The organism is Alteromonas sp. LOR (assembly GCF_000753865.1).
Lineage (GTDB): Bacteria > Pseudomonadota > Gammaproteobacteria > Enterobacterales > Alteromonadaceae > Alteromonas.
On the sequence record NZ_JQFW01000057.1, the window covers coordinates 231,314 to 346,656 of the forward strand.

Here is a 115,343-nt window from a genome sequence, read left to right on the forward strand (position 1 = left end):
GTTTATGTCCGCTTTGTCGGATTAGCTGACGTTTGTTATCTGCTTACCTTACGGTTGTAATTTGCCCATAGTTGCCAATAAGTCTGCAATAAATCAACGGCTACTTCACTTACTTTTCAGCCGAGTTGAAACGTAGAATGATAATGACAAAACTGACAAAACTGACAAAACTGACAAAACTGACAAAACTGATAAAAACCGTTTTAGGCTACCAACCACGAATCAATCATCATGATTCGCTTTATTTATTATAAATAGAGAACCTGCGACCAATATCAACATGGGTAGTAAAAACCACAATTCCTGCATAATAAACTCCTTATTGAGAACTTTTCTCAGCATAGCTTAAAAAATTGCCAGCAATCAAATTTTGATGTCTGTAATTACCTCTTAAAACCAGTAGCGGCCTGGCAATATTAATTAAACGATACAGCTTTAAAATACTACGTTCAGCCACGCCAATGGTTGAAAATCTCCACCTTGGTGCTACTCTGCGTGCTTTCGCAGAGGTGGTTCGTAATGACAGGCGTGGTCGGTCTTAGCCTCTCTCAGGTACTCTTACCCTAATAGCGCCGTTCTATTTGTGTTAAGTTGCATAGCGAAGAAAAAGGGGGCCAGAAGCGCTCCAAAACTTAAAGATGTCAGAGTGAATATGTCCGCTAATAATACGCAGTTAAAAAAAGAATATTTAGTTGTTGCTCAAAACGCATCAGGCCGTAATTTAAATGTGCCTGTGTATACTTTTTCCGGCAGCAAACCTGGGCCTACTGTTTACATTCAGTCTTCTATTCACGGCGCTGAAGTGCAGGGTAACGTGGTGATTTATCATCTGATCAAGGAACTAAAAAATACCGATATCAGAGGAAAAATTATTTTAGTTCCTAACTGCAATCCTGTAGGCACTAATATCAAGTCGGGCGAATACACACTGGGTCGTTTTGACCCTGTCAACGGTACTAACTGGAACCGTGGCTATTTTTACGACCAAGCCGCGGTAGAACAGTTCGCGAAAACAGTGACACCTGAAGAGCCTGTTGATGTTATTAAACAGCGTTTTCGCGCTCACTTGTTAGCATCAATCGGGAAGAAGCTTGCAGAGCCTTGGGGACTTGGGCTAGCTCAACAACTCAATTTAAAGCTGCAGCAACTTGCGGTAAATGCAGACTTCGTACTCGATTTACACAACGGACCTGTATCAACGCGGCATATTTACATTCCTGAGTACGCAAAAGACAGTGCGTTGCTCTTCAATATTCCTCACAATATTTTTATACCAAACGTGTTTGCCGGTGCACTTGATGAAGCGACGTTTTGCCCTTGGTGGACATTACAAGACTCTGTTAGGCAAAATCTAGGGCGAAACATACAGTGTAACGTAGAAGCATTTACTCTTGAGATGGGAAGCCAAGAAGTGATTAACTTTGGCGAGGGCAGTGTGGATGCCCACAGTATATTGAGTTACCTCAATGGCAAAGGCGTATTGGTGGATAGTGATCTTACACCCGCTGAAATGACGCGATTAGGCGTGTATCTGCGAGACTACAAAACCTTATATTCTGATTTTGGCGGCATGGTGGAGTACATTGCCAAGCCTGGGCAAAAAGTGCAAAAAGGTGAGCCGCTCGCACAAATACTCGACATTGATGAATTGGACAATAGCCAAGGCAGCAGGATGTTGCACGCTCCATGCGATCTTATCCCTATGCTGAATTTTCCTTCAGCCTCAGTATTAAGCGGTACCCAATTGTTCAAATGTTTCACTAATTACTTCGAGCTGTAGTTTGTAGTTGTTTTAGCTATCTAGTAAGTACGTGCTAATGTACAGACCGAGAGTTGGTAAATGCTGTTTATTATAAGTCGTCGGCTGTATCTGAGCGGGTGACTGCGTTTATCAACTTTATTAAGCCTAGAGTAACACTTTAGGTAGATGCCACGACATTTTGTTTACCTGTCAATTTTCGGCAACATAAAGCATTTATAAATACGTATCAGAGTTTAAAAGTGAAACGTGTTTATGAAAGATCAGACAGTCAAAAACGTAAAGAGCGACAGCAAATTTTTGTTTATTGCCAGAGGCAGCTCTCACATAAAATATTTTAGAGCTTTTGCTTCCCGCAGCAGTTTGAATGTGGATGTAATAAAGATAAACAAACATCTTTTTTTGCCGTCTCATTTAAAACATTTAAAGCTAGTGAAACAAACCGACATCAATGCACTTTTACATTTCTATCTGGCCAAAAAAGCGGCATCACACACCACTGTATCAAAGTCGTTTTTATGGGCAATCTATCGATTTGTGATGCGCGTTATCATCATGCTGGATATAGCAAAGAGTATCGACTTAATCGTTAAGTCGAATGCCGATGTAGTAGGCGTTTGGAACGGTCAAAAGTTGCCCAGTTCGTCAATTGCAGAAGCTGCGAAAGTATTGGGTAAGGAGGTAGTTTATTTTGAAAACGGCTTATTGCCTAATTCAACAACCTGCGACTGGTCTGGTGTAAATTGCAGAAACTCTCTTCCTAAAGAGGGTGAATTTTACCGCCAATTCAATAGTGCAAAATCACTTCCTCGTACCTTGGTGTCAAGAGCGCCTGTGTCAAAGAAACAAAAGGGAGTGGATGCAGAGGCGTTGCCTGAGCAGTATATTTTCGTGCCTTTTCAGGTTGAAACTGACAGTCAAATTATTTCAAATTCGCCGTGGATAAAATGCATGGGGCAACTATATCAGCACCTTGCAAACGTCATTGATAAAACAGATACCCCTCATTTACATATTGTTATTAAAGAGCATCCTTCTGAGGCAAAGCGACACGATGAATTGCATAATCGCCATCCTCGAATTGTGTTTGCTAATCAGTGCGAGACTCAGCAGTTAATCGAGCGTTCTCAAGCCGTGCTAACAATCAACTCAACCGTGGGCATTGAGTCATTACTATTAGGAAAATCTGTAATGACAATGGGTGAGGCGTGCTACGGTATTCGTGGTGTGTGTGAATCAATCGAATCTGAAGCAGTACTGCTTAAAAAGTTAAATCAACTAGATGCTTGCCATGGCGAGCCTGAAATCAAAAATGGTTTTCTACACTTTTTACACGAACACTATGTTATTCCCACCGCCTGGAATAAGTTTGATGATGCTCACGTTGATGCGCTAACCAAGCGTTTAACGCAACAAGATTTGCTTTCAAAAAGCGTGGCAGCGCAACATTAATGCAGATTTTTGCTCTAAGAGATAAATCGCCGCAAAAAAATATATAATTAAAAAGAGTTGACCCTTACCTAAGGTAATACTTCAAAGTATTGCTTCAAGGGAATCATGTTAGAAAACAGTAAGCTCTGGTAATGCGTAATGAAAATGGCGAAAAAGGACAAATACAGTGTTGGGCAGTTGAGTAAGGCAAGCGGAATAAGTGTGCGCACTTTGCACTTTTATGATCAAAAAAACTTACTTAAAGCCAAAAGAGACATTAACGGATACCGTTTTTACTCTGACTATGACGCTGCATTGTTACAACAAATTATTATCTACAGACAGATGGACATGACTTTAGATGATATTGCTAACATCATTAACGCCGATAACTTCGACTTGTTGAGTGCACTACACAAACAGCATGAGCTTCTAATACAACGTCGTGAAAATACTAACGACATGATTAAACGCATCGAGGTGTCAATAAAGATGGCTAAAGGCGAAGAAAATTTAGATGCAATCCTTAAAGGGTTGCCACAGGCTAAAGTGGACGAGTGGAAGTCTCAGATTAAACAAGATGAAAATGGTGATGAGGTTTTCGAGTTCTATGGAAAACTTCCTGAAGAAGATATTCACAATATCAAAGATGAAGCAGACGAATGGACCCGCCGTTATATGGAAGTGACTCATCTACCTGTTTATGAGAGTGAAGTACAAAAACTTATAAAAGAAGCCTACATCATTATGAATCGTATGTTTTACAAATCTAAGGATGATTTCTCAGGTGTTGATTACGATCTTTTAAAGGTAATTATCGCAGATGGTAGGCTAGACAGCGTCGTTGTTGATATTTATGAAACACTCCAAAAGGGCTTAGCAAAACACTATTTCGATGCAATGGACTTTTTTGCGGAAAACTCACTCAACCAAAACGAAGAGGAGTTTGTTAGGTTGCAATAAGCTCGCGCATTTTAATGAGTGTCAACAGCTTGAGTTTTTAAGCTCAAGCTGTCCACTGCTGCATAAATGGTGAGAACTGAATTTCAATTACGCTAATCTAACAAATTCAGCAATGCCCTGAAGCGTCATTATCATAGAGTTATTAGCCTCGCAGGAATGAGTTGCCGTTAGGGCTAAAAACTTTTAAAGTGGCGACGACTCAAAGTCGAGATGTTGACATTTATTCACGGAAGACAATGCTTAGCGCTATCAATATCAAAACTAAAATCTTCGCAAGCCTAGTTGCCATTGTGTCGGCTTCGTTTATGGTTGTTTTTGTTCAATTTATTAACCTTGCTGATGAAGGCTCATTGAAAGGCATATCTGAATCAGATGTCCTACGAGCGACGACACAGCTAGACTTATTCTGGTTGATTCAACAAAGTAGTTTTTGGCAGCTAGGGACTCATTTTAGTGCCATTGCCCCTTCGATGTATTTCAATATCTATACTGTATGTTCCTTACTGGTTTTTTCCAGTGGCCTTTACGTCTTTCAGCGTGTCGCGCACAAACCTGCACAGCATTATTTTTCATTGATGTATATTGCTATGGGCTGGGCTCACCTAGCCTGCGCAAAAATCGTGCTGATGACAAATATTCCCCTAAAGTTAGCAGGTCCCGTTATGGCAGTTGGTGTGTTATCCGTCATCTATTTTTCATTAGCTGGTGTGTTACTAGATGGCTGGTTTTTGCTGCGAGACAGAGTGCATGCGTAAGTACTGGGTGCTATTCGCGCTGATGGTTGTTGCAAAGGATGCAAACGCAGATGTATGGCGTTCTATTGCCTCAGAAGTCACCATGCTCGCAATGATTCTATTTATTAATTTGCTGTTCTTTGCGGTATTGCTTATTGGCGTTTTTGTTCACAGCAGTAAACTGAAGTCGGTAACAGAGAGGCATGCCCTCGATGCACAGCATGATTTTCTTACCAAGGTGCTAAATAGAAGAGGCTTTGAACTAACGCTCAATTCATTGGATACCCGTGAAGGTTACTTACTTATTGTTGATATTGATGATTTCAAAAAAATTAATGATAGTTTTGGCCACCCAGTAGGTGATCGTGTACTGAGAGAGGTAGCTGAAGTACTTAAACGCTCTTTACGTGAACACGACCTAATTGCACGTTTAGGTGGTGAGGAGTTCATAATTTTTATGGGAACACGTGACGTTAAAGAGGTTAATATTATATCTAACAGGCTGATTACTAGTGTTAATAACCATGGGTTCACTGTAACTAACGATCGGACGCCATTATCCGTTACGGTGAGTATCGGTGTATCAAAAATTAATCTAATCGAGTCAGATTTAGACACCTCCTATAAAGCGGCAGATCACAACTTGTATATCGCTAAACAACATGGAAAAAATCGATACGTAATGTGTTGAATGTCGCCAAACAGATAAACCCCAATCGCTGCACACAGCAGTCCACGAAAAAATGATGCAGAGTCAGTTTATGTACTGATTCAAGTTATTATTCTTAGAGAAAAACCTGCTCAAATCTTCTTAAATTTTTATTGTCAATTTTTTACCTGAACTAAGAGCTAGTTTTAAAGAGGATTCAAGGTATTCAATTGACTAGTAGAAAAAATCCGTTTTAAATTTAACTTCTCCAGTTTTCATTAGTAATTTATTTTCTAATTTTTATTTGTGAGACGATGGGGTGCTGGCATTGATTTAAATTTTTTTAAAAGATTTATGTCATATTTTTTAGCGTTTTAAAACTAATATTAAAAAGTGTAATTTAAATTCGATTTAAAGGATAAATAAAATTATGGATGAGTTAAACGTAAATGAAATAAAGCAAGTGAGTGGCGGAAACAGATTATTAAATTTTCTAATTGGTTACGCAGATGGGAAGCTACTTGATTCCGCACTGCAAGCTGATTGGAGCAATGCAAGTCACAATTTTAGTGATCCGATGGCTGCAACTAATCGACTTTTAAATTTTTCTCAAAGGCTTTTTGATGTGTGCTTATATACACGCTCAGCCTTTTAAAAAAATCTAAATTTATATAGGCTTTTACTTTGAATGCATTGTTTTACGTATTCCTCTCCTTCCTGATTTATATTGCCCCCTCGTTATTATCGGAAGTGGTGATAAGATGCTTATCTTCTGAATTTTCTCTAAAGTATTCTGAGCTTCGTCCCTTTATTTCAATTTCCTTATCTGCCGTTTTTTTTATACCTCTTTTAATTATGGTTACTCCAGGTGATGAAAAATCAAAAAAGTTTGATTTTTTAAACCTTGGTAAAACCAATGCCCGTATATCAATGAAAATCCTGTTTATAACTTTATGCTTATGGGCTCTATCTAAATACGCGGGAGAGTTTCTCAATGTAAAAGATGAAGCCGCAATGCTGAATGCGACAACATTAGCTGGCAATACTATTTCAATGGTGACACTGTTTTTCGCTGTATGTATTGCTGCTCCTTTAATTGAAGAGTGTTTATTTCGAGGATGGCTTTTTAAAAAACTTATTTATTTAAATCAACATATTAATGTGATTATCTCATCGGCTATTTTTAGCTTAATACATACCCAATATGAACATGTTTCTACTTTTATTTCTATTTTTCTTGTTGGTCTATTTCTTGGTTACATAAGACTTTTATCTGGAAGTTTGTCTTACTCAATATTAGCTCATAGCATGTATAATTTTTACTCGTTTTGTGCCATCTGTATTATTCATTTCTCAAGTGTTTAGTGCTGTTTAAGCGGCCTAAATTCCAAAACCAACCAATACGATCATTCTTATCCAACTCTGCGTATAACTTCTTACTAACACCTCTCTTGGCATCAAATTTCCAAAAAGTAATTTGCCAGGCTTTATTGCAAAAAGTCTAAAGAGAGTGAGAAGAACAACGCATTCAAATTTTCAGTTTGTTCTGCCACTAGGGTAGTAGAAACAATTTGTTTAGATTAGGAGACAAAGCATTGGCTACATCGTCAGAAAGCTCATTACTAAAACAAGAGGAAAATACTTCTTCAGCATCTCAGCATCTTTTCGAGAGGCGTTTTGAGGCCGCATTAAAAAATGCGTTTATTGGTGATGCCCTAGCTATGCCAGTTCATTGGTATTACAACCCGGGTGATATCTTCAAAGCGTTTAATGGTGGCATTGTAAAGTTTGAGGATGCGCCTTCGTATCATCCTTCGTCAATTATGTCTCTGCACTCTACCAGTGAAGGGGGCAGGGCAAGAGCGTCGCGTCAGGCTAAAAAAGAGATTGTTGGTGACGTGATTTTGAAAGGTAAGCGACAATATTGGACGGGCGCAAATCAACATTACCATCAAGGTATGAAAGCCGGTGAGAATACGTTGAATGCCCATTGCGCCAGAGTAATGTTGAGATGCTTATCAAGGGGCTATCAGCGGGACGAATTTTTAGACGAATATATAAAAATGCTAACCGCTAGCCAGCCGCAACATCCTGACACCTACGCTGAGTCTTATCATCGCGGTTTTTTTGCCAATTTAGAGGCTGGAAAGCCTGCACATAAGTGCGGTGCAGTAACCCATGATACTGCCTCAATAGGTGGGTTTGTTACCATTGCGCCACTTGCGCTTAGCGCGGCGGTACGAGGGGACGAACTGACTGCGACACAAAGAGTATGCAGAGAGCACTTAGTGCTAACTCACCCTAGTGATGATTTAGCCATGGTGTGCGATTTCTATGTTGAACTGTTGTTTCGCCTATTGCACCAAGAAGGCGAATCGGCGCAGGAGATACTAGAAGATATCGCTACGCGATCGATGGGTTTGTCGTTACCTAAGTTAGTTGCGAAGAAGAAAAGTGACATGGAAGTGGTAGGGCACACCTATTCTCCAGCATGCTATATCTCAGGTGCGTGGCCGAGTATTCTTTACTTCGCTTATCGCTATAGTGATGAAAGTAAAAAAGCGCTGCTCGCTAATACTAACGTAGGCGGTGACAATGTGCACAGAGGCTTTGTGCTAGGCAGTATCGTAGGACTTATAGCTGGCGAGCCCATCGATAGCCTTTACAGCGAACTAAGCGATGCAGAGCAATTAAGTGCTGAAATTAACCATGCGGGCAAATCACTTCAATAAATGCCTGTCTGTTTAATTCGCTATTTTTAACAGAAAATCTAAGAGATACCTTTAGTAGAAAAATGCTAGTTGTAAGCGCCTTAAGTGGATACGTCACTCTAGGCGCTTTTGTCTGCACACCCCATCAGCTCACATTCTTCATTGGCCTTTTTATCAAATAAGTCACTCAAATAAGTCCAGTAGGCGTTAACGGCGAAAAAAAAGACAAAACTGTCAGCATTGACACATTTTGCAATATTTCCAACGGTCTATTGGCAACAAAACGCGATAGTTTACAAAACAACCTTTTTGATATGTAAGATACTAAGTCATATCGCGTCAGTTAGTATAAAAAATTCTAATAAAGTAGTGCGACAAGCCTACATCATAACGATAAAAAATAGTTAGACAGGAAACTCTATGAAATTCAATAAAATAAACCAAGCGCTGATGATCGCTTTATTGAGCACGTCAGCAATAAGTCATAATGTCTATGCTCAGGACGAGAATAAAGAGTCGATTTCAGAAGCTAAGGAAGAAATCAAAAAAGAAATCAAGGAAGAGATTAAAGACGAGAGCACTGAAGAACAAACTCTTGCTCAAACGCTAAAAGATAAAATTGCTTACGACGGCTATTTGCCTGTGTATCAAGACAGCGAAGACGGTACGGCTTTAATGGTTATCGATGAAGCTAAACTGAATAAGCCGTTTTTATACTTCGCAAATACTGTTGAAGGTGTAGTGGATGCAGGGCATTTTCGCGGCGGTTTTCGCCAACATCGCCTCATTGAAATGCGTCGTGTTTTTGACCGCATTGAAATTGTGGCAATGACACCTCGCTATTATTTCGATCCTGACAACGCCATTAGCAAAGCCGCTAATGCTAATACTAGTGAGGCCGTGCTGGTATCCACTAAAATTGTGAATGAGGAAGACGGACGCATAGCGATAAAGCTAGAGGACGTGGTGAAAAATCAAAAGCTTCACCGTGTAGCACCAATGCCGTCGTCAAGACCAGAAGCAGAGAAGAAACGCTTCAAGTTAGGTAAGCTTAGCGATGATAAAAGTAAGATTGCTGCCATCGACAATTTCCCTGCAAACACCCACATTGTAGTGGATTACGTTTTTGAAAATGACACCCCACAGGTACGTGGCGGCAACTATATTACCGACCCTCGCTACACCACAATTAGTTTGCAACATGCCTTTATTGAACTGCCTGATAACAACTTTGCATCCCGCAGAGACGACCCAAGAATTGGTTATTTTGGTAAGCAATTTGACGATTTAACCACTGATCAAACCTTTATCGGTCGCGATGTGATAAACCGCTGGCATTTAGAAAAGAAAGACCCGAACGCAGCGGTGTCAGACCCCGTTGAGCCTATAGTATGGTGGATTGAAAATACAACCCCCGTCGAGTGGCGAGACACTATACGTAATGCAACATTAAGTTGGAATTCCGCGTTTGAAAAAGCCGGTATTAGCAATGCCATCGAAGTGCGTATTCAACCTGATGATGCAGATTGGAAAGCCGAAGATGTTCGCTACAACGTGCTGCGCTGGACGTCATCGCCAAGACCCCCATTTGGCGGTTACGGCCCAAGCGTTGCCAACCCGTTAACGGGACAAATTATTGCCTCTGATATCATGCTGGAATACAGCTTTATGAAAGGGCGCTGGATTGCAGGTGAAATGTTTACCGACGGGGCTAGCTCTCTTTCATCGCAAATGCCCTCGTCGTTAGATGACGATGCCGCGCAATACTGTTCATTGGGCCACGAGCTTAATGCTGGACTGCTTTTTGGTGAATATGCGTCACTAGCCAAAGGGATGGGCGATATTGAAAAAGACAAGCTTCTTAGGCAAGCCATGCGTTACTTAATTTTGCATGAAGTGGGTCATACCCTAGGGCTTAACCACAACATGAAAGCGTCTCAGCTGCACGGTCATGACGAAGCCCATGACGCGTCGGTCACACAGGGTATTTTGGCCGGCTCTGTAATGGATTACCCTTCTGTTAACTTTGCGCCTGATGGCGTTACGCAAGGCGACTTTTACACAGAAAAGCCCGGGCCTTATGATGATTGGGCAATTGAATACGGTTATTCTACTGCGCTAGCAGACCCAGAAGCCGAAGAAAAACGACTGCAGGCTATTTTGTCACGCAGCGCAGAACCAGAGCTGGCGTTCGGTAACGATGCTGATGATATGCGAGCACCGGGACGTCACCTCGACCCACGAATCAATATCTTTGATATGTCGGGCGATGCAGTTGAATACGCGCGAGACCGATTTGGTCTTATTAAATCAACAGCCACAGAAATTAAAGACAAAACCCTCGCTGATAATCGTTCTCACAATGACCTCGCGGTGGGCGTCAACGCCGTATTTGGTGAGTTTGCACGCCAGGCTAGTGTTGTTTCGCGTTATGTAGGCGGTGTGTATGTAGACCGCACGTTTGTGGGGCAAGAAGGGTATGAACAGCCCTTTACGCCAGTACCTAAGGCGTTACAGCAGCGCGCTATGCAAACGCTAAACGAGTTTGTGTTTGCACCTAATGCTATCGAAACCATGGAGCCACTATTTGCTTACATTCAGCGTCAGCGTCGCGGTTTCGACAATATGGGGAAAAACGAAGATCCTAAGCCACACAAAATGCTGCTAGGGGCACAAAAAAATGTGCTTACCCATTTGCTTCATCCTGCTGTTCAAATGCGTATGAGCGATACGGCACTTTATGGTAATGAGTACAGTCTTGAGCAAATGATGGGAGAGCTCACAAAAGGAATTTTTGAGGCTGATATTAAGCGTGACGTAAATAGCTACCGCCGAAATCTGCAAACGGAATATGTGGAACAGTTGATTAAAATAAGTGGTTTAGAAAAAGCCAGCAACTACGATCATTTGGCCAAAGCAGCTGCGCTTTATGAGCTAAACCGGATTAGTGATTTAGTCGATAACTCACGGGGTGATAGAGCGAGTAAGGTTCATAAATTCTACCTTACCGACCGTATTGAAAGAGCATTTCATAAAAGTAGGTCGTAGCCTTACCTAAGATTACCGGCGCTTTTGAAATAGTTCTTCACAAGCCTAGCAAACCCGGCATTAGCATTTGATAGTGCCGGTTTTTTTCATTTGCGATGCAGCAAGCTTGAACACATGTTAGTCAATGGTGTGATTTAGCTATTTTGTACTTCGCGATCCTTTTTTCTAAAGATGGTGATGTGCCACCCCCAATGTAACGAGCCCAACCTAAGAGAAATGGTTGTTATAAGAGAACCTAAAATACACCAGATATAGCTTATGTCTTGGCTAAATAAGGCGGCATAGACTAAACCGCCCGCTAAACACGCTGACGCGTAAGGTTCGTTTCGCATTACCGATGGCACTTCCCGACATATAACATCACGGATCAAGCTGCCGAATATTCCGGTAGTAATACCCATTGTAATGGCAACCACCAGCCCCGTACCGCTAATGAGTGCTTTTTCGATACCCATAATATTAAAGATTGCCATGCCGATAGCATCTACCATCAAAAAATAATAATTGTTGACGGAGGGGAGGTAGCGGATAAGCAAAACCGTAGCAATAATGGCAGCGTAGGTTGAGTATAAATAATCCGGCGTTTCAATCCAAAATATGGGTTTGCTTAGCAAAATATCTCGCAGTGTGCCGCCACCCAGTGCGGTAACGGTGGCAACTACCACAACCCCAAAGCCACTGATATTTTTTTCATAGCCAAGCAATGCGCCTGCTACTGCAAAAAATGCCACCCCGATTAAGCCAAGCACTAAAAAATATTCTGCTGTCATTTAACATCCTTTTACAAGCGCGTTTCAATGAGCAGCTAATGCAATTTCTATGCTCTACTTGGCGTGAGCGGGCCCGCAAATGTCACATTCTGTTGTATCGGGAAGCTGCCAGCGTTGCCACTCGTGCCCTAAGGCGTCGAATGTCATTAAGGTGTTTACCGGAATAGTGTCAAATTTCATGAGTACCTGCATAGCAAGTAACGACTGATAAGTGCCCACAATATTCGCGACGGGTGAAAATATTCCCGACTCTACACAGCTTAAGTCTGGCGCTGTAAATAGCTGCCTCAAACACCCATAGCAGCGACTCTTGCCGGGAATGGCAACAAATAGCTGTCCTTCAAAGCGAATAGCAGCGCCTGATACTAAGGGCGTACCTGTGGCGTAGCAAAGCTTGTTAATAAGGTCTCGAGCATCGGCGTTGTCGGTACAATCAAGCACCACATCACAGGAGGTCACTAGGCTTTTATGTTCTTCGCCAAACGCCTCATTAACGGTGTGAATTTCACAGTCGGTATTCATTTGCACAAGCTGCTGTTGCGCGGCGTGTACCTTACTTTTTGAGACATCAACTTCACAAAAGAGCGTTTGGCGATGAAGGTTGGTTAATTCTACACTGTCGAAATCAATAAGGGTGAGGGTGCCAACACCACTTGCACAGAGATTCATGGCTGCGGCGTTACCTAGGCCGCCCATACCCACAATAAGCACTTTTGCATTTAGCAGCGCCTCTTGCCCGCCTAAATCCACACTTGGCAGCACAATATGGCGGTTGTAGCGCATAGCTTGTTTGTCAGTCAGGTCTCTATGAGGTGTTTTACGCATAGGTTAAGTCAACTTAAGTATTGAATTCATGGGGTACACCCTTATAAAGTGTCTACTCACAAAAAATTGTGCTGGTTTGACGGGAGTTTATACTTTATCAAAGCCAGACACGATGTCGCATAGCAAATTAGGAATTTATATGTCTGCTGTTAGCCAGCCGCTCAATATTGCCGTACTCACAATTTCAGATACCCGGTCTCTTGATAACGACAAGTCTGGAGACTACCTCACTCAGGCATTGACCGACGCCGGGCATAACCTTGCTGCTAGAGAACTTGTGAAAGACGATATATATCAACAGCGAGCCGTTGTGTCCTCGTGGATTGCAGATAGTAGCATTCATAGCATTCTCATAACTGGTGGTACTGGATTTACCCACCGAGACTCCACCCCAGAGGCGATTAGCGTATTGTTCGATAAAGAGGTTGATGGCTTTGGAGAGCTATTCCGCCAGTTAAGCTATGAAGAAATTGGCACATCGACTATTCAATCTAGAGCTGTCGCTGGCTTTGCTAACAACACGGTGATTTTTTGTTTGCCAGGCTCTACAGGTGCATGTAGAACTGGGTGGGAGCGAATTATTGCTAGCCAGTTAGATGTGGATTTTAGACCATGTAACTTCGTTAAACATTTGGTGAACCTGTGAATACGGGAACAGCCTTGGGCGGCTCTAAAATCAAAAATAAGAGAACAGCCCTGAGCAGGAAAACAGCATGAGCGAATCTTCGGGTAAATTCAGCCACATCGATGCCGGTGGTCAGGCAAATATGGTTGATGTAAGTGATAAAAGTGTGACAAAAAGAGAGGCAACTGCACAAGGCTTTCTCTATGTTAGCGACAGCGTTATCAAGCAAATAAGCGAAGCAAAAATTGCGAAAGGCGATGTATTTGCAGTGGCAAGAATTGCCGGTATTCAAGGTGCGAAACGGTGCAGTGATTTGATCCCCCTTTGCCACCCACTGGCGTTATCTAAAGTAGACGTGAATTTTGAGATTCAGCCCAAAGAAAAGCGGATACGAGCTACCTGTTACTGCAAGCTAAGCGGTAAAACAGGTGTGGAAATGGAAGCGCTGATCGGTGTGAATGTGGCGCTACTCACTCTGTTTGATATGTGCAAAGCCATCGACCCGACTATGCATATGGAAGGCGTACGGGTTCTTGAAAAGAAAGGCGGAAAAACGGGCCATTGGTCCAGCAATGAAGTGAGCAGTGAAGTGAGTCAACAGTGATGTGAGTGAACAGAGGCTCATATCAATAGCCTCACGATAGCCTTCATTAACGCATTCATACATTAATTTAGCATAGGAACAGCATGCAAATAACGGTGAAAACATTCGCACAAACCCGTGAAATTTCGAAAACGCCCACCCTGAGTATCGATGTTGTCGATAGCGATACGGAGGCGACAATCGCCCACGTTATAGCGCAGTTAAGAGAGTTAGACAGAAACTGGGCACTTGCCTTAGAGGGAAGTATTTTAACGGCTAAAAATCAGCAGTTGTGCGATAGCAGCACCGTGTTGAGCCCAGGCGATGAAGTCGCTTTTTTTCCTCCTGTTACTGGGGGCTAACGATGTTTGCTTACATACAGGAGCAAGACTTCGATCAGGGCGACTTGTATGCCCAGTTGCAATCACAGACTCAAGCTAAAACGTTAGGTAATACGGGCGCTATCGTAACATTTACTGGCTTAGTTAGAGACTTTAACAACGCTGGTAATATTGACGGTATTGAGTTAGAGCATTATCCAGGTATGACTGAAAAAGCACTGTCTATTTTGATAGATAAAGCGATAGAGCGCTTTTCACTTACCAATGCCGGTGCGGTGCATCGCGTAGGTCGTATTTATAATAACGAGCAAATCGTTTGGGTAGGCTGCGCTGCTACACACAGACAGGCAGCATTTGATGGCGCATGCTTTTTAATGGACATGCTCAAACAATCGGTCCCTTTGTGGAAAAAAGAGTTTAAAGGCGACAAGTCCACGTGGGTTGAAGCAAAAGGTTCGGATGACGCTGCTGCGCTAAAGTGGATGTCTGAGCGTTGAGGGCAGTAACGCGTTTACTCACATTATTGGTCACGGCACTTTTGTTATTCTCAAGCTCTGCAATGGCCACCACGAAAAGTGCGCAAAATTTTTCAAATGTTTTTCACGAGCATTATGCTAAGTCACCACGGCTTAACATTGCGGTTGCCGCAAATTTCGCGAAGCCTTTAGCGGCAATTGCCTCCGATTTCACTGCCACTACCGGCATCGACGTATCCATAACAACGTCATCAAGCGGAACCCTGTACGCGCAAATTTTTCACGGCGCGAGCTTTGACGTTTTTCTTTCTGCAGACACTGCGCGGCCCGCCATGCTAGCGAAGAACAACCTTATTCATCCCGATAACGTGACAGCCTTTGCCCGTGGCCGACTGGCGCTAATTACACCCAATGCCAGTACAGAGACGAAAATGGCGCTTGAACGTTTTATCGCAGAAACCAGCGGTAAGTTTGCTATTGCCAACCCTAAGCTAGCGCCTTATGGGCTGGCCGCACAGCAGGTTTTACACAACACGTCGTTGTGGAATACGTTTAAAGATAGGCTAGTAAAAGGGAAAAATGTGCTGCAAGCGTATCAGTATGTGAATACAGGCAATGTAAAAGGTGCGTTAGTCGCATACTCTACTGTGCTTGCCGAAAGTGAGGGTAGTAGTGGCAATCACAGTGAGAATGATAGCCTTGAGGGGGTATCAGCGCCAACATCAGGTACAATTTTCAATAAACCAGCTGGCTTTGATAAAGCAGGTAGCTCCTATAGACCAACTGGCTTGCATCAAACAATGTACTGGTCGCTTATTGATGAAAGCCTACACGCTCCTATAGTGCAATCCTTAGCCATTAACGACAACGATGCCGCTGCATTAAGCCCGAATATTTTTGATTCGATAAATGGCGTGGGTGAGGTAATAAATACTGAATCGTTGGTTCACATTAAACCTGCGAGTCTTTTTGTGCAGTATTTACTGTCTTCCTCGGTGCAATCATCACTGAGTGATTGGGGGTATGAAGGTGTATTGAGTAATTATCACACTGATGTTCGCGCTAAACATCACAAAGGCAAAATGGGTGCTGATTCATGGGGTATGTAGATGCCGATATGGTGAATGCTGAAATGTTAAATACTGTCATACTCACGTTTAAGCTAGCGTTAGTCACCAGTGTCTTATTGTTGATTATAGTTATGCCCCTTGCATGGTTTTTGGCGAACTGGCAACACAAGGCAAAATCATTGGTTCTGTCTGTGTTGGCATTGCCGCTAGTACTGCCACCTACCGTGCTTGGCTTCTATTTACTCATCGCGTTCTCACCCCAAAGTGCGCTGGGGGAGTGGTGGTTAGCATTAACAGGCAGCACGTTGGTATTTAGCTTTCAGGGGCTTGTGCTTGGCTCATTAATATATTCACTGCCCTTCGCCCTTCAACCTTTATACAGTGGGTTCGTGCAGCTAGATAAACGGTATCTTGAGGTGGCGAGCTCTCTTGGTTTTTCACGGCTAGAAGGTTTTTATCGCATTGTGCTGCCACTTTGCAAAGCGCCAATCATGGTGGCATTTGGGCTCAGTTTTGCTCACACCGTAGGTGAATTTGGAGTGGTGCTCATGATTGGAGGCAATATACCGGGTGAAACCCAGGTACTTTCCATTGCGCTTTATGAGCAAGTTGAAGCACTAGAATATGAGCGTGCCCATGTGATGTCCCTTGGACTACTTGTGTTTTCCTTCATTGTGTTAGCGCTACTCTATCGCTTTAATGGTGGTGCAGACCCCTCAAGTGGTACTAGAAATATAGACCCGGAGCGCAAGCGATGAGTGTGGCGTTTGAGGTATTGCTTCCAAACAGAGTAGAAGGCCGGGTTGAACTGCGTGCTTCTTCGTCATTTATCGGTATCACTGGGCCATCCGGTGCGGGTAAAAGCAGCTTGTTACGCTGCATAGCAGGCTTTGAAAAAGGCGCGTTGACGCAAGCTAATTGGGGCCATGTTTCGCCAAAAATTGGTATTGTATTTCAGCAGCCCTTATTGTTCCCTCATATGAATGTGGAGGGCAATTTACAGCTTGCCACCCGTCATGCCAGTAAGCATGCCATTTCTATTAATGAGGCGGTAAAAGGGTGTCACTGCGAGCACCTACTGTCAAAACCCATAGCTACCCTGTCTGGTGGTGAAGCCCAGCGGGTGGCTATTGCAAGGGCATTAGTTAACGGGCCTCACATTCTGCTGCTCGACGAATCACTTAGCGCGATAGATGCTGTAACCAGACGGCACATTTACGCTTTTTTACGCCAATTGTGCGCGGTATCGCAACTTACATGCTTTGTGGTTTCCCATGACATTGATGAGCTTTTATTACTGAGTGACGAGATGATTTACATTTGTGCTGGGAAAATAGAAGCAGTAGGTAATGTAGATAGCGTTGTTCCCAATATGTACCAAGGCGGGGCGATTCATACTCCCTCGGCCATACTTAACGGCGTTGTTGAATGTATTGCCGAGGCAACATTAGGCAGCCACGCTGAAGAGAGTACTCATACAAACGCTGGAAAGACTACCTATCCAGAAAAAGAGATGCTTAATGAAAACGCCACTGACTTTGAAGAACCAAATCAGAATACGGTGTATCAAGTCATTGTTAGCGGGCAGCGGCTGTACGTCTCCCCAAAATCGCTCATTGCAGCAAGGTGCAGTGTCGCAAGGTCCAGTATAGTAAGGTCAAAAGTCGCAAGTTCTAATGTCGCAAAGCCCAGCGAGTGTGAACCTAATCAAGCAGATAAAAACGAGATTGATAATTCGCTATCAGCCGGCGGCCAGGTGCGATTCGCGATAAAAGCCAGTGAAGTCAGTATCGATACGAACACAGCAGCAACGACTGAAAACTCGACATCGAGCATCTTGAATTCGCTTAACTGTGTGATAGAAGATATTAACCATTTCGACAATCATAAAAGCGGTCGAGTGTTGCTTAATCTTCGGATTATTAACCAGAAGGGCATGAAGGAGGCCAAGCAACCAGCACTGTATGCGGTTATCAGTACGCTATCAGTAAGTCGTCTTCAACTCGCTAAAAATATGCCCGTAATTGCGCGCTTCAAATTGCTTTAGAAAAGCGGGTCATGATTTTAGCCGAGTCTACATAAGCATCGAAGGTTGCACAAATGGCACGAATGAAAATTCTTGCACTTTCTGGCACCACTATCCCTTTATCCATATGCAGCACAAGGCCATCTTTTTGCAGCGGGCGTAGCGCGTCGAGCTCGATGGCAAAATAGTCGTCAAAGGTAATGCCGTACTTACCCTCAATAGCGTCTTTTTTCAGCGATAGATTGCACATGAGGCTTGATATTACATCTCTTCGAATAAGGTCATCTTTTGAAAGTGATAGCCCAATAACGGCAGCTGGCCTGTGGTTGTTAAGCTGCTCGTAATAGTCTTTTAGTTGCTTAGGGTTTTGTGCAAAGGCGTTTCCTACGGTGCTAATAGCAGACACGCCAAAGCCGACTAAATCCGTATCTCCTTTTGTGGTGTAGCCTTGAAAGTTACGATGCAGTTGGCCTGCGTTTTTTGCCCTAGCGAGTGGGTCAGTTTTTTTAGCGAAATGATCAAGGCCAATCATGTCATAACCAACCTTCTTAAATTCAGTTACCGCGATATTGTAGAGCGCTGCTTTTTGCTCTGCATTAGGCAAAATGGTTTCACCGAATTTACGCTGTGCGGCAAACCGTTCTGGCAGATGCGCATAGCTAAACAGCGATATTCTGTCCGGCGACATGGCTTTCGTGGCGGCTATTGTGGTTCTAAACGTGTCTTCGCTTTGATGAGGTAAGCCATAGATCAGGTCTAAGTTAATAGAGCTAAAACCTAAATTTCTTGCCTCAAATACCAAGTCTGCGATGTGAAGCGTGCTTTGAACTCGATTTATTGTTTGCTGAACTTGATAATCGGTATCCTGTAATCCAAAACTTAAGCGGTTATAGCCGAGCTCTCTTAAATGCTTTAAGTAGGAAATGTCCACGTTTCGCGGGTCTAATTCAATTGCCATTTCTGCTTGAGCATCAAAGGAAATGTACTTTTTTAACATTGTCATCAAAGTGGCTTGCTGTTGCTCACTTAAAAAACTAGGAGAGCCGCCGCCTAGGTGAAGCGACACAGCCTGTCGTTCTGCTAGCAGGTGTGACTTGCTTAATAGCTCTTTTTTGATGTAATTGAGATATTGGTCTGCTTTGCTGTTGTGCCTAGTTACAATTTTATTGCATCCGCAGTAGTAGCAAAGTGTCTGACAAAATGGAATGTGCACGTAAACACTTAAAGCTTCAGCCTGTGTGTTTTTATTTGCAATACGAAGTATGTCATTGTTTACTGGAGCAAAGTTAAGCGCAGTGGGGTAAGACGTATAGCGCGGTGCGTGCTTCGCGTATTTTGCTATTGTAGTTAGGTCTACTTCACTTGCTGGCCCTGTAATTTGATTTATATTTTGGCTCGTATTCTGGCGTACGGCTTGCGGGCTTACAGATTGGCTTACATCTTTTACGGCCATGACATTTCTTCTTTTGCAGGTGAGAGAAAACTAACACTATGTTATCAATACAAGGAAGGCGGTGAATTGATCTGGTTCAATGTTTTGGCGCTTAATATTGGCTTGCTAGTCATTTTGCCAATTATCATTATTCAAGCGATATGGGTTCGTAAGAAAACCCTTCGTTTACCAGAGCCATCGGGTGCGCGACAGCTTAAAAGCGAAACTTCAGACTCCAAATCTGAAGATAAGAAAATACCCTTTAACGTACTGGTGATAGGTGACTCAGCGGCGGCTGGCGTTGGCGTAAGTACGCAATCTGATGCGCTAACTGGAAAGCTGTACCAAGCACTATCACATTCACTCGGCGAGTCTTACGCAGTGTCTGTTATCCTCCACGCCCGCACGGGGCTAGCGAGTAGCGATATTATTGCATTGCTTAAGCATGAGCATAGCTGCCGGTATCAGGTGGTAGTGGTTTCTATTGGGGTAAATGATGTAACTAGATTCACCACCTTAACTAAATGGCGCAACAATCTTCGACAAATTCATCACTTTTTGCTGCAAAAATTTCAGTGTAACCTCGTTATCTATTCTGCGGTTCCACCCATGCATGGGTTTCCCGCTATTCCTCAACCATTACGCTTTGTGCTGGGACAAAGAGCGTCGCTGCTCAATCGTGTATTAGCAAGTACCATAGGCATATTGCCCTTTAGCAGGCTGCTTCAGCTTAATGTATTTGATGTAAAGGGCGAAGCGATAGCTGAACTAATGGCAGAGGACGGTTTCCACCCTTCAAGTGTTGGGTATGCATTGTGGGCTGAACAGATTGTTTCACTTGTTAGAAAAGAGCAGAAGAGGGTTGTTGAGGCCGAAAACAGGCGCGTTAACTAAAAGAGCGAATGAGTAAGGTGATCTCTACACCTTGGGCTCCATACCAATTATTAGCCTATAGACACGTCTATAACGTGTTTATAGCGCTGTGCGCTTGCAGGAGGGTTATCATATGCCGTACCTTGAGCTATTGAAGTGTCGTAAATTTTGAGGGAGGAAAAATGCAAACAGTTACAATTGATATGGTGTCTGACGTTGTCTGCCCCTGGTGTATTGTGGGCTACAAGCGGTTGCAACAGGCAATACAACAACTCGATAACATTAATGTAGAGGTGAAGTTTCATCCCTTCGAGCTTAATCCCGCTATGCCTGAAGAAGGGCAGAACTTGCGTGAGCACGTCATAGAAAAGTACGGTATTACTCCAGCACAAAGCAGTGAAAACAGGCAGCGTCTTATTGATGTTGGTAAAACAATTGGCTTTGAGTTTAACCTTGCCGATGACGCTACCATGCAAAATACCTTCAAGGCCCATCAGCTTATCCATTATGCCGACGAGATGGGCTTAGCGGTTCCCATGAAAATGCGTTTGTTTGAAGCCTATTTTACGGAAGGAAAGGATATCAATAATATAGATATTCTTATTCAGGAGGGCAGCAGCATTGGTCTTGATGTTCAAACCATTAAAGACGTGCTTGCCGATGAGCGGTACAGCGACGCCGTGAGGCAACTAGAATCGGCTTGGATGCAACGAGGAATCCAAAGTGTTCCTACGTTTGTCATAGGCAATCAGGGCGTAGCAGGCGCACAAGATCCCGAAACCCTTGCCGCTTTCATCAAAGAAGCGGCCGGCGCTATTTAATAGCGAATGAGGGTTTACGCCTTATCACCCTTTTCCTGAGAGTGTGGCTGAGCAAAAATAAGATAGTCATTTGGCGCCGTTATTTTATTTTGCTTAGCTTAGTACATTGCGATATCCGCAAGCTTTATTAGTGTATTGATATCTCGGCTCATGCGGGGGTAAAACGCAACACCGACGCTCATGGTAATAACGATAGGCGTAGTTTCGTTGTTAAAGTAAAATGGCTTCTTAACCCCATCACTCACTTTCGATATGGCCGTTTTCACAGACTCTTCATCTTCGGCTTGTAACAGCAAAACAAACTCATCACCCCCCCCCAGCGAATTGCCATATCGTTTAAGGTCAATTGGTAAAAACGCTCGCCGTCTTCAGTGATCAATGGGCTGGCAATTAATTGAACCCCAATGACATTTTTATTCACTGACTTCAGTTTGAATTCGCCCGTTGCAAACTCATTGCGAGAAAATGACTCCAGTAGCGTCCCTTTAATGGCGGTAGGGTTTTTCAAACAGGTCGCTCAACAACTCGCCATAGTTTTGAAAAAGGCTTTTGGGTATTTAATTCATTTCATAGCCACGGCCAATTCCGCTTATGTCCGAATAGTTTCACATGATGAACTCCCATTCAAAATATCAATTAAACTTATGCAACGAGTTTTCTTAGTATGGTTAACATATTGGTAACATAAGAGCGTGTAATGACAGATATCTATTTAGTTCGTCACGGACAGGCGTCTTTCGGTAAGGCGAATTACGACAAGCTAAGCGAACTAGGCGCACAGCAAGCCGTGTGGTTAGGTGACTATTTTCACCATCGCGACATTCAGTTCGACAGCGTCTTTATGGGAGATATGGTTAGACACCGTGAAACTAACGAGGGTATTGCACAAGGGTTATCCGCTGGAGGGAAATATTTACCAGAGGCTACACGAGACAGTGCACTTAACGAGTTTAATTTTCAGGCGGTTGCTGCTGCGTATCTTAGTCGTTTCCCTGAAGATAAAGTGCCAGAGGGGGCATCACCTGCTGAGTTCTATCGATTATTGAAAAAGGCCATGCTTGCGTGGTCACAAGATGAACTAGAGCATGGGTTGCTCGATGAAACCTGGGCGCAATTTGAAGGGCGTGTAGGTTCAATGCTCACACGTTTGCAAAATAGCGATGCAAAACGCGTACTTGTGGTCAGTTCTGGCGGCGCTATCGCGATGATGCTGAAACATATTTTAGGCTACGATTCTGCAACGGTTATCAACATGAACTTGCAAATACGTAATGCCAGCTTTTCACAATGCTTTGCTAATAAGCGAGGCGTTCACTTAAATAACTTCAATAGCGTACCTCACCTGGATGTGACTGACAGGTTACACGCCATTACCTATAGCTAAACGGGACAGCGATGAATTTTGAATATAACGAAAAAACACAGGCGCTTTTAGAAAAACTAAGAGCGTTCATGAAAGACGAAGTGTATCCAATTGAGCAAGAGTACATTCATGCCGTAGAGAATGGAAAAGACCGTTGGAAAACCCCAGCGATGATGCAGGCATTAAAACAAAAAGCGCGCGAGGCAGGACTGTGGAATTTATTTCTACCAGAAGAGTACAAGCCCTACGGAGCCGGGCTGACTAACGCCGAATATGCACCACTTTGTGAAGAAATGGGGCGCGTGTTGTTCAGTTCTGAAATATTCAACTGTAGCGCGCCAGACACAGGCAATATGGAAGTATTAGCCAAATACGGCAACGAAGCGCAAAAAGAAGAATGGTTAGTGCCTTTGTTAAACGGAGAGATTCGCTCTGCGTTTGCGATGACTGAGCCTGCGGTGGCGTCGAGCGATGCAACAAATATCGAAACGTCTATTACGCGCGACGGTGATGAGTATGTTATCAATGGTAAAAAATGGTACACCAGTGGCGCAATGAATGAGAATTGCAAAATTATGGTGGTGATGGGTAAAACTGATTTTGATGCACCTCGTCATCAGCAGCAATCGCAAATACTCGTGCCTATGGATACCAAGGGCGTCACCATTGTTAGGCCTATGGCAGCAATGGGATTTTATGATGAACCGATTGGCCATGCCGAAGTCTTGTTTGAAAACGTACGTGTGCCTGTTGAAAATTTACTTGTGGGTGAGGGTAAAGGGTTTGAAATTGCTCAAGGTCGCCTTGGTCCAGGGAGAATTCACCACTGCATGCGTTTAATCGGATGTGCACAGCGCGCATTAGATATGGCCTGCGAACGAGTAGAATCTCGAGTTGCCTTTGGCAAGCCGTTAGCAAAACAGCAGTCTATTCGTGAAACCATTGCCAAGATGCACTGCGATATTGAGCAGGCCCGTTTATTAACGCTAAAGGCAGCCGATAAGATGGACAGATACGGTAATAAAGTATCTCGCGACCTTATTGCGGCGATTAAAATTGTTGCGCCAACTATGGCGTGCAACGTGATAGACGACGCCATTCAAATGCACGGTGCGGCTGGAACGAGTCAAGACTTTGTATTGTCTGCAATGTATGCATATGCACGCACCATTAAGCTTGCCGATGGCCCAGATCAAGTGCACATGATGCAGTTAGGTCGTAATTTAATTGCTGATAAAAACGCATAAGGAGCTGTTTTGACTGCACAAAACACGACTGCACCTCATATGTTAGATTTAGCGGTACTAAACACCTACCTGACTACCGCGTGCCCAGATATTGGGCACGTTCAGGAGGCTGAAAAGTTTTCTGGCGGCCAGTCGAACCCGACTTTCAAGCTACTTACTGACAATGGCACCTTTGTTTTACGGCGCCAGCCTCCGGGCAAGCTACTTAAATCAGCGCATGCGGTAGACCGCGAATTCAGAGTAATTAATGCGCTGCAAAACTCTGAAGTACCGGTTCCGAAGGCATATCACCTGTGTGAAGACCCAGATATTATCGGCAGTATGTTTTATATCATGGCCCATGTTGACGGTGATATTTTTTGGAATAGTGCGCTGCCTGAGATTGCTGCTTCCAGCACCCGTACGGCGATGTATGATGAAATGAACAGAGTGCTTACGTCATTGCACAGCGTCGATGTTCAATCTGCAGGGCTTAGCGATTATGGAAAGCCCGGAAGTTATTTTGAACGCCAGTTAAGTCGCTGGACTAAACAATACCGAGCGTCTGAACTAGAGCATATTAAAGAAATTGAAGACCTTATAAGTTACTTAGAAGCTAATTTGCCTGATGATGATGGACAGGTTTCGTTGGTCCATGGCGACTTTAGACTCGACAACATGATGTTTGATATGTCTGATACCAACCAACCTAAGGTAATAGCTGTGCTTGATTGGGAGCTGTCTACACTTGGACACCCTTATTCAGACTTAGCGTATCAATGTATGCAGCTGCGCCTTCCTTCAGACATTGCTCACGCAGCAGGGTTAGGAGGGCTAGATCGCGAGGCTTTGGGTATCCCTTCAGAAAAAGCGTATATTGATGCGTACTGTAAACGACGGAATATCGGAAAAATTGATAATTGGACGTTTTATCTCGCGTTCAGTTTCTTCCGACTCGCCGCTATTTTACAAGGCGTAGTGAAGCGCGCTCACGATGGTAATGCATCTAGCGAGAAGGCGATGCAGTTGGGGGCGATGGTACGTCCTCTAGCGCAAATAGCGAATCAAACCATACACCAAGACAGTGAATAACAGTCACACTTGTTTCCTATGATTTAACCCTTGGGTTAATGCGTTTTGGGTTTTTTTGCCGAATACATAGAGAAAACAGAATACGGAGAAAAGATGAAAGCCATTGTATGTGAAGCCTTTGGGCCAGTAGATGATTTACGTGTAAAAGACGTTGCCGATCCTATAGCAAAACCTGGGCATGTTGTTGTTGATGTTCAGGCGGCAGGGGTTAACTTTCCAGACGGGCTCTTGGTACAAGGCCTGTATCAAATGCAACCTGACTTTCCGTTTATTCCTGGCAACGAAGTGGCTGGAGTTGTCTGTGAAGTGGGTGAGGGAGTCGGTCACGTTAAAAAAGGACAACGGGTTATCGCGCTCTCGAATCTGGGCGGTTATGCAGAAAAAGTAGCTGTGAAAGCAAGCCACGTTATGCCGTTACCAGACCCTATTCATGTAAATGAAGGTGCGGCGCTTGTTACTGCTCATGCTACTGCTCACCATGCCTTAAAACAGCGTGCGAAGTTACAGCCTGGCGAGACGCTGGTTGTTACGGGTGCAGCTGGTGGCACCGGCCTAGCGGCGGTTCAAATTGGTAAAACAATGGGGGCTAAGGTAATTGCAGTATGTTCTACAGAAGAAAAGCTTGCCCTAGCAAAAGAGTATGGCGCAGATGTACTCATCAATTATAAAGACAAGGATCTCAAAGAGACGCTGAAAGAGGTGACGGGCGGTAAAGGTGCCGACGTTATTTATGAATGCGTTGGTGGTGATACTTTTCATGCTTGTAGTAGAAGTATGGCGTGGGAAGGTAGGTTGCTTGTTGTGGGGTTTGCTGGCGGAGAGATACCTAAGTTCCCAGTAAACTTAGCCCTAGTAAAAGGGTACTCGGTAATGGGCGTATTTTGGGGCTCGTTTACTCAGCACGATCCCAAAGGGTTTGCCGAAAATATGCAAGAACTCCTGACGTGGTATGTACAGGGAAAGGTAAAAGTCGTTGTTGATGAAGCCTTGCCTCTAGAGCAAGCAACTAAAGCGATGACAAAGGTTATGAATAGGGAAGTGAAAGGGAAAATGGTCATCACACCCTAGTTAGCTTTGCCACTTCCACTAAGCCCACATCACTGTGGGCTTTTTTATGTCTGTGTTAAACATGAGGCTGATAGGCGAGTAAACCGAGTAGGGCAAGATACGGTTCTTGAAAATGTCTCAGCAGATTGACACAGACGTAAATGAGAACAGTCAGAGCAATTAATTAGAACAGCCAAAGCAGTAGGCCTGAAGAGTTTAAATTAACGAAGTTTGCGACTTACTCAGATTGCGACAAAGTGTATGGCAACGCTGTATGAATAAGATGGGCTTGCTTTAGCGAGGTTTTACTATTTCGCGAAGTGATAATGCGTTGTGATACACGGTTAGATAGACCGTTAGAGCTGCGGCGCATTTTTTTAAAAATCGGTTGCGCTTGCTCTGAACTATTGAGATTTGGCTGGTGTTTAGCATCTTCTGCTGCAGCCAAATTGTGAGGAAAAAGGGCAGCCGTTAAACAAGTACTAAGCAACATCATGCTGGTAAATGTTTTCATCATTGGCTCTCTTCTAATGTTTAGTTCAGTCTCCGGTTTATTGCAGTATTTTATTACAGTACTGGGTGCAATAAACGAGAGAGAAAAGACGTCAGAGGCGGTTGCACTCGCCTCATTCGTCAGACTTTGTTTGTTCACCTCTATTACAACTAAAGTCGATGTAAAACAAAACAGAGTAGCTCATACCATGGTATGAAAATTTATACTGTATGCTAGGCAATGCAGCGACTTTCTGTCTTGCGGTGAGGCCTCTCGTTATCGGCGGTGAGGCCTCCTACCACGCGGTGAGGCCTCTCCATTGGCGGTGAGGCCTCTCCATTGGCGGTGAAGACTCTCCATTGGCGGCGAAGACTCTCCATTGGCGGTGAAGCCTCTTACCACGCGGTGACGCCGCCATCAACGGCTATAGTTTGGCCGTTCATATAGCTGTTTCCAGGAGACAGCATTAGCATCATAGTGTTAACTATCTCCTGTGGCTCTCCTAGGCGCTTCATTGGGCTGCCCTGACCAAGTCGAGCTTGCGCTTCTGGTGTATTATATCCGTCTACATTTAGAATGTTGGTTGGGCTGTAAAATGGGCATATTGCATTTACACGCACATTCTTTCTTCCATACTCTACTGCTGCGGTGCGAGTGACGCCGGCAACGGCATGCTTTGCGGCTGCATAGGCTGCGCCTTTCGGTGCGCCGCCAAGACCAGCAAGAGAACTCACGTTTAACACATGCCCCTTTTTCTGAGCGAGCATGGCAGGAATTTGGTATTTCATGCCAAACATCACGCCTTTTACATTAACCCCAAACTGACTATCCATGATGGCCTCAGTCATTTCATGAACGGGCGCTGGCGTGTGAGCAATACCTGCGTTATTGACGGCAATATCCAAGCGACCAAATTTCTCTAACGCTGCGTCTACCAGCGCCTTATTCAGACTTTCATCTGCAATGTTCCCTGCGATGCTCACCACATCGGTAACACTTTCAAGTTCATTTATTACCGAGTTGAGCGACGTTTCGTTTATATCGCTAAGCACGAGCTGTGCGCCGCGCTGTGCAAGCCCTGTGGCCAAAAGCCGGCCAAACCCGCTGCCTGCGCCAGTAATAAGCACAACGTGGTCGGTAAAGTTAAGTAGTGAATCCATGATGTTTCCTTAATGTGTTCTGAAATATCTAGGTCAACACGCCCTAGTAATTGTGAATAAATGAAATAAGAACCTGAGCTAATTCTTCACCCTTGTCCTCTTGTAAAAAGTGACCACCAGATTTAATTGTGGTGTGTTCTATTCCCTTACACCCTAAAATGGTGTGCTGCATAAATTTGTCACCGCCTGCCGTCACAGGATCGCTATCGCTAAAGGCGGTCATAAAGGGTTTGTTGAACTGCTTAAGCGACTGCCAAGCGTTTCGATTGGCTTGAGAGTCTGTGCTGTCGGGCTGTGTAGGAACCAAAAGGGGGAACATTCTTGCGCCCACTTTATAAGTCTCATCAGGAAATGGTGCGTCGTAAGCCGCTTTAACACTATCGGATAAGTCGGTTACTGTGCCTTTATCAATGATATCTGAGGTTGGAAACTCCGGCACGTCTTGAGAAAATCGACGCCATGCCGTAAATGCTTTACTGGGCTTTTGGTCGCCTGTGGGTAGCCCGGTATTTGCAGCCACTACACCAGAAAAGCGCTCAGGCATATCTGCCACAAGTCGAAGACCTAACAGGCCTCCCCAGTCTTGACAGAACAACGTAGCGGGTTGCTTCACGACCTGGTTAAACCATTCGCGTACCCAAATTAGGTGCCTTACATAAGTGTAGTCGCTGCTGCGTGTAGGTTTGTCTGAACGACCAAACCCGATAAGATCGGGTGCAAGCACGTTGAATCCCGCATCAGCTAAAATAGGGATCATCTTTCGATACAGATAAGCCCAGGTTGGTTCACCGTGTAGTAAAACAACGGGATGACCGTCAGTCGGTCCTGCTTGGTAGTAGGCCATGGACAGTTCGCCGCTGACGGTATCAGTTACTTGAACATACTGTGGTTCGTACGGAAAATCAGAGATATTCGAAAAGGCGCTTTCAGGTGTTTTCAGTATCTGCATAGCTTACTTGTCCCTGTAAATTAAATGTAAAATAATTAACGGTATAATAACAAAAACACCCTTATCTCATTCTGTCAATTAATCTGTAACTCCTGTATTACCTAGCGTGAGAGCGGATCCGATGAAAAAACAGGGTTTCGTTGCCGTATTAAATATTGTGATAAATGTCTATAACACCAATAAACTTGGATGATTGGCAACACTGCAATAACATCCGGTTAACGTGATAAACAGGATATGGTTATGACTCAGACGGAAAACAAAGCAGTAGCGTATGATGTGCAGCAGGGTGTTGCCACGCTTACTATGCAGAGCGCACCAGTTAATGCACTCTCTCGAGCACTTCGCGTAGGCCTAATAGACGGCATTGAACAAGCGATTAACGACGAAAGCGTGAAAGCTATCGTGGTGACATCCGCACTGCCAATATTTTCAGGTGGCGCAGATATTAGCGAATTTGCAGGCGGTGATTTATCACCAAACTTACCTGAAGTTTTAGAGAAGATTGAAAACGCGTCAAAGCCGGTCGTTGCCGTTTTACCGGGGCCAGCGTTTGGCGGCGGTTTAGAAGTTGCCTTAGCATGCCATCATCGCATCACGTTTGCCGACAATAAAGTGGGTCTACCAGAAGTTAATCTAGGTATTTTACCAGGCGCTGGCGGAACGCAGCGTTTACCTCGCTTGGCAGATGCGCAAACAGCCTTAACAATGATAGTGACAGGTAAGCCCACTTCTGTACTCAAATTACCAGGCGTATTTGACAAGATATCAGATAAGCCGGAACACCTCTTAGAAGATACCAAAGCGTATTTAGCGTCGTTAGGTGGTGCAACAGCTATTAAGCGTACCTGTGATATTTCCTTAACAATGTCTGATGAAACACAAGCCGTTTTTGACGCAGTAGTCGCTCAAACGAAAAAAGCATCAAAAGGGTTTTTCGCACCGCTTAAATGTATCGAAGCGGTTCGCGGCGCATACACGTTAGCGTTTGAAGATGGCCTTAAAAATGAAGGCAAGCTGTTTATGGAGTGCATGAACACGCCTCAAGCGCGAGCGCAGCAGCACTTTTTCTTTGCAGAGCGCGCGGCGGGTCATGTCAGTGACTTCGATAAATCAACACCTGAGCGCGCTATCGAGAAGGTTGCCATTATAGGCGCTGGAACAATGGGCGGCGGTATTGCGATGAACTTCGCCAATGCGGGTATCCCAGTAACGATGCTTGAACTTAAAGAAGAAGCCTTACAGAAAGGGCTCGCTCTTATTCGCAAAAATTACGAAAACAGCGCTAAAAAAGGCAAGCTTACGCAAGAGCAAGTTGAATCTCGCATGGCACTGCTTAGCGGCACAACCACCTACGATGACTTAAGTGACGTAGATTTAGTGATTGAAGCTGTGTTTGAAAAGATGGAAGTGAAAAAGACGGTATTCTCAACGTTAGATAGAGTATGTAAACCAGGCGCTATTTTAGCTTCTAATACATCTACACTTGATATCGATGAGATTGCTACGTCGACCTCTCGTCCACAAGACGTCATTGGGCTTCACTTCTTCTCTCCTGCTAACGTCATGCGTTTGCTTGAAGTCGTAAAAGCTGAGAAGACATCGCCTGAAGTTATTAAAACCTGCATGAAGATGGCTAAGCGCATCAAAAAAGTGGCAGTGCTAGTGGGTGTTTGCTTTGGTTTTGTTGGTAATCGAATGATTGAGCCATACGGGCGAGAAGCGAACCGCTTATTGTTAGAGGGCGCTTCACCAGAGCAAGTGGACAAGGTACTTACCGATTTCGGCATGCCTATGGGTCCATTTACAATGGGCGATATGGCTGGGCTTGATATTGGTTACTACGTTCGCCAGTCTCGCCAAGAACATATTGCCCACGACCCGGCTTACGGCGCTGTTGCCGACCGTTTGGTAGAAATGGATCGCAACGGCCTGAAAACCGGTCGCGGAACCTATAACTATGAACCGGGCAGTCGCGTTCCTATTCCAGACCCTGAAGTACTCGATATTGCGAAGAAAGAAGCGCAGAGACTTGGTGTAGAGCAGCGCTCTGACATCAGCGATGATGAGATTTTGGTGCGAGTCATGTTCTCTCTTATCAATGAAGGTGCCTGTATTCTAGAAGAAGGCATCGCTGCTAAGTCTAGCGATATCGATGTGATTTACGTCTACGGCTATGGCTTCCCTGTGTTCCGCGGTGGTCCTATGCAGTATGCAGATGAAGTAGGGCTTCAGACTATTCTCGATAAGTTAACTACATACCGTGACCATCTTGGCGACTACGGAAAGATGTGGCTAGAGCCTAGCGATTTACTTGTAAAATTGGCGCATGAAGGCGGCAGTTTTAAGCACTATAAAAAATAAGGAACAATACAATGCGTGATGCAGTAATTGTTAGTACCGCAAGAACACCTATTGGCCGTGCCTACAAGGGCGCGCTCAATAATCTACCTGCGCCTTCACTTGGCGGGCATGCGATAAAGCATGCAGTTTCTCGCGCTGGTATTGATCCAGCAAGCGTAGATGATGTTGTGATGGGGGCAGCCCTAACACAGGGCAGTGGCGGAATGAACATTGGTCGCCTAGCGGCGCTTGCTGGCGACCTACCAACGTCTGTTGCTGGAATGACATTAGACAGGCAGTGTAGCTCGGGCATGTATGCTATCGCGACTGCGGCTAATGCTATTCGCACTGGCGATACCAACATCATGGTTGCTGGCGGTTTAGATTCTATTTCACTAGTGCAAAACAAAAGCATGAACATGCATCGTGCGGTAGACCCAGCATTAGTTGCAAAGCATAAAAATATTTATATGCCTATGCTGCAAACCGCTGAAGTGGTTGCTAAGCGATACAACATCAGCCGTGATGTGCAAGACGAGTACGGCTATCAAAGCCAAATGCGAACAGCCGCGGCTCAGTCAGCAGGCAAGTTTGATGACGAAATCGTACCGATTACGGCAACGCAGACACTCTTTAATAAAGAGACCGGCGAAACAAGCGAACGCGAAGTCACGCTGTCTAAAGATGAGGGCAATCGTCCAGAGACATCACTGGAAGGTTTACAAAGCTTAAACCCGGTGATTGAAGGCGGGTGTATTACCGCAGGTAATGCAAGCCAACTATCTGACGGTGCAAGCGCTACTGTTATTATGGATGAGCACTCTGCGGCAAAAGGCAAAGGGCAACCCCTTGGTATTTATCGCGGGATTGCGGTTGCAGGATGTGAACCAGATGAAATGGGAATTGGCCCTGTATTTGCCATTCCTAAGCTATTAAAGCAGCATGGATTAACCATGGACGACATTGGTCTATGGGAGCTTAATGAAGCATTTGCAGTACAGGTATTGTATTGCCGTGACAAGTTAGGCATTCCAGACGAATTATTAAACGTTAACGGCGGTGCCATTTCTATTGGTCACCCCTATGGCATGAGCGGTGCTCGTATGGTGGGTCATTCACTCATCGAAGGTAAAAGACGTGGTGCGAAATTTGTTGTTTGCACTATGTGTATCGGTGGCGGCATGGGCGCTGCTGGTTTATTTGAAGTTCTATAGGTAATTAGTATGGAAGGTTATAAAGCTCCACAACGCGACGCCATGTTTGTAACACATGAGCTACTCGACTTTCAAAGTCACTATCAAAAGCTAGGCTTCGATGAAGCCTCTGAAGACTTGGTATCAGCTATTTTTTCTGAAGCAGCGAAGTTTTCAGAAAACACGCTAGCCCCAATTAATCAGTCGGGCGATGAAGAAGGCTGTAAATGGGAAGACGGTGTGGTAACAACACCTAAAGGCTTCAAAGAAGCTTATCAGACCTATGTAGAAGGCGGTTGGCCGAGTATGGCGCATCCGGAAGAGTTTGGCGGACAAAATCTACCTTACTCACTGGCTTCTATTATTGCCGAATGGTTCTCTGGTGCTAACCACTCATGGGCAATGTACCCAGGCCTAAGTCAAGGCTGCATGGAAACATTAAAAGCGCACGGTACTAAAGAGCAGCAAGAAAAGTTCCTTCACAAGCTTATTAGCGGTGAATGGACGGGCACCATGTGTCTTACAGAAGCGCACTGTGGTTCTGATCTTGGTATGCTGAAGTGTCGCGCCGAGCCACAAGAAGATGGAAGTTATAGCCTTACCGGCACTAAGATTTTCATCTCTGCTGGTGAGCACGATATGTCTGAAAATATCGTACACATTGTGCTTGCCCGTTTACCGGATGCGCCAGAGGGTACAAAAGGTATTTCGTTATTCGTTGTTCCTAAATTCAACGTGTCTGACGACGGCGAGAAGCAAGATAGAAACGCAGTAAGCTGCGGCAGTATCGAACATAAAATGGGCATCAAAGCGAGCGCGACGTGCGTAATCAACTTTGATGGCGCGAAAGGGTTCCTAATTGGTCCTCCTAACCGCGGCTTAAACTGTATGTTTACCTTTATGAACACTGCACGTATCGGCACTGGTCTTGAAGGTTTGGCGGCATCAGAAGCGTCTTTCCAGGGTGCGCTTAAGTATGCCAAAGACAGAGTGCAATTTCGTTCAATGACAGGACGCAAGAACCCAGACGGTCCTGCGGATCCTATTATTGTGCACCCAGACGTGCGTCGTATGCTGTTAACGCAAAAAGCATTTGCCGAAGGTAACCGTGCTTTAGCTGCGTACTGCATGCAAATGGTAGACGTAACGCTTTACGGCGACGATGAAGTTGCTAAGCAAACAGCAGAAGCAAAACTTGCATTCTTGACGCCGATTGTAAAAGCGTTTTTGACTGAAACCGCGCAGGAAACCACAAGCTACGGTATGCAGGTTTACGGCGGCCATGGTTTCATTAAAGAGTGGGGCATGGAGCAGCTTGCACGTGATACGCGTATTTGTACTATGTACGAAGGCACCACGGGTATTCAGGCAGTGGATCTACTTGGCCGTAAGGTAATGGGGTCTAACGGTGAATTGCTCAATGTATTTGTTCAGGAAGTTCGCGATTACTGTAACTCTCTTCGTGACAATGCACAGTTTAGCGCGTGGACAAACGCCCTCAATTCTCACCTCGATGAGTGGCAGCAAGTAACCATGGATATCGGTAAAGCGGCTGCGTCTAACCCAGATGAAATTGGCGCGGCGTCAGTTGATTACCTTATGTATTCTGGTTATGTCACAGTAGCTTACTTCTGGCTTCGTATGGCAGTAAAAGCGCAAGAGCAGCTTGATGCCGGAAGCACAGAAACTGAATATTATAAGAGTAAAATACTGACTACAGGCTTCTACTTTGACCGTTTGCTGACTCGCACGCGCTCACTAGTATCAGCGATGCAGTCAGGTGCAGACAACCTAATGTCTATGCCTGAAAGCATGTTTGCCGTTGAGTAATTAACGCTTACAACATCTTGTGGTAAAAGCCGGGTGGGGGTGAATGCGCTAATACGTATTTCACCCTTCGCGGCTTTTTTATTTCCTGCCTATGAGGGAGTGTTATGTTGCAATCGCAATACGTGACAATTGATGGAAAACGCATTCACTATTTGAGTAAAGAGCCCTCAGCGGAGGTAGGTAAAGAGCCTTCAGCGGCTTTAGGTAGAGAGCCTTCAGCGGGCTTAGGTAGAGAGCCCTCAGCGGAGGTAGGTAAAGAGCCCTCAGCGGGCTTATGTAAAGAGCCTTCATCGCAACTAGGTAAGGAACTCACCAGTGATAATACATTGTTTGTATTATTTCATGGCTTTCCTGAAAACGCCCATGCATGGGAAGCTTTTATTCGTACCTTACCTTCGCACTACGATATTGTTGCGCCAGACTTACCTGGTTATCATCTTTCCGATCCCTTAAGTGAAGAACGGCAATATGAAGTTCCTACGTTAATAAAACGTATGGCCACCTTTATTGAGAAGGTTAAAAAAGGCAGAAAGGTGATTCTGGTTGCTCACGACTGGGGAGGTGCTATTGCTTGGCCGCTCACTGCTTTTCATCCCGACTTAATTCATAAACTGGTTATATTGAATGCTGCGCATCCATCCACATTCACTCAATCTTTAATCGTTAGCAAACAACAACGAGTGAAGAGCCAGTATATCTCTTCGCTACGTGATAAAAACACAGTGTCGAGTTTGATATCGACAGATTTCAAATTACTTAAAGACATGCTTGGAGAGACGTTTTTTGAGCAGCAATGGGATTATGCCTCCACGTTGTTGAATGATTGGAGTCAAGAGGCACGCCTTAGCGCAATGCTTAATTACTACAGATGCATGCCTCAAGATATCCCTTCTGTTGATGCGTCGGACGAAGAGCTACAGGCTATACATGTTCCAAATATTCATATTGGGGTACCTACGCTAGTGCTGTGGGGAAGAAACGATTTGGCGTTTGATGATGCAGTGCTACACGGGATTGAAAAGTATGTACCTCATTGTGAGGTTATTTATCACGAAACCGCAACACATTGGATCCACAGAGAGTTTCCAACCTGGGCGTCTGATAGAGTGCTAGCGTTTATTTAGCGCTTATTTAACGTTTTATTTATCAATGAAAGGAGCTGGGCTATCTTAACTATGAGGCTATATAGCCTATTAGGCTGCCATTAAACCAAAGAAAGCGCCTTAAGAGGCGCTTTTTATGCTCTAACGATTCGTGAGTCTTAAATTCTGCTGTTTAGCTCTTCAGAGATTGGAGAAGACTGCAGTCCCTGTTCTGCTATCCATGCTTGCAGTGTTTTACCGTCTGCTTCAGGCGTTTGTAAAACTTTACTTGGCATTTTCTTAACCAGTAATGTACCTACTTCAACCGCATTGCTAGAAAGTGCTGTTCTAATCAAGCTTTGCCCACCACACGATATACCCGAGTAATAGTCATGTAATTTTAATCTGTAATCTGACTGCACACGACGCATCTTTTTACGTAGTTCGCCTTTGTCGTCTGCTTCTACAATAGTGCAGATGTTAGCAAGGGCATCATTAATATCGTCTGCCTGAGCAACGTTTGAAAAGGCGACAGTAGACGCAGCGATAAGTAGAGAAGATTTAACTATTTTCAACATGGTTAAAATTCCTATTCGATATGGGGTGGTTGTTTTGTGTACGACTTAATTAAACGCAATGTCGGGGAAAGCAAAAACATACAAACAGATAACTAAGTATGAGCATTCATACCCTATACTAAAGTTCATGCTACTTTAGTGTTGCTTTTAGCTTTTAGTATTAATGATTTGCGTGTTCTATATGCGCTTTATCGCCAATGATTGAAAATCACAATTTTGTTAGAAAAGGGGGTTGCTAGTGTCGAAAGGCAAATATAGAAAAGCCCCAATCAGCTTATAAGTTAATTGGGGCTTAAAATGGGGGGGGGGTTAACAATTGATATCTAAAAGGCTCAGTGAGGCTTAAAGGTGCTCGCTACTTCCATAATCTGCTCTCGCATCCACATATGGGCATAGTCATGGTCAGCACTGACGTGCCAATACAGATAATATTCTACTGGCGGTAAATCAAAAGGCACTTCATAAATAGCAAGGTCGTAGTGCTTGGCCAAATGGAATGGCAAACACGCAATCAAATCGGTCTTAACAATGGTACTTGGCACTGTTAAGAAGTGCTGTCCGCGCATCACTTCTTTCCGACGCTTACCCATTTTATCCAGTGCAACATCGATAGGGCCTGCTCCCGACTTTCTTTGAGACACATTAATATGACCTAAGCGCAAAAACGTTTCTAAATCGAGGCCGTTCTTAAGTGCCGGATGATTTTTTCTCGCTAATACCACAAACCGATCTTGAGCAATTTTATCTTTGCATAAATGGGGGTCGGTAAAGGTAGATGCATCGGCAAAAAAATCTAATGTGCCGCTTGCCATTGCTGACACCACCTGGCTTCGTGGAATTTCGTAATTGGTTATACCGATATTAGGTGCTAAATTTTGAAGGCGAGACACTAGGCGGGGCATAATACTCGCTTCTAACAAGTCTCGACTCGCAAAATTAAATGATTTTTCAGCCGTAAGCGGGTCGAAAGTGTGACTTTCTTGCACACTTTTTCGCAATAGAGCGAGTGCTTGTCTAGCAGGAACAATGATATTTTGCGCTACGGGCGTTGGCGTCATACTGTGACCTGTGCGCACGAATAAGGGATCGTTTAACATCTCTCTTAATCTTGCTAATGAGTTACTCACGGCAGGTTGCGTTATACAGAGGACATCGGCTGCTTTTGTTAAGCTGCCAGCTGTGTATATCGCATCAAACACAGCAAAAAGGTTCAAGTCGACTCTATTGAGATTCATAAGTAATCCTTCAGTGGGGCGAGTGCCCTGAAAAAGCCAATAGATAAAACGGAAGCTATGATGACGTAATTAAATGTCACAATTATGTTCACAGCAACCACTAATTGTTTACGAGAGTGTAACAAGAATATTTATAAATACCTATTATTAAAAGTTAATTGAAACATTCATCTTAGTAATAGTAGTTTAGTAACATTACAAATAGGACAGGATACAAACCAATGAAAACACTCATCGATTTATCAGTAGGCGATACATTTGAACAGTCAGAATGGCTTGTCGTGTCACAAGACATGATAACTCAGTTTGCCAATGCCACTGGCGACCACCAATGGATCCATTTAGATGAAGCACGCTGCGCTAAAGAAAGCCCATTTAAAACAACCATTGCTCACGGCTTTCTATCTGCATCGTTGATGCCCAATGCATTTTCACAAGTTGTAGGGCACAGCGATAAAATTGCTTCAACGATAAATTATGGCATGGATAAGCTACGCTTTTTAGAGCCTGTGAGACGTGATGATGCTATTCGATATCAATTTAAAGTCACTGATATTTCTGATAAACCTCAGGGTAAATTGTATAAGGTCGAAGCTAGCTGCATGCTAAAATCAAGCGGAAAACCCGCACTGGTCGGGACTTTTTTAATGCTTGCTGTATTGGCCTAACGCTAACCCTTTCGTTTACTTTAAGCTCGGTTTTAGGGTAGGGCGACGAAAATGTGTAAAAAGTTTGGATGTTTGGTGTATGAAAAAATGCGGGTGCAGATGAGAAGGACTTGGCGGTTTAAAGGTTAAATGGTTAAAAGGTTTAGTAACGTTAATGCAACTCACTATGAGCTGATGATACTTGCCTGTTAGCTAATGCTAAAGTTTAATACATTATGTAGTTCGAACTCCTAAAAGCATAAAGTCGAACACGTAAAGCTGTACATATAAAGCAAAGCCGACAATTATTCAGACGATACTAATTTAGCCGAAACGAATTCAGCGGATAGTGCGCACCGTGTATAAAAACACGGCGCACAGTATCCGCTTAGCTATTTTCACATCATTGATGTTTTAACTATTAGCTGTACTCGCTTATGACGCGTCGTCAGCAGCATCTTCAATGGCGTCGCCAGCGCTTTCAATATCTTCTCCAGCGCCTTCAACCGTGGCACAGCCGCCAATGCTTGCACCCATTACTAGTGCAAAAAACGCTGTTCTTAAAATCTTTGACTCTATTAACTTATTCATAATGTATCTCCGTTTTATGATTTGAATAGTCATTCTATCCATTGGTTGTCGCACATCAGTGTTTACTGAGTTTCTTCTTTGTCCTTGAGCATAGTGTCAAGGTTATCGCTCCCTTTTGAATTAAAATCCAAAGTACGAATTGGGAACGGAATTAGAATATCGTTTTCTTCCAGCACGGTTTTAACCGTACAGACTGCATCGTGGCGAACGTCCATGAAGCCATGTTCACCCGGATAGCTTATCCAAAACCACAGCACTAGATTAATACTAGAGTCGCCAAAGGATTCGGCATATACCGCAGTTTCATCATTAATAATGACGTATTCTTTGTCTTTCATCGCCTCGACAATGACCGTGCCGGCTTTCTCAATATCATCGGCATAGGATATGCCAACAGGAACTTCTATCCGTCTTTTTCCGAGGGTGGAGTAGTTAGTAAGAATATTTCTAAACAAAATCTTGTTCGGAATAACTTCTAACTGACCGTAAAATGTTTCTACCAAGGTATTGCGCAGGTTAATACTTTTTACGTTACCAAATACGCCTTCTGCTTTTATTACATCACCAATTTCAAACGGCTTGCGGATGCCCATTGCGATACCGGCGATAAAGTTCTCTGTCATATCCTGAAACGCAAAACCGATAGCTAGGCCAATAATGCCTGCGCCGGCTAACAATGATGTCACAGTGCCCTTTAAACCCACGAAATCAAGAGCAATAAAAATACCGGCGATCAAAACAAGCGATTTAACAATAGAAGTAAGTAACCCCGCAATCTGGCGAGATTCAAACGTACGACGCATCACAGTACCGGCGATATTTCCTACAATCCTTGCGATAAAGCCAAATGCGATAGCAATCAGCAATGCAACCACTATGTTAGGAAGAATAGTTATTGCGCTTTCCATCCAAGTTTCTAGCTTTCCGGTGAGCAATTTATACACGTCGTCGATGCGAGGTATTTCCATAAGCGTGTTGTTTTCTTCTATTTGTGACTAATAAAAGGGAGTTAACAAGAACCGTTCCGCATTTCCAAGTTTTTTAAGGTTATGAATTTGTTGATGTTTATATTTCATTCTGAACAAGAGAGCTGCAGGTCGTGTACTAATTTCACGCCTAATCCGCAATTTCTACCCATTATTATCGATATTCACCGCAACGCTTATCCTAAAGTATAACTGGTAAGACCATGTGTAAAATTAATGTAAACATATTATTCACAATAAATTTACAAACTTAGGAATCAGGCATAGTATCAATTTGAGGACATAGGTTGTTTATGCCCTTATAAAAATAACAGAAAATCGAATAGCAGGTCGCTAGCGGAACGCGAGATTATATTTGCCGGTAGTGAAACGCCCAGATTTGGAATCACACTATGAAATTGAATACGCGTAAAACTGCAGTTGCTGCTTATGTTGGCGCTGCATTACTTTGCTCTCCCATGATCGCAACAGCCCAAGAAGCTGACACCGAAAATGAAAAAGAAGCAAAACGGGATGTTGAACTTATTCTTGTTACCGGTAGTTTCGTTCGTCGCAGCGAAAACTTTGAATCTCCTTCTCCTCTGGCAGTGGTAGACAGCGTCGCAATCGACTCGATTGGTGCAAAAAATATCGCTGATATCACACAAACCCTTACTATTAATACTGGCGCAGAAAACAATCCTGACGCATTTACTCAAAATGCGACAGCAGGTACATCTAATATAAACCTTCGCGGTTTAGGTGTTGCATCTACGTTAGTGCTTCTAAACAACAAACGCCAGGTTGTTACCGCTCAGCCTACCAACCAAGGTCTTAACTTTGTTGATACGAGCTCACTCGTACCAATGATAGCGATAGACAGAATGGAAGTAGTGAAAGACGGTGCGTCTGCACTATACGGTTCTGATGCGGTAGCTGGCGTAGTGAACTTCATCACAAAGCGCAACTATGACGGCGCAATGATTACAGCCGACTATCAAGACGGTGCCCATGGCGATAACAGCGAATACGTACTCCAAGGTCTTTGGGGAGCGTCTGGCGATAACGGCAATGTAATGGCCGCTATTAGTTACACTAATCGTTCACCCTTATTTATCGCTGACAGACGCTTAAGTCGCCCAGAGGATGATACCAGTGCGTTAGGTAACCCAGGCTCTTACTTCTTACCAACAGGCACACCCATTATCGACCCTTACGGGTGTGAGGAATTTGGTGGTTCTGAAAGGCTATTAGCGCCAAGTGGAACAGCGCCAGGCGGCTTAGAAGTTGGCTTTTGTCAGTTCGACTTCGGTAAGTTCTACTCTTATGTACCTGATGAAAGTCGCCTCAATACCTATGTTAGCGCAAACTATGAGTTTGATAATGACATAACGTGGTCTGCAGAGTTCGGTATGGCAAGAAACCGCGCTGAACGTGGCGGGGCACCTAGCTTTCCTATCTTAACGTCGCCGATTGTTCCAGATTACCATCCACAAAACCCATTCGGCACAGGCGTTGCGTTTTTCGGCCGTGCAGAGGGTAACGGTTTTGCTGGCGACCCTGCTAACACAGAGTCAGATACCTTTAGATTCAGCACGAACCTTCAGGGCGTAACAGACACCGGTTTCTGGGAAGTAAGCTATACCAGAGCAGTTAACGACTTTATGTTCCAAGTACCTGACGTACTGAATACAGAGTTCCAGTTGGCGCTATTCGGTTTTGGTGGTTCAGATTGTAACCCGGTTACAGGCACGCCAGGTGCAGGCAGCTGTGAGTTCTTTAATCCGTTTTCAACGTCTTACACATCGGCGCCTAACTCAGACTATGTTGTTGATTCATTCACAGCAAAACAGGTTATTGATTCAAAATCTGACTTAGAAGTGATTGAAGCGTTCACCTCATTTGATGTATTTGAAATGGACGGTGGTTTTGCTGCGTTAGCGCTTGGCTTACAGTACAGAAACCAAGACCTCAGTATGGATTACGACGCACTATCTAACCAAGATAGCTTTACGTTTGTAATCGGTAACCCTGACATTGACGGTAGTCAGGACGTCTGGGCTGCATTTGGTGAATTAGCATTGCCAATTAACGATCAGCTAGACGTTCAGGTAGCCGTGCGTTACGAAGACTACGGCGGTACTATTGGTAGTACGGTAGATCCGAAGTTAGCGGTTTCTTACAGAGCTACTGACGAGTTTTCACTACGAGGCTCAATATCAACCTCATTCCGAGCACCTACTGTATTCTTAGCTCAAGGTGGCGCGACGACCCTACAGCAGCTTCAAGATCCAGTTCAGGGCGCAACAGCATTCGTTGCAGTTAGAACGGAAGGTAATGAAGATCTTAAGCCAGAAGAGTCAACAGCTTATAATATTGGCTTCTCTTATGAGCCATTTAGAGATCTTTCCATTGAAGTTGATTATTGGAACTTCGAGTTTGAAGACCTGATTATTCAAGAAAATGCGCAAGCAGTATTGAATGCAGACCCTACAAATACTGATCGCGTATTGCGTGCCGGTGACCCACTTACTGGGCCTGTGCTACAAATAAACAATACCTATGTCAATGCGAGTTCATTGGAAACGTCGGGTGTTGATTTTGTTGCAAGTTACAAACTTGAGTCAGATGCAGGCGTATTTACACCTTCATTAAATGCAACCTACATTACAAAGTATGACCTTTCTGACCCACAAGCGGGAAGCATCGACGGTGCGGGAAGACGTAACTTCAACAATATCGGAACTTCGTCACCAGAGCTTCGTGTTAACGTAGGTCTTGGTTGGAAACACGACGTTCACGCAGCTAACCTGTTTGTACGCTATATCTCTTCGTACGACGATGATCAAAACTGTGCTGACGGTACCTCTAATACAGGTACATGTGCTGGCGGCTTCTTTGAAGTAGACAGTATGGTAACTGTAGATGCGCAGTATAATATCGATATTGGCAGCATGTACGATACTGAGCAGAGCTACGTTCTTACCATTGGTGGAATCAACTTGTTCGACGAAGAGCCACCTAGATTGTTCACAAACAGTGGTTTCGACTCTAAGGTTCACGATCCAAGAGGTCGTCAAATATATGCAAGGCTTGCTGTTGAGTTTTAATAGTTAGTTTTTTATATAAAATAGCAAAGCCGGCTTCGATGCCGGCTTTTTTGTAAACATTTGTCACCACTGATACCTGAAACTTGGCATTTTAATATTAGCGTTTACTTTTCAATTTAACGCTGAGTTATTTAGAGTATCCAAAACAGTAGGAGATAGTGCTATGACAACGAAACTAGATGACGCCGCCATTGAGTCTAAATTAATCACACTCAACGAATTGGTCGTTGATGGTGACAAATGGGTGAGAGACGGTGATGCAATAACAAAGACGTTTTCGTTTAAAAGTTTTATTCGAGCGTTTGGTTGGATGTCACAAATTGCTATTTGGGCTGAAAAGCTCAAACATCATCCCGAATGGTTTAATGTTTATAACAAAGTGGAAGTAAAATTAACCACTCATGATGTTGATGGATTGAGTGATCTCGACTTTTCACTGGCTGAAAAAATGGAAAAGTTTAAATAGATAGAGACGTAAAAGCGGATAAAGCGCATTATTTTGTATTATGTTTGCACACATTGTTCAATAAACCTGCGAACAGTCAGAAAAATGCAATATTTTGATGTTAGACGCTTGTGTTAGAAAAGTCCCTATGTATAATACGCTCCACGTTGAGGCGAGGAAGAAAAGCCAAGCAATCTCAACCGATATTTTCTGGCGCGGGATGGAGCAGTCTGGTAGCTCGTCGGGCTCATAACCCGAAGGTCGTAGGTTCAAATCCTGCTCCCGCAACCACAGAAAATATACCAGAATTTTTAAAATGTGAATATCACATTTTACCGTACAGACGCGGGATGGAGCAGTCTGGTAGCTCGTCGGGCTCATAACCCGAAGGTCGTAGGTTCAAATCCTGCTCCCGCAACCACATTAAAAACCCAGCTAACGCTGGTTTTTTTTTTGCATGTTTAACTGTACATGATAGGTCTCTTTAGCGGCGGCTTTACATTCCTGACTCTTTTCCTTTCTGCATCTTTATGTGCAGAAAAAATGTGCAGAAAAAAATCCCAGCGATTACACTGCATCATTATTGTATTGAGTTACCCAGTTAGATTGAAAGTCTACGCGAGATCTTGCCGCCCTTTATAAAAGATACACTTTCCAGTTCCAAAACTTGTGAAAGCGAAAGCCATGTTCAAAGAAATAGAGTAAATTTTGTATCGCTGTTGCTTAATGCAGTGCCTGTACGTATAATGCAGTGATTAAGTAATGAGAGCGGGCTCCCTCAAGTTTTTAGGAAAGTAACGCACTTATTAATAGCAAGCTATCACCTGACGGTGTTTTTACCCACATAGATGTCGCTTTCTAAAAGTGATGGTATAGGGTTCAGAATTACAACAAAAAGCCCCGCTAGTCCGGGGCTTTTTGTTGTATTAAAACCTAGTGAAGTAACGTTTATCTAGGTGATGACAGGTGGGCTTATGGCCCTTTTTTCGTTTTTGGAGGTTTGGATTGGCAAGACTTGAAGATAAACTAACCGAAATGCTAAATCCTGGTGTTGAAGCACTTGGATTCGAGTTGGTTGGTGTCGAGTTTGTACGTGCGGGGAAACATTCTATTCTTCGCGTTTTTATTGATCACGAGAATGGTATTTCCGTTGATAATTGTGCAGATGTTAGTCATCAAGTAAGCGCAATATTAGACGTAGAAGATCCGATCAGTACCGAATACAACTTGGAAGTGTCATCACCGGGAATGGATAGACCGCTTTTCAACGAAAAGCATTATAAGGCTTCTGTGGGTGAAGTGGTTCAAGTTCGTTTGTCTATGCCGATGGACGACAGACGTAATTTCAAAGGCGAAGTACTTTCTTGCGAAGACGGCATGATAAGTATTGAAGTGGATGGCCAACAGTTCCAGTTAGCTGTGGCGAATATCGAAAAAGGTAACGTTGTTCCCACGTTCGATTAACGGAACAGCTCTGCTTTCATCGACGAAGGCAAAAGAGAGGCGAAAATGAATAAAGAAATTTTGTTAGTGGCGGAAGCCGTTTCAAATGAAAAACAAGTGCCTAGAGAAAAGATTTTTGAAGCGTTAGAGTTTGCGATTGCAAGCGCGACGAAAAAGAAAAATGAAGGCGAAATAGAAGTTCGTGTAAGTATCGACAGAACGTCTGGCGACTTTGACACATTCCGTCGTTGGTTAGTTACACCGGATGACCAAGAACAAGAAAACCCATACGCTGAAATTACAATTTCAGCGGCTCAGGTTGATGAGCCAGAGATAGAATTGGGTGACTATGTTGAAGAACAGATTGAATCTATTAAGTTCGACCGCATAACTACGCAGACTGCAAAACAAGTTATCGTACAAAAAGTTCGAGAAGCAGAACGCCAGCAAATGATTGCTGAGTACGAAGACAGAGTTGGCGAGTTAGTGACTGGTACGGTTAAGAAAGTTAATCGCGACAACATCATTATTGATCTAGGTAATAACGCAGAAGGTGTTATTTACCGGGACGATATGCTCCCAAGAGAGACATTCCGTCCAGGTGATAGAGTACGTGGTCTGCTTTATGTTATTCGTCCAGAAGCCCGTGGTGCACAGCTATTTATTAGCCGTACTCACCCAGACATGCTGGTTGAATTATTCCGCCTTGAAGTACCAGAAATCGCGGAAGAAACATTAGAAATAAAATCTGCAGCACGGGATCCAGGTTCACGAGCAAAAATTGCCGTTAAAACTAACGACAAACGCTTAGACCCAGTGGGTGCGTGTGTTGGTATGCGTGGTTCACGCGTACAGGCAGTATCTGGAGAACTAGGCGGTGAGCGTGTCGATATCGTATTGTGGGATGAAAATCCAGCGCAATTTGTTATCAACGCCATGGCGCCTGCAGAGGTAGCATCGATTGTTGTTGATGAAGATAACAACACGATGGACGTAGCAGTTGAAGCAGATAACCTTGCGCAAGCAATTGGTAGAAGCGGTCAAAACGTACGTCTAGCCAGCCAACTAAGTGGCTGGGAACTTAACGTGATGACGGTTGACGATCTCAACAAGAAACACGAAGAAGAAAACGCGAAGGTACTTAACCTATTCACAGCTGGTCTTGATATTGATGAAGATTTTGCATCAGTACTAGTAGATGAAGGCTTTACCACGTTAGAAGAGGTAGCCTACGTTCCAGTAAGTGAACTTTTAGCGGTTGAAGGATTAGATGAAGATACCGTTGAAGAACTGCGTACAAGAGCGCGTGCCTTCCTAACTACGCGAGCACTAGCGGACGAAGAGTCCCTTGAAGGTGCAGAACCGACAGAAGCCTTATTAAATCTTGAAGGTATGAGTAAACACGTGGCTTATGTGTTGGCCAGCCGCGGTATTACCGACCTAGAAGAGTTAGCAGAACAAGGCACCGATGATATCAATGATATCGATGAACTTAACGACGAAACTGCAGGTGCATTAATAATGGCTGCTCGTAACATCGTTTGGTTCAGTGAAGAAGAGTAAGGTCAACAGGGGGATAATTACGTAATGGCAGATGTATCTATAGAAAAGCTCGCCAGCGACATTGGTACGACCGTTGACCGATTGGTTGGCCAATTTAAAGACGCGGGTATTGTAAAGAATGCCGGCGGTCAAGTTAACGAAGAAGAGAAACAAAAACTGTTGGATCATTTAAGTAAGCAACACGGTAGCTCAGCAGAGCCCACGCGCATGACATTAAAGCGCAAGACGACCAGTACGCTAAGCGTTGGAAAGTCGAAAGAAGTAAAAGTTGAAGTACGCAAAAAACGTACTTACGTTAAACGTACTGACGTTGAAGAAGAAGCGAAGCGTCAGGAAGAAGAGCGTATTAAGCGCGAAGCTGAAGAAAAAGCGGCAGCAGAAGCTAAGCAAGCAGCGGAAGAAAAAGCACGCAAAGCAGCAGAAGCGAAAAAAGCAGCTGACGAAGAGCGTGCCCGCCGTGCAGAGCAAGCTAAGAAAGACGCTGAAGCTCGCAAGAAAAACGAGCCGGAGCTTTCTGAAGCTGAAAAAGCGAAACAAGAAGCAGATCGCCAAGAAGAAGAACGTTTACGTAAGGCTCAAGAAGAAGAGTCTCAGAAGAAGCTTGAAGAAGATGCCAAAAAGGCAGCTGAAGAAGCGCGTAAACTAGCTGAAGAAAATGAACGTCGCTGGAAAGAAGAAGAAGAGCGTCGTAAGAAAGCGGAAGCTGAAGAAGTTCACTTGCACTCAAATCGCTATGCTCAAGAAGCAGAAGACGAAGAAGACATGCAGGTCGAGCGTTCATCACGCCGTCGTCGCAAGTCGAAAAAACATGCTGGTGAACACCTTAAGCAAGGCTTTAACAAGCCTGCACAACCTGTAGAGCGCGTAGTTAAACTTGGCGCTACTATTACGGTTGGTGAATTAGCAAGTAAGTTAGCGATTAAGTCTAATGAAGTTATCAAAGCCATGATGAAAATGGGTGAGATGGCAACGATTAACCAAGTGCTTGACCAAGACACAGCCGTTTTAGTGGTTGAAGAAATGGGTCATAAGTTTGAGTTAGTGAATGACAATGCGCTAGAAGATGAATTACTTGCTGAAGGCATGGACGGTATTAAAACAACTCGTGCTCCAGTAGTAACTATCATGGGTCACGTTGACCATGGTAAGACATCATTACTCGATTTCATTCGTCGCGCTAAAGTAGCAGACGGAGAAGCAGGTGGTATTACTCAGCATATCGGTGCTTACAAAGTAGAAACTGATAACGGCGAGATTACTTTCCTAGATACACCTGGACACGCGGCATTTACTGCAATGCGTGCACGTGGTGCAACGGCGACTGATATTGTTATCTTGGTTGTTGCTGCCGATGATGGTGTTATGCCACAAACTAAAGAAGCGGTTCAGCATGCTAAAGCGGCTGGCGTTCCTTTGATTGTTGCTGTAAACAAAATGGATAAAGAGTCTGCGGACCCTGATCGCGTTAAGAGCGAGCTTCTTCAACTTGAAGTTATTCCAGAAGAATACGGCGGTGAGCACCAGTTCTGTAACGTATCAGCGAAAACGGGTATGGGTGTTGAAGAACTACTAGAAGCTATCGTACTTCAAGCTGAATTGCTTGATTTAAAAGCGGTACCTGAAGGTCCATGTCGCGGTATCGTTATTGAATCACGTCTTGATAAAGGCCGTGGTCCTGTAGCGTCTGTATTGGTTCAAGAAGGACAACTTCGCCCAGGTGACATCCTGTTATGTGGTGAAGAGTACGGTCGTGTTCGTGCAATGCGCGATGAAAATGCACAAGAGATGAAGTTTGCTGGTCCATCAACGCCTGTTGAAGTACTCGGTTTATCTGGTGTACCGGTTGCCGGTGAAGATGCGGCAGTAGTGCAGGACGAGCGTAAAGCTCGTGAAGTAGCTGCGAAGCGTCATCAGAAGAAACGTGAGCTTAAGTTAGCACGTCAGCAAAAAGCGAAACTTGAAAACATGTTTGCGAATATGGCATCAGGCGACGTGAGCGAATTGAACATCGTACTTAAAGCCGATGTGCAGGGCTCTGTTGAAGCGATTGCTGAATCACTGACTAAACTTTCTACATCAGAAGTAAAAGTTAACATCGTTGGTAGCGGTGTTGGTGGAATTACTGAAACTGACGCTACACTTGCAGCGGCATCTGGTGCAATTGTTGTTGGCTTTAACGTTCGTGCCGACGCATCTGCGCGTAAAGTGCTTGAAGCGGAAGAAATTGATTTGCGCTACTACAGCGTAATCTACAGCCTTATCGACGAAGTGAAAGCGGCCATGAGCGGTATGCTTGCACCTGAGTTCAAACAAGAAATCATTGGTTTGGCTGAAGTGCGTGACGTATTCAAATCGCCTAAGCTTGGTGCGATTGCAGGTTGTATGGTTACCGAAGGTAACATTAAGCGCAGCAACCCAATCCGTGTACTTCGTGAAAACGTTGTGATATACGAAGGCGAACTAGAGTCGCTACGTCGCTTTAAAGACGACGTGCAAGACGTTCGTAACGGTATGGAATGTGGTATTGGCGTGAAGAACTACAACGATGTGAAAGTAGGTGACCAAATTGAGGTCTTCGAAATCGTTGAGGTTAAGCGCGAAATTTAATTGCCTGTTTTAGTTGGCATTTGAAAAGCGGGGGCCGAGTGCTCCCGCTTTTGTCTATACGCTTATTATAAATAGGGTAAGGAGTTTACAATGGCTCGTGAATTTTCACGTACCGATAGGGTCGCTCAGCAAGTTCATAAAGAAGTAGCGAGTATCCTTCAAAACGAATACAAGCACAGAGTAGGCGACATGCCGCTAATCACTGTGTCTGAAGTTGAGGTATCACGAGATTTAGCACACGCGAAAATCTACGTCACTATCTACAACAGCACTGAAGAAGAAGGCAAAGTGCAGCTTAAGCAGCTTAAAGAACTTAAAGGCTTTGTGCGCAGCATACTAGCGAAGCGTCTACGCATGCGCTCGGTACCTGATCTTCATTTCTTCGAAGACAGGTCGATCATTGAAGGTATGCGCATCTCGAACTTGGTGTCTCAAACCATTGCTTCTGATGAGTCAAAGCGCGACCTTGATGACGAACAAGAGTCGGAGTAAATGGCAAGACGACGTAAAGGCCGTGATATTAACGGCATAGTATTACTTGATAAGCCGCTTGGCGGGTCATCTAACCAGCTGCTTCAAAAGGTCCGATGGTTGTATAAGGCAGTAAAGGCGGGGCACACAGGTGCTCTAGACCCTTTAGCGAGCGGCATGTTGCCATTGTGTTTAGGCGAGGCAACTAAGTTTTCCCAGTTTTTACTCGATGCCGAAAAGACCTATGAAGTTACCGCACAATTAGGTGTTCGTACCACCACCTCAGACGCTGATGGCGAAGTAGTTGAAGAGAAACCCGTTGATGTTACTGATGCACAGGTTAACGAAGCTTGCCTTGCATTTTTAGGCAAAAGCAAGCAGATACCCTCTATGTTTTCTGCGCTCAAACATCAAGGCAAGCCTTTGTATTTCTATGCCCGTCAAGGTATTGAAATAGAGAGAGAGCCTCGCGATATTGAGGTTTTTGAGCTTGATGTTTTGCGCATCGAATTGCCTTACGTGGATATGCGAATAAAGTGCAGCAAAGGAACCTACATACGCTCAATTGTTGACGACTTAGGTCAAAACCTAGGTTGCGGCGCGTATGTAACACGTTTGCATCGCACCGAAGTTGCAGATTATCCAACGGATAAAATGGTGTCATTAGATACCCTTATCAGCACGCAAGAATCACTCGATGAGGGTGACTTTGCCGCATTAGATGCCTTTCTTATCCCCATGGATACAGCTGTAAGTCGCTTGCCTCGTATTACTATTAATGACGAAGAACGCAGTCGCTTCGACCATGGTCAAAGTGTCAAGGGTGTATGCAAAGCAGAGCTTATCGCTGGTGTTTCCTACTGCGTTTATCATCAGCAGGCAGACGATTTGTTGTTTTTAGGCGTAGGCGAGGGGGTAAAAGACCCGCGAGATCAGGGACAGCCCAAAAACGAAATCTTCGTTAACCCTAAACGACGGGTGGTATATCCTTCTTAAAAAATAGTAGAGAAGAAATAATAAAAAGAAAGTGCCTTTGTGGCTTGCTAACTGGGCAAGCGTCATTATAATACGCGCTTCATTCCGTTCTGCTGAATTAGTGATCGGCGGAACATAATTTAGGAGAATGTTATGTCACTAACTAAAGAACAAACTGCAAAAATCATTGCTGAGTATGGCGTTAAAGAAGGCGACACTGGTTCACCAGAAGTTCAAGTAGCTTTGCTTACTCACAACATCAACAAGCTTCAAGGTCACTTTGCTGATCATAAGAAAGATCACCACTCACGTCGTGGTCTTCTTCGTATGGTTAGCCAGCGTCGTAAGCTACTAGATTACCTTAAAGGCAAGAACGCTCAGCGTTACCTTGACCTTATCAAGCGTCTAGGCCTTCGTCGATAAGACTTGGGTTATACAAAAAAAGCGTCCATTGGACGCTTTTTTTGTGCCTAAAATTTGGTGCTATTTTTTTATTACTATCTTCCTTGGGGTTTACAGACGTTTTGTAACTGTTTTATGAGCACGTTTACACGTGCTTTTACGATTACCGATGAGCACTCTTCTTTTAAACACCTATACCGTCTTACTTTTCTTGCGATGTCTTAGTTGAATGTTTTACCGCATTATTCAAAGTAGCTAGTTCCCGAGTGGTGAGTTCTCGCCATTGTCCTGGACGAAGGTTACTTAACGCTAAATGCATAATTCTCGTGCGCTTTAACTTAGTAACTTCATACCCTAAAAATTCACACATTCTGCGAATCTGCCTGTTCAGGCCCTGGGTTAAAATAATAGTAAATTTATTTCTGCCTGTTTGCTTAACCGTACATGGCTTGGTCACCGTCCCTAAAATAGGTACGCCGCGGGCCATTTTAGTTAAAAACCTATCACTTACCGGTTGATCTACCGTGACTTCGTACTCTTTGTCGTGCGCGTTCTCTGCACGCAATATCTTGTTTACGATGTCACCATCGCTAGTTAAGATAATAAGCCCCTCTGAAGGCTTGTCGAGGCGACCTACGGGAAAAATTCGCTCTTTGTGGCCAATGGCATCAATAATGTTGCCTTTCACATGACGCTCTGTGGTGCAGGTGATGCCAATAGGCTTATTATAAACAAGATAGACGCGATCTGATTTGTCCTTGGCAACAGCGCCAATACGCTTTTTATCAACTTCTACAGTGTCGTTAGGGCCTACTTTAGTGCCTAATTCTGGAGTCTTGCCGTTGATTGTAACGCGATTTTGTTCAATAAGTTTATCGGCCTCACGGCGAGAACATAATCCTGTATCACTAATGTATTTATTCAAGCGTTTAAGCGTCTGCTCGCTCATTGAACTCGGTTTCCTCTGTTGTTTAGGGCTGTGTGTTGGTAAGTCACCACGACTCGTTAGATAAAAAATAGCGGCTGTTACACGAATAAAGGGGCAGTGAGCCCCTTTATTTATTCATACCGTTTTTGCCAATTGCTTTGCTTTTTTAGCCGGCATTAGGCGATGCAGCAGGGCTTGCTCCTGCTGCAGGAGCGCCGTTTGTATTATTCGCGCTTGTACCTGATACCACTTTGGTAGCAATTTCCCTAATTTCGTTTTCTAAACTGTTCAGCCTGCCAGATAACGTTGCGTTGCGCTTTTCAAGCACTGATAGGGTGTCAGCTAAGTTTTTAACATCTTGCTGGGTACCGGCTTTGTCATCTGCAGTTTGCTCAAGACGAACGTTCACTGCTAAAAGCTCATCAGCTACTGAGGCGAGCTGGTTTTTCAAAGAACCCATGGTTGCTGATTGTGCATCAACATCTTCAGATACCGCATTTATGTCTTTATTCGCGGCGCTTTGAACTTTACTCACGCGCTCACCTAAATCTGCAATTTCTTTTTGGTTTCTACGCCAGGCAGAAGCCCAAAGCTTATCCATTTGTTCCCATAATTCACTGGTTTTATCATTCAGTTCATTGACTTTTACTTGCAGAGCAACCGTCGATTCGCCCATTTCCTCACCTGTAGCAGAGAGTTTATTCTCCAGCAACATGATGCGCTCTTCTGCTCGCTCAGCAATCGCTTTTTGCTGTTCAAGTAATGTGAATAAATAATAACAGCCACCGCACGCAGATAAGGCAATGAGGGCAATCAAAGCTACCCAAATACCGTTGCCACCGGATGAAGATGAGGTGCTTGTGGTTTGAGAGGGCGTGGAAGTACTACCAGGTGAAGTTTGGCGCTTGGTTTGATAATCGCGACGGTCTTCGTCATCTAACCTAATAGTTGGAAATTCATCATTTTTTGAGTTGTTAGGCATAATATCGTTACATTCTCATTCTGGTTGTTTCTTCATCGATTAAACATTATTTTACAAAGCCTAAGGCACAGGTTTACCGCAAGAAACGCTAATTCTTTGCTCACTACAGCATGGTATCGCTTATTTTAATTAAATGCCACGGCTTATCCGTGTAACGCCTTTACGCGACGGGGATAGTAAAAAGGCGAACACCTCATGCTGTTGTGTTCGCCTTTTAAGGGTGTTTAATCGCCCATCCACTCAACTCGGTACAGGTCGCGACGTCTATCTAAATAGTTTCTCACCGAACCTTCGTTTTGCAGTTTAGTCAGCTTGTCTAAATCTAAATCAACAATCAGAGTCATTTCTGTATTTGGCGTTGTTTCAGACACAATAGCATCGTGAGGAAAAGCAAAATCACTAGGTGAAAATACCGCAGTTTGTCCGTATTGAATATCAACGTTGTCTACTTTCGGTAAGTTACCTACGCTGCCAGCAATCGCCACGTAACACTCATTTTCAATGGCTCTTGCTTGCGCACAGCGTCTAACGCGTAAGTAGCCATTTTTTGTGTCTGTCCAAAACGGTACGAAGAGAATTTGCATTTCCTGATCGGCAAGAATGCGCGCCAGCTCTGGAAACTCAACGTCGTAACAAATAAGCACACCTATTTTGCCGAAGTCCGTATCAAAGGTCTTCAGGCTATTTCCGCCTTTCATGATCCAGTCTTCTTTTTCATGAGGGGTAGGGTGCAGCTTATACTGACTTTCTATCGTGCCATCACGCTTACAGATATAGCTTACGTTATAAAGCAAATCGTCTTCTACCACAGGCATAGAGCCCGCGATAATGGTGATGTTATAAGACACGGCTAAATGAGACACCGACGTAAGGATTTCATCGGTATAGGTAGCAAGGTGCCATATTGCGTCAATGGACGACTCGGTCGGGCACAGCCCCATAAGAGGTGCATTGAAGAACTCAGGGAACAGAGCGACATCACAGGAGTAATCTGACAACGCATCCACAAAGTATTCAACCTGCTGCAATAGCTCTTCTACATTGTTGAAGTAGCGCATCTGCCATTGAATACAGCCTATTCTGGCGCTTAGTTTTCTACTGGCAATTAACGACGGTGTACCTGGCTCGTAGTAAATATTGTGCCATTGTAAAAGCGTAGCGTACCCTTGTGACGCTTCATCTTCGGGAAGGTAGGCAGTCATTACTTGCTTTACTTCAAACCCATTAGACAATTGAAAGGTAAGGATAGGATCGTAAATATCCTTCAGTTTTACCTGCTCAATGTATTCATATGGCGTCAGTTCCTGGGCATGGTTGCGGTAGTTAGGAATACGACCACCGGCCATAATCGATTTCAGATTAAGGTTTCGACACAACTCTTTTCTTGCTTCATACAACCTTCTGCCAAGTCTTAACCCTCTGTATTCAGGGCAAACGATGACCTCTACGCCGTAAAGTACATCACCATTTGGATCGTGAGTAGTAAGATAGGCATCGCCTGTGATTTCATCGTAGCTATGTTTGTCACCAAATTGATCATAATCAACAATGACTGATATAGCGAAAGCAACCACTTTGCCCTTATCTTCTATACAAATTTGACCATCAGAAAATGTGGTTACCTGTGCTTTGTAATTTGAGTAGGGCCACGCGCCGCCAACATTGGCGTAAACCTTATCCATAAGATCTTTGACATCGTTGTAGTCATCTAATCGTAAATTTCGTAAGTCGAGGTGATGCTCTGTCTCTTCTATCTGTGTTTGATCTTGACTCATTAACAACTCTCTTTTGCGTTACGTCTTGGTAGGGCCGTTTAAGATATGCCTACATTCAATCATACATTTAATTAAAAATAAGCAAAAACCATGCTTTTTATTTAGCGATGAAAAATTTTGTGGATCACAACAAAAAAATAGCGGCTCATAAGCAGTGATATATGTTGTGAACAAAGCTGATTAGCTCTATAACGCTGACAAATTACTTTTCGAATATATAATGCAAAGTCTTAACGTTACTCACCTTACCAATGTTAACCCCCTTCCTGTTTTTGATGAGGCCCTTTTCGAGTCAATCGTCAACGACCTAGTGACGCAAGGGTTTAGTGTTCAGCACTCTGCGCTGCCTAGTTTTATTACTGAGGCATTGCTGTCTTGTCAGCGCGCTATGGCAGACAGTGAATATCAAAAAGCCGGCATTGGTAGAGCATCAAGTTTTCAGCATGTGGATGCTATACGCACAGACGATATTAGCTGGATTACCGGCAGTACGGTTGAGGGGGAAATTTGGCTATCGTGGTGTGATGCACTGAAAACCTATATTAATAAAACCCTGTTTATGGGGCTGTTTTCATTTGAGAGTCACTTTGCTTGTTACGATGTAGGAGCTTATTACAAACGCCACGTAGACGCCTTTAAAGGGCAAAGTAACAGGGCGCTATCACTGGTAGCATATCTCAATGAACAATGGCTAGAAAGCGATGGCGGCGAACTCGTTTTGTACACAAGTGAAGACGATGCTACGGGTTTTACGGTGAGGCCGGAAAAGGGGACGTTTGTGATTTTTTTAAGCGAACAATTTCCCCATGAAGTCTTAACGTCAAAACGTCAGCGTCATTCAGTGGCGGGGTGGTTTAGAGTAAATGGTAGTATTAATGGTCAAATAGACCCACCAAGATAACCATGACTAGCGCAATATGGGAGGTAAGTGCTAATATCAAAACAGATGCAATAGTATGCATACTAGCCCACAGCGTTGTTTTTCATTACTGTAAGTCTTTTACACAAGTAGATGCGCTTACAATCAACGTTGTGTTACTTAAGGAAAAGACGTAAGAAGTGGTTGTTAAATGTTGGAAAAAATCCCTGATCCCGTACCAAGAGAAGACCTTCATGTATTGGTTATTGATAATCAAGGATTAGTGCACGATGTAGTGGCCTCAGCACTGCACGAAGTTGGGATAAAGCATGTAAGTAGCGCATTTAATGCCTTTCATGCGAAGCGCTTATGCGAAACCAGACAGTTTGATTTTGTTTTACTTGCCTTTAATGTCAGTCACGATAAGGATGGCTTTCACTTATTTGAAGAGTTGAAACATCTTAATTATATCAACGATACCACCACGGTTATTTTCTTAAGCGCTGAAACGTCCACAGAGCTGGTAAACTGCATTGTTGAATTGCAGCCCCATGATTTTTGGGTAAAGCCATTACAGCGGACGAAAATAGTTTCTCGTCTTCAGTATCTTCTTCATATTCGATACAAACTTCATAAAATGCTGCACTGCATGCAAAATGGCGATTATTCCACGGCCATGTATTACGCAGAGCGACAATTAAAAGACAGTTCGTTAATAGAATATCACCCGAGAATAAAGCGCTTAATTGGCGATTGTCTGCTTCAATTGCGAGACTTTGAAACCGCTGAGAATTATTTTCGAGAGCTGCTGCAAAGTATGGATCACGCCTGGGTACACATTGGGCTCACCCGCTCTCTGCTTCGCCAAGACGAGCTGGAAGAGGCTCAGTTAATTGTAGATGATTTGCTTCAGCGGCCTGACACCCGCTTTCTTACGTTCGATTTATTGGCCCAGTATTTTATTGAAAAAGAGCAGTTTGATATTGCCTACGAACAAATGAAAGAGGCGAGTCGGCTTGCACCGAGAAACATCGAACGAAATAAACGCTTATGGGATTTAGCACGGTTAAATCACGACAAGATTGGCCAGCTATCTGCTGTACAAAATATGGCGAAATTTGCTAAAAACTCTATTCATGACTCACCTCAGCTTTCTTTGAATGTAATACGCTCTACCATCGATTTAGCCACTAGCCTAGGCGGCACTGATGCTGAAAAGTATATTCAACGTGCGCAACACGACCTTGATAATGTCGCGCAGCAAAAAGGGGTACGCACTGATCTGGGCGAGCAAGTGAACGTTATTAAAGCCAGAGTGCTGTGTTTAAAAGATGACAAGAAAGGCGCTGAGCAAGTGATGAAGCAAAGTTCAGCGAATACGGATGGTCTGTCTATGGAAGACAGTCTAGATAAGATGAAAGCCTTTCACGAGCTGGGTATGCGCGAGCACTGCATTAGTATTTTGGAAAAACTTCGAAAGCAAATTGAGGGCGATACGTTTTCGTCGCAAGTGGTAGATGAATATCTCAAGCAAGAGTCTATAGAACGAAACGAAATTCAATTTACGCCTAAAGAGCTCAAGCACATGGCGACGGTGAACTACAAAGAAAATCGCCTTGGTCCTGCTTACAACAACCTTCGACAGGCGCTAACAATTTCTCCTACCGACAAGCAAGTGGCCTTAAGCTTACTTAAGATTATTACTAATATCCACGTGGGCGAAGACTTAACTGAAGATCAAATTGCGTCAGCTAAGGCGGCTGCAAAAGTATTGGTAGAGGGCAAGCTGTCTCCTACTCAAGCTGAAAAGCGAGATATGTACATTCAGCGCTTGGGACTTGAAATTGATGATGTGCACGCGTCAGACTTTATTGGCGTTCTGTCACAAGAAGTCAGTGCATTAGACTCCAGCTCTTTACAAAGTAGAGATAAGGACGGCGCTCAGGAACGTGAAGCATCTCAATAGAAAATTACCGTACGAATAAACATTATGTTTTTATAGCTAAATAAAAAGAGGCAGCTAAACGCTGCCTCTTTTTGCTGTCGTGTTATTTTCGACGTTTAGCTAGCGCGTTTTTTTGCCGCGCTGTTTTTAGAAACAGCAGACCAACGGCGAAAGCCAACCATTGCAGCAAGCAATGTCAGAATTCCTCCCATTGAGCCACCAGAACTATCTTCGTCCTCATTAGGTATCGGAAGCGCAGCTGGCTCGTCAGCGACTAAATTGAAGGTAGCAATAAACGGGTCGTGGTCAGAGCTTCTAAACGGACCAATATCAGTAAACGCATAGCCTTCTTCATCTGGGTAGAATCGAAGTGCCTGGTTATATTGAAGTTGATACGCTTCAACAGAGTTGATGTTCCAATGTGTGCCATCAACGGCGTCTGCTAGCATGGCATCGCTTGCTAATACGTGGTCTAGGCTACCCACTTGCTCGGTACCAAAGAACCAGTAAGAAAAACCATCTTCATCAAAGGTTTCTGCAAGATTATGGTAACCATAGCTTGCGTCAACCTCGACAGCTTCACCCTCATCCATTCCAGTGTTTATCGCAGTTTTAATCGTGTATCCGCGGTCTTCTGGCGTGTAGTCGGTAAGCACTGCAACAGGGTCTTCTGCGCTGTAGGCATTTAAATCGCCCAGTATTATTTTGCGCTCAGGCAGTGTTTCATCATTTAGCGCATTACCTAGCGTAATAGCAGCAGATACACGAAGCGCGTTACAGCTGCCCTGAATGGTATCAATATCAGATGGCGCTTCTGCAACATCTTCTGCACACTGAGAGCCCTTTGACTTAAAGTGATTGACTGCAACGGCAAAGGTTTCGCCGCTTTCAGTGTGCTCGAAGGTTTGCACCAGCGACGGACGCATTCTTGCTAGTCTATCTTCCGATACTTGTTGTTCAGGCATCGCCACTATTACCGCATCGCCTTGTGGCGTTACCACTGTGCCGCGATACAAAAGCCCAACGGTAATTGCGTCAGTGCCAATTTGCGAGTTATCAGCAGTACTGATAAACGCGTATTGCTCTGCTTCGCCAAGCTGAGCATTAATAGCATTAAGTAAAGATTGAATGGCACTATCATCGCCAAAACCGTCATTCTCGATTTCCATTAGGCCGACCACATCAGCATTTAAATCAACAATGGCTTCTACTATACGACCTTCTTGAAGTGCAAAAGCTGCTTCGCTTTCAGCGCCGCGATTATCGTCGTAGTCGAAGGTCAGTTCACCGTTTTCATCTTCATCACCATTGAAATAGTTCAGGACGTTAAAGGTAGCCACTGACAGATTGCCTTCGCTAACCACTGGGGTATCTTCACGGGTAGAGGTAACCGCGATGACTTCGGTAGGGTTGATACGGTAAGTTCCAAAACTGAAATTCAGCGGGCCCGATGCAGACACAGTGTCGCCAATACGAATGGTATTTGCGTAGCTAAAGTTGGGGAAGAAGCTGATAGCATCTGGGAATTGTGAACCGCTGTTATCTTCAATAGTTAATAGGCTAGCCTCGCTCTCTGTCTGTGCAGCAGCAAAGGCATCAGAAAGGGGAGGGGCAATATCGCTTGGCTGACGTTTAACACCATCACTCACCACAATTTCACCGAAACGCCAAAGCGAGTTGGTGCTGGTTACCGTGGCATCGGTGACGCTAACTAACATACCTTCAAAAGCTTCTAAATCTTCCTCGTAAGGCATTGAAATGCTTGTTGTAACCACATCATCGCTCGCACCGCAATCTGCGGCTACAACGTCGCTATCCATCTCTATGGTTGTCATGCCGAAGTTTTCAGTCACGCTTCCGTATAAACGAATAACATTGCCAACTGTGATGTCCGTCTCGCCTTCGACAATAATCGCCTCAGATGTCGTTGCATCGCCATCACTATCAGCGTTTTCTTCTTGGATAAAGAAGCCGCCTTGTCGTGTGCCGGTAATAATGGCTTCAACAATATGACTATTTCCTGCCTCTTCAGAAGCAGCGTCAGAGCCTTGTATTGCGCTAATGAGTGTTGCGTCGTCGCCACAAACGCCTAGTGCAACTGGTGGCTCAACAGGTGGAGCTTCTACATCACCGCCGCCTTCTGTGGTAAAGGTACCTAAAGGAAATGGCGTAGATGCTTCTGCGTTAGTGTTGGCGCCGTCAAGGGCATCAACACCACTATATGCCCAATTTTCATCATTAAAAGTCCCAGCGTTTGCGGTTTGTCCATTGCTACGGTAGGCCCATCCATCTAGGTATTCCCAAGCAGTGCCGTTTCCATCAACGTTTATGTCGCCAAAGGTATCAATAACGTTGCCGTCTTTAAAAAGCTCGACTGCGTCATCACCGTTAATCCCCATTGCTGAACTATCAAAGTCTGGGGCCATGCCGAAAAAGCTAGTAAAACCGTCTATTTCTGACGCGATATACAGGTATGTTCCTGCTGAAGCGCTTTGAACTGGAAACGTAAATTCTTCACCATCGCTACCACCACCATTATTGGCACTTCCAATGCCATACTCGGATAGGTCAGCAACGTCATTTATCACATAAAGCTCAACGGCTTTTGGTACACCGCCCGATAAAGGGCCGTCAATCACACCGCTGATGACAATGTCGTTTGCCAATGCGACGTTAGTTGCTGCAGAAAGTGAGAGCGCAGATAGAATGCCTGCGCTAAGCAAAGATAGTGATGTTCTCACGTCATTTTCCCTTTTGTAGTAGTGTTTTTTTATTTTTTTATGCCCGTGGGGGCAAGCAACATTATTGTTGCTTACACTACCGTATAGGGATTTTTTAAGCGTAACTATGACTTAAGCTTATTCAAGCTGTTTTTTAAAATTCCAATTACAAACAGTGGCTTAGGTTGTATAGGTAAGTTTATTTATCACGTTGGCTACTGTTAAGGAACTCGGCGTTTGCGTTAAGTAACAGTACTGCGTTGTATTTAATAGCTAGAAACGTTGTGAAGCAATGCACTAGCGTAAGATACTCTCCTATCTATAAAACCCCACATCTTAAAAGCTCATACCCCAGAAGCTCATACCTTCACAAAAAGTGCATATCGAAGCGCACCCCTTACAAAAGCAAATCATGACAAAGCCAGCTCCCCGCAAAAGTAAGCATAATCGTCGAGCACTTTATTTGCATATTCGTTCGAGGCGGTAACCATTTGTTCACGTGCGTCTGGCAATAAATTACAAGCAGCGGTGGCAAATCGTGTACTGCGACGGTCTCCACGGCAGTGAGCGAGTGCTAATGTATAGCCACAAAGCTCTGCAAAATAGTCAAAGCCACCTTGGGTCGCTTTTTTGCCCATGACAACATCTTCAGGTGAAATGCCAACTTTAGCGTGATGGCGCGAACGGATGAGATAGTGCTTATTCTCGAAAATTGCCTCATCTAAGATCAGGTCTGGATTGCGCTGCATTCGTCGCTGGCTTCGCGCGGTTAAATGAGCAGGGTTCAACTGATTGACGGGGCAAAGGGATGCGAAGTGATGAAGAGGCGCGGCTTCACGCTGTTGCTTTACTTCTACAATATGACAATGGGAAAAACTCACTGAGGTATGGGGTTTTTGGGGGCCGACTAAAAAATAGAAGCGGTCGAGGTTTACCGAGCCGGTTCCGGCATCCTCGCGGCGCACGATATCAACCACCGAGTCATCCATAAAAGGCGCAAAGGCGTTGTAGAGTTCAGAATATTGTTTGTCGGTTAGTGGAGTGAATTTTGGGCTATTCGCGTTAAATGATAAAATATCATTGTTAAAAACTACCGCCCGAGCAAGGGCACTTTTTGTTGTAAAAGCGCTGCCGTTAGCACTTCTCAATACTGCTTTATCGTAAAGCTTGGCCAATTTTGTGGCTACTTTTTCAGGTCGCCAGTTAACCGCTTCGTTAATCACGCTTTCATCTTCGGTCACTCTGCGGCAGGTTTCGATGTAAGCGCTTAAAAAAGTATGTTGTGCATTAATCACGTCGTTTTTGCTAATGACGGGTTTCGTTGCGTCAACGTCGTTATCCACATAGACCCCACTTACAATACCTTCACAGTGTATTTGAGATAGAGCAAATGACGTGAGCAACCGGATTATGTCCCAGTGCGCTCTGCCAACGCAGGCATCGTCAAAATCATTGGGTGAAAAAATAACGGTATCACCGTGGGAGCCCTCTTCGGTAAGAAACCCAAAATTAGACAAGTGGCAATCGCCCACAATACTCGTTAGCGGTATGGCATTGAGGTTGTCTGGCAGGGATATGACCCCATTATACACGTCGGAGTAAAATAGCTGTGCAGTACCGCGGAAGAAAACAAAAGGGCTTGAAGCCATTTTTAGATGTTTTCCGATAGTCCTTGACGGTGTCGAACCATCAATTCTGGCAATGTTTTGGGCAAGTCGCGAGTTTCGCATTAGACTACTCCGGTGTTATATCGCGTTGTTTTTAATCATATTTGATAAGTTTTAATCGTTCGATTCAATAACTTGATTAGACGATTCACATTTACCAATTAGTGTTTTATAAATTAGCGCGCTATTCTTTGCATCAAGTTGAAGGGCACTTGAAGTTAGCGAAACAAAAATTGCAAAACCAAGTGGTCATAAAAAACGTAAAGATTACTCTCGTATGCTACTGGCTTACGAATCTAATTTTAAAACATTCTTTCTTAAACCATAACGGAGAATTTAAACATGGCAATGATCAATACTGCTATTAAGCCTTTTAAAGCAACAGCATTTAAAGATGGCGAATTTATTGACGTAAGTAATGAAGATATCAAAGGCAAATGGTCAGTATTCGTATTTTACCCAGCTGACTTTACATTTGTATGCCCAACTGAGCTTGGTGACATCGCTGATAAGTACGAAGAGCTACAGTCTCGTGGCGTAGAAGTATTCTCAGTATCTACTGACACTCACTTCACTCACAAAGCATGGCACGATTCTTCAGACACAATCAACAAGATCAAATTTGCAATGATTGGCGACCCAACGGGCGAAATCACACGCAACTTCGATTGCATGCGTGAAACAATGGGCCTAGCTGACCGTGCAACGTTTGTAGTAGACCCAGAAGGTATTGTACAAGCAATGGAAATCACGTCTGAAGGCATCGGCCGTGACGCAGACGACCTAGTACGTAAAATCAAAGCGGCTCAGTACGTAGCGAACAACCCAGGCGAAGTATGTCCAGCTAAATGGAAAGAAGGCGAAGCAACACTAGCACCTTCACTAGACCTAGTTGGTAAAATCTAAGCACTGACGCAACTAGTCGATAGGGAGTGAATTCTCGCTCCCTCTATTCAATTTTTTTTAACTTTCCAGTTTCCGCTTATAAGTTGACCATCAAAAATGGTTGGCGGGGATCGGCATGTCGAAAATAAGGCAGGACAACCGTGTTAACTAAAGAAATTTTACAAGCATTGAAGGGTTATACCGAGACAATGCAAAAAGACGTAACCTTTGTCGTACAGACCGGTGAACACAGCAAGCGTGAAGAGCTTGTTGGCTTTCTGTCCGACATTGCAGGTATAAGCGATAAACTTAGCGTTGAAGAACGCGACACAAACGGTGTACTTCGCAGCTCTGTAAGCTTTTTATTAGAAGCTGATGGCGAAGACACGGGGATCAGATTTTCAGGGATTCCGGGCGGTCATGAGTTTAACTCACTGATTCTAGCCATGCTGCATGCTTCAGGAACCGAATTAAAACTAGATGACAGCGTAGCGTCTATAGTAAAAGCAGTGAGCGAACCACTTAATTTCGAAGTGTTTATCAGCCTAAGCTGCCACAACTGCCCAGAAGTCGTTCAAGCGCTTAATCAGTTTGCGCTAATCAATCCGAACATTACGTCTGAGATGATAGACGGCGGTTTGTATCAGAACGTTATTGAAGAACGTGACATTCAGGGTGTACCAAGTGTTTACCTAAACGGCGAATTGTTTGCTAACGGTAAAGTAGATGCTGCTGTGCTTATTAATAAGCTGATTGAGCAGGATCCAAGTTTAAAAGACGCCAACAAAGGCGAGTCAATGCCGTTACAAGACGTAACTGTTATTGGCGGTGGTCCAGCTGGTGTGGCATCTGCTATCTACAGCGCTCGTAAAGGCTTAAAGGTATCGGTTATCGCAGAAACATTTGGCGGCCAAGTTAAAGATACTATGGGCATTGAGAATTTAATTTCGGTGTCGAAAACCACAGGCCCAGAGCTTGTAGGCAACTTGATGGAACACGTGCGCGACTATGACATTACTCTTAAAGAGCATGTGCGTGTTGATAACATCGAAAAAGGCAATATCAAAACGATTACGCTTTCTTCTGGCGAGCAAATTCGTACTCGTAGCCTTATTGTTGCTACCGGCGCTCGTTGGAGAGAACTAGGTGTGCCTGGTGAGAGAGAAAACGTAGGTAACGGCGTGGCATATTGCCCACACTGTGACGGTCCATTCTTTAAAGGTAAAGATGTTGCAGTCATTGGTGGCGGTAACTCAGGTATTGAGGCGGCCCTTGATTTAGCCGGTATTGTGAAATCGGTGACTGTTTTTGAATTCATGCCTGAATTAAAAGCAGACCAAGTACTGATTGATCAAGCAAACAAGCGTGACAACATTACCATTATCAAAAATGCGGCAACGCGTCAGATTTTAGCTGAAAATGGCAAAGTAAATGCTATCGAGTACCAAGATCGCAGTACCAACGAAGTACACACGAAAGAATTAGTCGGTGTGTTTGTTCAAATTGGATTGGTACCGAATAGCCAATTTATGAAGGATACTGTTGAGCTTACTCAATATGGCGAAGTTGTTATTGACGGTAAATGTCATACTTCTGAGCCTGGCATATTCGCTGCCGGTGACGTGACAACAGTGCCTTATAAGCAAATCGTAATATCGATGGGCGAGGGTGCTAAAGCGTCGCTAGCTGCTTTTGAATACTTGCTAAGTCATGAAGTAGCTGACACTGAAGAAACTAGTGAAAAAAATAGCGAAAAAGAAACAGAAGCTGCCTAATTAAACAGCGTCAGCAGATACCAAAAACCGGATAAGTTTACTTATCCGGTTTTTTTATGGGCGCAGATTTTTATGGTGAGGTCACAATATATAACTAAAAGGAAGATAACCGTGTAATGCTATTGCAAATGAGAGTGATTATTAATAACATCAAAGCGAATAGACTTTAGTATAAAAATAATCACCAGAGACGCACACATTATGAATAAACACATTATCGCTGTGGCAGTTTTATCCGCAGTGTCACACCTCTCTTTAGCCCATGCATCAGAAGCCCAAACAGAAGGGGAGCAAGCAGAGCGTTCAAAAGCGGGGCTTGCGCAATCAGAAGACTCTGTTACCGAGCCTTCTTCTTTTGTTGAAAAAGTAGAGGTTGTGGGAAAACGAAGCCCCTTTGGCGCTACAAAAACACAGACCCCTATTGTTGAACTTGCTCGCACTATCTCCATAGAAACAGCCCTGGATCTTAAGCAAAAGGGCGTGCTCAATTTGGCACAAAGTGCCACCTATATGGCAGGTGTTACTGGTGAATCTTATGGCTTTGCTACCCGCGTAGATTCAGTTTCTTCTCGTGGTTTGTCTATTCCTCGCTATCGCGACTCTATTCAAGAGCTCTTTGGCAATTACAATTCTACTCGCGCAGAAATTTATACAATGGAGCAGGTGGAATTGCTAAAAGGGCCTGCGTCAGTGCTATACGGACAAGGTTCGCCAGGAGGAATAATCAATTATGTATCTAAAACACCTCAGGCAGGCAAAGACAGCGAAGTGGTGCTTAGCTATGGCTCATTTAATCGCGCTCAAGTTTCTGCAGATATAAACGGTGCACTGTCTGAAGACGGTAAGTGGCTAGGTCGTGTCGTGGGTATATACCGAAATTCTGACTCCCAGGTAGATTATGTTACCGACGACACTCAAGTGCTTATGCCTTCTATTTCATATTTACCCAATGAAGACACAACGCTAACGTTAATGGGTCTTTTTCAAGACACCGACAGTGATACAGGTGCCCAATTCATTCCTGTTGAAGGTACCTTGTTGCTTCTAGCCGATGGAAGCTATTTGCCAGACCAAGATGTGTATGCAGGTGAGCCCGGCTTCAATAAATTTGATACTACTTCAAATCAGGTCACTTTGTTGGGCGAGCATATAATCGATGACAGTACGTCGGTATCGTTTACGGCATTGTGGCGTGAGGGGACTGCTGATTACCATCAAGCTTGGCCAACCTTTACTGGTACAAGCCGTTACGTAAATCAATTTGCCAATGCGGATATTGCGCCTACAGAGACCTTTGTACCACGGACATTTTATCAAGCTGACAATACCTTCGACCAACATGCCGTGGATGTCAGAGTCAGCAAATGGTTCACAACGGGAAGCGTTGAACATGAACTACTTATTGGCGGGCAATATCAACATGTAGACACCGATGCCAACAGTGCTTATTTTTTCGGGGGCGGTGCATTGCAAGGCGACTTTACTTATATGCTCGACCTCGCAAACCCGGTTTATACAGGGGCGCCAGAACAGTCAGTATTTGACGCAATCTACAACGATGCGCCATCTCAAGAGGTGGGCGATATTGGTGTGTATCTATCAGATCACATCTCTTATGATAATTGGCGTTTTACCTTAGGTTTACGCCACGATCGCGTAAACAACGACAACGGGACAACCGAGCAAGATGATTCAAAAACCTCATTTGCTGCCGGTGCGTTATATCGCTTCGAAAATGGTTTTTCACCTTATGTAAGCTTTGCTGAATCGTTTGAAACTGCAGTGGGCCTTGATGTAAACAATAATCAACTTGAGCCAGAGGAAGGGCGTCAGTATGAAGCGGGTATTAAGTATGAGTTATCGTCTATTCCCGGTTATGTGACGCTAGCTTATTACGATATTGAAGTATCAAACTTACCCAACCCCAACAACTTACCGGCTGAGTTTGGTCAGCAGCAAGGCGTGGCGGAGATAAGCGGTGTGGAAGTTGAGGGTGAACTCACCTTTGACAATATTAGCGTTCAATTTGCTGCCTCTTCAATGGATACAGAAGACCCCAATGGCTATGCATTTGCAGCACAGCCAGATAAGAATGGCTCTTTGTGGATTAACTATGCACCAGAATTTACAGCGGGATTGCGCATGGGCGCTGGGGTTAGGTATGTAGGCGAAACCGTGTCAGAAAACGCAAGTTTACGCTACGAAACGCCTAGCTATACGCTAGTTGATGCCATGCTAGCTTATCAGCTTAATAGAGACCTAGATTTACAGCTTAATATCAGAAATTTAGCTGATAAAGAATACCTAACGTCATGTCTCACCCGGGGCGATTGTTTTCCTGGCGTCAGACGCACCATTAATGCCTCTATTACCTATTCGTTTTAGGAGCTAGCATGTTGACGTTTGTAGCTGGAACGCTTTCCATTGCAACTGTAGCAACCTTATTTAAAAGCTGGCGCTCTCAAGCGTCAGCTTTTCTTATCATTGGGCTGTTACTGTTGGTACTTTCTTGTGTCTGCTGGTCGTATGCACAGGGCTGGGAGTTCGGTGTGCTTTACGCTTTATTAGCGCCCGGGCTGTTGGCTTGGTTATTTATTATGGCTAGTCAACGAATACTACCCGCACCTAAAAATACGCCATCACCAAAATCTCTCGACCTATCGCGTAGTACGTTGCTAATTAATGGCGCACACTTTATCAGCGTATTGTTCGTGCTGCTTGTCACCAGCGTGCTTATAAGTCTCGGTTTTTCTGCCTCAATGCCTTTTTCTACGGCGGGGCAGTTAGCCTTATCAGTCATTCTTCTTCCGCTGGTATGGGGGCTTTGTGCTTACCATTACCTAGCGTCGTCAAAGAAAAGACAGCCACTTATTACCTATGTAGTACTTGCGCTACTTGGTTTACTGGTTGTGCGCATAGCGCCTATTTGAAGCTAAATTATGAATAAAATTACTAAACAAAAAGCATTACATGCACACAGCTGGGTAGGGGTATTTCTTAGCGTTTTATTATACCTGGTGTGTCTGTCTGGCACTGTTGCCGTATTTCACTTGGAATTTGAGCGTTGGGAACAGCCTCATATAGAAGAAATGCCATCGGTTACGCCTGACGCTGTAAATAAAGCCATGAACCGCTTTTTAGACAAGCATCCAGAAGACACTAAGCATTTATACGCAGTCTTCCCCACATCTGATATTCCTCGACTTGTTGTTGAAAACGACAACGAAAGCTACTTTGCGACTCAAAAAGGCGAGTTGATTGAGAAAGAAAGTGTGTCGTTTACCGAGATGCTGGTGGATTTACACCTGTACCTACACCTACCAAAAAGTTGGGGAATGATTTTGGTGAGTGCGTTAGGTGCATTAATCTGTACATTGGTTATTACCGGAATTATTGCTCATAAACGAATCGCCAAAGATGCATTCGCGCTGCGCAAAGGGGGTAATCGACAGCAGCACAAAATTGACCTTCACAATCGCTTTGGCTTATGGGCATCGCCGTTTCATCTCATTATAGGGGTAACAGGCACGTATTTCGGTATGGCCGGTATCATTTTAGTAACAGTGGCTCAATTGAATTACAACGGTGATAGAGACGCAGTTGTAGAACAAGTTTTTACGCCCGACCCTGTAATAGCGCCCCAATCAGGTAAAGCAGATATAGCGAAGGCCTTCTCTCAAATGGATGTTCTCGCACCAGAAAAGTCGCCCATTTTTCTCACCGTGCATGAAGTGGGAACGCCGCAACAATTTATTGAAATATACGCCAAAGCGCCTCAAAAAATGATTTACGCAGAGGGCTACCGATTTGACTCGAATGGCGATTTTATTGGTGTTGCGGGTTATGAAAATGGCGAGTGGGGCAAGCAAGTTATTTGGTCTATGTATCGATTACACTTTGGTGATTTTGCAGGGCTAACGAGCAAGTGGCTGTATTTTGTGTTTGGCGTAATGTTAACTATTCTCTGTGTGTCAGGTATGGAGATTTGGCTATCGAAAAAAGCCTATCCGGTATTACCCACACGATTGTGGCACAGTGCTATCTGGGGCAGTATTAGTGCACTGTCGTTTACCGCAGTGGTTGATATGTATTACGAAGGGTCGTTAACAGCGGTTTTTTGGTGCTTTATTTTACTTAATACCCTTGCTGCAGCCGCGAGCGCGCGGTTCACTAAGTCAGTATGGCTGCTAATCTCAGCGCTAAGCGTGCTTTGCTTGTTGGTTGCTTATGGGGTTACTCACGGAAAAGCCAGTTTCACTGTGTCCTCCCTTCAGCTAAATATACCGTTGACGGGGTATGTAGTGTGGGCGTTTTATCGCTCTTTTCGGTTACGACATGTGCAAGCGTGAACCATAGCAATGAGTAGGGCTGATGATGGAGCAGTGCCTCAGCTTAAAAAATAACGGTAGAAACAAAAAAACAGTGCGTTAAGCACTGTTTTTTTCACAATCAGTAAACCCACATTCCTTGCACCGTGGTTTATAAACACCTAGGCACGGCTTTGGAACTTGCGTTCTTCAGTGTTTACTTTTATCCATTCACCAGTACTGATGTATTCAGGAACTTGCACCACAAGGCCAGTAGATAAAGTAGCTGGCTTGGTACGCGAGGTTGCTGAAGCGCCTTTGATTGACGGGTCAGTTTCAACCACTTCTAGCTCTACGCTCATCGGCAAGTCGAGGGCAACAGGCACATCACTCACAATTAACACCTGAATAGACTCAGTCTTTTCATTAATGAACAAGGCTTCATCAGCAATACTTTCTTTGTTTAGGTGATAAGGTGTGTAGTCTTCGTTATCTAGAAAAACAAATTCGTCGCCGTCCATGTATGAAAACATCACCGGGCGGCGCACTAAATCAGCCATTTCTAACATGTCTGAGTCTTTAAATGTTTCGTCGAATTTAGCGCCGCTAACGACATCGTACATACGCATACGATATATGCTTCCGCCAGCGCGGCCCTGAGGTACTGAACGATCAATATCTCTTACAATACACGTTTTTCCACCGTAAACGATGGTGTGATTTTTTTTGATTTCACTTGCCTTTGGCATGGTCTTACCCTGTTATTAATGGCTTTATCTACGCGTAGCCATGTTAAGTTTCCCTGCTATCTTCCGCTATTTTGCACGAATGAGGAAGTGGATTGTAGCTAAAGTTGTCGCTAAAAATGATGGTTCAAAGGAATTGGGGTTCATATTGTGGGCGATTTGTGGGCGATTTGTGGGCGATGCTGGTTAGGTGAGTCGCACCCATGCGGTTTTAATTACGCTTATTGCGTTTCCATGTGCCGCCGTAAATATAATCACTGCAATCAGATGCCTCTAGCTGGCACGTTTTACAGATAATATGCCACTCACCCTTATAACTAACGCGATACTGAACATCTGCTTCCACCTTGCAGTTGTCACATTGTCGTGGCGGCCTTTCTCTTGTCTTTTTTCCCACTTACGTTTTCCTATCTACACCTTCCAACTTACGTTTTCCTATCTACACCTTCCAACTTGTACTTTCCTACTCAGAAGCCCACTAACTTAATGGTTATCTATTTACGCTGACAAGCCCTAGATTTTCTTTGCCATAATAACGGCGATAGCCGAGCCTTTACCTACCATGTTACCCCATAATTTCATAGCATGCGTTGGGGGAGTAGTCATTGCATTGTACGCTTCGTCTCTGTGACTTTGCTCGTCTGACTGGCACTGTCTAAATTTTTCTAAAACATCAAAGGGCGTAGTTTCAAGGTTCTCAAGCAGACAGCACTGTTCTTCGTAGTGCTCATCAACGAAATATTCAACGCAATAGATGGTATAAAAAAACCAGTTGCGCCCCAAAATTCTCGGAAGAAAACCTGTCATAAACCCCGCTACCATCCACAGTAACAGCATATAGCTGCCTCTAAACGGGGGCATGTGGTTTTCAAATATATCGAGATGATTCTTTTCAGTGGCCAGATGCTCAGAAGCAAACGAAGACACGCCATCTTCTGTCTTTTGCTTTTCCTTTTCTTTTCGACTCTGTGCTTGCGGGCTTAACTTAGCCCAAAGGCCTGCCACTATGCTCACTAAGAAATCGGCGGTAAGGGCGCCGCGGTAAATCCAAACTGCTCCGGTCTCGCCGGCGTGACTAGCTCGTAACTCTTTGTCTACCAGACTTATCGAGTTGTCGGTCATCGCTTTGCTTATTATCGACATCACTTTTCCTCGTTAATAGGGAGCCAATAACCAATAAAAAGCCACGCACAGCGCTACCAGCTGTACCGTATTAATTAACACGGTGAGGCGGTGGTATATTTGGAATTTCTTTTCCTGTTGGTTATCGGTGGCGTGATTTGCCAGTGGCATAAGTATTTGACGGCTAATAATGAAGCCGAGTGTGACAGGCGCTATCAGCCAGGCCACTTGCCAATGGCTGCTTATAATTGCAGAAGCGGTAGCAAGTAAACTCAGTGCGCCAAAATACAAATAGTAAAAGGGAAAAAAGGTGCGAATAAAAGGCCGGGCAACTTCGCTTGGGAGTTTTATAAAAATTAATGGCGCAAATAGAGCTTGGAAAGTCACCATGCCGCCAACGATAACTACAAGACACCCGCACAATAGAAGAAACATAAACACAGCACTCGTAATAAATGAATAGTTAATACCGCTGTGGCTACAGTAAAAGATTGATACTTAACGAATTGTAATTTTTAAGAAAGGGCGAGGCATAAAATTAGATGCATACGCTAGACATTTAACCATTTGGTTTGCCGAAAAAGGGCAGGGTCGCTGACAAAGTGACTAGCAAAGGAAAGCGTGGGCCAGCATCATATGCCCTAGGAAACATGATTTAGTAAAGTACGACTTAGCAAAACATGATTCAGTACAGCATGACTTAATATAACTAAAATAAAGAGTCTATTTTTAAATACAGTTGGTATGTTAATTTAATTGATATGAAACAACATGAGATTGCACCGTGGGCACTGCCATTTTTCGTTTCCTTTTTCGCTTCCTTCTAATAACGTTTTTTCTTCTTTGTATCTGCGCGGCCTATTTCTCTTTTTGGCCTGTACCCATTTCACCCGCATCTTGGCAAGCGCCAAAAGATAATGGCCTGGTTGGAAGCTACAAGCAGAATGAAAAATTAAAGGCGCTTCGACATATATCAATGGCTGATGATTATGGCCCCGAGGACCTTGCAGTGAGTGCAAGCGGCGTCATCGCTGTATCGAGTCATTCTGGAAATATTCTTAGAAAGCGCCCCAGTGATACCCAGTTTGAGGTTTGGGTTAACACAGGAGGTCGTCCTCTTGGGGTAGAGTACGATAGCGACGACAATCTATTCGTTGCTGATGCACACCTAGGCCTACTTAAAATTGATGTCGCTGGCACAGTTAGCGTATTAGTCGATAAAGTTGAGGATGGTGGCAAAGATACTGCAGTTGTTTTCGCCGACGATGTTGATATTGCCGATAATGGAATGGTCTACTTTACTGATGCGACATCCAAATTTGCTGCTCAAGATTACGGCGGAACGCTGAAGGCCAGTATGCTTGAGATAATGGAGCACAGGGGGAACGGGAGGCTTATCGAATATAACCCCGTTACTGGGGCTTCAACTGTGATAATGGATGCTCTTATTTTTGCCAATGGAGTCGCAATAAGTAACAACGGCGATAGCGTGCTTGTAAATGAAACGGGAAAATACCGTGTATTACGCTATTGGCTAAAAGGTGTTAATAGAGGCAGGGTGACTGTGTTTATGGATAACCTACCAGGGTTTCCAGATAATATTAGTACCACCAAGGAAGGGGATTACTGGCTAGGCTTTGCCGCACCGCGCAACAGCATGATTGATAAACTGTCCGCCAGCCCTTTTTTACGAAAGGCCATAATGCGCTTGCCCGCTACGCTAAGTCCACGTGCAGAGGCCCTCGGGCACGTCATAAAAGTGAGCTCAACAGGTGAGGTACTACAAAGCCTTCAATCTGCCGACGGGGGCTATGCGTTTACCACCGGTGCACTTCAAACGGCGGACGGGCTTTATATCTCAAGTTTAACAGAGCCTTCCATAGGTTTTATCCCTAGTGCAGAACTGCCATTTAAAGTCAGTGATTAACTCATTTTAAACGAGCAATCTTCTAACAATGTTTCAGTAATATTCTCGCTGTACTCTAATTTTGTCATTAGCGTTTGTTTACAAAATTTTAAAGTAGATAAATGTTAAATTGCGGATGTGTGTGGCAATATCAACATTGAGTTTATTTTTTGATCAGTGAACTGTGGACAGAGCAACGTCTATGCAAAAAGCAAGGTTTACGCAGAGAGTAAGGTTTCCGCAAAAAGCAAGTTTTACTCCACTGGTTGCTACAAGGAATATTTGTATGAAGGTAAGCAATTTTTCATCACTAAGAGAGCTCACGATAGCCGCTCTTGTGATTTCATCTGTCACTGCGTGCGGTGGTAGTGGTTCTTCTAACACCACACCTGAGTCGAGCGTCACTCCTCCACCTCCTGTGTCAGAAACGCCAAGTGAACCCGACTGGCAGGCAGGCGTTTACGAACCGGAATCAAATTTTATTAACCAGTGTGAATCGCCAAGAAGCGGTATCGATCCGTTTTCAGGTAATCCCTATCCTGATGACGCTGGCACTGCAATGGATGAAAAGCTGTGGATGCGATCATGGACCAACGACACATACCTATGGTATGACGAAGTTGACGACAACGACCCGGCCAACTTTACAATCGCTGATTACTTTGCACAGCTCAGAACCACTGAGCTCACGCCTAGCGGTACACCGAAAGACAATTTTCATTTCTCCCGCGCTACTGAGGAGTACAATACGTTAACGCAAACCGGGGTGTCATCTGGCTACGGTGTTGAGTGGGAATTTGTCAGTTTGACTGCGCCTAGAGAGCTCATTGTGCAGTATACGGAGCCTAATTCGCCTGCAGAGACTGCGGGTATTCCCCGTGGTGCGTCGCTGAAAACCATCGACGGCGTAGATTTTGTTAATGCTAATACTCAGGCTGAGGTGGATGTGATTAACGCGGGGCTGTTTCCGAGTGAAAGTGGCACCACCACCAATCTGACTTTTGAGCTTGTAGACGGTAGCGAGTTATCAGTGAGCGTTACCTCTGCTGACATAGAAGTATCGCCAGTTCAAAACGTCACTGTGCTTGAGACCAGTGCGGGTAAAATGGGGTATTTTCAATTCAACACTTTTATTCGTACGGCGCAAGAGCCGCTGGTAAGCGCATTTGATCAATTTGTGAATGACAACGTTACCGAGCTTGTGATCGACCTTCGATATAACGGTGGTGGATTACTTGCTTTAGCGTCTCAGGTTTCTTACATGGTGGCGGGACCAAATCAAACCGACGGCGCTATTTTTGAGACATTACAGTTTAACGATAAATATCCAACAAGAAACCCGGTAACCGGCTCTACAATTAGCCCTACGCCATTTTACTCAACAGAGATAGATTACAATGCGGGTGTGCTCACTAATACGCTACTCCCTAATTTATCGTTAACGACGGTATACGTCATTACGACAGGTTCTACCTGTTCTGCCAGTGAAGCGGTGATTAACTCATTGCGCGGTGTGGATGTAGAAGTGGTACAGATAGGTACACCCACGTGCGGAAAGCCTTATGGGTTTTATCCAACAGATAACTGCGGAACCACCTATTTCACTATTCAATTCCAAGGTGTGAATAACAAAGGGTTTGGTGACTTCGCCGATGGCTTTATTCCTAGCTCAACGCCCAACTTTGACTTTGAGTTACCAGGTTGCGATGTGCAAGATGACTTCACAAAACCACTTGGCGATGCCAGTGAAGGTATGCTGTCAGCGGCAATACAATATGCAGAATCTGGCGCATGCCCAGTAAGTACTGCATCTTCAATATCTGGGTTACAACCTAAAGCGCCATCTGACAGCCAAGCAAGTGGTCAATCTAATGCGAGCGAGTCGTCCCTAGCAATTAAGCCACCTCATACCCAGCGAGATGAGTTGATACTGCATAATAAAATTAACGAGCCTATTCTTCGAGGCGACAACTAATGGTGTGCTTAAAGCGCAGAGAAAAACACAAAGCAAAACGCCTGTTAGCTTGTGTGTTGACGCTTGTTTTGACAGCGACAGTAGGGTGCACTTCCACAAAAGCCGATTCACCTGAAATGGCCTTACTCGCGACATCATCTCAAAGTGTGGCGACCTCAGGGACTGACAGCGTGGCTGTTATCGAAACGGCGATTGGTCAGTGGTTTGGCGGCATGGATATCACCCTAGCAGATACTGCGTTTACTGCGTCGTCTACCTTAAGTATTGAGCGCAAAGGCGCAATGGATAAGCGAAGTTTGCCTATTGACGGCAGACACAGTAATCCTGCGTTTGTGTTTACGTTGCTAAAACGCGGTGATGAATGCTTTATTCGTAACGAACAGAACAATGAAGAGATGCTGCTTGACGGAGTTGATTGTGTGGCAGTGAAGCGATAGTTCATATGTATTAGTTGTGAATTGCGGTATACACATTCTTAAAGACAAAAAGGGCCTTTTAGTTATTAAAAGGCCCTTTTTTAGTTTTTTAAAGCTTGTGTTTAACACTGCTTTTTTATTGCGCTATCTTTTGCTTATTTATACTGCGCTTATTTAGACCGCTGGGCTTTAGGTCTGTTTGACTTGTTGCCAACGTTGACGGCTTGGTTGCCGCTAAATCCGCCTTTGCCTCCGTTCCTATTTGAACCAGAGCTTTGCTCCTGACGGCCTCCTGATTTGGTGTTCTGGGTATTGCCTTTACCACCGGTCTTGCCATTGCTTTTACGCTGAAATGACGGAGGTAAGCCGGTGTGCTTGGTCAACGCTCGCTCACCTTTGCGCCCACGTTGCGCTTTTTGACGCTTTTCATCGGCAGTTTCAGGTGGCACTAAGTGCTGAGGACCACGACCAATAAGATCTTCTCTGCCCATATTGACCAACGCTTTACGAATTTGCGCAAAGTTTTTAGGATCGTGATAACGCAGCATCGCCTTGTGCAGACGGCGATGAATTTCACCTTTTGCTGATGGTACTTCTTCACTGTCCTTCGTGACTTTACGAAGAGAATTTACCTCTGTGTGGTACATGGTGGTTGCTGTAGCCATGGGCGAGGGGTAAAAGTTTTGCACTTGATCTAGCTTAAACTTATTTTCTTTAAGCCATATAGCAAGACTAAGCATGTCTTCATCAGTAGTACCTGGATGAGAGGCAATGAAATACGGAATTAAGTACTGCTTTTTGCCTGCTTCTTCAGAATACTTGTCAAACAGCTCTTTAAAGCGATCGTAGGTGCCCATACCAGGCTTCATCATTTTCGAAAGCGGGCCATCTTCTGTGTGTTCAGGGGCAATTTTTAAATAGCCACCCACATGATGTAAGGCCAGCTCCTTAACATATTCAGGATCTTCAATGGCTAAGTCGTAACGAACGCCGGAAGCAATAAGAATTTTCTTTATTCCCGGTAAGTTACGCGCACGACGATAAAGGTCTATCGTCGGCTTATGATCGGTGTCCATGTGGGCACAAATACTGGGGTATACACAAGAAGGGCGACGACAGGTTGCTTCCGCTTTAGGGCTTTTACATCGCAAGCGATACATGTTGGCCGTAGGGCCGCCCAAATCAGAAATAACACCAGTGAAGCCGGGTACGGTATCGCGAATTTGCTCTATCTCTCTAATAATAGAATCTTCAGAGCGGCTTTGAATAATTCGGCCTTCATGCTCAGTAATAGAGCAGAACGTACAGCCACCGTAACAGCCTCGCATAATATTGATGCTGAAGCGGATCATGTCGTAGGCTGGAATTTTCGCATCGCCATAAACCGGGTGAGGTATGCGCTGATAGGGCAAATCAAACACAGCATCCATTTCTTCAGTTTCAAGAGGCATCGCTGGAGGGTTTATCCAAATATGTCGGTCACCGTGGCGCTGCATAAGTGCTCGTGCGCAGCCTGGGTTCGTTTCTTGATGCAAAATTCGCGATGTGTGTGCGTAAAGCGTTTTATTATCTTTAACCGTCTCGTAAGCAGGAAGCTTAACGTACACATTTTCCCAAGGCTTACGCTTTTCTTTCTCTTTTTGAGGTGGCTGAATAACAATGGGAGCAGCGTCGGGTGCTTCGCTACTTTTGCTATTTTTTTCCTCAGAATCACATTCCGGCTCCATAATATAAGGGCTTGGAATAGGATCTATTTTGCCAGGACGGTCAAGGGATGTGGAATCTACACCTTGCCACTCGGGCAACGCCTCTTTCACAATAATCGCGGTGCCGCGAATATCGCGCATGTCCGCAATATTTTCACCCGCGGCTAAACGGTGCGTAACTTCAACCAATGGACGCTCTGCATTTCCAAAGAAAAGCATATCGGCTTTTGAATCGAATAATACCGAACGGCGGACTTTCTCGCTCCAGTAGTCATAATGGGCGATACGGCGAAGGCTTGCTTCAATACCGCCAGCAATAACGGGTATGCCCTTAAAGGCCTCACGACAACGCTGTGCATACACCGTCACCGCTCTATCTGGACGCTTACCACCTACGTTGCCGGGAGTATAAGCATCGTCATGACGCAGCTTTTTGTCTGACGTGTAGCGGTTAATCATGGAGTCCATGTTGCCGGCAGTCACACCAAAATAAAGGTTTGGCTTGCCAAGCTTCATAAAGTCGTCTTTGCTCTTCCAATCTGGTTGAGCAATGATGCCTACGCGAAAGCCATGAGCTTCTAGTACGCGACCTATTACCGCCATACCAAAACTTGGGTGGTCTACATAGGCGTCGCCAGTCACCAAAATAACATCGCAGCTATCCCAACCTAATGCATCCATCTCCTCCTTTGACATAGGAAGAAACGGCGCTGTGCCGAGGCAGTGGGGCCAATATTTAGGGTAAGAAAACAGACTGCGGTCGGCTTTAATGGTGGCTTGCATAATGATCACATATAAAAAAACAGAGTTTGCCTGAAAAGCTTGGGCGTGTTGGCGCTAGGCAAATTTTCAGAAATGAGGCGCGATTATAGCAGTGTTGCTGCGGTGGGGGTATAGCGCTGTCATTAAATAAGCGCCCTTTGTATACTTAAGGGAATGTGAATAATAAAAATGAAGATACCGCTATGGCTTACTGGTTGTTTAAAACTGAACCCGACGCTTTTTCTATTGATGATTTAGCACAACGGCCGAACCAAACTGAACCCTGGGATGGCGTGAGAAACTATCAGGCGAGAAACTTTCTTCGCGACAGTATAAAGCTAGGCGACTTAGTATTTATTTATCACTCGAGTTGCAAAACGGTGGGTATCGCGGGAGTGGCCGAAGTTGTGAAAGCAGGCTATCCAGATGTTAGTCAATTTAACCCCGAGTCCAATTATTACGATATCAAAGCAACCACTGACAAGCCTAGGTGGTACTGCGTAGACGTAAAACACGTAGAGTCGTTTAACCGTGTGCTTCCTCTTTCTGAAATAAAAGCGATGCCAAATATTACCGAAATACCATTGGTAACCAAAGGCGGGCGTTTATCGGTGATGCCGGTAACAGAAAATGAATGGCAGCAGCTATATGCTGCTGCCAAGTAGCGCGTTAGCCCGTCTATTTAGCTCAGCATGCTAGCCCCGCATTTGTCTTAGTGGGCTAGCTTACTGTGTTGGCGCTTCAGTGTTTAAGGCTACTTTTTAGAAAGAGTAAATTTAGTGTCTGCTTCGCGAAGAATATACAGTGCAAAGCACGCGCCCCACATTGGCCAAGCGGCAAAAAAGAGCAAATGACTGAACGCGTCAATGTATTGAGGGAATGACGACAGCGTTGAGCCACCGTGAAGTAAGAAGATAAGCCCATAGGTATATCGCTTAGCCACGCCGCCAAGAAAAGCAAAAACAAGCGCAAGCTGAAATAGGCCCATAATGTATACTGCCATTTCTGGCACACCGCCAATACCGTAGAATTTTTCAAAAATAGCCATGCCGTGGGCAGGGTTTACAAATTTATCGAGTGTCCACACGAACATCACGATGAACACAGTGACGCGCAGTGCCAGTAACGCCCAAGGTAGTCGAGTAGTAATAACATCTGATTGCGCAGAAAGGTGTGAATGTGTAGCTGATTGACCCATAAAGGTCTCCAATTGGTTATGAGATAAATGTGGTTAATAAAGAACGGGGTCGAGAACAAAAAATTTCAAAAAATAAAAAATGCGCTGAAATTTTTTTAATAACGTATCGGTCTTGTCACATAATATTAAAAAACGGAAACATACATGAATAACCTAGTAGGCCTCGCCATCAGTACCTTGGCTCTTGCAGTTAGCCAAGGCGTGCAAGCACAACAAACCCAAGAACGGGATATTGAAGTTGTCGAAGTGAAAGGAAATGCGTCTTCACTTGGCAATTTAAATCCGGGTGACAATCAGTTAAAAGGTATCTTTGGCGCCGGAATGTCGGCGGCAGAAACACCCCGTTCAGTAACATCCTTGTCTAGCGAGGCACTAGAAGCATTCAACATTAATGATTTACACGACATTGTCAAAGCTGCTCCTAATGCCTATGCATCAAGTGGTTTTGGTACACCAAGCTTACCAAGCATAAGAGGCCAGCTAGGTGAATTGTTCCAAGACGGTATTCGTCGCCAGGCCGGTAACAATGGTTTCGGACTGCCGCTGTCTTTCAATGGCGTAGAACAAGTCGACGTGGTTAAAGGCCCGTCTCCTGTATTATTTGGTAGTACACAGCGAAACGGCGGGTTTGTTAATTTGCAAACTAAAGCCGCCTCAACGCAAGGAACGCAAGGTAAGGTGACACTTCGCGCAGGCCGTTGGGAGCAATACTCTGGACAGGTCGATGTCAATACGGCTATTGAAGAGGGCAAAAGCGGCTTTCGCATAAGCGCAGAATACCTCGATCACGGCAGCTTTTACGATTTTGCAGAGCGAGACAGCGTTAATCTCTTCGCTGCCTATCGCTACACCCCAAGTGATGCACTAACTTGGGATATTAGTGCTGAATACTATGATACCGATTATCCGGACAACGCGGGTATTAACAGACCCACTCAATCGTTAATCGATGATGGCTTGTACATTACCGGTCAGGGCGTTCAGCCTAACGGCAGCACGGTACCCGGTGCGGGCGCAATAATTTCACCCACCGGTGAGGTAGTTATTCCACGTAATCGTGTATTTACCAACCCTGATGATATTAACGGTGCAACCACCACCGTGGTGCGCAGCAGCATCGACTATCAATACGCTGACAACATCACTATTCGCAACTTATCGTATTATCAATATTTAGAGCGCGAGGAAGTGGCGCAAAACAGCTTTGTCGAAATAATCGATGGTGCTGATACCTTCGAAAATAGAACTGAGGTTGATTATCAGTGGTCTGACTCGCAAACCACAACGGTTGGATTATCAATTCGCTATAACGATGTGTTGGGCTACAGCCAATTTACCACTGAAGCCGATAACCCTATCGACTTAACAGGCCCGCTTTCAAACCGCGTAATTCCCCTTACTGATGCACAAAAAGCCCGTTTAGTGCAGTTGCGCCCAGGCGTATTTGTCTCGCCTGGTGCCCAATACGACCTAGACGGTGACGGGGCTGGCGATTTCAATTTATCTGACACCACAGACTCTACCACGTGGCAAACCGGCGTAGCGGTGCAGCAGCAATCAAAGTGGACCGATAAATTAACCACTATTGCCGGTGTGCGAATTGATTACTACGATGTTGAGGCGCGAGATCCATTATCGCCAGAGGGCGTTGAAGCAGCCTCTGATACCTACAGCGATACCTTAAGTAGCTATCAGCTAAGTGCGGTTTACAAGCTTACCAACGCGATAAATCTTTACGCTGCATTTTCCGAAAACGATGCCACCTCAAATAGCATGGGAGGTGGTACGGTACTGGGCGGAAATAACGAGATTAATCCGCTGAATTTCGCCACTGAAAATACGCTGTATGAAGTGGGTGTAAAATATTCACCTAGCAGCGAATGGTATGCAGAGGCATCGGTGTTTGACCAAACCCGTAGTTTGCGTAACCGCGATGGCAGCAATAGCGGCGTTAAAACCCAAGGTGCAGAGTTTCAGGTGTTTTACCAACACAATGATGTGTGGGTGAACGCAGCGTATAGTTACTTAGACGCGCGCTTTGATGACTCAGCAGCCTTTCAAGGCACGTCACAAGTGATTGATGCCTTCGATAACAGTCGCCCCGATATTGTTAACGGTACAGGCGTTGGCTCACCATCGTTTACGGCGTTTGCCCCTTCGGATAGTCGAGTGCAGGGCATACCTCGTCAAATGGTGTCATTGAATACAGGCTGGCAGTTAACCGATGACTTCGCAGTAGGCGCAAGCGCTCTTTACACCAAGTCGTTCCCATTAGATTTCTTGCAAACGGTAAACATTCGCGACCAGTATTCCCTTGACTTAAATGCGGACTATCGCATTAATGAACAATTACGTGTTCGTGCAGACGTTATAAATGTCACTGATCAGGACAACTGGCAACCACTGTTTGAAGGCGGTTTTTTTGGTGCAACCCTTGTTATGCCTAATGTACCTCGTCATGTTCAGTTAACTATGCAGTATGCGTTTTAAGCGCACTTAAGGAATAAAAATGTTTAAGAAAATCGCGTTGCTTGCCGTCATTGCAGCTGCTGTCGTTGGGTTTTTCTATTTTGACCTAAACACGTATTTGACGCTAGAGGGAATGAAAGGCTCGCTAGATACGTTCAAAACTCAAATATCTGAAAACCCGGTGTTAAGCGTCGCGATTTTCTTTGCGATTTACGTAGCGGTAACGGCGCTGTCGTTACCCGGAGCGGCTATTCTTACGTTAGCCGCTGGCGCGCTATTTGGCTTGTTCCAAGGACTAATTATTGTGTCCTTTGCGTCTAGTTTAGGCGCAACACTGGCCTTTTTAGTTGCCCGGTTCATTTTGCGAGATACGGTACGTAATAAGTTTAAAGAGAAGCTGAAGAAAATTGATGAGGGCGTTGAAAAGCAAGGGCCATTCTATTTATTTACCCTTAGGTTAGTGCCGGTATTTCCATTCTTTTTAATCAATTTATTGATGGGCTTAACGTCTATCAAAACCTGGACATTTTACTGGGTAAGCCAAGTAGGCATGCTTGCCGGTACGGTTGTTTACGTTAATGCAGGTACCCAGTTAGCGCAGATTGATAGCCTCTCGGGCATTTTATCCCCTGAGCTACTTTTTTCCTTCGTTTTACTGGGTATATTTCCTTGGATTGCGAAAGGGATTGTGGCCATTGTTAACCGTCGTCGCGTTTACAAAGGTTATACCAAGCCCAAAACCTTCGACAGAAACTTAGTGGTTATCGGTGCAGGCGCGGGTGGTCTTGTGACTAGCTACATTGCTGCAGCGGTTAAAGCGAAAGTAACGCTTATCGAAGCAGGCGAGATGGGTGGAGATTGTCTTAACTATGGCTGTGTGCCAAGTAAAGCAATTATAAAAACGGCCAAAGTCGCTAATCAAATGCGCCATGCCGATGATTACGGGCTAAACCCAGTTTCACCGACTATGTCGTTTAAAAAGGTAATGAAAAGGGTGCATGAAGTTATCGCAACCATCGCCCCTAACGACAGTGTAGAGCGCTACACAGAGCTAGGTGTGGATGTGGTAAAAGGCTATGCGACCATCATCGACCCATGGACCGTAGAAATTAAAACCAATGAAGGCGAAGTAAAGCGCCTAACCACCAAAAATATTGTTGTTGCTACTGGCGCTAGCCCGTTTATTCCAGAGCTTCCAGGTATCGAGGAAAGCGGATACGTTACTTCAGACACCCTTTGGACTAAATTTGCCGAATTAGACGATGCACCTAAGCGATTAATCGTGCTGGGCGGCGGACCTATTGGTTGCGAACTAGCGCAGGCCTTCGCCCGATTGGGCAGTGAGGTTACTCAGGTAGAGCGTGCGCCGCGTTTAATGGGGCGTGAAGATACTGATGTGGCCGACTATGTGGAATCGGTGCTCACAGAGAGCAACGTTAACGTATTAACACAGCATGATGCATTGCGATTTGAAACCCGTGGTGATGACAAAGTGTTGGTGGTTGCTAAAGATGGCAATGAAATCGACGTTGCCTATGACGAAATTATTATTGCAGTAGGGCGTAAAGCGCGCCTCAATGGCTTTGGCCTTGAGAAGCTGGGTATTCAGTTTGACAGAACGATTGAAACCGATGAGTACCTGCAAACACTCATGCCGAACATCTATGCTGCGGGGGATGTAGTGGGGCCGTATCAATTTACCCATGTTGCAGCACACCAAGCTTGGTTTGCAGCGGTAAATGCGTTATTTGGAACGTTTAAAAAATTCAAAGTGGATTACAGCGTTATTCCTTGGACAACGTTCATCGACCCTGAAGTGGCGAGAGTTGGTTTAAGTGAACGAGACGCTGTGGAGCAAGACATTGACGTAGAAGTGACGCGATACGAGTTTGCGGAACTAGACAGAGCGGTGACAGAAAGCGCCCGCAAAGGATTTATTAAGGTACTTACACCGCCTGGCAAAGACAAAATTTTGGGTGTAACTGTGGTGTCTGAACACGCTGGAGACTTACTGGCAGAGTTTGTTATCGCCATGAAGCACGGATTGGGGCTAAACAAAATTTTAGGCACCATTCATACCTATCCAACGTGGGCGGAAGGCGCTAAGTACGCTGCCGGTAATTGGAAGCGCGCGAATCAACCTGAAAAGCTATTAAGCTTTGTTGAGAAGTTTCACACATGGCGCAGGGGCTAATCATGCAATTGAGTAACGTGAAGTTCGGTATATTTTCACCTACCGCTGAGAGTGGCTTTTGTTCCAGTGCACCTAATCTAGCATTTAAACTAGTACCTAAATTAACAACTAGAAGGGCACCTAAAAAAATACGTGAAAATGCACTGATGAAAATGCTCAAGAGAATAAGCACGGGCGCAGCAATAGGCTGCGCGTTATCCATGCTTTCGCTAAACGCGTTCGCAGACAGCAAATTACATGAGAAATACAGCGCACTACTCGATAAACATGTGGTGACTATCGACGGTGGAGCCAGTACTCAAGTTGACTATAAAGGTTTTAAGCGTGATCAAAGCCAATTAAGCAGTTACCTTGACCAACTCGCCGCAGTGCCGCCGCGTACTTTCGACTCGTGGGATCAAAATACACAGCTAGCATTTCTTATTAATGCATATAACGCCTATACCATCGATTTAATTCTTACCGAATATCCTGAACTTGAATCTATTCGAGACTTAGGCAGCTTTTTTTCCTCTCCTTGGGACAAAGAGATAGCCCCGCTTCTCGGTAAATCCCGCTCCCTTGACGATATAGAGCACAATTTAATAAGAGGGGACAATAAATACAGCGAGCCACGTATTCACTTTGCGGTTAACTGTGCAAGCGTTGGCTGCCCTGCGTTGCGAGAAGAGGCCTATGTGGGCGAGCGATTAGACGCTCAGCTCGATATGCAAACTAAGCGTTTTTTAAGCGATAATTCCCGCAACAAGATAGAAAACGAGACACTCTATTTATCAAAAATTTTCTCATGGTATGAGGGCGATTTTGAAAAAAACTGGAAGAACACTCAGTCGGTGTCTGAGTTTATCCTTTTATATAAAGACGCGATGGCGCTAAGCAGTGCTCAAGTTGATTTAATTGAAAGTGGTAAAGCTGATGTTGATTACCTAGAATACGATTGGTCGCTGAACGACACAAAAGCGGCAGTGAAAAATTAGTCATAATGAGAAGTACGTGCTTTTTTTTACCTGTGAGCATCGCAAAAAACACTTGCGATGCAATCATAGTTTTCGTCCGGCTAGCATGCCTAACAATGCTTGTTATCGCAGGTAGTGCTTATGCCGAGCCGTCTGTAGATGGTAATGACATTGCTATTCCTGGTCCAGGTGCTAATCCCAATACTTATGCGAACACTAGTCCCAAGACTAGTCCCAAAACTGATCCCAACCCCGTTGTGCGACTTCACGCATGGGGCGGCAGTGCGCAGGTAAATAGTTACCTTAAGTGGGTTGCCGATAGGGTTGAGCGCAAACACGGCATTACGTTAAAGCATGTGAAGCTTGCCGATACCAGCGACGCGGTTTCAAGAGTATTAGCAGAAAAAGCTGCGGGTAATTTAAATAATGGCAGTGTCGATCTTATTTGGATCAATGGTGAAAACTTCGCCGCTATGAAAAAGAATGCGTTGCTGGCAACGGGATGGGTAACTGATATTGCAAACTTTGCGTTAACAAACCCAAGTAATAACTCAGCAATGGTGACAGACTTTGGTGAGCCAACGCTGGGAATGGAAGCGCCGTGGGGTAAAGCATCTATGGTGTTTTACTACCGTAAAGCGCACTTTGATTCATTCAATGAGCCAGTACCCCAGACTCTTCAGGCCCTTTTGCAGTTCAGTCAACAGCAGCCTGGTCGGTTTACCTATCCAGTGGTAACTGACTATTTAGGTATAAGCTTTATCAAGTACGCTGCTATTGCCCTCAATTCGTCAAACCAATCGCTATTTTATAGCCCCGTTACCCAAAAATCCCTAGAGAAGATTACTCCCTCGTTATGGGCGTACCTTGATGCGCTGCATCCCACAATGTGGCGTAATGGCGAATACATGGTACGACAAGCATCTCAGCTACAGCGATTAATTGGAAACGGTGAGCTTTCGTTGGCCTTTTCGTTTACCGCTGCAGAAATACCAAGTGCGGTAGAGCGGTTTGATTTACCGCGGGATGTACGTACTTTTGCAATGTCAGACGGTAGTTTGGCAAATGTCCATTTTATTGGGCTTACGTTTAATTCGCCTAATCAAGCGGCGGCAAAGACGGTAGTCAATTTTCTATTGTCCCCCGAGGCCCAGGCAAAAAAACAACGTTTACAGGTATGGGGAGACGACACCGTACTAGATACTAGCGTGTTATCCGCATCGCAAAAAAGCATGTTTGAAACCCAGCAGTCTCATCCTTCAGCACTTGATAAGTCTCAGTCAACGCCCTTGTATGCAGAGCCTCACGCAAGCTGGACCGATGCACTGAGACAGGCCTGGGAAGAGCGATACGGGGCGAGATACTGATGTCTAATTTCAATTCTCAATCTAAGCCTCAATCTAAGCCTCAATCTAAGAATAGAAACCGAAGCTTTGGGCAAGGCCATTTTAATCGCATTACCGTTTGGGCGAAGTGGTTATTACTTTGCTTACTGATTATTCCCGTGGTGGCTGGCGTTGTTGGGGTTTTCTTGCCTGCCATGGGTTACTTTCCGGCCATTGGCGCGGAGCAATTTGATTTTCGCGTTTTCGCCGCATTATTCGATGTGGCAGGCATTCACAGAATGATGTGGCTTTCGCTTTTCACCGGCGTAGTGGCGACAGTTATTGCAGCGCTGTTTGCGTTTGTGTTGCTGTCTGTATTTTATCGCTCGCAAATGCTCTCTAGATTACAGATAGTGTTAAGCCCCTTTTTGGTGCTGCCACACGCCGGTGCAGCAATAGCACTCGTATTCTTACTGAGCCCATCGGGGTTCTTTGCCCGGCTTTTTACGTTTGATAGCAGCGCCATTGCCTCTACAAATGAAGGTGTTTTCCTTTTCGATAGTTACGGCATCAGCATTATATTAGCGTTAGTGTTAAAAGAAATTCCGTTCATTCTTCTTATGGCAATAAGTGTGATGTCACAGCCGCTGATACAGGAGAAAATCAACGGTTACTTCAAAGCAGGTACCGCTCTTGGATACTCACCTATCGCTATTTTCTTCAAATTAGTGCTGCCCGTAGTGTTTCCACAAATACGACTGCCCCTTTTAGCTGTACTGGTTTTTGCGGTTTCAAACGTAGAGATTCCGCTCATACTTGGGCCCAATGATCCAAGTACCCTAGCCGTAGCGATACTGCATTGGTTTAATCATATTGACTTATCTATGCGTTTGCAGGCCTCCTCTGCAGCTGTCGTGCAGGTGGGTATCGCTGTGTTTGCTGTTATTGTGATGTTGGCAGTCGAGAAAGGAATCATCTTTTATGGTAAAAAATGGCTGCAGCGCGGGAAGCGACACGCTGCTACCGATAAAGCAATTAGCGCCACAGCCTACCTACTATTGGTAGCGTATGTGGTGCTAGTGGTGAGTGCAGTTTACACACTGGTTGCGTTTTCGTTTGCAAAGCAGTGGACGTTTCCTAACATTATACCGGCTGACGTCACTATGCTTCACTGGAACACTGTGTTCGACGCGGTGTTAACGCCCTTATCTAATACCGTGTTATTAGGTGTTAGCGTAAGCTTCAGTGCGTTAGTATTAGTGTTACTTACGCTTGAGAGCGAACCATTGAATGCTGCAAAGACACGGGCTTCGCTGCTACTTCCTACCGCCTTATTTTTACCTCTGTTAGTACCTGGGGTCGCCTTTCTGTATGGCTTAGTGTGGTTCCAGCAGCTTATTTTAAAGGATGCCGTTTGGTTTCATGTGTATGTGGCGCACATGGTTTATGTGATTCCTTATGTGTACCTATCACTGGCTGTAGCGTACCGAAAGTTTGATAACCGTTATGTAATGGTGGCGCTAAGCCTTGGCAAATCACCAATGGAAGTGTTCTTTTTCGTTAAGCTTCCACTGCTCATTGGGCCCATTCTGGTCGCCTTCGCTTTAGGGTTGGCAATTAGCTTCAGCCAGTACCTTCCTACGTTACTCACCACGGGCGGGGCAATTTCTACAGTTACCACAGAGGCAGTGGCGTTAGCTGCAGGAAGCAGCGCAAGGTTAAGTGCGGCCTATGTGGTTATTCAAGCTGTAATGCCATTGTGTGGGTTTGGTTTGGCGTGGTGGCTATCGAACATACTCTTCAAACCTAGCACAAACACACGAAGTACAAATAAATCTAACACAGGTAAAAGTGTAAGAAGCGTATGATCTATCTAACAGAAAAGAGAGCGTAAATGGCACTGACACTCAAAGAGCTTAGGATTTTTAAAGGGAGCGCTTTACTACTTTCCCTTGATGTCACCGTTGAAAAGGGTGAAATTTTAACAGTTATGGGGCCAAGTGGGTCGGGTAAGTCAACGCTGCTTCAGGCAATAGCAGGACATCTCGACACGCCTTTTTCGTTCTCGGGTTCCATTTTAATAGATGGAACGAATTTAGCTAGTAAGCCGCCACATCGGCGCGGTGTTGGTGTTATGTTTCAAGATGCACTTTTGTTTGAGCACATGACGGTAGAGCAGAATATTATGTTCGCTATACCTAGTGCTAAGTATCAAACAAAGAGCAGAAAACGAGATGCTGTGGCAAAGCTGCTTCACGCTGTTGAGTTAGAGGGAATGCAGCATAGAGTGGTAACCACACTGTCTGGCGGTCAGCAAAGTCGTATTTCTCTATTGCGTACGTTAGCTGCAGAGCCGCAGGCGGTATTACTTGATGAGCCCTTTAGTAAATTAGACACAGCGCTTAGACAGCAAATTCGAGAATGGACATTCACGCAGTTGCGCGAGCGCAATATACCTGCACTACTCGTTACCCATGACAACGCCGATGCTGTGTCAGCGGGTGGTCAAACTATTGAGCTATCATCATGTTAGATGCCAAAGTAACCCCGTTTATCAAGCCGCTGCTAAGGCCCATCGTTGTTGAGTTAGACAAGCGCGGTATCACGCCCAATCACGTTACTCTTGCAGGGTTTATTGTTGGTTTGATAGCCGTGCCTTTAATAATACTTAACTGGTGGTTAGGGGCCCTTGGCTTCATCATACTCAATAGAGTGTGTGATGGCATCGACGGCGAGCTTGCTAGATATCAAAAAAGCAGTAGCAGTGCCGGTGGCTATTTAGATATTTGCTTAGATTTTCTATTCTATGCGTCAGTTCCATTAGCGTTCGGCATTGCGAACCCCAGTGAATGGGGCATACCTGCGGTGGTATTGTTGGCCACTTTTATTGGCACGGGAAGCAGCTTTCTTGCATTCGCAGTAGCGGCAGAGAAATTCAATATCGACCGCCCGCAGTTTGCGAATAAAAGCTTTTATTACATGCAAGGGCTAACTGAAGGTACCGAGACGATAGCTGTCTTTTTAGCGTTTTGTATCTGGCCTAATCATTTTCCTATTATGGCCTACTGTTTTGCAGCGGCCTGTTTCGTTACCATAGTGACAAGAATAAGCGGGGGCTTTGCTACACTTAAACGGGTAGAGCAGTCTAACGCGAGTAGTCAGAAATCAAACCAGTAATTAAACCAGCAATTAAACCGCAGTAATAAGAGTAGGGTGAATGGACACTACATCAGTAATCCGACTTTCCGTGTTTATTTCGGTATTCTTCATCATGGCGATGCTAGAAGCGTTTTTACCTGCGCGCAAATCAACACTATCTCGCAAAGAGCGGTGGGTAGGCAATCTGTCTATGGTTGTCTTTGGTGCAGTGGTTTCTCGACTGCTTGTGCCAGCTTCATTGGTAGGCGTATCGTTGTGGGCTAGCGAAAAAGGCCACGGTCTATTCAACATTCTCTTTGCATCAAATAGCACGCTAGTCAGTGCAGTACTCGTTGTCGTGGGGGTATTGCTACTGGACGTGGTTATTTATTGGCAGCACAGGTTGTTTCATACCATTCCATTGTTGTGGCGCATTCATAAAATGCATCATGCAGATAGCCATGTAGACACCACCACGGGTTTACGTTTCCACCCAATAGAGATAGTGATCAGCTTAGGTGTAAAAACTGCCGCTGTAGTCACATTTGGCGTTCCTGCTTTAGCGATTGTCATTTTTGAAGTGGCATTAAATGGTTTTGCGCTATTTAATCATGCCAACATACGACTGCCTCAAAAGTGGGACGATAGACTATCGACTCTCATAATTACTCAACGATTACACCGCATTCACCATAGCCAAGCTAAAGAAGAATCTAACAGCAATTTTGGTTTTAGCGTGTCGTGGTGGGATAAGGTGTTTAATAGCTTTAAGCCCCGTGCCCATGAAAGCGACGATAAGTTGCCGATAGGGCAACGTGATGTGCCGCCCACAAAAGACAACGCAAGCGTGCTATCGCTGCTCTGTCAGCCCTTTTCTAAACCGGCTAAAGACTGATCTGAATAAATCTTCCAATCGTTTTAGTTTATAGTAATTTGGGTCTTGCTACCGCGTACACGTTTTGTCGTATAGAAAAAACGGTACAAAAAGGTAAGTGTTGTTATACTTTGGATGTACGCAAGGTCAGTTTATCAATACGTTCGTTTTTTTATGTTATAGCCTGAACTCACTTGGCGTTTATTTTCCGGTCGAAGTTACGTAAACGAAATATACAGCTTAGAAGCCTCTAAATAATAAGAGCTTACAAGCCTCAAAGTAACGAGAGGTTGAGATTGCACGGTAATAAAAGGAATGAATTGCTTCAGCAGCTTCCCACACCGCTTATGTTTAAGCGGAAAGGTGATAGTACCTATTGCTTAAATACCGCGTTTCTTTCACTTTTCGGTATATCATCTGATGGCAAAAAAGGCAGTGAACCCACAGACTTTCGTTTTTATGATCCCCTCACTAAGAATGAACTTACTGGTGAGAAGTGTCCTTTTCAAGCACTAGAAAAAGGTGATGTAGCAAGCACCTGGGTTCGCCTACAAACACCTGAGCGCTCGTTACACTGCTTTCTTAGTGGCTCAACCATTACCGACAATGACACACAATGGCTGGTGTTTCACATTGATGCGAATAATCGAGTAACCGCCAATAACGGAAATGATAGCGCTGGTGCACAGCGGCATATTGAATTTAACCAACTACTTACCAAATTTTCCTCAAAACTCATTAATGCCAGTGCACAAGATTTGGACGTTATTATAGCGCAAAGTCTCGCTGCTTTTGGTGAGTTTTGTGATGTTGACCGCTGTTATCTTTTTGAGTTCTCGGACGATTTTGCATTGATGTCTAATACCCACGAGTGGGTGGCCGCGGGTGTTAACCCATACATTGACGAATTACAGAATATGCCCACAAAGGAAATGCCGTATTTAATAGGTCATATTGAGCATGGCCTATTTAAAGTGGATGACGTACGCAACATTCCCGACTCAGCGATTGCCGAACGTGAAGAATTTCAGAAAGAAAATATATGTTCTATCTTGTGCTCGCGAATTATGGCAGATGGTAAAACTCACGGCTTTATAGGTTGTGACATCACCGGAAGCCCTTACACCTGGAGTGCTTCAGATATAGAGTACTTAAAGCGGATTGGGGACATGCTGGGCAATACGCTGCAAAATATTTATAATCGTAAAGCCATTCATGCTATGCAGCAGGAGCTGATTGAGGCTAATAGACAACTGCAAAAATTAGCCAATATTGATGGATTAACGGGCATAGCAAACAGACGCCTGTTTAACACCACTTTAGATAAAGACTTAGCCCAAAGTTGTCGAAAACAAGACACTCTTTCCCTGCTACTTATTGATGTGGATTTTTTCAAACTATACAACGACCAATATGGTCATGTTGCCGGTGACAATGTGCTTCAGAAAGTCGCTCAAACACTAGTAAACAGTTGTGTGGGTACAGATGACTTAGTCGCCCGCTACGGCGGAGAGGAGTTTGCTGTTATCCTGCCCTCTACAACCGCCGACCGAGCGAAAGAAGTAGCCAATCGCATTATTGGGGATGTTAAGGGGTTGGGTATTAAGCACGAAGCATCGCCTCATGATGGTGTGTTAACGGTGAGTATTGGCATTGCTACTCAAGCAGATAATTGTGATGAGAACTGCATTGAATTGATTGATAAGGCTGACAAGGCGCTTTACCGAGCAAAATCGACGGGCAGGGGACGCGTCTGCGCTTAGTGCAGCTTAGCGCATTGTTTAATTAAAGCGCTCTTTAATAGAAATAAAAATAAATATAAAAAAGCCCGCCTTAAGAAGCTAAAACACTTCAAAAGCGGGCTTTTATGTTTGTCTGTTAGAGCTTAAAACTCATAAGACACGGTTGCACCGAATGTGCGCGGCTGATTAGGGTATGCATTGTAACTACCGGCTTGAATTGGTGGTGGGAATGCAGATAAGAAATACTCATCGTTGTTCAAGTTGCGAACCCACACTTTAAAGCTTAAACCGTTATCCATAGTTAGGCCCGCACTCGCGTTTAATGTGCCTACTTCACGAGTAAGTTCAGCGGGAACGTTTTCTACAAGTCGTGCTTCACTCTCAAAAAGATAGTCTGAACGAACAAAGCCATACATGCCGTTACCTAGTTCGAAATTATAGGTAAGCCCCGCAACAAAGCTGCGTTCATGTATGCCTGCAGGTTGCGTTCCTGATAAATCCACTGGCCCATCTACGCCGTTTGCTCCAACAAAAGAGTCGTACACTGGGTCGAGAATGGTTCCACCAAATGAAAATACCAGTTCATCGGTTAGGTTATACGTAGAGTCAAACTCTATACCTTTGGTGGACTGTTCTCCCGCATTCGCCAAAACAAAGCCCGTACCGACGAAAATGCTCGATTGAAACCCTTCAATGGTTTGATCGAATAATGTGACGTTAAAGGCGCCCCGTTTAAATCTTGCCTTAACACCAAGCTCGTAAACCGTAGACTCCTCAGCCCCTGCGTAGCGTGTGCCGTAGCTTTGATTTGCTCGCGTTAAGTTCGCAGTTTCAAGTGCTTGCTGATCGCTAGGAAAAGGACGAGTATCTCGCGATAGGTTCCACGAAGAGGCTTTAAAACCCGTTGCAGCGGAGGCGAAAACGTTAAAATTTCGATTAATTTCATAGGCTAAACGTACATTCCATGTGGTTTTGCTGTCGCTTGTATTTCCTGCCTCCACTTCATTAGGAAAGATAAGCTGCGGTGGAAGGAACTGAACGCCTTTTAACGTAGGCACAAAAGGCTGTAAATCTGGAATGAAAGCCAGTGGTACACCAAAAACGGTAGGGTCGGTATCAAAATCAATGGCAGACAAAGTTTCATTGTAAACTTGGGAAACAGTTACGTCCTTTTCATCGTCGGTGTAAGAAATGCCTACGGTTGCCGTAAGTTGGTCACTTAAATCATAATCGAAGGTAGCAAATAAGCTGAAAGCATCGTTTTCCTGCAAAAAGTCAGTAGCAATAAAATTATCTGCGGCAAAAAAAGCGTTTCGAGGCTGGGCATACAAATCTTCGGCACTCTCTAGAAGAGGTTGTAAACCAAGAATGTTGAAAAATGGCCGTGTTCCTTCCCCGTAGTAAAGTACATCGCCTGTATCCACTTCTTCAGAGAAGTAAAATCCGCCAACCATCCAATCAAATTCGTTATCGCCAGTCGAGGTTAAGCGAAACTCTTGGGTAAAGGTTTCTATATCGGTGTTACCCGTTTCGGTAAGAATATCCAGTGAGGTGTAATCTACATCAGAGTCGTAGCTGCTCGTATTTTTTCGAAACGCGGTAATTGATGTGAGGGTAAAAGAATCATAATCCACGTCTACTTGAACAGATATACCGCCATCTTCAACGGTATTAGTAGAGTTTTGGTTAAGCGCTGATTTAAATTCAAACTGGTCTTCTACATCAAGAACGGTTCCACCAAGAGCCCGCACTGCAGCTGTTGTTGGGCCATTGATAACATCGGCCACGGTGCAGCAGCGTTCATCAATTTCACTGTAATCTGCAATAAATCGTATGCGTGTATCTTCGGTTGGTTCGTACAGGGCTTGACCACGAACATTCCATCTATCGCGATTATTCATATCATCAAGGCCAACGACACTGTCGGTATAGCCGTCTCGCTTGTTAATACCGCCAGATACGCTAAACGCCAACTCTTCGGTAATTCCGTTTGTGTAATAACCTCTTAATAAGCGCTGATTAAAATTGCCAACACCTAACTCCACTTTGGCGGCTTCTATAAACGAAGGGCCTGCTGTTCTAACGTTGATAACACCCGCAGAGGCGTTTTTGCCAAACAGGGTGCTTTGCGGGCCGCTTAATACTTCAACTTGTTCTAGGCGAGGTAAATCACCAATTTGTGCAGCAGCTCTAGAGCGATAAACGCCATCGATGAAAACGCCCACAGAGGGTTCGATACCTGTGTTATTAGTACCATTACCAAATCCGCGAATTGAAAAATTTGTATTCGATGAGCGTTGCAGCGGCGTTACGCGAAGCGTAGGAACCAAAGCCTGTAAATCTTGAATATCGAGTACTTGCGTTTGCGCTATATCCTCTCCGGTAGTGACGGTAACAGCGATAGGCGTTTCTTGCAGTCCGGTTTGTCTTTTTGAGGCGGTTATCAGAATTTGTTCAAAGAGATCGTCCTCGGATTGTGCTTCAGCTTGCGGTGTGTTGGTAGTTGGTTCTTGTGCGTGGGCGACATGGCCTGACAGGCCGAGTGTAACTGCAACCATAAGCGCAAGTGGCTTTCGTTTAAAAAATGAAAGTGGGCACTTTTCCATAGTACGTTCTCTTGTTGTGTTTATTTTTATAAGACGTTCGTCAATATTGCGTGTTATGTGAAATTAATATCGGCGAACAAATACAGATGTCTAACTTAACGTAAAATCAATCTATGTAAATGAAATGTTATCATTTAGTTAAATGATGTTTTGTGTAAGGTTTGAGTGATATTTGAGCACTTGCTGATAAGTGGTGCGCGTTTTTTTCCATTTTTAGATTACTATCTTTAACTAAACAGCATTCTTTAAGTTGCTGATTTATCAAGCTTAATGATACTTATGACATTGCATGTACATGAGGTACAACTTTTGTCTAGATTGGTGATTTGCGTGTAGTATTTTATCATTTAATAGTCTATTGCTTATATGAGTCGTAGATAAAGCAGACTGCAGCTCGGCATGCTTTGATGTTGCGATACAAATAAAGGCTTGTATACAAGGTAAACAGCAATGGATTTACAACGGCAAAGCAACAGTGATTTAGAAAGCGAGTGCGACAAAGAGCCTATCCATGAACTCGGCCGAGTACAGTCTTTTGGTTTTTTAACTGCAATAGACAAAGAAGGTAAATTTACCCACATTTCTAGAAACGCAGATTTTGGCCCAGGTATCGACAATAACGCACTGTTGGGCACCTCTTTCTGGGAGCTTGTGGGACGAGACGCAAGTCACTCTATTCGCGGAGCTCTCCATCAAGCCTCGATAATCAAAAAACCAACTCGACTTTACGCTTTCACACTTCCTACAACAGACACACTCTATGATGTAAGTGTTCACCAAAGTGGTCGTTCCTCAATTATAGAGTTTGAAAACAGAGATCACCGCGCTGCACAAGACAATATTCTGGCCGCGATGATGAGTCAGATAGTAGAGCCGGATACCTTAGACGAACTTTACGCCGCTTTGGTTGCGGGAATAAAAGTAGCATCAGGGTTTGATAGAGTTATGCTTTATCATTTTCTTGATGACGGGGCTGGTGAAGTTATTGCTGAAATGAAAGAAAGCAATATGGAGCCTTTTATAGGACTGCGTTATCCGGCTTCAGATATTCCAAAACAGGCGCGAGAGCTGTATAAAAAGAACCTAATTCGCATTATTACAGATGTTCACGACGTTACTGAGCCTATCGAATGCGTCCATGATATAAAGCAGCCATTGGACCTCTCGTTTTCTAGAACCCGCGCCGTTTCAAAGGTGCACATTCAGTATCTAAAAAATATGGGTGTTGCAGCTTCCATGTCAATCTCCTTGATTGTTGATGGCAAATTGTGGGGGCTAATAGCCTGCCATCACAATACGGCCAAGCTCATGTCCTCGCATGTATTAGAGGAATTAGAGCTGTTTAGTGAATTATTTTCGCTAGAGTTGGCACGAAGACTGGTGATGGAGCGGATTATCGTTAGCGAAAAAGCGAATGCCTCGTTTGCTAAGATGCTCAGTAATCTGTCTATCGGCAATTCGTTAACGCTTTCAACGGTTGAGCAGCTTGATTTGATTAAAAAGCTCATCGACATTGACGGGATTGGTTGTGCATTTAATGGTGACTATAAGCACAATGGGGTGTCGCTGAGTGAAAAGAAAATTCACATGTTGGTGGAAGTGCTTCAGAAACTACCGAATACGGAGGTTCATGAGCTCGACCATTTAGTTGCCGCGGACAGTAGATTATCTGACAAACATGTGGCCGGTGTATTAGCGCTGCAGATATCTAAGCTTCCTTGTGATTACATCTTTCTATTTAGAACCTCAGTCACTCAGGAAGTTAATTGGGCCGGCAACCCTGAAAAGAGCGTTACCCAAATTGGCGATCGTAAAGTGCTCACCCCACGCACAAGCTTTGAAAAATGGGTGGAATACAATGAGGGTAAAGCAAAATCTTGGACGACGCTGGACATTGAGCGAGCCAAGTCAATTCGACTTGGCATCATGGAGCTTACCATACGGCATCTTCACGAAAAAGAAGTGTTACAGCGAGAGGCCAACGAACGACTCGAACTCTTAATTGGCGAACTGAACCACAGAGTGAGGAACATTCTCAACTTAGTGAGCGCCCTAATTGGGCAAACCTCGCAAAGCAAGACAGATTTAAACGACTTTGTTGTATCACTTTCCTCTCGCATTACTGCTCTCGCTCTTGGCCATGATCAACTTACCCATTCTTCTTGGAATAGCATCAGTTTTTCCACATTACTGTTAAATGAACTGAAAGCCTACATGGTTAATGAGGCTGCTTTTAAGATTGAAGGGCCAAACGTAAAGTTAACCGCCTACGCTGTCACCCCACTGGTACTTGTTTTTCATGAACTCATTACCAATGCTGCAAAGTACGGAGCGCTTAGCGCAACCAGCAGCAATGGCTCGGTGTCTATTACTTGGGATTACAATGAGGCAGGAGATTGCGAGATAAATTGGCAAGAATGGGGCGGTCCGCCGATTACCAAACTGCAAGACGATGGTTTCGGTATGACGGTGATTAAATCGGTTATTCCTCATGAGCTTGGTGGGGAAGCTTTGATAGAGCCTAAGATTACAGGTTTGCAGGCTTCATTTGTCATTCCTAAAAAATACGTTGAGAAGGGAGAAGGCGAAGTACCGTCTATCGAAAACCATGGAGCGGCCAATATAGATACGAGTTCTGTAATTCGTCATAAGCAACCAAACAGGCAACAGTTAGTGAGGGCGGTAGTTGTAGAAGATAATTTACTTATATCACTAGACCTTCAGAAAAAGCTTAAACGAGCGGGATTTGAAAATGTTGATATTTACGGCGACTTAGCCTCTGCAAGGGCTGGGCTAGACCATAATAAGCCACAAATGGTCTTTCTCGATGTACATCTAGGCAACGAAAACTCCTTTGAATTGGGAATAGAAATTTTGCAAATGCACATCCCATTTATGTTTATAACGGGATATGGCGCGGGCATGGACCTACCTCCAGCGTTGAAAAACGTTCAGGTACTGACGAAACCGGTAGATTTTGAGGTGTTGCAAGACACCATAAGCGAGAGCGTTGGTGCGAGTGCAGTCCATGAGTAACTTTAAAGGCAAAACAGCAGTTATTGTTGAAGATCAAACCATTGATGCATTGAATGCGAGTAGATTCGTTGAAGGGGTGGGCATGCGAGTACTAGGCATTGCGAAATCCGCTGAAAAGATTTTTTCTTTACTAGAAAACGAAATACCCGATCTTATCCTGCTTGATATTAACCTAGGTGGAGAAGAGACGGGAATAGAAATAGGGCAGGCGATAACAGGCTCTTACGGCATCCCCATAATTTTTACCACGTCTTACAGCGACGATGACACCATAGCCAGTGCGCTTACCATCTCTCCGTACGGGTATTTGATTAAGCCCTATGGACGGTCGTCGCTAGAAACGGCGATACGCGTCGCTATGGAACGCAAGCGAATCGAAGATGATATAAGAAACACAAATTCTCGATTCTCAATGGCATCAAGTGTGGCGAAGCTTGGTGTGTTAGAAGTTGACGTTGCATCAAATTCGGTAGTGGTTAAAGGCGTCGAAGAACTAATGGATTTTCCGCACTCCCTTAGCTTAGAAAGCTTTTATAACCTTTTTCCAGAGGAGGAAAGAGTTAAGCTTAAAGTCGCCGTTACAAAGAAAAATAGCTATCGCACCATGCTGCAAGTTCAACTTGATGGAAGCGATACACGTTGGTACGAAGTCGTATTGTCTGATGTCACAATGTCGGAGGGGGCAATTCAAATTGGTGCGGTTCAAGATGTTTCACCGATGGAGTCTGTCAAAACTAAGCTGAGTATTGCAGATAAAATAATAAGCGAGATTCAAGAAGGGGTATTGGTGTGTGACGACGCCGGTATTGTGATGAAAGCTAACGATGCCTTCTGTGACATGATGGGCAAGGTGAAAAAAGAAGTGCTTAATCATAATGTCATGTCTGTATTCCCTAGTGATAGGAAAAACGACGTGCAGCCAGATGTGTTAACAGACGGTTTAAGAGCAGAGGTGACCGTGGTGAACGACTTTGGCATTAGGCATCACCTTGTTATGTCTGTTACCTCTTTATATCAAGATAGCCCTAAACAATTCTTTGTGGCTATATTCACCGATATAACAGAGTTAAAATCGTCTGAGAGTCAGCTAAAGCAGTTAGCGTATACCGACTCATTGACAGGTGCTGGCAACCGTAATTATTTAAACACGATCATAGAGACTTACACGGCTTCTAACGAACCTTGTGCCATTGTGTTCATTGATATTGATGAATTTAAGCTGATCAACGATTCACACGGTCACGAGGTGGGTGATGAGGTGCTGAAAGGCTGTGTCGCTAGGTTGAGAGCCATAGTGCGGGAAGAGGACCATATAATTAGGTTTGGTGGCGACGAATTTATCATTGTAACCAGCTCAATTTTACGAGAAGAATTGGATGGTATTTCTAAACGGCTTAAAGACATATTTGCTGAACCTTTTCAAACCAACATTGGCAAATTTAGAATAACTGCTAGTTTGGGCGTGGCGGTATCTTCAGAATCGATGACGGCTGGTGAGTTACTTAAAAATGCAGATATCGCCATGTATTCTGCCAAGCGAAATGGAAAAAATAGCGTGGTTAATTTTGACGAGAGCTTGTCAAAAGATATAGAGCATAGACTGTTTATACAGCAAGGGTTAGATAACGCAGTAGCCACTAAAGAAATATGTGCTTATTTTCAACCAATAGTAGACACCAACGGCAAGGTTTTGTCGTTGGAGGCATTGGCTCGCTGGCACGTTCCAAATTATGGCTCTGTTAGCCCAGAAAAATTTATCCCTATTGCGGAGCTTACGCAACATATTCATGAAATTGGTCTTCATATGCTAGCGGAAGCGTGTACAGCATTAAAAACCCTGAATTCTTGGGGCTTTGACGATATCAAAGTTAACCTTAATTTGTCAGCAGTGCAGCTGCAAAAGAAGGGGGTAGTTGAGGCGTTTAAAACGGTCATCGACGCTAATAACATCGATTCATCAAAGTTAGTACTCGAAATTACCGAGTCCACGCTGCAAAACTCAATAGCGCGGGTTACGCTGAGTAAGCTCAAGCTGCTTGGTTTTAAAGTGTCGATAGACGATTTCGGTACAGGCTTTTCATGCATATCTGAGCTTGCCGAAGATATTTACGATGCGATAAAAATCGATCGCTCCTTGTTACCCTCTTTTCCACTTAACGACGACAGCGCTAAGCGAAGAGCGCTTATCATAGAGAATGTAATTAGGTTATGTTCTGCTTTAGATATGCCATGTACCTTGGAAGGCCTTGAAACTAGCGAGCAGGTGAGCTTTGCCAGACGCATTGGCGCAACGGCAATGCAGGGCTATCATTTTGCGAAACCCTTGAGTATGTTTGCATTAATGGAGTATATGCAAGCTAACCATGCCACTAAAATTCAAGCGGGATGAGCTGATAAGACTTTATTTACTGAATTTCAGGCACAAAAAAAGGCGTAAAGTACGCCTTTTTTATGAATTGGTGGAGCTGGCGGGATTTGAACCCGCGTCCAGAAAATGTCTACCTTTGGTACTACATGCTTAGTTTGTCTTTTCTTTAACTACTTTAGACCCCGACAAACAGGGTTCCTGGTAGCTGTCCTAATACTATTTCGCGGTTCAACCTTAGGAAAGTTTCCCTCGCTAGTTTGCTTATATGACCTTCCAAACCCACGCTAGCAAACTAAGCTGTGGTGGAAGGGCCTATACCGGTTATTAAGCGGCTAGTGCGTAGTTTTCGTCGTTTGCGACTATTTAAAGCGGCTTTTTTAAGAGGCCAGCCGCACCTCTGCATGCACCTCCGGCTTCCTAGATCCTGTCGAATCCTAATCAGCCCCGAGTGTGAAAGCGAAGTATAACATAACTCAGTGTACGTTAAACGTTTCTTTTATAAATTGCTTTCAAAAGATGCATTTATAATCAATTACCTTTAAAATGCGAACCATTCAAATCTAGCTGTGTTGTGCATGTCTTCAAACTCTATTCTATATTCACCCTATACATTGCCCTGTGGTATTACGGTTAGAAATCGCTTAGTTAAAGCGGCAATGGAAGAAAATATGTCAAGCAAGGGGTGCGTGCCTGGCGAATCTCTTTACTCTCTCTATCGCTATTGGGCTCATGGTGACCTAGGTATGGTTATCACCGGAAATGTCATGGTAGACAAAGAGGCTATGACAGGGCCAGGTGGCGTGGTGCTAGAAAAAGACACAGATCTTGCACCCTTTCAAAAATGGGCAAAAATTATAAAGTCCAACGGCGCGCTTGCCGTAATGCAAATAAACCATCCTGGTCGCCAAGTATTTAAAGCCATGCAGGGTAAAGCGATAGCGCCTTCTGCGGTACCGCTAGACATGGGTAAGCACTCTAAATTGTTTGCCGAACCACGAGAAATGACCTGCCAAGACATTCACGATGTGTGTCAGCGTTTTGTTCAAACAGCCAAACAAGCCGAAAAAGCTGGGTTCGATGGCGTAGAGGTTCACGCGGCTCATGGTTATTTGCTCACCCAGTTTCTGTCACCCCTAACTAATCAGCGTCAAGACGAGTGGGGCGGTTCTATTATTAATAGAGCACGGCTACTGATTAATATTGTCAGTCAAATACGCGCGGTGTGTGCAAAAGATTTCATTGTTATGGTGAAGTTGAATTCAGCCGATTTCCAAAAAAATGGCTTTTCCTTCGACGATGCCTGTGAAGTGGTAAATCGATTAGAGGCGCTGGGTGTCGATGTTGTCGAACTTTCAGGGGGAAGCTATGAAGCGCCCGCCATGCAGGGGCAAACTAAAGACAATACCACCCTTGCCCGAGAAGCTTACTTTTTAGAGTTTGCCCACACGTTAGAGAGTAAGACGGATATACCGTTAATGACAACCGGTGGAATTAAACGTGCCGAAATAGCTGAGCGAGTAGTGCAAGAAGGGTGTGAGCTTGTTGGTTTAGCGAGTGCACTTGCCATTACGCCGAATTTGGCGAAAAAGTGGCAACAGGAATGGACATATTCCGGCATTATCCCGCACTGCACATGGAAAGATAAATCTTTGGCGAGTCTTGCGAACATGGCCATTGTAAGAAGACAGCTTCGTCGCCTTGGAAACAACCTTACGACACTGCGAAGCCCATCTCCGCTGTGGAGTTTAATTTTAGACTTGTTGCACCGCAAGAAAATGACTAAGCGGGATGTGGCTTTTAGAATGTCTCAGTAGCAACGGCACTTAGAAGCAAGACTGATAGAACGTTTGATAGGTCTGCTTTAAAGGCGTTTTATATTGGGGAGTGCACAGCGTTACACACTGTGCTTCATCATTCTTTCTTTCTGGCGCTGCCAGTCTTTGTCTTTCAGCGTATCTCGCTTGTCGTGTGCGTGCTTACCTTTCGCTAGGTGAATTTCTAGCTTAACCCAGCACTTCTTCCAATACATAGACGTAGCAACAATCGAGTAACCTTGTCTATCACGGGCTCCCATTAAACGGTCAATCTCTCGTTTTTTAAGCAGCAGTTTACGTGCCCGTTCGGGAGCAGCAATAACGTGGGTCGATGCCTGAGTTAGCGGACTTATTCTACACCCAACAAGGTATGCTTCTGCGTTTTGGATAATGATATACGCATCGGTAATATTGACTTTACCAGACCGAATACTCTTTATTTCCCAGCCTTGAAGCTCTAAACCAGCTTCAAACTTGTCTTCTAAGAAATAATCATGACGCGCTTTCTTGTTCTGCGCGATGTTTCCGGTGGTATTTTTGTTTGCTTTATTCTTTTTCATGGGCGCTATTATACTGATAGTGTGAATAAATGTCTTTAAATGTGTCTTACAAATTTGGGCGTGTATCGTTTTATATTCGCTGAAAAGCATCAACTGCTAACAGATTATTCATGCACAAATGTGGTTTCAGATCTAAAAAGATGAAAAATAACTGTGATATAATTTTGTGATTAGACATTGTATTAGTGAAGTAGATGCCAAGTATTCATAGAAGTGCACTTGTAGCTCATAGTGCAGAGGCCATGTTTAACTTAGTGAATGACGTTGAGTCGTATCCAAAGTTTTTACCAGGTTGTGCAGACAGTAAAATTCTGAACAATACAGAACAAGCGATGAGCGCATCGTTATTAGTCTCAAAAGCAGGGATTAAACAGTGGTTTACTACCGAAAACGTATTGTATCCAGCTGAGCGAATTGAAATGCAGTTGGTCGACGGTCCTTTTCGGTCTCTATCCGGCGGTTGGACGTTTTCAGCGCTATCTGATGAAGCGTGTAAAATAGAACTTAACTTGCACTTTGAGTTTGCCAATAAGCTTGCGGAAATGGCATTTGGAAAGGTGTTTAATAGTTTGGCGTCGAGCATGGTGACCGCGTTTACTGAAAGAGCAAAGAGTGTATACGCATGAGTAGTGAGCTAATTACCGTTGAGGTAGCCTACGCTCTGCCTACTAAGCAGTCTCTGGTTAGCATTGCCATCGATAAAAACGCGACCGTGGAAGAAGCTATTCAGGCCTCTAATCTTCTTCACGAGTATCCAGATATTGATTTATCAAAAACTAAGGTAGGTGTGTGGAGTCGCGTAGTTCGGCTTAAAGATACACTTATTGATGGCGACAGAATAGAGATTTATCGCGGACTAATTGCCGATCCTAAAGAAAAAAGAAAACGTCGAGCGGAGAAAGCGAAAGAAGAGGGTAGAGCCGACAAAGTGACTGGCGGCAAGGTCAACCCTCTCAAAGCGAAGTAAACGTACTACACAGATTTATCGGAAATGCTTCCTAGCTCCAAAAATGGAGAAGCGTCGATATTTTCTGCATCCATCATGGTGGCTATGCGTTGCATTGTTGCCACCATCTGACTTTGTTCCCATTCTTTAAGCTGAGAAAAACGCTCAACAAAATGTTCTTGCAAAGGGCGAGGTGCGTCTTTCACTGCTACTTTACCGCGGTCGGTAAGAAACACGCCTACCTTTCGTTTGTCTTTGGTGCTTCTAATTCGTGTGGCTAGGTCGCGAGACTCAAGCCGGTCCAAAATATTAGTGATAGTTGCAGGGCTCAAATTAATGTTCTCTGCAATTTCGCGAACCATAATGCCTGGCTGCTCTTCTATATTTTGCATAACGAGCAATTGCGGGCCAGTTAGACCCACGTGCTTACTAAGCTGTTTGCTGCGCAAGTCTACGGCGCGGATAACGCGCCGTAGTGCAACAAGCAATTCTTCTTCTTTTCGCATATTTTTTCCAACAAATGCGTAACGTGTGTTACTTAAGCAAATGAATAAAGTGCTGATGCTTGTGATAGTGATCTATCACGTCATTGATTACCGATAGCTTCGACCAACCCATGATGTCGTAGTTTTGACCACCTTCACTCAAGTGAACCTCGGCGCGATAATACGTCTTTTGTGTACCTTCGTCCATTTGCTCTGATGGCGCGAACTCAGGTTGATCAGTCGGAGTAGGGTATACCGCATAAATAAAGTCTGGGTCTGTACCCATAGTGACGGTAAGAATAAAGGCTTCATCAGTTTCTTCAACGTTAACTTCGAAGTTCTGCTCTTCAAACTCTTTACCCACTTCATTCATTGCTGGCAGCGCTACTTTTCTCATAAAGCGAAGGACCGCTTCTTCATCAGGGAACGATACGATGTTCTCTAAACGCCCTTTCCAGTTTCTGTCAGCGTCGCTGTGCTGTGGTGTACCCGCAAGTACTTGTAAACTCTCGCGTTTGTACCCTTCCACTCGCAGCGCTTTCAGTAAGCCAAACATCGCAATAAGCAATACAATAGCAAACGGCAAGGCTGCGGCAATGGTCATGGTTTGCAATGCACCAAGCCCTCCTGCGTATAGCAGTACAGCACTCACCACACCGACACCTACGGCCCAATAAATTCGTTGCCATACTGGTGTGTCGTTGCGCCCGTGTGAACACAACATATCGACAACCATGGCGCCAGAGTCGCAAGAGGTAACGAAGAAAACGATAACCATGAGTACTGCGATGAAGCTAAGTACGCTTGAGTATGGGAATTGCTCTAAAAATACAAATAGTGCTACGGCGGTATCTTCATTCACCATATTGGCAAGCACGTCTTGTCCCTGCACGAGTACTTGGTCAATGGCGCTGTTCCCAAACACGGTCATCCAAAATAACGTGAATACCGATGGAATGAGCAACACGCCGAGTATAAATTCTCTGATTGTTCTACCGTAAGAAATACGAGCGATGAATAAGCCAACAAACGGTGCCCATGCTAACCACCAACCCCAGTAGAAAATTGTCCATCCACCAATCCAGTCGGTTTTGTCGTAGGCGAATAGGTTAAAGGTGTTTCTTACAATATCAGCAAGGTAAGCGCCGGTGTTCTGCATGAATGCCTGCAGTAAGAAAACCGTAGGACCTAAAATTAGCACGATCAGTAACAGTACTATGGCTAATACCATGTTTGTTTCTGACAGTCTTCTTATGCCCTTATCTAGCCCAGTGGTTACTGAAATAACAGCAAGACCAACGACACACGCCATAATCAGTATCTGAACGCCGGTACCCGACGGCATGCCAAATAAGTAATTGAAACCAGCATTAACTTGAGAAGCACCCAGGCCGAGAGAGGTTGCAATACCAAAAACCGTAGACGTTACCGCAAAGATATCGACTACATGACCAGGCCACCCATAAATTCTTTCACCAATAAGTGGGTATAGCGCAGAACGAAGGGTTAGCGGGAGGTTTTGTCTGTAGGAGAAATAGCCCAATATGAGCGCGACAATCGCATAGATGGCCCACGCATGAACACCCCAATGGAAAAAGGTGGTTTTCATTGCCTCTCTTACCGCGTCTATTGTACCAGCTTCAGCTGTTGGGGGAGCTAAAAAGTGCATTAGCGGTTCTGAAACGCCAAAGAACATTAGCCCAATACCCATCCCTGCAGCAAATAACATACTTAACCATGTTGGAAAGCTGAATTCAGGTGAAGCGTGGTCGGGACCGAGTTTTATCTCACCATAGCGAGACATGCCAAGATAAACGACAAACAGCACCACGAAAGCAACTGCAAGCACGTAAAACCAGCTGCCGTTGGTAACAATAGCACTTTGAACAGTTTTAAAGAGAGCGTCAGCTACTGTTGGCATTAAGGCCGCGAAGCACAACAGGCAAATGATGATGGCAGATGATGTGTAAAACACCGGTTTGTTTAGGGGAGACTTGTTTTCATTTTCTATCACGCAGAAAAAATCCTTCCACTTATGTTTGGTTTAAACGATTGCTATCAAATATACCGCAAACTCTCGTTTTTATAAACATGAGTTTAAATAATTAGCTTTGAAGTTAACAATAAGAAGAATTCTCATATAATGCGCAATTGAGGTGTGCTTTTTCGCTTTTTATTAGTCATTAGTTCATATTTTCGGTGTTTTTGCATGAAACTTAATCGTTAGAGTAGAAATTAATTTCTGTTTGTGGGTTAATAATGATGATCTTATTGATACGTGTTTCAAGTAAACAGTATCCGAAGAATAAAAAATCCATTTTCAAAGGGAAAACACACATTATGCGTAAAACTCAGCTTAGCTGTGCGATCGTCGCTGCATTGGCAACAACATCTATAGCCGCGCAGGAGTCGAAAGCACCCGCGAAACTCGAAACTATTGAAGTCACTGCAACAAAACGTACTGAATCAATTCAAGACGTGCCTGTTGCTGTTCAAGCTCTTAACGGTAAAGCCTTGGAAAACCTTGGCATTGATAACTTCCAAGAGTACGTCGAGTTCCTACCTAACGTTGTTTTCCAAGGAACGGGACCTGGCCAAAACGAGATTTACATCCGCGGCGCCGCAACAACACAATCAAATATAATGCTTTCTTCAGTCCAAGCATTACAGCCTTCGGTAGCCTTCTACCTAGATGAAATGCCTGTTTCAATGGCAGGTCGTAACCTTGACGTTTACGCCACTGACGTAGAGCGTGTTGAAGTGCTACCTGGGCCACAAGGCACGTTGTTTGGTGCTAGCTCGCAGGCAGGTACTATTCGTTTAATTACTAACAAACCAGACCATACAGGTTTTGGCGCTGGTTTCGACACTAACATTGGCTTCACCAAAGACGGTGAGATGAGCAACTCTGTTCAGGCCTACTTCAATATGTCACTTACCGACGACCTAGCAGTTCGCGTAGCGGCGTACAACGACCAACAAGGTGGTTGGATTGACAACGTAAGAAACGTGCCTGGTGAGGGTGGTTATATAGGAAGCGCGGTTGTTGTTGACCGTATTTCTGGTGGTGTACTTGCCGACCCAGTGGCGATGGATGCTAACCGCATTACTAACCCTAACATTTCTTCAAGTTCGGAAGCATCGGTAGTATCGCCTCAGAACGACGCACTCGTCGAAGAAGATTTCAATGATGCGGTTTACTCTGGTGCTCGTTTTGGTTTGTCGTATCACATCAACGACGACTGGGACTTGCTAGTACAGCATACTCAGCAAACGCTAGACACTGAAGGTGTATTTTCTTACGACCCAACGTTAGATGGCGAAACGTCTGCTATTCGTTTCCAAGCAGATGAAAACAGAGATGAATTCGGTCTTACAACGTGGACCGTTGAAGGTCGTATGGACAAGCTTGATGTTGTATATACCGGTGGTTATTTAGACCGTGATATCGACACATTAGCAGACTACACGGGCTACACTAACGGCGGTTTGTTCTCGGCATATTATCTTTGTAACCACTATGATACGCCGGATAACGCTGCAGATGAGCGTTGCCTAGATCCAACTAAGTATTATCAAGAAGATACTTCTTCTACACGTAATACTCACGAGCTGCGCTTCAATACCACTATGGATACGCCTTGGCGTGTAACTGCTGGTTTGTTCTACGACGAACAAGAAGTAGCCACCGTTGGCCAGTTCAAAATCGCTAACACAGAACTTTTTGATAACCTTCAACGCACGCTAGTTGGTAACGAAGGCATCAATAGCGACGGCGGACCATTCCCAGCTGAAGTAAGTTTTGTTAACGACATTACCCATACTATTGAACAGATAGCGGTATTTGGCCAGGTTGAGTACGACCTAACAGAGAAGTTAACTGCCAGTATTGGTGCTCGTTGGTATCAAATTGACGATATCTACGTAGGTTCAACATCTACTGTGGACGTAACTCGCCGAATTCGTGCATTTGGTACCCAAGATGCTGACGAATTAGCAGCAGTGGGCTTAGACCCTGATGCCGTTAATGCAGCTATTCAAAGCGGTCAATTAGAAACAGACCTTCTTGATAGCAACGGTGTGCTAACGGTTGACGACACCATTTTCAAATTTTCACTCGATTATAAAGTGAATAAAGACGTACTCGTATTCGCTAACTACTCTGAAGGTTTCCGTCCTCCAGTAACGAACCGTGTTGGGGGTGGTTTGTCAACGAACCAAGAAGGTAAGTTTAACAACTTCCGTATTCCAGTGTATTCGACAACGGATACGCTAGATAACTACGAGCTTGGTTTAAAAGGCGACTTCTTTGACGGTCTATTCCGTGTAAACGCGACTGCGTACTACTCAGAAATTACCGACCTTCAAACGTCACGTTACGACCCCACAAATATCTCATTCCTAGTATTTACTGATAACGTTGGTGATGCTGAGATAAAAGGGTTAGATGCTGATTTAACGTGGCTTGCCACTGACGACCTAGTTATTAATGCAGCATTTAGTATATTAGACACGGAACTAACAAGCGTAAACTCTGAGCTTGAAGGTATTGCGGCAGGTGTTGGTTCACAACTACCTTACTCTGCAGAATTCTCTGGTAACATTAACGCACGTTACTTCTTTGAACTTGAAGGCGGAAAGCGTGGTTACGTTAACGGCTCTGTAAGCTACACGGGTGACCGTTATGCAGGCATGGTAATGGATGCTTTCGTAATGGAAGATGCCACTCAGAATATTTACGGCACAGGTTCTGGTCTTAAAATAGAGCAAGAAGCAGCTGTATATGAAGGTGTTACTTACGCAGATTCAAACGGTGAAACCTTCCGAGGCGGCCGTTATGTTCAAGAGTCATACTTCCTTGCTAACTTAGCAGTAGGTGTTACTAACGACGTGTGGAAAGCTGAACTATACATTGATAATGTATTTGATGAGCGAGCGGTGTTAAACATCGATACGCAACAGTTTACGCCAAAAGTAGTTACAAACAGACCTCGCACTATCGGAATGCGTTTCTCTTACGACTACTATTAAGTTATTGTTTGAGACATTGGCTAAGCCATAGGTAAAAAATTAAAACGGCAAACTTTCGGGTTTGCCGTTTTTTCTATTTTTAGGCATGCTGTATAAATGAATACAAAAGAACAACAAATACTTCTTACTATTAAGAAAACTTTAATGCAGTCTCACTTTCAATCGGTGATCACGCAATGTAGTGAATTGCTGACTGCACAGACTCAATCTAATGTGACAGACGCTGGTCTAATTGAAGCTAGTAACGCAGGTGAAACTGGGCTCAGCAGTGATGCACAGCGTGAAGCGCTGTATTTACAAGCGGTCGCCTACAGGCTATCAGGTAACACGCAAAATGCGATTGCTACTCTTGATAACGTTATTGCTTTATTTCCAGATTACGGAAGAGCGTTTCAAGAACTGGGTTACTGCTACGCGAACATAGACGGTAAAAAGTCTGCCCACAGCTTTTATCAAGCCACTCGATTTAATCCTGCATTACTTGCATCGTGGCAACAGCTCGAAAAAGTGTATAAAAGAGATGACCAGAAGCAAGCACTGACATTGTGTCAGCAGCAAATTCAATTTTTAACCTCACTGCCAAAACCGCTATTAGGTGCTACAGATTTAATGCACGAAGGCCAATTACACAAGGCTGAACAGGTTTGCAGGCAGTTTCTTACTAATAACAAGCATCACCCCGAAGCCATGATGCTGCTTGCCGAATTAGGCATTCAATTAAAGGTATACAGCGACGCTGAGTTTTTATTAGAAAGCTGCGTTGAAATGTATCCCGACAATGACAGAGCCGCTGCGGCTTTTCAAAGCCTGTTATCAAAGTTAGGAAAATTTCCTGAAGCAGCGGCGCTGGCTAAAAAACGCTTGGCGCTATCACCGGATAATTTTACCGTGCAAGTCTCACTGGCTCATGCCCTGGTAGGCATTGGTTCCTTAGATGAGGCAATTCACATATACCAAGAACTATTATCTGCCAATGACGATCGCCCTGCGTTGTGGGTTGCTCTGGGTCATGCTTACAAAGCGCAAGGTAACATGGAGCAAGCGGTAAGCGCTTATCAAAAATCAATTGCTTTTGCCGCTGATTTTGGTGATGCCTACTGGAGCTTAGCCAATACTAAAACCTACCGTTTTGATGATAAAACAATGGATAAAATGGTTGAGCAGGAGTCGTTGGCGTCGACGAAATTAGATGACAAAATTCATCTTTGTTTTGCATTGGGTAAAGGTTTTGAAGATAGAAAAGACGCTAAAACCGCGTTTCACTATTACAGCCTAGGCAACGCGCTTAAAAAACGAACCTTACAGTTTGATATTGGAAGAACTGAAGCGGCGTTAGCAGCACAGCAAGAGGCCTTTAATGCAGAAAGCTTTAATAAGGCCCAAGGCTGTCAGGCACCAGACCCTATTTTTATTGTCGGCCTGCCGCGCGCTGGCTCAACCTTACTTGAGCAAATACTGGCCTCTCATTCTATGGTAGATGGCACTATGGAGCTGCATGACGTATTGGGAATTGCTTCTTCACTGAGTCATAAAAAAACGCCTTATCCGTTTAATGTAAATGAATTAGACGATGAAGCGTGTAAGGCACTGGGTCAGCGATATATTGATCAAACTCAAGCTTATCGTCAGGGTGCTCCATTTTTTATTGATAAAATGCCGAATAACTTTATTCATATCGGCCTTATCAAAAAAATACTTCCTAACGCAAAAATTATTGATGCTCGCAGGGCGCCCATGGATTGTTGCTTCAGCGGCTTTAAGCAATTGTTTGGGGAAGGGCAAGAGTTCAGCTACGGACAAGACGATATTGGCCGTTACTATGTCGCTTATAAAGCGTTAATGACTCATTGGAAATCAGTACTTCCCGGTGAAATATTAACGGTGCAGCATGAAGATGTGCTTGATGATCTAGAAGGGCAGGTAAAGCGCATACTCGCGTTTTGCGACCTTCCTTTTGAAGAAAGTTGCCTCTCATTTTATGAAACAAAGCGGGTTATCAAAACCCCAAGCTCAGAGCAAGTTCGCCAGCCTATTTACAAAACAGGTATGGAACAATGGAAGCCTTTTGAGGAATATTTGGCAGAGCTGAAACAAACGTTAACTCGTTTACGGTCTTAGTGTTGCCTAGCGCAGCGAGGCTTAGCTTTGATTAAAAGACTAGAAAAAGAACTTAACGTAAAGGGCTAAAGCAGAAGCTAATAGTAAAAGGTTAGAGTATACGGCAAGATAACAAGCCATATAATGTAATGACGAAAAAAGCAGCCTAGGCTGCTTTTTTCGTTTTAGCTTATATTGACTGTAAACGGCTATTTCCCAGCCTGTTCTTATACCGCATATAGCATTACTAATATTTTCTTCGCTTAAGTCCGGTTTCGGCTAAGATCTTTGCTGATATTTCTTCAATGGAATACTTAGTACTGTTCAAAAAAGGAATCTTTTCTTTGCGGTACAAATTTTCCACTTCTCTTAACTCCATCCGACATTGCTGCATCGATGCATACTTACTGTTGGCACGTCGCTCAGAGCGTATTTGATGCAAACGTTCTGGCTGAATAGTCAAACCAAACAGTTTGTTTTTAAAACGTCTTAACGCTGGAGGTAGCTTAAGCATGTCTCCCATGTCTTCTTCAGTAAACGGGTAATTAGCGGCTTTTATTCCAAACTGAAGAGCCAAATATAAACTTGTTGGTGTTTTTCCTGAGCGAGATACACCTGTGAGAATAATATCCGCTTCGTCATAGTCTTTTAAGTTTGAGCCATCATCATTCGCTAATGCGTAATTTACCGCCTCAATACGAATATCGTAGGTTGTTTCGTGAATACTGTGCGTGCGATGTTTTTCTGGTTTTGACGGCACGCCAAGCACTTTTTCTAATGGAGCAACAAATTGGTCGAGGAAATTGTAGTTAATACCGACCGATTTAGAGATAATTTTGCGAACATCTACATTCACAATTGTATAAAAAACGAGCGGTCGTTCTCCGGTATCTTGAAAACTTTCAGAAATTTGTTCTAAAACTTTCTGCGCTTCTTCCTCAGTTTCTACAAATGGGATGGTGTTGTGATTAAACTCAACGGGGAATAATGATAGTAGAGCGTGACCAAACACCTCTGATGTGATGGCTGTACCATCTGAAATATAAAAAGCTGTTCTCACAACATATCCTTAACATTGTCGTAATTTAATTACAGAATTAATAAAGAGTTTACATTCTTAATACGCCCATTCTATGATGATTTCGTCGAAAAGCCAGACGCTTATCGCGAATGACGACCATTTAAAACAGACTTACGATGTCGCGCGAAAAGTAATGGCTATCAACATTTCGACTAACGAATTGAATTTTTTCAGGTAATAAAATCAATAAAACCTGAGATTAACCTCATACCCTACACAAAAAAAAGCTGGAGGCTTGGGCTGTGCAAGATTACGTACTTTGGTATCAAGAACTGGGCATGCACGATGTAGGTCGCGTAGGCGGCAAAAATGCATCATTGGGCGAGATGATTTCAAACCTTTCAAACGCCGGTGTGCAGGTGCCAGGTGGCTTTGCAACAACCGCCGAAGCGTTTAATGCGTTTTTAGAACAGAGCGGGTTAGAGGCAAAAATTCACGAAACGCTAGATGCGTTAGACGTTGACGATATTGGCGCACTTACTGAAGCGGGTAAGAACATTCGCCAATGGATTATCGACACGCCGTTCCAACCACAACTCGAAGACGCTATCAGAGATGCATTTGTCACTTTGCAGGGTGATGCAGGAGATGAGGCCTCTTTTGCAGTTCGTTCTTCAGCTACCGCAGAAGACATGCCAGATGCGTCATTTGCTGGGCAACAAGAAACCTTTTTGAACGTGAAAGGCTACGACTCAGTGATGGTAGCCATTAAACACGTATTTGCTTCATTGTTTAATGACCGCGCCATTTCTTATCGCGTGCACCAAGGTTACGACCATAAAGGTGTTGCGCTATCGGCAGGTATTCAGCGCATGGTGCGCAGTGATATCGCGTCTTCAGGCGTTATGTTCACCATCGATACTGAGTCAGGCTTTGAAGATGTTGTGTTCATCACTAGCTCGTTTGGTTTAGGCGAAATGGTTGTTCAGGGTGCGGTAAACCCTGACGAGTTTTATGTGCACAAGCCAACCCTGGATAAAGGTTTACCCGCTATTGTTCGTCGTAACATTGGCAGCAAGCTTACTAAAATGATTTATTCTGATGATGAAGCTCACGGCAAGCAGGTTTCAATTGTGGATATTGAGCCAGTTCAGAGTAAAACTTTCTCGTTAACCGACGATGAGGTGATGGAGCTAGCTAAACAAGCACAGATCATTGAAAAGCACTACAAGCGTCCTATGGATATTGAATGGGCCAAAGACGGTGTAGACGGCAAGCTTTACATCGTACAGGCTCGTCCAGAAACAGTTCGTAGCCGTGAAGATTCTCAAAGTATTGAGCGTTTCCAGCTTAAAGGCCAAAGCAACATTGTTTGCGAAGGTCGCGCTATTGGCCATAAAATTGGTGCAGGCGTCGCGAAAGTTTTAGGCTCTATCGAAGAGATGGATAAGATCCAAGCGGGCGATGTGTTAGTTACCGACATGACAGACCCTGATTGGGAACCTATCATGAAAAAAGCATCAGCGATTGTGACCAACCGCGGTGGACGAACTTGTCACGCAGCAATCATTGCTCGTGAGCTGGGTATCCCTGCGGTTGTGGGTTGTACTAACGCAACAGACAGCATTCAAAACGGCGATAGAATTACCGTGTCGTGCGCAGAGGGTGATACTGGTTACATCTATGGTGACGTGCTTGAGTTTGATGTTGTGACCTCACGCATCGATTCTATGCCAGACCTTCCGCTTAACGTAATGATGAACGTGGGCAATCCGGATCGCGCATTCGACTTTGCACGTCTTCCTCATGCAGGAGTAGGCCTTGCCCGTTTAGAATTTATCATCAACAGAATGATAGGCGTTCACCCTAAAGCCCTTCTTAACTTCGACAGCCAGCCTGAAGAGTTAAAAGAAGAAATTACCGATATGATAGCGGGTTACGAGTCGCCTACGGAATACTACATCGAGAAACTTGTTGAGGGTATCTCAACCATTGGTGCAGCATTTGCGCCTGAAAAAGTTATCGTTCGTATGTCTGACTTTAAGTCGAATGAATACTTCAACCTTGTTGGTGGTTATCAGTACGAGCCTGATGAAGAAAATCCAATGCTGGGATTCCGTGGTGCAAGCCGCTATATCTCAGAAGACTTCAGGGACTGTTTCGCTTTAGAGTGTGAAGCGATAAAGCGCGTTCGCAACAAGATGGACCTTACGAATGTGGAAATCATGATCCCATTTGTGAGAACCGTTGAAGAGGGACGTAAAGTTATTGAGCTTCTAGAAGAGCAAGGGCTTAAGAAGGGCGACAAAGGTCTGCGCATCATTATGATGTGTGAGTTACCGTCAAACGCACTGCTTGCTGACCAGTTCTTAGATATCTTTGACGGCTTCTCAATTGGCTCTAACGACCTTACCCAACTTACCTTGGGGCTAGATCGTGACAGTGGTCTTATTGCTCACTTGTTCGATGAACGTGATGATGCAGTAAAAGCCCTGTTGTCTATGGCAATCAGAGCCGCTAAGAAGCGTGGCAAGTACGTGGGTATCTGTGGACAGGGTCCATCGGATCACGAAGACTTTGCAGCCTGGCTAGTGGCTGAGGGCATTGACTCTGTATCGTTAAACCCTGATTCAGTAGTCGAAACATGGTTGTACCTTGCTGAAAAGCACGGACAGTAAACGCCAAAAGTAAAACGAAAAAACCGCTCAATTGAGCGGTTTTTTTATGTTCATAGTTCGTGTTCATAGTACTTGTTCATAGTACTTGTTCAGAGCTCGTGTTCAGAGCTCGGCTAGTTAACTGCTAGTTAGCCTCGTTTTTCAGCGCTACTTTCTTAACCGACGCATTAACATTATGCGGTCTAATTTTCTCGCACTGGTTGTCATCGATTTTTGGCTAAACTTAAGCCATCCGCGAGCGCGGGGCCAATCGTAACTGAGCAGCATCAACCCCCCAAGTACAAGGAGAATAGAGCCAGGTAATAAGGTAAGGATAATACCGCTGATTAGCAGCAACCCACCAATGGTTAATCGCACTGTCTTCATGTTTATCTATCCCGCTGAATATGTCTTGATACAAAGACGACAAAAACGCTGTTACTACTAAAAGCATGTGTTCGTACTTTATATATCTGAATAATGCGCTTTAGTTAGGTAAAAGCCAATAAGTTAAATGTAACCAAGTGTAGATATCGTTCTTTGGAAGAGGGGGCACTGAATACACTAGCAGTAGTAAAAGTGGTGTCAGTGCAACTGGGTAACGTCGGGGAGGGGAAACTGTTTAGCCTTACATTTAAGACGTTGCCTTGGCACGCCTGCATCCATAAATACTCTACCCGCGGGTTTAAAACCAATTGAGCGATGATAGGCAACGCTGTCGAGGTTACACACCACATTGAGTGTAGGAAAAGACTGTTGTTTTGCAGTTTTAAGAAGCGCGGCAAATAACGTTTTATAAATAGACAGGGTTCGATGGCTTCGTTTCACTGCTATTCGCCCTAATTCGCCCCCTCTAGTGAGCCTTGCAGTGGCAACCGCTTCGTCGTCCCCGTCTATAATAAGAACGTGCGTTGCCGTGCTGTCTTGATCATCAAATTCACTGGCCTGCGGAATTCGCCACTCAACTACAAACACACTTTTTCTGAGTGATTGAATGATTGGCTTTCCATTTTCCCAGTCGACGCTTTTTACCGTAAACGCCATAGTGGCATTCCACCCTATTAACTATTCCCAATATCCGTTATTAATAAGTGTAGTTAATGTCTGCAAAAATGCAAAAGAGGGGGCATCTTGGCTCGACGTGGCATCGAACGTGTTGCCTGAGGCAAGTATTTCATACCACTCAATATCGTTCTCGGTCACATCAAATCGGCTACCATTGACATATAAAGCTAGCGGTAGTCCGTTCGTACCATCGCACAGCAATGGTCTTATACCTGGTGCGGGCTGAAAGCTTAGGCCCGTTGCAAGGTCGTTAGACACTTGCTCAATGCTAACTTCTTGTTCTAATGGAAACTCAGGAATACCTTGTTCGCTCATTGCTTCTAACAGTGAGTGGGTATAATCCTTTGAATTAATGGTGTCGATTAACTGTTGTTTTAGCGCATTCACATCGCCAGCAATAACTTTTGCGGGTTGTACTGTGGCAGGGCGAGAAGGGTCGCTAAAACGCTGGTTGCCCGTTCCTTTATCAAGCATCATCGCCAGGCTTTCTGCAAGCTGAAGATTATCAGGTGCACGATAACCAACGGAATAGGTCAAGCTGTCTTCTATTGTTTTACCGTCATGAGGCCAACCTGGCGGTACATAAAGCACATCGCCGGGCATCATTGTTTCATCAATTATGGGGGAGAAATCTTCAATTTGACGAAGCTTTCCATGGGGATGTATCTCAGCATAATTACCTGGTTCGCCTACTCGCCACCGTCGAGAGCCTTTTCCCTGCACTAAAAATACGTCGTATTGATCGATATGAGCACCAACGCCTGCGCCTTCTGTAGCAAAACTAACCATTAGGTCGTCAAGGCGCCAATTTGGAATAAATGAGAAAGGCGCGAGCAGGGGGGTTACGTCCCCAATGTATTTGTCCACACCTTGAACGAGTAATGTCCAGTGTCCTTGGCATACGCGCTCGAAGTCTTGTATTGGCCCTTCTTCTACATGCCATTGCCCATTGTCATGGCTGATTATTCTGCTGTCTACTTCACTCTCTTGTGCTAAGCCCGCGAGGTCGTTTTCATCAATAGGGTCGGCAAAGTTTTTAAAAAAACCTTTGAGTACAACAGGTTTCTGCTGCCAGTATTCGTTGAGAAATGTGTCGATATCAAAGTTTTGCATATAGTGTCTCGCTAAAAAGGCTCGCTAAAAAAGGAAAGAGAGAAAGAAAAAAGCGCGGTAAATAACCGCGCTTTGATAGGGCTAATACACCCTAGTATTTACACTTGTTACAGCTGGTCTACAAGCCTAATCGCATCGCCAATGTAATTAGCTGGCGTTAGTGCTTTTAGCTCATCTTTTGCAGACTCTGGCATTTCAAGATTATCAATAAAAGCTGCGATACCG

The 115,343-nt window shown here is 44.3% G+C and carries 93 protein-coding genes, 2 tRNA genes and 1 other RNA gene (1 of these 96 cut by a window edge); 65 read left to right on the forward strand and 31 right to left on the reverse strand.

Annotated elements, in window-relative coordinates; all coding sequences use genetic code 11:
- The first annotated feature begins 652 nt into the window (after window positions 1-652).
- From JV36_RS0117980 to JV36_RS0118020, 9 genes are all read left to right on the forward strand, one after another.
- On the forward strand, window positions 653-1,780 hold the full coding sequence (locus JV36_RS0117980; protein WP_032096604.1) for a succinylglutamate desuccinylase/aspartoacylase domain-containing protein: 1,128 nt from the start codon (window positions 653-655) through the stop codon (window positions 1,778-1,780).
- Between the two features lie 411 nt (window positions 1,781-2,191).
- Entirely contained in the window at window positions 2,192-3,211 is a 1,020-nt protein-coding gene (locus JV36_RS0117985; RefSeq protein ID WP_160173592.1) for a capsular polysaccharide export protein, LipB/KpsS family, read from the forward strand.
- A 138-nt stretch (window positions 3,212-3,349) separates the two neighbouring features.
- Complete coding sequence (locus JV36_RS0117990) at window positions 3,350-4,153, forward strand: MerR family transcriptional regulator (RefSeq protein ID WP_235207889.1); 804 nt, start codon at window positions 3,350-3,352, stop codon at window positions 4,151-4,153.
- A gap of 236 nt (window positions 4,154-4,389) precedes the next feature.
- Window positions 4,390-4,908 (forward strand): hypothetical protein, encoded by a 519-nt coding sequence (locus JV36_RS0117995; RefSeq protein WP_032096602.1) that lies wholly within the window; start codon window positions 4,390-4,392, stop codon window positions 4,906-4,908.
- Window positions 4,901-5,578: a GGDEF domain-containing protein gene (locus tag JV36_RS0118000; protein WP_052010223.1), complete on the forward strand. Its 678-nt coding sequence runs from the start codon at window positions 4,901-4,903 to the stop codon at window positions 5,576-5,578. The genes JV36_RS0117995 and JV36_RS0118000 overlap by 8 nt, the downstream gene beginning before the upstream one ends.
- Before the next feature lie 388 nt (window positions 5,579-5,966).
- Window positions 5,967-6,191, forward strand: coding sequence for a hypothetical protein (locus JV36_RS0118005; protein ID WP_032096601.1), 225 nt, complete (start codon window positions 5,967-5,969; stop codon window positions 6,189-6,191).
- A gap of 29 nt (window positions 6,192-6,220) precedes the next feature.
- Window positions 6,221-6,901 carry a CPBP family intramembrane glutamic endopeptidase gene (locus tag JV36_RS0118010; protein WP_032139787.1) on the forward strand — a complete coding sequence of 227 codons (681 nt, stop codon included), beginning with the start codon at window positions 6,221-6,223 and terminating at the stop codon, window positions 6,899-6,901.
- A 338-nt stretch (window positions 6,902-7,239) separates the two neighbouring features.
- Complete coding sequence (locus tag JV36_RS0118015; RefSeq protein ID WP_052010256.1) at window positions 7,240-8,268, forward strand: ADP-ribosylglycohydrolase family protein; 1,029 nt, start codon at window positions 7,240-7,242, stop codon at window positions 8,266-8,268.
- Between the two features lie 399 nt (window positions 8,269-8,667).
- The gene (locus tag JV36_RS0118020; protein ID WP_081926701.1) at window positions 8,668-11,295 is read left to right on the forward strand and encodes a zinc-dependent metalloprotease; all 2,628 of its coding nucleotides are present in this window, start codon (window positions 8,668-8,670) and stop codon (window positions 11,293-11,295) included.
- Window positions 11,296-11,429: 134 nt separating this feature from the next.
- On the opposite strand, the gene JV36_RS0118025 is transcribed toward JV36_RS0118020, so the two are convergent.
- Together JV36_RS0118025 and JV36_RS0118030 are read right to left on the reverse strand one after the other, a co-directional pair.
- On the reverse strand, window positions 11,430-12,065 hold the full coding sequence (locus tag JV36_RS0118025; protein ID WP_032096598.1) for a trimeric intracellular cation channel family protein: 636 nt from the start codon (window positions 12,063-12,065) through the stop codon (window positions 11,430-11,432).
- Between the two features lie 54 nt (window positions 12,066-12,119).
- On the reverse strand, window positions 12,120-12,890 hold the full coding sequence (locus tag JV36_RS0118030) for a HesA/MoeB/ThiF family protein (protein WP_032096597.1): 771 nt from the start codon (window positions 12,888-12,890) through the stop codon (window positions 12,120-12,122).
- Window positions 12,891-13,029: 139 nt separating this feature from the next.
- Here JV36_RS0118030 and moaB point away from each other — a divergent pair, with 139 nt between their 5' ends.
- From moaB to JV36_RS0118065, 7 genes are all read left to right on the forward strand, one after another.
- The gene (gene moaB / locus JV36_RS0118035) at window positions 13,030-13,536 is read left to right on the forward strand and encodes a molybdenum cofactor biosynthesis protein B (protein WP_152561565.1); all 507 of its coding nucleotides are present in this window, start codon (window positions 13,030-13,032) and stop codon (window positions 13,534-13,536) included.
- A 67-nt stretch (window positions 13,537-13,603) separates the two neighbouring features.
- Window positions 13,604-14,119 (forward strand): cyclic pyranopterin monophosphate synthase MoaC, encoded by a 516-nt coding sequence (gene moaC, locus JV36_RS0118040; protein ID WP_032096595.1) that lies wholly within the window; start codon window positions 13,604-13,606, stop codon window positions 14,117-14,119.
- 83 nt (window positions 14,120-14,202) lie between these two features.
- Window positions 14,203-14,460, forward strand: a complete 258-nt coding sequence (locus tag JV36_RS0118045; protein ID WP_032096594.1) for a MoaD/ThiS family protein — start codon at window positions 14,203-14,205, stop codon at window positions 14,458-14,460.
- A 2-nt stretch (window positions 14,461-14,462) separates the two neighbouring features.
- Complete coding sequence (locus tag JV36_RS0118050) at window positions 14,463-14,936, forward strand: molybdenum cofactor biosynthesis protein MoaE (protein ID WP_032096593.1); 474 nt, start codon at window positions 14,463-14,465, stop codon at window positions 14,934-14,936.
- A gap of 62 nt (window positions 14,937-14,998) precedes the next feature.
- The gene (gene modA, locus JV36_RS19365) at window positions 14,999-16,024 is read left to right on the forward strand and encodes a molybdate ABC transporter substrate-binding protein (RefSeq protein WP_081926747.1); all 1,026 of its coding nucleotides are present in this window, start codon (window positions 14,999-15,001) and stop codon (window positions 16,022-16,024) included.
- Window positions 16,012-16,743, forward strand: coding sequence for a molybdate ABC transporter permease subunit (gene modB, locus JV36_RS0118060; protein WP_081926703.1), 732 nt, complete (start codon window positions 16,012-16,014; stop codon window positions 16,741-16,743). Before modA ends, modB begins: the two co-directional genes overlap by 13 nt.
- Window positions 16,740-18,032, forward strand: coding sequence for an ATP-binding cassette domain-containing protein (locus JV36_RS0118065; RefSeq protein ID WP_032096592.1), 1,293 nt, complete (start codon window positions 16,740-16,742; stop codon window positions 18,030-18,032). The genes modB and JV36_RS0118065 overlap by 4 nt, the downstream gene beginning before the upstream one ends.
- Here the strand turns inward: JV36_RS0118065 and hemN are convergent.
- Window positions 18,019-19,464: an oxygen-independent coproporphyrinogen III oxidase gene (gene hemN / locus JV36_RS0118070; RefSeq protein WP_081926705.1), complete on the reverse strand. Its 1,446-nt coding sequence runs from the start codon at window positions 19,462-19,464 to the stop codon at window positions 18,019-18,021. The genes JV36_RS0118065 and hemN overlap by 14 nt on opposite strands.
- Before the next feature lie 66 nt (window positions 19,465-19,530).
- Between hemN and JV36_RS0118075 the strand changes: the two genes are divergently transcribed.
- On the forward strand, window positions 19,531-20,337 hold the full coding sequence (locus JV36_RS0118075; protein WP_052010221.1) for an SGNH/GDSL hydrolase family protein: 807 nt from the start codon (window positions 19,531-19,533) through the stop codon (window positions 20,335-20,337).
- Window positions 20,338-20,498: 161 nt separating this feature from the next.
- A complete protein-coding gene (locus JV36_RS0118080; protein ID WP_032096591.1) occupies window positions 20,499-21,137 on the forward strand; it encodes a DsbA family oxidoreductase in 639 nt (212 codons plus the stop codon).
- 98 nt (window positions 21,138-21,235) lie between these two features.
- On the opposite strand, the gene JV36_RS19970 is transcribed toward JV36_RS0118080, so the two are convergent.
- Window positions 21,236-21,484, reverse strand: a complete 249-nt coding sequence (locus JV36_RS19970; protein WP_326938260.1) for a diguanylate cyclase domain-containing protein — start codon at window positions 21,482-21,484, stop codon at window positions 21,236-21,238.
- Between the two features lie 350 nt (window positions 21,485-21,834).
- On the opposite strand from JV36_RS19970, the gene JV36_RS0118095 reads away from it, so the two are divergent.
- The 4 genes from JV36_RS0118095 (at window position 21,835) to JV36_RS0118110 (ending at window position 25,886) form a co-directional block, all read left to right on the forward strand.
- A complete protein-coding gene (locus JV36_RS0118095; RefSeq protein WP_032096588.1) occupies window positions 21,835-22,521 on the forward strand; it encodes a histidine phosphatase family protein in 687 nt (228 codons plus the stop codon).
- Between the two features lie 11 nt (window positions 22,522-22,532).
- Window positions 22,533-23,747, forward strand: a complete 1,215-nt coding sequence (locus JV36_RS0118100; protein WP_032096587.1) for an acyl-CoA dehydrogenase family protein — start codon at window positions 22,533-22,535, stop codon at window positions 23,745-23,747.
- Window positions 23,748-23,786: 39 nt separating this feature from the next.
- Window positions 23,787-24,818 carry a phosphotransferase family protein gene (locus tag JV36_RS0118105; protein WP_152561577.1) on the forward strand — a complete coding sequence of 344 codons (1,032 nt, stop codon included), beginning with the start codon at window positions 23,787-23,789 and terminating at the stop codon, window positions 24,816-24,818.
- Between the two features lie 93 nt (window positions 24,819-24,911).
- Window positions 24,912-25,886: an NADPH:quinone oxidoreductase family protein gene (locus JV36_RS0118110; RefSeq protein ID WP_032096585.1), complete on the forward strand. Its 975-nt coding sequence runs from the start codon at window positions 24,912-24,914 to the stop codon at window positions 25,884-25,886.
- A 217-nt stretch (window positions 25,887-26,103) separates the two neighbouring features.
- Here JV36_RS0118110 and JV36_RS0118115 read toward each other — a convergent pair whose 3' ends face one another.
- The 3 genes from JV36_RS0118115 to JV36_RS0118130 form a co-directional block, all read right to left on the reverse strand.
- Window positions 26,104-26,382, reverse strand: a complete 279-nt coding sequence (locus JV36_RS0118115; RefSeq protein WP_152561564.1) for a hypothetical protein — start codon at window positions 26,380-26,382, stop codon at window positions 26,104-26,106.
- 371 nt (window positions 26,383-26,753) lie between these two features.
- Window positions 26,754-27,518, reverse strand: coding sequence for an SDR family NAD(P)-dependent oxidoreductase (locus JV36_RS0118125; protein ID WP_032096582.1), 765 nt, complete (start codon window positions 27,516-27,518; stop codon window positions 26,754-26,756).
- A 43-nt stretch (window positions 27,519-27,561) separates the two neighbouring features.
- Complete coding sequence (locus JV36_RS0118130; protein WP_032096581.1) at window positions 27,562-28,467, reverse strand: haloalkane dehalogenase; 906 nt, start codon at window positions 28,465-28,467, stop codon at window positions 27,562-27,564.
- 243 nt (window positions 28,468-28,710) lie between these two features.
- On the opposite strand from JV36_RS0118130, the gene JV36_RS0118135 reads away from it, so the two are divergent.
- The 4 genes from JV36_RS0118135 to JV36_RS19145 all read left to right on the forward strand — a co-directional run bounded on the left by JV36_RS0118135 (window position 28,711) and on the right by JV36_RS19145 (window position 34,957).
- Entirely contained in the window at window positions 28,711-30,831 is a 2,121-nt protein-coding gene (locus tag JV36_RS0118135; RefSeq protein WP_032096580.1) for a 3-hydroxyacyl-CoA dehydrogenase NAD-binding domain-containing protein, read from the forward strand.
- A gap of 11 nt (window positions 30,832-30,842) precedes the next feature.
- Complete coding sequence (locus JV36_RS0118140) at window positions 30,843-32,024, forward strand: acetyl-CoA C-acyltransferase (RefSeq protein ID WP_032096579.1); 1,182 nt, start codon at window positions 30,843-30,845, stop codon at window positions 32,022-32,024.
- 9 nt (window positions 32,025-32,033) lie between these two features.
- Entirely contained in the window at window positions 32,034-33,833 is a 1,800-nt protein-coding gene (locus JV36_RS0118145; protein ID WP_032096578.1) for an acyl-CoA dehydrogenase C-terminal domain-containing protein, read from the forward strand.
- A 104-nt stretch (window positions 33,834-33,937) separates the two neighbouring features.
- On the forward strand, window positions 33,938-34,957 hold the full coding sequence (locus JV36_RS19145) for an alpha/beta fold hydrolase (RefSeq protein ID WP_034331568.1): 1,020 nt from the start codon (window positions 33,938-33,940) through the stop codon (window positions 34,955-34,957).
- A gap of 137 nt (window positions 34,958-35,094) precedes the next feature.
- On the opposite strand, the gene JV36_RS0118155 is transcribed toward JV36_RS19145, so the two are convergent.
- Both JV36_RS0118155 and JV36_RS0118160 read right to left on the reverse strand, forming a co-directional pair.
- On the reverse strand, window positions 35,095-35,493 hold the full coding sequence (locus JV36_RS0118155; protein ID WP_032096577.1) for a DUF3718 domain-containing protein: 399 nt from the start codon (window positions 35,491-35,493) through the stop codon (window positions 35,095-35,097).
- Window positions 35,494-35,825: 332 nt separating this feature from the next.
- On the reverse strand, window positions 35,826-36,728 hold the full coding sequence (locus JV36_RS0118160) for a LysR family transcriptional regulator (RefSeq protein ID WP_032096576.1): 903 nt from the start codon (window positions 36,726-36,728) through the stop codon (window positions 35,826-35,828).
- Window positions 36,729-36,949: 221 nt separating this feature from the next.
- Between JV36_RS0118160 and JV36_RS0118165 the strand changes: the two genes are divergently transcribed.
- A complete protein-coding gene (locus tag JV36_RS0118165) occupies window positions 36,950-37,396 on the forward strand; it encodes a MaoC/PaaZ C-terminal domain-containing protein (RefSeq protein WP_032096575.1) in 447 nt (148 codons plus the stop codon).
- A 414-nt stretch (window positions 37,397-37,810) separates the two neighbouring features.
- On the opposite strand, the gene JV36_RS19520 is transcribed toward JV36_RS0118165, so the two are convergent.
- Window positions 37,811-37,966, reverse strand: coding sequence for an entericidin A/B family lipoprotein (locus tag JV36_RS19520; RefSeq protein WP_081926709.1), 156 nt, complete (start codon window positions 37,964-37,966; stop codon window positions 37,811-37,813).
- Between the two features lie 62 nt (window positions 37,967-38,028).
- A complete protein-coding gene (locus JV36_RS0118170; protein WP_032096574.1) occupies window positions 38,029-38,934 on the reverse strand; it encodes a mechanosensitive ion channel family protein in 906 nt (301 codons plus the stop codon).
- Between the two features lie 410 nt (window positions 38,935-39,344).
- On the opposite strand from JV36_RS0118170, the gene JV36_RS0118175 reads away from it, so the two are divergent.
- The 10 genes from JV36_RS0118175 to rpsO all read left to right on the forward strand — a co-directional run bounded on the left by JV36_RS0118175 (window position 39,345) and on the right by rpsO (window position 49,968).
- Window positions 39,345-42,041, forward strand: coding sequence for a TonB-dependent receptor (locus JV36_RS0118175; RefSeq protein WP_032096573.1), 2,697 nt, complete (start codon window positions 39,345-39,347; stop codon window positions 42,039-42,041).
- Between the two features lie 163 nt (window positions 42,042-42,204).
- On the forward strand, window positions 42,205-42,507 hold the full coding sequence (locus JV36_RS0118180; RefSeq protein ID WP_032096572.1) for a 4a-hydroxytetrahydrobiopterin dehydratase: 303 nt from the start codon (window positions 42,205-42,207) through the stop codon (window positions 42,505-42,507).
- A 193-nt stretch (window positions 42,508-42,700) separates the two neighbouring features.
- Window positions 42,701-42,777 (forward strand) — tRNA-Met (locus tag JV36_RS0118185).
- Between the two features lie 53 nt (window positions 42,778-42,830).
- Window positions 42,831-42,907 (forward strand) — tRNA-Met (locus tag JV36_RS0118190).
- Between the two features lie 584 nt (window positions 42,908-43,491).
- Entirely contained in the window at window positions 43,492-43,950 is a 459-nt protein-coding gene (gene rimP, locus JV36_RS0118195; protein WP_032096822.1) for a ribosome maturation factor RimP, read from the forward strand.
- Between the two features lie 45 nt (window positions 43,951-43,995).
- Complete coding sequence (nusA, locus tag JV36_RS0118200; protein ID WP_032096571.1) at window positions 43,996-45,492, forward strand: transcription termination factor NusA; 1,497 nt, start codon at window positions 43,996-43,998, stop codon at window positions 45,490-45,492.
- Between the two features lie 24 nt (window positions 45,493-45,516).
- The gene (gene infB / locus JV36_RS0118205; protein ID WP_032096570.1) at window positions 45,517-48,099 is read left to right on the forward strand and encodes a translation initiation factor IF-2; all 2,583 of its coding nucleotides are present in this window, start codon (window positions 45,517-45,519) and stop codon (window positions 48,097-48,099) included.
- Between the two features lie 90 nt (window positions 48,100-48,189).
- Complete coding sequence (gene rbfA / locus JV36_RS0118210; protein ID WP_032096569.1) at window positions 48,190-48,591, forward strand: 30S ribosome-binding factor RbfA; 402 nt, start codon at window positions 48,190-48,192, stop codon at window positions 48,589-48,591.
- Window positions 48,592-49,566 carry a tRNA pseudouridine(55) synthase TruB gene (gene truB, locus JV36_RS0118215; RefSeq protein ID WP_032096568.1) on the forward strand — a complete coding sequence of 325 codons (975 nt, stop codon included), beginning with the start codon at window positions 48,592-48,594 and terminating at the stop codon, window positions 49,564-49,566. It abuts the gene before it with no gap.
- 132 nt (window positions 49,567-49,698) lie between these two features.
- Window positions 49,699-49,968, forward strand: a complete 270-nt coding sequence (gene rpsO / locus JV36_RS0118220) for a 30S ribosomal protein S15 (RefSeq protein WP_032096567.1) — start codon at window positions 49,699-49,701, stop codon at window positions 49,966-49,968.
- Between the two features lie 181 nt (window positions 49,969-50,149).
- On the opposite strand, the gene rluF is transcribed toward rpsO, so the two are convergent.
- From rluF to JV36_RS0118235, 3 genes are all read right to left on the reverse strand, one after another.
- On the reverse strand, window positions 50,150-50,896 hold the full coding sequence (gene rluF / locus JV36_RS0118225; protein ID WP_032096566.1) for a 23S rRNA pseudouridine(2604) synthase RluF: 747 nt from the start codon (window positions 50,894-50,896) through the stop codon (window positions 50,150-50,152).
- A gap of 145 nt (window positions 50,897-51,041) precedes the next feature.
- A complete protein-coding gene (locus JV36_RS0118230; RefSeq protein WP_032096565.1) occupies window positions 51,042-51,857 on the reverse strand; it encodes a hypothetical protein in 816 nt (271 codons plus the stop codon).
- A gap of 224 nt (window positions 51,858-52,081) precedes the next feature.
- Window positions 52,082-53,632, reverse strand: a complete 1,551-nt coding sequence (locus JV36_RS0118235) for a carbon-nitrogen hydrolase family protein (protein ID WP_032096564.1) — start codon at window positions 53,630-53,632, stop codon at window positions 52,082-52,084.
- 220 nt (window positions 53,633-53,852) lie between these two features.
- On the opposite strand from JV36_RS0118235, the gene JV36_RS0118240 reads away from it, so the two are divergent.
- Both JV36_RS0118240 and JV36_RS0118245 read left to right on the forward strand, forming a co-directional pair.
- Window positions 53,853-54,533 carry a 2OG-Fe(II) oxygenase gene (locus tag JV36_RS0118240; RefSeq protein ID WP_032096563.1) on the forward strand — a complete coding sequence of 227 codons (681 nt, stop codon included), beginning with the start codon at window positions 53,853-53,855 and terminating at the stop codon, window positions 54,531-54,533.
- Window positions 54,534-54,702: 169 nt separating this feature from the next.
- The gene (locus JV36_RS0118245; protein ID WP_081926711.1) at window positions 54,703-56,457 is read left to right on the forward strand and encodes a response regulator; all 1,755 of its coding nucleotides are present in this window, start codon (window positions 54,703-54,705) and stop codon (window positions 56,455-56,457) included.
- A 95-nt stretch (window positions 56,458-56,552) separates the two neighbouring features.
- Here the strand turns inward: JV36_RS0118245 and JV36_RS0118250 are convergent, their stop codons facing one another.
- Entirely contained in the window at window positions 56,553-59,177 is a 2,625-nt protein-coding gene (locus JV36_RS0118250) for an ExeM/NucH family extracellular endonuclease (protein WP_032096562.1), read from the reverse strand.
- A gap of 389 nt (window positions 59,178-59,566) precedes the next feature.
- Window positions 59,567-60,886 carry a DUF2252 family protein gene (locus JV36_RS0118255; protein WP_032096561.1) on the reverse strand — a complete coding sequence of 440 codons (1,320 nt, stop codon included), beginning with the start codon at window positions 60,884-60,886 and terminating at the stop codon, window positions 59,567-59,569.
- A gap of 285 nt (window positions 60,887-61,171) precedes the next feature.
- Here JV36_RS0118255 and ahpC point away from each other — a divergent pair, with 285 nt between their 5' ends.
- From ahpC to JV36_RS0118280, 5 genes are all read left to right on the forward strand, one after another.
- Complete coding sequence (ahpC, locus tag JV36_RS0118260) at window positions 61,172-61,729, forward strand: alkyl hydroperoxide reductase subunit C (RefSeq protein WP_442853199.1); 558 nt, start codon at window positions 61,172-61,174, stop codon at window positions 61,727-61,729.
- A 140-nt stretch (window positions 61,730-61,869) separates the two neighbouring features.
- Entirely contained in the window at window positions 61,870-63,483 is a 1,614-nt protein-coding gene (gene ahpF / locus JV36_RS0118265) for an alkyl hydroperoxide reductase subunit F (RefSeq protein WP_032096559.1), read from the forward strand.
- A 201-nt stretch (window positions 63,484-63,684) separates the two neighbouring features.
- On the forward strand, window positions 63,685-65,868 hold the full coding sequence (locus tag JV36_RS0118270) for a TonB-dependent siderophore receptor (RefSeq protein ID WP_032096558.1): 2,184 nt from the start codon (window positions 63,685-63,687) through the stop codon (window positions 65,866-65,868).
- 8 nt (window positions 65,869-65,876) lie between these two features.
- Window positions 65,877-66,413, forward strand: a complete 537-nt coding sequence (locus tag JV36_RS0118275; RefSeq protein WP_032096557.1) for a hypothetical protein — start codon at window positions 65,877-65,879, stop codon at window positions 66,411-66,413.
- 9 nt (window positions 66,414-66,422) lie between these two features.
- A complete protein-coding gene (locus tag JV36_RS0118280) occupies window positions 66,423-67,832 on the forward strand; it encodes a PepSY-associated TM helix domain-containing protein (RefSeq protein WP_032096556.1) in 1,410 nt (469 codons plus the stop codon).
- 140 nt (window positions 67,833-67,972) lie between these two features.
- Here JV36_RS0118280 and efpL read toward each other — a convergent pair whose 3' ends face one another.
- The 3 genes from efpL to JV36_RS0118295 form a co-directional block, all read right to left on the reverse strand.
- Window positions 67,973-68,539: an elongation factor P-like protein EfpL gene (gene efpL / locus JV36_RS0118285; protein ID WP_032096555.1), complete on the reverse strand. Its 567-nt coding sequence runs from the start codon at window positions 68,537-68,539 to the stop codon at window positions 67,973-67,975.
- A gap of 510 nt (window positions 68,540-69,049) precedes the next feature.
- Window positions 69,050-69,679 (reverse strand): demethoxyubiquinone hydroxylase family protein, encoded by a 630-nt coding sequence (locus JV36_RS0118290; RefSeq protein WP_032096554.1) that lies wholly within the window; start codon window positions 69,677-69,679, stop codon window positions 69,050-69,052.
- Between the two features lie 12 nt (window positions 69,680-69,691).
- On the reverse strand, window positions 69,692-70,093 hold the full coding sequence (locus JV36_RS0118295) for a DUF4149 domain-containing protein (protein WP_032096553.1): 402 nt from the start codon (window positions 70,091-70,093) through the stop codon (window positions 69,692-69,694).
- Between the two features lie 361 nt (window positions 70,094-70,454).
- Here JV36_RS0118295 and JV36_RS0118300 point away from each other — a divergent pair, with 361 nt between their 5' ends.
- From JV36_RS0118300 to JV36_RS0118310, 3 genes are all read left to right on the forward strand, one after another.
- A complete protein-coding gene (locus JV36_RS0118300; RefSeq protein WP_081926749.1) occupies window positions 70,455-71,585 on the forward strand; it encodes a strictosidine synthase family protein in 1,131 nt (376 codons plus the stop codon).
- Window positions 71,586-71,850: 265 nt separating this feature from the next.
- Window positions 71,851-73,539: a S41 family peptidase gene (locus JV36_RS0118305; RefSeq protein WP_032096552.1), complete on the forward strand. Its 1,689-nt coding sequence runs from the start codon at window positions 71,851-71,853 to the stop codon at window positions 73,537-73,539.
- Complete coding sequence (locus tag JV36_RS0118310) at window positions 73,539-73,976, forward strand: hypothetical protein (RefSeq protein ID WP_032096551.1); 438 nt, start codon at window positions 73,539-73,541, stop codon at window positions 73,974-73,976. Before JV36_RS0118305 ends, JV36_RS0118310 begins: the two co-directional genes overlap by 1 nt.
- A gap of 149 nt (window positions 73,977-74,125) precedes the next feature.
- Here JV36_RS0118310 and JV36_RS0118315 read toward each other — a convergent pair whose 3' ends face one another.
- On the reverse strand, window positions 74,126-76,444 hold the full coding sequence (locus JV36_RS0118315; protein ID WP_052010220.1) for a YgiQ family radical SAM protein: 2,319 nt from the start codon (window positions 76,442-76,444) through the stop codon (window positions 74,126-74,128).
- Between the two features lie 182 nt (window positions 76,445-76,626).
- Between JV36_RS0118315 and JV36_RS0118320 the strand changes: the two genes are divergently transcribed.
- Window positions 76,627-77,088 carry an EVE domain-containing protein gene (locus JV36_RS0118320; protein ID WP_032096818.1) on the forward strand — a complete coding sequence of 154 codons (462 nt, stop codon included), beginning with the start codon at window positions 76,627-76,629 and terminating at the stop codon, window positions 77,086-77,088.
- Window positions 77,089-77,177: 89 nt separating this feature from the next.
- Here the strand turns inward: JV36_RS0118320 and JV36_RS0118325 are convergent, their stop codons facing one another.
- On the reverse strand, window positions 77,178-77,621 hold the full coding sequence (locus tag JV36_RS0118325; RefSeq protein ID WP_032096550.1) for a hypothetical protein: 444 nt from the start codon (window positions 77,619-77,621) through the stop codon (window positions 77,178-77,180).
- Window positions 77,622-77,765: 144 nt separating this feature from the next.
- On the opposite strand from JV36_RS0118325, the gene JV36_RS0118330 reads away from it, so the two are divergent.
- The 9 genes from JV36_RS0118330 (at window position 77,766) to JV36_RS0118370 (ending at window position 90,340) form a co-directional block, all read left to right on the forward strand.
- Window positions 77,766-80,111 carry a TonB-dependent receptor gene (locus JV36_RS0118330; protein ID WP_032096549.1) on the forward strand — a complete coding sequence of 782 codons (2,346 nt, stop codon included), beginning with the start codon at window positions 77,766-77,768 and terminating at the stop codon, window positions 80,109-80,111.
- Between the two features lie 19 nt (window positions 80,112-80,130).
- The gene (locus JV36_RS0118335; protein ID WP_032096548.1) at window positions 80,131-82,284 is read left to right on the forward strand and encodes an FAD-dependent oxidoreductase; all 2,154 of its coding nucleotides are present in this window, start codon (window positions 80,131-80,133) and stop codon (window positions 82,282-82,284) included.
- 200 nt (window positions 82,285-82,484) lie between these two features.
- Complete coding sequence (locus JV36_RS0118340; RefSeq protein WP_235207901.1) at window positions 82,485-83,261, forward strand: DUF547 domain-containing protein; 777 nt, start codon at window positions 82,485-82,487, stop codon at window positions 83,259-83,261.
- 95 nt (window positions 83,262-83,356) lie between these two features.
- Window positions 83,357-84,607, forward strand: a complete 1,251-nt coding sequence (locus tag JV36_RS0118345; protein ID WP_235207891.1) for an ABC transporter substrate-binding protein — start codon at window positions 83,357-83,359, stop codon at window positions 84,605-84,607.
- Window positions 84,607-86,433 carry an ABC transporter permease gene (locus JV36_RS0118350; RefSeq protein WP_152561562.1) on the forward strand — a complete coding sequence of 609 codons (1,827 nt, stop codon included), beginning with the start codon at window positions 84,607-84,609 and terminating at the stop codon, window positions 86,431-86,433. The genes JV36_RS0118345 and JV36_RS0118350 overlap by 1 nt, the downstream gene beginning before the upstream one ends.
- Before the next feature lie 26 nt (window positions 86,434-86,459).
- Entirely contained in the window at window positions 86,460-87,098 is a 639-nt protein-coding gene (locus JV36_RS0118355) for an ATP-binding cassette domain-containing protein (RefSeq protein ID WP_032096547.1), read from the forward strand.
- Window positions 87,092-87,742, forward strand: a complete 651-nt coding sequence (locus tag JV36_RS0118360) for a CDP-alcohol phosphatidyltransferase family protein (protein ID WP_032096546.1) — start codon at window positions 87,092-87,094, stop codon at window positions 87,740-87,742. The genes JV36_RS0118355 and JV36_RS0118360 overlap by 7 nt, the downstream gene beginning before the upstream one ends.
- Before the next feature lie 40 nt (window positions 87,743-87,782).
- Complete coding sequence (locus JV36_RS0118365) at window positions 87,783-88,598, forward strand: sterol desaturase family protein (RefSeq protein WP_032096545.1); 816 nt, start codon at window positions 87,783-87,785, stop codon at window positions 88,596-88,598.
- 275 nt (window positions 88,599-88,873) lie between these two features.
- Window positions 88,874-90,340 (forward strand): sensor domain-containing diguanylate cyclase, encoded by a 1,467-nt coding sequence (locus JV36_RS0118370; protein WP_152561561.1) that lies wholly within the window; start codon window positions 88,874-88,876, stop codon window positions 90,338-90,340.
- Window positions 90,341-90,462: 122 nt separating this feature from the next.
- Here the strand turns inward: JV36_RS0118370 and JV36_RS0118375 are convergent, their stop codons facing one another.
- A complete protein-coding gene (locus JV36_RS0118375) occupies window positions 90,463-92,925 on the reverse strand; it encodes a TonB-dependent receptor (protein WP_032096544.1) in 2,463 nt (820 codons plus the stop codon).
- Window positions 92,926-93,375: 450 nt separating this feature from the next.
- Between JV36_RS0118375 and JV36_RS0118380 the strand changes: the two genes are divergently transcribed.
- Together JV36_RS0118380 and JV36_RS0118385 are read left to right on the forward strand one after the other, a co-directional pair.
- The gene (locus tag JV36_RS0118380) at window positions 93,376-95,961 is read left to right on the forward strand and encodes an HWE histidine kinase domain-containing protein (protein WP_032096543.1); all 2,586 of its coding nucleotides are present in this window, start codon (window positions 93,376-93,378) and stop codon (window positions 95,959-95,961) included.
- Window positions 95,954-98,350 (forward strand): GGDEF/EAL-containing response regulator, encoded by a 2,397-nt coding sequence (locus tag JV36_RS0118385; RefSeq protein WP_032096542.1) that lies wholly within the window; start codon window positions 95,954-95,956, stop codon window positions 98,348-98,350. Before JV36_RS0118380 ends, JV36_RS0118385 begins: the two co-directional genes overlap by 8 nt.
- Window positions 98,351-98,418: 68 nt before the next feature.
- Here JV36_RS0118385 and ssrA read toward each other — a convergent pair.
- Window positions 98,419-98,775, reverse strand: a transfer-messenger RNA (tmRNA) gene (ssrA, locus tag JV36_RS19530).
- A 129-nt stretch (window positions 98,776-98,904) separates the two neighbouring features.
- On the opposite strand from ssrA, the gene JV36_RS0118390 reads away from it, so the two are divergent.
- Entirely contained in the window at window positions 98,905-100,143 is a 1,239-nt protein-coding gene (locus tag JV36_RS0118390; RefSeq protein WP_032096541.1) for an NADH:flavin oxidoreductase/NADH oxidase family protein, read from the forward strand.
- 80 nt (window positions 100,144-100,223) lie between these two features.
- On the opposite strand, the gene smpB is transcribed toward JV36_RS0118390, so the two are convergent.
- Window positions 100,224-100,703, reverse strand: coding sequence for an SsrA-binding protein SmpB (gene smpB, locus JV36_RS0118395; RefSeq protein ID WP_032096540.1), 480 nt, complete (start codon window positions 100,701-100,703; stop codon window positions 100,224-100,226).
- Between the two features lie 194 nt (window positions 100,704-100,897).
- On the opposite strand from smpB, the gene JV36_RS0118400 reads away from it, so the two are divergent.
- Together JV36_RS0118400 and JV36_RS0118405 are read left to right on the forward strand one after the other, a co-directional pair.
- On the forward strand, window positions 100,898-101,329 hold the full coding sequence (locus tag JV36_RS0118400) for a type II toxin-antitoxin system RatA family toxin (protein ID WP_032096539.1): 432 nt from the start codon (window positions 100,898-100,900) through the stop codon (window positions 101,327-101,329).
- The gene (locus tag JV36_RS0118405) at window positions 101,326-101,670 is read left to right on the forward strand and encodes an RnfH family protein (RefSeq protein WP_032096538.1); all 345 of its coding nucleotides are present in this window, start codon (window positions 101,326-101,328) and stop codon (window positions 101,668-101,670) included. The genes JV36_RS0118400 and JV36_RS0118405 overlap by 4 nt, the downstream gene beginning before the upstream one ends.
- 5 nt (window positions 101,671-101,675) lie before the next feature.
- On the opposite strand, the gene JV36_RS0118410 is transcribed toward JV36_RS0118405, so the two are convergent.
- Together JV36_RS0118410 and JV36_RS0118415 are read right to left on the reverse strand one after the other, a co-directional pair.
- Complete coding sequence (locus tag JV36_RS0118410) at window positions 101,676-102,155, reverse strand: MarR family winged helix-turn-helix transcriptional regulator (protein ID WP_032096537.1); 480 nt, start codon at window positions 102,153-102,155, stop codon at window positions 101,676-101,678.
- A gap of 28 nt (window positions 102,156-102,183) precedes the next feature.
- The gene (locus JV36_RS0118415) at window positions 102,184-104,148 is read right to left on the reverse strand and encodes a BCCT family transporter (protein WP_032096536.1); all 1,965 of its coding nucleotides are present in this window, start codon (window positions 104,146-104,148) and stop codon (window positions 102,184-102,186) included.
- Between the two features lie 326 nt (window positions 104,149-104,474).
- Between JV36_RS0118415 and JV36_RS0118420 the strand changes: the two genes are divergently transcribed.
- Together JV36_RS0118420 and JV36_RS0118425 are read left to right on the forward strand one after the other, a co-directional pair.
- Window positions 104,475-107,165 carry a TonB-dependent receptor gene (locus JV36_RS0118420; RefSeq protein ID WP_032096535.1) on the forward strand — a complete coding sequence of 897 codons (2,691 nt, stop codon included), beginning with the start codon at window positions 104,475-104,477 and terminating at the stop codon, window positions 107,163-107,165.
- Between the two features lie 144 nt (window positions 107,166-107,309).
- Window positions 107,310-109,283, forward strand: a complete 1,974-nt coding sequence (locus JV36_RS0118425) for a tetratricopeptide repeat-containing sulfotransferase family protein (RefSeq protein WP_052010252.1) — start codon at window positions 107,310-107,312, stop codon at window positions 109,281-109,283.
- Between the two features lie 226 nt (window positions 109,284-109,509).
- On the opposite strand, the gene ppsR is transcribed toward JV36_RS0118425, so the two are convergent.
- The gene (gene ppsR / locus JV36_RS0118430) at window positions 109,510-110,322 is read right to left on the reverse strand and encodes a posphoenolpyruvate synthetase regulatory kinase/phosphorylase PpsR (protein WP_032096533.1); all 813 of its coding nucleotides are present in this window, start codon (window positions 110,320-110,322) and stop codon (window positions 109,510-109,512) included.
- A gap of 263 nt (window positions 110,323-110,585) precedes the next feature.
- Here ppsR and ppsA point away from each other — a divergent pair, with 263 nt between their 5' ends.
- Window positions 110,586-112,961, forward strand: a complete 2,376-nt coding sequence (gene ppsA / locus JV36_RS0118435) for a phosphoenolpyruvate synthase (protein ID WP_032096532.1) — start codon at window positions 110,586-110,588, stop codon at window positions 112,959-112,961.
- Between the two features lie 147 nt (window positions 112,962-113,108).
- Here the strand turns inward: ppsA and JV36_RS0118440 are convergent, their stop codons facing one another.
- The 4 genes from JV36_RS0118440 to purB all read right to left on the reverse strand — a co-directional run.
- Window positions 113,109-113,327, reverse strand: a complete 219-nt coding sequence (locus JV36_RS0118440; protein ID WP_032096531.1) for a PGPGW domain-containing protein — start codon at window positions 113,325-113,327, stop codon at window positions 113,109-113,111.
- Window positions 113,328-113,525: 198 nt separating this feature from the next.
- Entirely contained in the window at window positions 113,526-113,984 is a 459-nt protein-coding gene (locus JV36_RS0118445) for a GNAT family N-acetyltransferase (protein ID WP_032096530.1), read from the reverse strand.
- Window positions 113,985-114,005: 21 nt separating this feature from the next.
- The gene (locus JV36_RS0118450) at window positions 114,006-115,118 is read right to left on the reverse strand and encodes a cupin domain-containing protein (protein ID WP_032096529.1); all 1,113 of its coding nucleotides are present in this window, start codon (window positions 115,116-115,118) and stop codon (window positions 114,006-114,008) included.
- Window positions 115,119-115,225: 107 nt separating this feature from the next.
- Window positions 115,226-115,343: the 3' portion of an adenylosuccinate lyase gene (gene purB / locus JV36_RS0118455; protein ID WP_032096528.1), read on the reverse strand. The gene runs 1,250 nt beyond the window's last position; only the last 118 of its 1,368 coding nucleotides appear in the window; its start codon lies beyond the right edge, outside the window; the stop codon is at window positions 115,226-115,228.

Coding starts and splice junctions, on each gene's coding strand:
- JV36_RS0117980 (WP_032096604.1), top strand. CDS start 653: ATGTCCGCTAATAATACGCAGTTAAAAAAAGAATATTTAGTTGTTGCT.
- JV36_RS0117990 (WP_235207889.1), top strand. CDS start 3,350: ATGAAAATGGCGAAAAAGGACAAATACAGTGTTGGGCAGTTGAGTAAG.
- JV36_RS0117995 (WP_032096602.1), top strand. CDS start 4,390: ATGCTTAGCGCTATCAATATCAAAACTAAAATCTTCGCAAGCCTAGTT.
- JV36_RS0118000 (WP_052010223.1), top strand. CDS start 4,901: ATGCGTAAGTACTGGGTGCTATTCGCGCTGATGGTTGTTGCAAAGGAT.
- JV36_RS0118005 (WP_032096601.1), top strand. CDS start 5,967: ATGGATGAGTTAAACGTAAATGAAATAAAGCAAGTGAGTGGCGGAAAC.
- JV36_RS0118020 (WP_081926701.1), top strand. CDS start 8,668: ATGAAATTCAATAAAATAAACCAAGCGCTGATGATCGCTTTATTGAGC.
- JV36_RS0118025 (WP_032096598.1), bottom strand. CDS start 12,065: ATGACAGCAGAATATTTTTTAGTGCTTGGCTTAATCGGGGTGGCATTT.
- JV36_RS0118030 (WP_032096597.1), bottom strand. CDS start 12,890: ATGCGTAAAACACCTCATAGAGACCTGACTGACAAACAAGCTATGCGC.
- moaB (WP_152561565.1), top strand. CDS start 13,030: ATGTCTGCTGTTAGCCAGCCGCTCAATATTGCCGTACTCACAATTTCA.
- moaC (WP_032096595.1), top strand. CDS start 13,604: ATGAGCGAATCTTCGGGTAAATTCAGCCACATCGATGCCGGTGGTCAG.
- JV36_RS0118045 (WP_032096594.1), top strand. CDS start 14,203: ATGCAAATAACGGTGAAAACATTCGCACAAACCCGTGAAATTTCGAAA.
- JV36_RS0118050 (WP_032096593.1), top strand. CDS start 14,463: ATGTTTGCTTACATACAGGAGCAAGACTTCGATCAGGGCGACTTGTAT.
- modA (WP_081926747.1), top strand. CDS start 14,999: ATGGCCACCACGAAAAGTGCGCAAAATTTTTCAAATGTTTTTCACGAG.
- modB (WP_081926703.1), top strand. CDS start 16,012: ATGGGGTATGTAGATGCCGATATGGTGAATGCTGAAATGTTAAATACT.
- JV36_RS0118065 (WP_032096592.1), top strand. CDS start 16,740: ATGAGTGTGGCGTTTGAGGTATTGCTTCCAAACAGAGTAGAAGGCCGG.
- hemN (WP_081926705.1), bottom strand. CDS start 19,464: ATGGCCGTAAAAGATGTAAGCCAATCTGTAAGCCCGCAAGCCGTACGC.
- JV36_RS0118080 (WP_032096591.1), top strand. CDS start 20,499: ATGCAAACAGTTACAATTGATATGGTGTCTGACGTTGTCTGCCCCTGG.
- JV36_RS0118095 (WP_032096588.1), top strand. CDS start 21,835: ATGACAGATATCTATTTAGTTCGTCACGGACAGGCGTCTTTCGGTAAG.
- JV36_RS0118100 (WP_032096587.1), top strand. CDS start 22,533: ATGAATTTTGAATATAACGAAAAAACACAGGCGCTTTTAGAAAAACTA.
- JV36_RS0118105 (WP_152561577.1), top strand. CDS start 23,787: ATGTTAGATTTAGCGGTACTAAACACCTACCTGACTACCGCGTGCCCA.
- JV36_RS0118110 (WP_032096585.1), top strand. CDS start 24,912: ATGAAAGCCATTGTATGTGAAGCCTTTGGGCCAGTAGATGATTTACGT.
- JV36_RS0118115 (WP_152561564.1), bottom strand. CDS start 26,382: ATGATGAAAACATTTACCAGCATGATGTTGCTTAGTACTTGTTTAACG.
- JV36_RS0118125 (WP_032096582.1), bottom strand. CDS start 27,518: ATGGATTCACTACTTAACTTTACCGACCACGTTGTGCTTATTACTGGC.
- JV36_RS0118130 (WP_032096581.1), bottom strand. CDS start 28,467: ATGCAGATACTGAAAACACCTGAAAGCGCCTTTTCGAATATCTCTGAT.
- JV36_RS0118135 (WP_032096580.1), top strand. CDS start 28,711: ATGACTCAGACGGAAAACAAAGCAGTAGCGTATGATGTGCAGCAGGGT.
- JV36_RS0118140 (WP_032096579.1), top strand. CDS start 30,843: ATGCGTGATGCAGTAATTGTTAGTACCGCAAGAACACCTATTGGCCGT.
- JV36_RS0118145 (WP_032096578.1), top strand. CDS start 32,034: ATGGAAGGTTATAAAGCTCCACAACGCGACGCCATGTTTGTAACACAT.
- JV36_RS19145 (WP_034331568.1), top strand. CDS start 33,938: ATGTTGCAATCGCAATACGTGACAATTGATGGAAAACGCATTCACTAT.
- JV36_RS0118155 (WP_032096577.1), bottom strand. CDS start 35,493: ATGTTGAAAATAGTTAAATCTTCTCTACTTATCGCTGCGTCTACTGTC.
- JV36_RS0118160 (WP_032096576.1), bottom strand. CDS start 36,728: ATGAATCTCAATAGAGTCGACTTGAACCTTTTTGCTGTGTTTGATGCG.
- JV36_RS0118165 (WP_032096575.1), top strand. CDS start 36,950: ATGAAAACACTCATCGATTTATCAGTAGGCGATACATTTGAACAGTCA.
- JV36_RS19520 (WP_081926709.1), bottom strand. CDS start 37,966: ATGAATAAGTTAATAGAGTCAAAGATTTTAAGAACAGCGTTTTTTGCA.
- JV36_RS0118170 (WP_032096574.1), bottom strand. CDS start 38,934: ATGGAAATACCTCGCATCGACGACGTGTATAAATTGCTCACCGGAAAG.
- JV36_RS0118175 (WP_032096573.1), top strand. CDS start 39,345: ATGAAATTGAATACGCGTAAAACTGCAGTTGCTGCTTATGTTGGCGCT.
- JV36_RS0118180 (WP_032096572.1), top strand. CDS start 42,205: ATGACAACGAAACTAGATGACGCCGCCATTGAGTCTAAATTAATCACA.
- nusA (WP_032096571.1), top strand. CDS start 43,996: ATGAATAAAGAAATTTTGTTAGTGGCGGAAGCCGTTTCAAATGAAAAA.
- infB (WP_032096570.1), top strand. CDS start 45,517: ATGGCAGATGTATCTATAGAAAAGCTCGCCAGCGACATTGGTACGACC.
- rbfA (WP_032096569.1), top strand. CDS start 48,190: ATGGCTCGTGAATTTTCACGTACCGATAGGGTCGCTCAGCAAGTTCAT.
- truB (WP_032096568.1), top strand. CDS start 48,592: ATGGCAAGACGACGTAAAGGCCGTGATATTAACGGCATAGTATTACTT.
- rpsO (WP_032096567.1), top strand. CDS start 49,699: ATGTCACTAACTAAAGAACAAACTGCAAAAATCATTGCTGAGTATGGC.
- rluF (WP_032096566.1), bottom strand. CDS start 50,896: ATGAGCGAGCAGACGCTTAAACGCTTGAATAAATACATTAGTGATACA.
- JV36_RS0118230 (WP_032096565.1), bottom strand. CDS start 51,857: ATGCCTAACAACTCAAAAAATGATGAATTTCCAACTATTAGGTTAGAT.
- JV36_RS0118235 (WP_032096564.1), bottom strand. CDS start 53,632: ATGAGTCAAGATCAAACACAGATAGAAGAGACAGAGCATCACCTCGAC.
- JV36_RS0118240 (WP_032096563.1), top strand. CDS start 53,853: ATGCAAAGTCTTAACGTTACTCACCTTACCAATGTTAACCCCCTTCCT.
- JV36_RS0118245 (WP_081926711.1), top strand. CDS start 54,703: ATGTTGGAAAAAATCCCTGATCCCGTACCAAGAGAAGACCTTCATGTA.
- JV36_RS0118255 (WP_032096561.1), bottom strand. CDS start 60,886: ATGCGAAACTCGCGACTTGCCCAAAACATTGCCAGAATTGATGGTTCG.
- ahpC (WP_442853199.1), top strand. CDS start 61,172: ATGATCAATACTGCTATTAAGCCTTTTAAAGCAACAGCATTTAAAGAT.
- JV36_RS0118270 (WP_032096558.1), top strand. CDS start 63,685: ATGAATAAACACATTATCGCTGTGGCAGTTTTATCCGCAGTGTCACAC.
- JV36_RS0118275 (WP_032096557.1), top strand. CDS start 65,877: ATGTTGACGTTTGTAGCTGGAACGCTTTCCATTGCAACTGTAGCAACC.
- JV36_RS0118280 (WP_032096556.1), top strand. CDS start 66,423: ATGAATAAAATTACTAAACAAAAAGCATTACATGCACACAGCTGGGTA.
- efpL (WP_032096555.1), bottom strand. CDS start 68,539: ATGCCAAAGGCAAGTGAAATCAAAAAAAATCACACCATCGTTTACGGT.
- JV36_RS0118290 (WP_032096554.1), bottom strand. CDS start 69,679: ATGTCGATAATAAGCAAAGCGATGACCGACAACTCGATAAGTCTGGTA.
- JV36_RS0118295 (WP_032096553.1), bottom strand. CDS start 70,093: ATGTTTCTTCTATTGTGCGGGTGTCTTGTAGTTATCGTTGGCGGCATG.
- JV36_RS0118305 (WP_032096552.1), top strand. CDS start 71,851: ATGAAGGTAAGCAATTTTTCATCACTAAGAGAGCTCACGATAGCCGCT.
- JV36_RS0118310 (WP_032096551.1), top strand. CDS start 73,539: ATGGTGTGCTTAAAGCGCAGAGAAAAACACAAAGCAAAACGCCTGTTA.
- JV36_RS0118315 (WP_052010220.1), bottom strand. CDS start 76,444: ATGCAAGCCACCATTAAAGCCGACCGCAGTCTGTTTTCTTACCCTAAA.
- JV36_RS0118320 (WP_032096818.1), top strand. CDS start 76,627: ATGGCTTACTGGTTGTTTAAAACTGAACCCGACGCTTTTTCTATTGAT.
- JV36_RS0118325 (WP_032096550.1), bottom strand. CDS start 77,621: ATGGGTCAATCAGCTACACATTCACACCTTTCTGCGCAATCAGATGTT.
- JV36_RS0118330 (WP_032096549.1), top strand. CDS start 77,766: ATGAATAACCTAGTAGGCCTCGCCATCAGTACCTTGGCTCTTGCAGTT.
- JV36_RS0118335 (WP_032096548.1), top strand. CDS start 80,131: ATGTTTAAGAAAATCGCGTTGCTTGCCGTCATTGCAGCTGCTGTCGTT.
- JV36_RS0118340 (WP_235207901.1), top strand. CDS start 82,485: ATGCTTTCGCTAAACGCGTTCGCAGACAGCAAATTACATGAGAAATAC.
- JV36_RS0118345 (WP_235207891.1), top strand. CDS start 83,357: ATGCTTGTTATCGCAGGTAGTGCTTATGCCGAGCCGTCTGTAGATGGT.
- JV36_RS0118350 (WP_152561562.1), top strand. CDS start 84,607: ATGTCTAATTTCAATTCTCAATCTAAGCCTCAATCTAAGCCTCAATCT.
- JV36_RS0118355 (WP_032096547.1), top strand. CDS start 86,460: ATGGCACTGACACTCAAAGAGCTTAGGATTTTTAAAGGGAGCGCTTTA.
- JV36_RS0118360 (WP_032096546.1), top strand. CDS start 87,092: ATGTTAGATGCCAAAGTAACCCCGTTTATCAAGCCGCTGCTAAGGCCC.
- JV36_RS0118365 (WP_032096545.1), top strand. CDS start 87,783: ATGGACACTACATCAGTAATCCGACTTTCCGTGTTTATTTCGGTATTC.
- JV36_RS0118375 (WP_032096544.1), bottom strand. CDS start 92,925: ATGGAAAAGTGCCCACTTTCATTTTTTAAACGAAAGCCACTTGCGCTT.
- JV36_RS0118380 (WP_032096543.1), top strand. CDS start 93,376: ATGGATTTACAACGGCAAAGCAACAGTGATTTAGAAAGCGAGTGCGAC.
- JV36_RS0118385 (WP_032096542.1), top strand. CDS start 95,954: ATGAGTAACTTTAAAGGCAAAACAGCAGTTATTGTTGAAGATCAAACC.
- JV36_RS0118390 (WP_032096541.1), top strand. CDS start 98,905: ATGTCTTCAAACTCTATTCTATATTCACCCTATACATTGCCCTGTGGT.
- smpB (WP_032096540.1), bottom strand. CDS start 100,703: ATGAAAAAGAATAAAGCAAACAAAAATACCACCGGAAACATCGCGCAG.
- JV36_RS0118400 (WP_032096539.1), top strand. CDS start 100,898: ATGCCAAGTATTCATAGAAGTGCACTTGTAGCTCATAGTGCAGAGGCC.
- JV36_RS0118405 (WP_032096538.1), top strand. CDS start 101,326: ATGAGTAGTGAGCTAATTACCGTTGAGGTAGCCTACGCTCTGCCTACT.
- JV36_RS0118410 (WP_032096537.1), bottom strand. CDS start 102,155: ATGCGAAAAGAAGAAGAATTGCTTGTTGCACTACGGCGCGTTATCCGC.
- JV36_RS0118420 (WP_032096535.1), top strand. CDS start 104,475: ATGCGTAAAACTCAGCTTAGCTGTGCGATCGTCGCTGCATTGGCAACA.
- JV36_RS0118425 (WP_052010252.1), top strand. CDS start 107,310: ATGCAGTCTCACTTTCAATCGGTGATCACGCAATGTAGTGAATTGCTG.
- JV36_RS0118440 (WP_032096531.1), bottom strand. CDS start 113,327: ATGAAGACAGTGCGATTAACCATTGGTGGGTTGCTGCTAATCAGCGGT.
- JV36_RS0118445 (WP_032096530.1), bottom strand. CDS start 113,984: ATGGCGTTTACGGTAAAAAGCGTCGACTGGGAAAATGGAAAGCCAATC.
- JV36_RS0118450 (WP_032096529.1), bottom strand. CDS start 115,118: ATGCAAAACTTTGATATCGACACATTTCTCAACGAATACTGGCAGCAG.